The organism is Spirochaetia bacterium 38H-sp, assembly GCA_039023545.1.
Lineage (GTDB): Bacteria > Spirochaetota > Spirochaetia > Winmispirales > Winmispiraceae > Rarispira > Rarispira pelagica.
This window is the reverse complement of the sequence record JBCHKQ010000003.1, coordinates 57,672-173,014: the sequence shown is the minus strand read 5'-3', so window position 1 is coordinate 173,014 and position 115,343 is coordinate 57,672. Positions and strand designations below refer to the sequence as shown.

General features: G+C 41.2%; 96 protein-coding genes and 1 riboswitch (2 of these 97 cut by a window edge). Of the genes, 39 read left to right on the top strand and 57 right to left on the bottom strand.

Going from position 1 to position 115,343, the window contains the following annotated elements; translation table 11 throughout:
* The 9 genes from WKV44_07555 to amt form a co-directional block, all read left to right on the top strand.
* Window positions 1-2,021, top strand: partial view of a hypothetical protein gene (locus WKV44_07555; GenBank protein MEM5948398.1) — the 3' portion only. Its footprint begins 829 nt before the window's first position; 2,021 of the gene's 2,850 nt are visible here — the last part of the coding sequence; the start codon falls outside the window, past its left edge; the stop codon is at window positions 2,019-2,021.
* Window positions 2,022-2,059: 38 nt separating this feature from the next.
* Window positions 2,060-3,034, top strand: coding sequence for an aldo/keto reductase (locus tag WKV44_07550; GenBank protein ID MEM5948397.1), 975 nt, complete (start codon window positions 2,060-2,062; stop codon window positions 3,032-3,034).
* Window positions 3,035-3,112: 78 nt separating this feature from the next.
* Entirely contained in the window at window positions 3,113-3,301 is a 189-nt protein-coding gene (locus tag WKV44_07545; GenBank protein ID MEM5948396.1) for a DUF6485 family protein, read from the top strand.
* 58 nt (window positions 3,302-3,359) lie between these two features.
* A complete protein-coding gene (gene cobU / locus WKV44_07540) occupies window positions 3,360-3,923 on the top strand; it encodes a bifunctional adenosylcobinamide kinase/adenosylcobinamide-phosphate guanylyltransferase (protein MEM5948395.1) in 564 nt (187 codons plus the stop codon).
* A 104-nt stretch (window positions 3,924-4,027) separates the two neighbouring features.
* Window positions 4,028-5,101, top strand: a complete 1,074-nt coding sequence (gene cobT, locus WKV44_07535) for a nicotinate-nucleotide--dimethylbenzimidazole phosphoribosyltransferase (protein ID MEM5948394.1) — start codon at window positions 4,028-4,030, stop codon at window positions 5,099-5,101.
* Window positions 5,098-5,886 carry an adenosylcobinamide-GDP ribazoletransferase gene (gene cobS, locus WKV44_07530; protein MEM5948393.1) on the top strand — a complete coding sequence of 263 codons (789 nt, stop codon included), beginning with the start codon at window positions 5,098-5,100 and terminating at the stop codon, window positions 5,884-5,886. Before cobT ends, cobS begins: the two co-directional genes overlap by 4 nt.
* A 407-nt stretch (window positions 5,887-6,293) precedes the next feature.
* Window positions 6,294-6,668 (top strand): response regulator, encoded by a 375-nt coding sequence (locus WKV44_07525; GenBank protein MEM5948392.1) that lies wholly within the window; start codon window positions 6,294-6,296, stop codon window positions 6,666-6,668.
* Between the two features lies 1 nt (window position 6,669).
* Window positions 6,670-7,122 (top strand): chemotaxis protein CheX, encoded by a 453-nt coding sequence (locus tag WKV44_07520; protein ID MEM5948391.1) that lies wholly within the window; start codon window positions 6,670-6,672, stop codon window positions 7,120-7,122.
* A 25-nt stretch (window positions 7,123-7,147) separates the two neighbouring features.
* Complete coding sequence (gene amt, locus WKV44_07515; GenBank protein MEM5948390.1) at window positions 7,148-9,910, top strand: ammonium transporter; 2,763 nt, start codon at window positions 7,148-7,150, stop codon at window positions 9,908-9,910.
* A gap of 231 nt (window positions 9,911-10,141) precedes the next feature.
* Here the strand turns inward: amt and WKV44_07510 are convergent, their stop codons facing one another.
* The 5 genes from WKV44_07510 to WKV44_07490 all read right to left on the bottom strand — a co-directional run bounded on the left by WKV44_07510 (window position 10,142) and on the right by WKV44_07490 (window position 18,259).
* On the bottom strand, window positions 10,142-12,646 hold the full coding sequence (locus tag WKV44_07510; GenBank protein MEM5948389.1) for a DNA translocase FtsK: 2,505 nt from the start codon (window positions 12,644-12,646) through the stop codon (window positions 10,142-10,144).
* Between the two features lie 251 nt (window positions 12,647-12,897).
* Complete coding sequence (locus WKV44_07505; GenBank protein ID MEM5948388.1) at window positions 12,898-14,400, bottom strand: InlB B-repeat-containing protein; 1,503 nt, start codon at window positions 14,398-14,400, stop codon at window positions 12,898-12,900.
* Window positions 14,401-14,553: 153 nt separating this feature from the next.
* Window positions 14,554-15,345 (bottom strand): undecaprenyl-diphosphate phosphatase, encoded by a 792-nt coding sequence (locus WKV44_07500; protein MEM5948387.1) that lies wholly within the window; start codon window positions 15,343-15,345, stop codon window positions 14,554-14,556.
* Window positions 15,346-15,352: 7 nt separating this feature from the next.
* Window positions 15,353-17,536, bottom strand: coding sequence for a lytic transglycosylase domain-containing protein (locus tag WKV44_07495; protein ID MEM5948386.1), 2,184 nt, complete (start codon window positions 17,534-17,536; stop codon window positions 15,353-15,355).
* A gap of 126 nt (window positions 17,537-17,662) precedes the next feature.
* On the bottom strand, window positions 17,663-18,259 hold the full coding sequence (locus tag WKV44_07490) for a hypothetical protein (protein ID MEM5948385.1): 597 nt from the start codon (window positions 18,257-18,259) through the stop codon (window positions 17,663-17,665).
* A gap of 150 nt (window positions 18,260-18,409) precedes the next feature.
* Window positions 18,410-18,582, top strand: a riboswitch (cobalamin riboswitch).
* Between the two features lie 89 nt (window positions 18,583-18,671).
* Here WKV44_07490 and metE point away from each other — a divergent pair.
* Entirely contained in the window at window positions 18,672-20,930 is a 2,259-nt protein-coding gene (gene metE / locus WKV44_07485; GenBank protein MEM5948384.1) for a 5-methyltetrahydropteroyltriglutamate--homocysteine S-methyltransferase, read from the top strand.
* Window positions 20,931-21,060: 130 nt separating this feature from the next.
* Window positions 21,061-22,530 (top strand): DEAD/DEAH box helicase, encoded by a 1,470-nt coding sequence (locus WKV44_07480; GenBank protein ID MEM5948383.1) that lies wholly within the window; start codon window positions 21,061-21,063, stop codon window positions 22,528-22,530.
* Between the two features lie 10 nt (window positions 22,531-22,540).
* Here WKV44_07480 and WKV44_07475 read toward each other — a convergent pair whose 3' ends face one another.
* On the bottom strand, window positions 22,541-23,431 hold the full coding sequence (locus WKV44_07475) for a hypothetical protein (GenBank protein MEM5948382.1): 891 nt from the start codon (window positions 23,429-23,431) through the stop codon (window positions 22,541-22,543).
* 38 nt (window positions 23,432-23,469) lie between these two features.
* On the opposite strand from WKV44_07475, the gene WKV44_07470 reads away from it, so the two are divergent.
* Window positions 23,470-24,138 (top strand): MBL fold metallo-hydrolase, encoded by a 669-nt coding sequence (locus tag WKV44_07470; GenBank protein ID MEM5948381.1) that lies wholly within the window; start codon window positions 23,470-23,472, stop codon window positions 24,136-24,138.
* On the opposite strand, the gene WKV44_07465 is transcribed toward WKV44_07470, so the two are convergent.
* On the bottom strand, window positions 24,122-24,517 hold the full coding sequence (locus WKV44_07465; GenBank protein MEM5948380.1) for a hypothetical protein: 396 nt from the start codon (window positions 24,515-24,517) through the stop codon (window positions 24,122-24,124). The two genes, WKV44_07470 and WKV44_07465, sit on opposite strands and share 17 nt — an antisense overlap.
* Window positions 24,518-24,580: 63 nt before the next feature.
* Window positions 24,581-24,946 (bottom strand): TraR/DksA family transcriptional regulator, encoded by a 366-nt coding sequence (locus tag WKV44_07460; GenBank protein MEM5948379.1) that lies wholly within the window; start codon window positions 24,944-24,946, stop codon window positions 24,581-24,583.
* 147 nt (window positions 24,947-25,093) lie between these two features.
* Between WKV44_07460 and infA the strand changes: the two genes are divergently transcribed.
* Window positions 25,094-25,312 carry a translation initiation factor IF-1 gene (gene infA, locus WKV44_07455; GenBank protein ID MEM5948378.1) on the top strand — a complete coding sequence of 73 codons (219 nt, stop codon included), beginning with the start codon at window positions 25,094-25,096 and terminating at the stop codon, window positions 25,310-25,312.
* On the opposite strand, the gene WKV44_07450 is transcribed toward infA, so the two are convergent.
* The 9 genes from WKV44_07450 to WKV44_07410 all read right to left on the bottom strand — a co-directional run bounded on the left by WKV44_07450 (window position 25,297) and on the right by WKV44_07410 (window position 34,473).
* Window positions 25,297-25,743 carry a Smr/MutS family protein gene (locus WKV44_07450; protein ID MEM5948377.1) on the bottom strand — a complete coding sequence of 149 codons (447 nt, stop codon included), beginning with the start codon at window positions 25,741-25,743 and terminating at the stop codon, window positions 25,297-25,299. The two genes, infA and WKV44_07450, sit on opposite strands and share 16 nt — an antisense overlap.
* Window positions 25,721-27,730, bottom strand: a complete 2,010-nt coding sequence (locus tag WKV44_07445) for a hypothetical protein (protein ID MEM5948376.1) — start codon at window positions 27,728-27,730, stop codon at window positions 25,721-25,723. Before WKV44_07445 ends, WKV44_07450 begins: the two co-directional genes overlap by 23 nt.
* A complete protein-coding gene (locus tag WKV44_07440) occupies window positions 27,679-28,278 on the bottom strand; it encodes a tetratricopeptide repeat protein (protein ID MEM5948375.1) in 600 nt (199 codons plus the stop codon). Before WKV44_07440 ends, WKV44_07445 begins: the two co-directional genes overlap by 52 nt.
* Entirely contained in the window at window positions 28,263-29,246 is a 984-nt protein-coding gene (locus WKV44_07435) for a VWA domain-containing protein (GenBank protein MEM5948374.1), read from the bottom strand. The genes WKV44_07440 and WKV44_07435 overlap by 16 nt, the downstream gene beginning before the upstream one ends.
* Window positions 29,243-30,241 (bottom strand): VWA domain-containing protein, encoded by a 999-nt coding sequence (locus WKV44_07430; GenBank protein MEM5948373.1) that lies wholly within the window; start codon window positions 30,239-30,241, stop codon window positions 29,243-29,245. Before WKV44_07430 ends, WKV44_07435 begins: the two co-directional genes overlap by 4 nt.
* On the bottom strand, window positions 30,238-31,113 hold the full coding sequence (locus WKV44_07425; GenBank protein ID MEM5948372.1) for a hypothetical protein: 876 nt from the start codon (window positions 31,111-31,113) through the stop codon (window positions 30,238-30,240). Before WKV44_07425 ends, WKV44_07430 begins: the two co-directional genes overlap by 4 nt.
* Window positions 31,110-31,988: a DUF58 domain-containing protein gene (locus WKV44_07420; protein ID MEM5948371.1), complete on the bottom strand. Its 879-nt coding sequence runs from the start codon at window positions 31,986-31,988 to the stop codon at window positions 31,110-31,112. Before WKV44_07420 ends, WKV44_07425 begins: the two co-directional genes overlap by 4 nt.
* 8 nt (window positions 31,989-31,996) lie before the next feature.
* Window positions 31,997-32,971, bottom strand: coding sequence for a MoxR family ATPase (locus WKV44_07415; GenBank protein MEM5948370.1), 975 nt, complete (start codon window positions 32,969-32,971; stop codon window positions 31,997-31,999).
* 218 nt (window positions 32,972-33,189) lie between these two features.
* Window positions 33,190-34,473 (bottom strand): bifunctional ornithine acetyltransferase/N-acetylglutamate synthase, encoded by a 1,284-nt coding sequence (locus WKV44_07410; GenBank protein ID MEM5948369.1) that lies wholly within the window; start codon window positions 34,471-34,473, stop codon window positions 33,190-33,192.
* 223 nt (window positions 34,474-34,696) lie between these two features.
* Here WKV44_07410 and WKV44_07405 point away from each other — a divergent pair, with 223 nt between their 5' ends.
* The 4 genes from WKV44_07405 (at window position 34,697) to WKV44_07390 (ending at window position 39,643) form a co-directional block, all read left to right on the top strand.
* Window positions 34,697-35,914, top strand: a complete 1,218-nt coding sequence (locus WKV44_07405; GenBank protein MEM5948368.1) for a trypsin-like peptidase domain-containing protein — start codon at window positions 34,697-34,699, stop codon at window positions 35,912-35,914.
* A 123-nt stretch (window positions 35,915-36,037) separates the two neighbouring features.
* Window positions 36,038-38,020 (top strand): excinuclease ABC subunit UvrB, encoded by a 1,983-nt coding sequence (gene uvrB, locus WKV44_07400; protein MEM5948367.1) that lies wholly within the window; start codon window positions 36,038-36,040, stop codon window positions 38,018-38,020.
* A gap of 1 nt (window position 38,021) precedes the next feature.
* Window positions 38,022-38,405: a hypothetical protein gene (locus WKV44_07395; GenBank protein MEM5948366.1), complete on the top strand. Its 384-nt coding sequence runs from the start codon at window positions 38,022-38,024 to the stop codon at window positions 38,403-38,405.
* Between the two features lie 221 nt (window positions 38,406-38,626).
* Entirely contained in the window at window positions 38,627-39,643 is a 1,017-nt protein-coding gene (locus WKV44_07390) for a LacI family DNA-binding transcriptional regulator (protein ID MEM5948365.1), read from the top strand.
* Window positions 39,644-39,807: 164 nt separating this feature from the next.
* Here the strand turns inward: WKV44_07390 and WKV44_07385 are convergent, their stop codons facing one another.
* The 3 genes from WKV44_07385 to WKV44_07375 form a co-directional block, all read right to left on the bottom strand.
* Window positions 39,808-40,137 (bottom strand): transcriptional regulator, encoded by a 330-nt coding sequence (locus WKV44_07385; protein ID MEM5948364.1) that lies wholly within the window; start codon window positions 40,135-40,137, stop codon window positions 39,808-39,810.
* A gap of 1 nt (window position 40,138) precedes the next feature.
* The gene (locus WKV44_07380) at window positions 40,139-40,708 is read right to left on the bottom strand and encodes a hypothetical protein (GenBank protein MEM5948363.1); all 570 of its coding nucleotides are present in this window, start codon (window positions 40,706-40,708) and stop codon (window positions 40,139-40,141) included.
* Window positions 40,709-40,833: 125 nt separating this feature from the next.
* A complete protein-coding gene (locus tag WKV44_07375; GenBank protein ID MEM5948362.1) occupies window positions 40,834-43,326 on the bottom strand; it encodes a glycoside hydrolase family 3 C-terminal domain-containing protein in 2,493 nt (830 codons plus the stop codon).
* Window positions 43,327-43,599: 273 nt separating this feature from the next.
* Between WKV44_07375 and WKV44_07370 the strand changes: the two genes are divergently transcribed.
* Window positions 43,600-45,072, top strand: a complete 1,473-nt coding sequence (locus WKV44_07370) for an SLBB domain-containing protein (GenBank protein MEM5948361.1) — start codon at window positions 43,600-43,602, stop codon at window positions 45,070-45,072.
* 154 nt (window positions 45,073-45,226) lie between these two features.
* On the top strand, window positions 45,227-45,754 hold the full coding sequence (locus tag WKV44_07365) for a hypothetical protein (protein MEM5948360.1): 528 nt from the start codon (window positions 45,227-45,229) through the stop codon (window positions 45,752-45,754).
* 147 nt (window positions 45,755-45,901) lie between these two features.
* Here WKV44_07365 and WKV44_07360 read toward each other — a convergent pair whose 3' ends face one another.
* Window positions 45,902-46,216, bottom strand: a complete 315-nt coding sequence (locus tag WKV44_07360; GenBank protein MEM5948359.1) for a metalloregulator ArsR/SmtB family transcription factor — start codon at window positions 46,214-46,216, stop codon at window positions 45,902-45,904.
* Window positions 46,217-46,339: 123 nt separating this feature from the next.
* On the opposite strand from WKV44_07360, the gene WKV44_07355 reads away from it, so the two are divergent.
* Together WKV44_07355 and thiI are read left to right on the top strand one after the other, a co-directional pair.
* Window positions 46,340-47,494 carry a cysteine desulfurase family protein gene (locus WKV44_07355; GenBank protein MEM5948358.1) on the top strand — a complete coding sequence of 385 codons (1,155 nt, stop codon included), beginning with the start codon at window positions 46,340-46,342 and terminating at the stop codon, window positions 47,492-47,494.
* A 10-nt stretch (window positions 47,495-47,504) separates the two neighbouring features.
* Window positions 47,505-48,683 carry a tRNA uracil 4-sulfurtransferase ThiI gene (gene thiI / locus WKV44_07350; GenBank protein MEM5948357.1) on the top strand — a complete coding sequence of 393 codons (1,179 nt, stop codon included), beginning with the start codon at window positions 47,505-47,507 and terminating at the stop codon, window positions 48,681-48,683.
* 99 nt (window positions 48,684-48,782) lie between these two features.
* Here the strand turns inward: thiI and WKV44_07345 are convergent, their stop codons facing one another.
* The 5 genes from WKV44_07345 to ileS all read right to left on the bottom strand — a co-directional run bounded on the left by WKV44_07345 (window position 48,783) and on the right by ileS (window position 54,494).
* Entirely contained in the window at window positions 48,783-49,022 is a 240-nt protein-coding gene (locus tag WKV44_07345; GenBank protein ID MEM5948356.1) for an FmdB family zinc ribbon protein, read from the bottom strand.
* A gap of 78 nt (window positions 49,023-49,100) precedes the next feature.
* Window positions 49,101-49,880 carry an imidazole glycerol phosphate synthase subunit HisF gene (hisF, locus tag WKV44_07340; protein MEM5948355.1) on the bottom strand — a complete coding sequence of 260 codons (780 nt, stop codon included), beginning with the start codon at window positions 49,878-49,880 and terminating at the stop codon, window positions 49,101-49,103.
* Between the two features lie 25 nt (window positions 49,881-49,905).
* A complete protein-coding gene (gene hisH, locus WKV44_07335) occupies window positions 49,906-50,520 on the bottom strand; it encodes an imidazole glycerol phosphate synthase subunit HisH (GenBank protein MEM5948354.1) in 615 nt (204 codons plus the stop codon).
* Window positions 50,517-51,347, bottom strand: a complete 831-nt coding sequence (locus WKV44_07330; protein MEM5948353.1) for a hypothetical protein — start codon at window positions 51,345-51,347, stop codon at window positions 50,517-50,519. Before WKV44_07330 ends, hisH begins: the two co-directional genes overlap by 4 nt.
* 3 nt (window positions 51,348-51,350) lie before the next feature.
* Window positions 51,351-54,494, bottom strand: coding sequence for an isoleucine--tRNA ligase (ileS, locus tag WKV44_07325; GenBank protein MEM5948352.1), 3,144 nt, complete (start codon window positions 54,492-54,494; stop codon window positions 51,351-51,353).
* A 283-nt stretch (window positions 54,495-54,777) separates the two neighbouring features.
* On the opposite strand from ileS, the gene WKV44_07320 reads away from it, so the two are divergent.
* A complete protein-coding gene (locus WKV44_07320) occupies window positions 54,778-55,947 on the top strand; it encodes an ROK family transcriptional regulator (GenBank protein ID MEM5948351.1) in 1,170 nt (389 codons plus the stop codon).
* A gap of 78 nt (window positions 55,948-56,025) precedes the next feature.
* Here the strand turns inward: WKV44_07320 and argA are convergent, their stop codons facing one another.
* Complete coding sequence (gene argA / locus WKV44_07315; protein ID MEM5948350.1) at window positions 56,026-57,333, bottom strand: amino-acid N-acetyltransferase; 1,308 nt, start codon at window positions 57,331-57,333, stop codon at window positions 56,026-56,028.
* Window positions 57,330-57,845, bottom strand: coding sequence for a nucleoside-diphosphate kinase (locus WKV44_07310; protein MEM5948349.1), 516 nt, complete (start codon window positions 57,843-57,845; stop codon window positions 57,330-57,332). The genes argA and WKV44_07310 overlap by 4 nt, the downstream gene beginning before the upstream one ends.
* A gap of 440 nt (window positions 57,846-58,285) precedes the next feature.
* Between WKV44_07310 and mgtE the strand changes: the two genes are divergently transcribed.
* Window positions 58,286-59,641 (top strand): magnesium transporter, encoded by a 1,356-nt coding sequence (gene mgtE, locus WKV44_07305; protein MEM5948348.1) that lies wholly within the window; start codon window positions 58,286-58,288, stop codon window positions 59,639-59,641.
* 61 nt (window positions 59,642-59,702) lie between these two features.
* On the opposite strand, the gene WKV44_07300 is transcribed toward mgtE, so the two are convergent.
* From WKV44_07300 to WKV44_07285, 4 genes are all read right to left on the bottom strand, one after another.
* The gene (locus tag WKV44_07300) at window positions 59,703-60,170 is read right to left on the bottom strand and encodes a GNAT family N-acetyltransferase (GenBank protein ID MEM5948347.1); all 468 of its coding nucleotides are present in this window, start codon (window positions 60,168-60,170) and stop codon (window positions 59,703-59,705) included.
* Window positions 60,171-60,245: 75 nt separating this feature from the next.
* Window positions 60,246-60,587: a phosphoribosyl-AMP cyclohydrolase gene (hisI, locus tag WKV44_07295; protein ID MEM5948346.1), complete on the bottom strand. Its 342-nt coding sequence runs from the start codon at window positions 60,585-60,587 to the stop codon at window positions 60,246-60,248.
* Window positions 60,580-62,148 carry a UTP--glucose-1-phosphate uridylyltransferase gene (locus tag WKV44_07290; GenBank protein ID MEM5948345.1) on the bottom strand — a complete coding sequence of 523 codons (1,569 nt, stop codon included), beginning with the start codon at window positions 62,146-62,148 and terminating at the stop codon, window positions 60,580-60,582. The genes hisI and WKV44_07290 overlap by 8 nt, the downstream gene beginning before the upstream one ends.
* Window positions 62,141-63,223: a glucokinase gene (locus WKV44_07285; protein MEM5948344.1), complete on the bottom strand. Its 1,083-nt coding sequence runs from the start codon at window positions 63,221-63,223 to the stop codon at window positions 62,141-62,143. The genes WKV44_07290 and WKV44_07285 overlap by 8 nt, the downstream gene beginning before the upstream one ends.
* A 77-nt stretch (window positions 63,224-63,300) precedes the next feature.
* Here WKV44_07285 and WKV44_07280 point away from each other — a divergent pair, with 77 nt between their 5' ends.
* On the top strand, window positions 63,301-63,822 hold the full coding sequence (locus WKV44_07280; GenBank protein MEM5948343.1) for a gamma carbonic anhydrase family protein: 522 nt from the start codon (window positions 63,301-63,303) through the stop codon (window positions 63,820-63,822).
* Between the two features lie 242 nt (window positions 63,823-64,064).
* On the opposite strand, the gene WKV44_07275 is transcribed toward WKV44_07280, so the two are convergent.
* Window positions 64,065-64,475 carry an HAD family hydrolase gene (locus WKV44_07275; protein MEM5948342.1) on the bottom strand — a complete coding sequence of 137 codons (411 nt, stop codon included), beginning with the start codon at window positions 64,473-64,475 and terminating at the stop codon, window positions 64,065-64,067.
* A gap of 54 nt (window positions 64,476-64,529) precedes the next feature.
* Complete coding sequence (locus WKV44_07270; GenBank protein MEM5948341.1) at window positions 64,530-64,658, bottom strand: hypothetical protein; 129 nt, start codon at window positions 64,656-64,658, stop codon at window positions 64,530-64,532.
* A 236-nt stretch (window positions 64,659-64,894) separates the two neighbouring features.
* On the opposite strand from WKV44_07270, the gene WKV44_07265 reads away from it, so the two are divergent.
* From WKV44_07265 to WKV44_07250, 4 genes are all read left to right on the top strand, one after another.
* Entirely contained in the window at window positions 64,895-65,344 is a 450-nt protein-coding gene (locus WKV44_07265; GenBank protein MEM5948340.1) for an Hsp20/alpha crystallin family protein, read from the top strand.
* 15 nt (window positions 65,345-65,359) lie between these two features.
* Window positions 65,360-65,719 carry an Hsp20/alpha crystallin family protein gene (locus WKV44_07260; protein MEM5948339.1) on the top strand — a complete coding sequence of 120 codons (360 nt, stop codon included), beginning with the start codon at window positions 65,360-65,362 and terminating at the stop codon, window positions 65,717-65,719.
* A gap of 109 nt (window positions 65,720-65,828) precedes the next feature.
* Entirely contained in the window at window positions 65,829-67,331 is a 1,503-nt protein-coding gene (locus WKV44_07255; protein MEM5948338.1) for a Do family serine endopeptidase, read from the top strand.
* Between the two features lie 347 nt (window positions 67,332-67,678).
* Window positions 67,679-69,802 (top strand): glutamine synthetase III, encoded by a 2,124-nt coding sequence (locus WKV44_07250; GenBank protein ID MEM5948337.1) that lies wholly within the window; start codon window positions 67,679-67,681, stop codon window positions 69,800-69,802.
* 151 nt (window positions 69,803-69,953) lie between these two features.
* Here the strand turns inward: WKV44_07250 and WKV44_07245 are convergent, their stop codons facing one another.
* Genes WKV44_07245 through WKV44_07235 form a run of 3 tightly spaced genes read right to left on the bottom strand, consistent with a single transcriptional unit; the run spans window position 69,954 to window position 73,740 of the window.
* A complete protein-coding gene (locus tag WKV44_07245) occupies window positions 69,954-71,012 on the bottom strand; it encodes a glycoside hydrolase family 130 protein (protein MEM5948336.1) in 1,059 nt (352 codons plus the stop codon).
* 14 nt (window positions 71,013-71,026) lie between these two features.
* On the bottom strand, window positions 71,027-72,229 hold the full coding sequence (locus WKV44_07240) for a glycosyltransferase (GenBank protein ID MEM5948335.1): 1,203 nt from the start codon (window positions 72,227-72,229) through the stop codon (window positions 71,027-71,029).
* Between the two features lie 50 nt (window positions 72,230-72,279).
* A complete protein-coding gene (locus WKV44_07235) occupies window positions 72,280-73,740 on the bottom strand; it encodes a glycoside hydrolase family 130 protein (GenBank protein MEM5948334.1) in 1,461 nt (486 codons plus the stop codon).
* Window positions 73,741-73,920: 180 nt separating this feature from the next.
* Between WKV44_07235 and WKV44_07230 the strand changes: the two genes are divergently transcribed.
* Genes WKV44_07230 through WKV44_07220 form a run of 3 tightly spaced genes read left to right on the top strand, consistent with a single transcriptional unit; the run spans window position 73,921 to window position 76,772 of the window.
* Window positions 73,921-74,298, top strand: a complete 378-nt coding sequence (locus WKV44_07230; protein MEM5948333.1) for a response regulator — start codon at window positions 73,921-73,923, stop codon at window positions 74,296-74,298.
* A complete protein-coding gene (locus WKV44_07225; GenBank protein ID MEM5948332.1) occupies window positions 74,299-74,769 on the top strand; it encodes a chemotaxis protein CheX in 471 nt (156 codons plus the stop codon).
* Between the two features lie 8 nt (window positions 74,770-74,777).
* Window positions 74,778-76,772, top strand: a complete 1,995-nt coding sequence (locus tag WKV44_07220; GenBank protein MEM5948331.1) for an ATP-binding protein — start codon at window positions 74,778-74,780, stop codon at window positions 76,770-76,772.
* Between the two features lie 69 nt (window positions 76,773-76,841).
* Here WKV44_07220 and WKV44_07215 read toward each other — a convergent pair whose 3' ends face one another.
* Together WKV44_07215 and WKV44_07210 are read right to left on the bottom strand one after the other, a co-directional pair.
* Complete coding sequence (locus WKV44_07215; protein MEM5948330.1) at window positions 76,842-78,587, bottom strand: LysM peptidoglycan-binding domain-containing protein; 1,746 nt, start codon at window positions 78,585-78,587, stop codon at window positions 76,842-76,844.
* Window positions 78,588-78,943: 356 nt separating this feature from the next.
* Window positions 78,944-79,981 carry a protein-L-isoaspartate O-methyltransferase gene (locus WKV44_07210; GenBank protein ID MEM5948329.1) on the bottom strand — a complete coding sequence of 346 codons (1,038 nt, stop codon included), beginning with the start codon at window positions 79,979-79,981 and terminating at the stop codon, window positions 78,944-78,946.
* Window positions 79,982-80,082: 101 nt separating this feature from the next.
* Between WKV44_07210 and WKV44_07205 the strand changes: the two genes are divergently transcribed.
* On the top strand, window positions 80,083-82,683 hold the full coding sequence (locus WKV44_07205; protein MEM5948328.1) for a hypothetical protein: 2,601 nt from the start codon (window positions 80,083-80,085) through the stop codon (window positions 82,681-82,683).
* 207 nt (window positions 82,684-82,890) lie between these two features.
* Here WKV44_07205 and hydF read toward each other — a convergent pair whose 3' ends face one another.
* From hydF to WKV44_07175, 6 genes are all read right to left on the bottom strand, one after another.
* Window positions 82,891-84,108: a [FeFe] hydrogenase H-cluster maturation GTPase HydF gene (gene hydF, locus WKV44_07200; protein MEM5948327.1), complete on the bottom strand. Its 1,218-nt coding sequence runs from the start codon at window positions 84,106-84,108 to the stop codon at window positions 82,891-82,893.
* Window positions 84,105-85,448, bottom strand: a complete 1,344-nt coding sequence (locus WKV44_07195) for a lyase family protein (GenBank protein MEM5948326.1) — start codon at window positions 85,446-85,448, stop codon at window positions 84,105-84,107. The genes hydF and WKV44_07195 overlap by 4 nt, the downstream gene beginning before the upstream one ends.
* On the bottom strand, window positions 85,426-86,490 hold the full coding sequence (hydE, locus tag WKV44_07190) for a [FeFe] hydrogenase H-cluster radical SAM maturase HydE (protein MEM5948325.1): 1,065 nt from the start codon (window positions 86,488-86,490) through the stop codon (window positions 85,426-85,428). Before hydE ends, WKV44_07195 begins: the two co-directional genes overlap by 23 nt.
* A 207-nt stretch (window positions 86,491-86,697) precedes the next feature.
* Window positions 86,698-88,107, bottom strand: a complete 1,410-nt coding sequence (gene hydG, locus WKV44_07185) for a [FeFe] hydrogenase H-cluster radical SAM maturase HydG (protein ID MEM5948324.1) — start codon at window positions 88,105-88,107, stop codon at window positions 86,698-86,700.
* 18 nt (window positions 88,108-88,125) lie between these two features.
* Window positions 88,126-88,377 carry a TM1266 family iron-only hydrogenase system putative regulator gene (locus tag WKV44_07180; protein MEM5948323.1) on the bottom strand — a complete coding sequence of 84 codons (252 nt, stop codon included), beginning with the start codon at window positions 88,375-88,377 and terminating at the stop codon, window positions 88,126-88,128.
* A 378-nt stretch (window positions 88,378-88,755) separates the two neighbouring features.
* Entirely contained in the window at window positions 88,756-89,166 is a 411-nt protein-coding gene (locus tag WKV44_07175) for a secondary thiamine-phosphate synthase enzyme YjbQ (protein ID MEM5948322.1), read from the bottom strand.
* A 110-nt stretch (window positions 89,167-89,276) separates the two neighbouring features.
* Here WKV44_07175 and WKV44_07170 point away from each other — a divergent pair, with 110 nt between their 5' ends.
* Window positions 89,277-91,136 carry an NERD domain-containing protein gene (locus WKV44_07170; GenBank protein MEM5948321.1) on the top strand — a complete coding sequence of 620 codons (1,860 nt, stop codon included), beginning with the start codon at window positions 89,277-89,279 and terminating at the stop codon, window positions 91,134-91,136.
* Between the two features lie 241 nt (window positions 91,137-91,377).
* The gene (adhE, locus tag WKV44_07165; GenBank protein MEM5948320.1) at window positions 91,378-94,011 is read left to right on the top strand and encodes a bifunctional acetaldehyde-CoA/alcohol dehydrogenase; all 2,634 of its coding nucleotides are present in this window, start codon (window positions 91,378-91,380) and stop codon (window positions 94,009-94,011) included.
* A gap of 182 nt (window positions 94,012-94,193) precedes the next feature.
* Here the strand turns inward: adhE and WKV44_07160 are convergent, their stop codons facing one another.
* Together WKV44_07160 and lysS are read right to left on the bottom strand one after the other, a co-directional pair.
* On the bottom strand, window positions 94,194-94,517 hold the full coding sequence (locus WKV44_07160; protein MEM5948319.1) for a hypothetical protein: 324 nt from the start codon (window positions 94,515-94,517) through the stop codon (window positions 94,194-94,196).
* Window positions 94,518-94,589: 72 nt separating this feature from the next.
* Window positions 94,590-96,176 (bottom strand): lysine--tRNA ligase, encoded by a 1,587-nt coding sequence (gene lysS, locus WKV44_07155; protein MEM5948318.1) that lies wholly within the window; start codon window positions 96,174-96,176, stop codon window positions 94,590-94,592.
* Between the two features lie 36 nt (window positions 96,177-96,212).
* Here lysS and lipB point away from each other — a divergent pair, with 36 nt between their 5' ends.
* Window positions 96,213-96,890, top strand: coding sequence for a lipoyl(octanoyl) transferase LipB (gene lipB / locus WKV44_07150; GenBank protein MEM5948317.1), 678 nt, complete (start codon window positions 96,213-96,215; stop codon window positions 96,888-96,890).
* Here the strand turns inward: lipB and WKV44_07145 are convergent.
* Together WKV44_07145 and ppdK are read right to left on the bottom strand one after the other, a co-directional pair.
* The gene (locus WKV44_07145; GenBank protein MEM5948316.1) at window positions 96,845-97,621 is read right to left on the bottom strand and encodes a DNA repair protein; all 777 of its coding nucleotides are present in this window, start codon (window positions 97,619-97,621) and stop codon (window positions 96,845-96,847) included. The genes lipB and WKV44_07145 overlap by 46 nt on opposite strands.
* Window positions 97,614-100,280 carry a pyruvate, phosphate dikinase gene (ppdK, locus tag WKV44_07140; protein ID MEM5948315.1) on the bottom strand — a complete coding sequence of 889 codons (2,667 nt, stop codon included), beginning with the start codon at window positions 100,278-100,280 and terminating at the stop codon, window positions 97,614-97,616. The genes WKV44_07145 and ppdK overlap by 8 nt, the downstream gene beginning before the upstream one ends.
* Window positions 100,281-100,671: 391 nt before the next feature.
* Here ppdK and WKV44_07135 point away from each other — a divergent pair, with 391 nt between their 5' ends.
* Window positions 100,672-102,747, top strand: a complete 2,076-nt coding sequence (locus WKV44_07135) for a 7TM diverse intracellular signaling domain-containing protein (GenBank protein ID MEM5948314.1) — start codon at window positions 100,672-100,674, stop codon at window positions 102,745-102,747.
* A 43-nt stretch (window positions 102,748-102,790) separates the two neighbouring features.
* Here the strand turns inward: WKV44_07135 and WKV44_07130 are convergent, their stop codons facing one another.
* From WKV44_07130 to WKV44_07100, 7 genes are all read right to left on the bottom strand, one after another.
* Window positions 102,791-104,110: a TrpB-like pyridoxal phosphate-dependent enzyme gene (locus WKV44_07130; GenBank protein MEM5948313.1), complete on the bottom strand. Its 1,320-nt coding sequence runs from the start codon at window positions 104,108-104,110 to the stop codon at window positions 102,791-102,793.
* Between the two features lie 10 nt (window positions 104,111-104,120).
* Entirely contained in the window at window positions 104,121-104,435 is a 315-nt protein-coding gene (locus WKV44_07125) for a Trp family transcriptional regulator (protein ID MEM5948312.1), read from the bottom strand.
* Between the two features lie 99 nt (window positions 104,436-104,534).
* A complete protein-coding gene (locus WKV44_07120; GenBank protein ID MEM5948311.1) occupies window positions 104,535-105,389 on the bottom strand; it encodes a lysophospholipase in 855 nt (284 codons plus the stop codon).
* Between the two features lie 258 nt (window positions 105,390-105,647).
* The gene (locus WKV44_07115; protein MEM5948310.1) at window positions 105,648-106,385 is read right to left on the bottom strand and encodes an ABC transporter ATP-binding protein; all 738 of its coding nucleotides are present in this window, start codon (window positions 106,383-106,385) and stop codon (window positions 105,648-105,650) included.
* A gap of 51 nt (window positions 106,386-106,436) precedes the next feature.
* Complete coding sequence (locus WKV44_07110) at window positions 106,437-107,429, bottom strand: ABC transporter substrate-binding protein (GenBank protein MEM5948309.1); 993 nt, start codon at window positions 107,427-107,429, stop codon at window positions 106,437-106,439.
* Between the two features lie 12 nt (window positions 107,430-107,441).
* Window positions 107,442-108,119 carry an ABC transporter permease gene (locus WKV44_07105; protein ID MEM5948308.1) on the bottom strand — a complete coding sequence of 226 codons (678 nt, stop codon included), beginning with the start codon at window positions 108,117-108,119 and terminating at the stop codon, window positions 107,442-107,444.
* Window positions 108,120-108,222: 103 nt separating this feature from the next.
* The gene (locus WKV44_07100; protein ID MEM5948307.1) at window positions 108,223-108,516 is read right to left on the bottom strand and encodes a thiamine-binding protein; all 294 of its coding nucleotides are present in this window, start codon (window positions 108,514-108,516) and stop codon (window positions 108,223-108,225) included.
* Between the two features lie 57 nt (window positions 108,517-108,573).
* On the opposite strand from WKV44_07100, the gene WKV44_07095 reads away from it, so the two are divergent.
* The gene (locus tag WKV44_07095) at window positions 108,574-111,711 is read left to right on the top strand and encodes a diguanylate cyclase (protein MEM5948306.1); all 3,138 of its coding nucleotides are present in this window, start codon (window positions 108,574-108,576) and stop codon (window positions 111,709-111,711) included.
* Window positions 111,712-111,746: 35 nt separating this feature from the next.
* On the opposite strand, the gene asd is transcribed toward WKV44_07095, so the two are convergent.
* Window positions 111,747-112,871 (bottom strand): aspartate-semialdehyde dehydrogenase, encoded by a 1,125-nt coding sequence (asd, locus tag WKV44_07090; protein MEM5948305.1) that lies wholly within the window; start codon window positions 112,869-112,871, stop codon window positions 111,747-111,749.
* Between the two features lie 184 nt (window positions 112,872-113,055).
* On the opposite strand from asd, the gene WKV44_07085 reads away from it, so the two are divergent.
* Together WKV44_07085 and WKV44_07080 are read left to right on the top strand one after the other, a co-directional pair.
* On the top strand, window positions 113,056-114,303 hold the full coding sequence (locus tag WKV44_07085) for an SH3 domain-containing protein (protein MEM5948304.1): 1,248 nt from the start codon (window positions 113,056-113,058) through the stop codon (window positions 114,301-114,303).
* 1 nt (window position 114,304) lies between these two features.
* On the top strand, window positions 114,305-115,343 hold the 5' portion of the coding sequence (locus WKV44_07080) for an ABC-F family ATP-binding cassette domain-containing protein (GenBank protein MEM5948303.1). It continues 896 nt past the right edge of the window; 1,039 of the gene's 1,935 nt are visible here — the first part of the coding sequence; the start codon lies at window positions 114,305-114,307; its stop codon lies off the right edge, out of view.

The window sequence follows — 115,343 nt, the reverse complement described above, 5'->3', positions numbered from 1 at the left end:
ATAAGCTTGCAAATGGATACACTCCTATGCTGGTATTGGAAGAAGCGGAATTTCATATGAGGATAATAAAGAAGCTGCTACCAAAACCTTTGGGGCTTGAAGCAGCTTCTTTTATAACATATGTGATAAAAAGACAGAAAGACCACAGAATCATAAACAATATTCTTTATCTTTCTGATCTTCTCCCGGACAAGGGTAGTCTTGCAATATATAAGTGGCATATAAAAAATCTTCTCAATAAAACCCAAAAAGAACAACTCATTTTTATAAAAAAAACAAAAGATAACAGGGGTCTTCACCCGGATTATCCCAACATTGAAGATATTTTCTCAGATGATAACGTGACAAACTACAAAGAAAATTTTTCATCATATGCAAAAAATCTTAACACAGAACCTTCTCGACTCAGAGGTGCACGGGATATTATAAAAGCATATATAGAAAAGACACCAGCAATATCACCTGTCATAGACAAGATAAGAGATGATATACTGGAGGGTAGAGACAGACTCTGGTCAGAAGAAAAAATAAAGCTCTACGATAAAGCTACGCAGCTGATACATGCACCTCTTTTACGGACAATAATACCTGGAATAGGTTCTCTTTTTTATACAGCTCCAAAGTCACATTCTTTTTCAGAACTTTTTGCAGAATATCCTATAGAGCATAATATAAAGATCCCCTATATACGGCATAGCTTTACACTATCTACAAGCAGGGACAATCCCCAATTATGGGATTCTTCTGAAATAAAAGAAAGAATCAATCTCAGTGCTATACTTGATACAGCTCAAGCCTTTAGACAGCCTCATCACATTGATACGGAAGAGTATGTTTTTACAGAGCTAAGTAAAGAGCTTCTATCCATGAGAGGACCTCTTCAGAAGATAAAGAAAGAGATGGGGGACAACAAAGAAAGCAAACTAGAAAACCTCAAGAGAAGCCAAGATGTAATACAACAAAGACAGAAAGATTTTAGAAGGTTGCTTGCTCTGTACAAAGAAGCCCCTTCCTCTCTCAAGTTTATGATAGCTCTTATTCTTTCTTCCTCTTTTGCAAAAAAGAATAATCTTCTCAAGAGACTTGTACTTATCTGGACGGTAAAGCGTTATATGAAAAATCCTCTGTTTGCAAAGCAGCAGGCATTTTTTGCAGAAGACCTGGTTCCCGATGATATAAGCCTTATGCAATTTAAAATGTTGTTAAAAAGTATGGAACTTATGTTCTCTCTTATAAACAGCGATTCAGAAATAAGAGCTATCCTTGAGAGTCTTCCTACAGAACTGCATTCAGCTTTTGAACCTTTTCTGATAACACGCAGGAAGCTGCTGGGCATGGAGGCAATAGATGCTGCCATAAAAAAACTCAGCTCTTACCATGCTTTGCTTGCAGAACACGCAAAATGGCAAGAACTAATATCAAAGACATATAATCAGGAATCGGATATAAGACAATTTCTGCTATATGTATCCAAAAGCAGTATCGATGCATACTACGGTGATATGGGCGGGATATGTGCATCCGATAAACCGGAATTTATCAAAGATCCTGCTGCATTTACAATAAGGCTTGTAAATGGACAGGAGAAGACCATAACAGGTATGGGTCTCTTATATTTTAATACCGAGCCTAATCAAGCTTTGGCAAGGCGTCCCTTTTGGTTTGCTTTTGCAATAAATCCGCTGCCATCTCTTTGTCATAAGCTGACCAATATACAGCTTCTTATTATGTATCTCAATTACAGGATTTTACTTGAGAAAATAAGCAAAGAAACAGGTTATCCTGTTCTTCTTCCAGGAATCTCAAGTTGGGGTATAATATCCAACAATGATATTCTCAAAAAAATAATAACAGAATATGAGATAAGGAAACAACCTCTTATTCTTACTGATGCAAAGGGTCTTTCTTTCTATTATAATGAGTATCAGTATGCTCATGCCGCATGTATAATAGATCCCAATAAGCCTCAGACTTTTACAGCAGAACAGGATTTAAAAAAACTGCTGGAAAGTCTAGACTGAGCTTTTAAATACACTCATTCTTACTACAGGGAGGAAAGATGAAAAGAACTCTTGGGAGATCGGATATTGAGGTAAGTGCTCTAGGGCTGGGGTGCTGGCCAATAGGAGGCTTAGCATGGAGAGACGGAAAGCCGGATGGTTATCACGGAGCTGACGATAATGTATCCATAGATGCCATCAATGCTGCAATAGATAATGGTATAAACTTCTTTGATACTGCGGATTGCTATGGCGCTGGACATGCAGAAGAAGTTTTGGGAAAAGCTATAAAAGGAAAACGCGACAAGGTTGTAATTGCTACTAAGTTTGGCAATATTTTTAATGAATCCACGAGGACATTGGCAGGAGAAAGTGTTTCTCCAGATTATATAAGGCGTGCCCTGGAAGCTTCTCTGAGAAGGCTCGGCACAGATTATATAGATATCTATCAGATCCATACGTGGAGCATGAATCTTGCTTATGTGACACCTTGTATGGATACTTTGGATGAGTTGGTACGCGAGGGTAAGATAAGGACTTATGGATGGAGTACAGATCTTCTGGAGGGAGCTATGCTGGTTGCCGCTCGTCCTATGGCTTCTGTTATGCAGTATCAGTGCAATCTATTTTTCTATGACGAGCTTATGATGGAATACTGCAAAAAGAATAATCTTGCAGGTCTCAACAGGAGTCCTCTTGCTATGGGGCTTCTGTCCGGAAAATACAGACCGGATACCAGGATGCCTGAGGATGATATAAGGGGGCATAGGATAGAGTGGATGACTTTCTATAAAGATGGCAAGCCCAATGCAGAGCTTGTGAAAAAGCTGGACAGTATAAAAGAGATTCTTACGGATAAAGGTCGCTCGCTTGTCCAGGGTGCTATTGCGTGGTTGTGGGCAAAGAGCCCTGTTAATATTCCTATTCCAGGATTTAGGACACGTGAGCAGGCTATAGAGCTTGCTAAGTCCATGGAGTACGGTCCTCTTTCTAAGGAAGCTCTCTCAGAGATAGACAAGCTTCTCGACAGATAGTTTATTACGTATAAATTAAACAGCCGCTTGCGCAAAGCGCAGGCGGCGTTCGGTATATTTTCTTTTAATGGAGGTAATATGAGAGAATGTAATGTTTCTGCCAATAAGGCTGCCTGTAACTGTACTTATCCATGCTCAAAGAAAGGCATATGCTGCGAGTGTATAGCTTATCACAGAAAAAATGGCGAACTTCCAGCTTGTTATTTTCCGGCTGATGCGGAGAGAACTTACGACAGGTCTATAGAGCATTATCTTAAAATCAGATAGCCCCGGATTTTCGGGGTTTTTTTGTTGCCTCTGTTGCGTTTTACTGCTAAAAATCAGTATGGAGATTTTTCTTGTTACCGGAGGGGCCAGAAGTGGCAAAAGCCGGTTTTGCATTGAGAAGGCTAATAGTCATACAGGAAGACGGGTTTTTATAGCTACAGCAGAGGCGCTGGATGAAGAAATGACAGAAAGAATTATAGCCCACAGGGCAGAACGTGGCGACAGCTGGGAAACTATAGAAGAGCCTCTGAAGCTTGCTGATGCCATATCCAATGCCGCAGGATATGCAGATGTGGTTGTAGCGGATTGTCTTACTTTATGGTTGAGCAATTTATGTATGTCTATGCTTAAGCCGGATAAAGAGTATGTTATTTCTAAGATAAATGAACTCACAAGAACTCTGGCGAAAGTAAAGGCAAGAGGAGGATATGCCTCTATTTTTATGGTAAGCAATGAGGTAGGCTGCGGCATTGTTCCCGTAAGCAATCTGGGAAGGTTCTTTAGAGATATGGCAGGTATGCTTAACCAAAGGGTAGCAGAAGTAGCCGATAATGTGGTACTCATGGCAGCGGGACTTCCAATATATGCAAAAAAAGACGGACTTCCTGTTTTTGCGGATTAAGAAACAAAATAAATTAGCAAATGTGATATCAAGCCTATGTATAAAACAACGACTTTGACAGCCATAACAATGAATATTAAGTCATTTATAAACAAGGAGTAAATATGACAAAAGAAAGAAAGATTAATATGACGATAGAAAAAATAGAAAACAACAGCCTTTCTCCTATAGTAAGGGATGCCGTACAGAAAAGACTGGACATGCTTACAAAACCCCAGGGAAGCCTTGGTGTTCTAGAAGAGCTGGTAATAAGGCTTGCCCTGATACAAGACAGTGTAACACCTGTAATAAATAAAAAATATGTCTTTGTTTTTGCCGCAGACCATGGAGTTGCCAAGGAAGGAGTGAGTGCCTATCCTCAAGAAGTCACTGCTCAGATGGTTTATAATTTTCTGGCAGGAGGTGCTGCTATAAACGCACTGAGTAAAAGAGCAGGTGCAGAGGTTGTTGTTGTGGATGCAGGTGTTGCTCATGATTTTTCCGGATGTAAAGGTCTCATAGACCAAAAGGTCGTATATGGAAGCCACAACATGACAGAAAGTCCTGCCATGAGCAGAGAAGAGGCTATAAAATGCATAGTATCAGGGATAGAGCTTGCAGAAGAATATGAAAAAAAGGGTATAAATCTTGCCGGTGTAGGAGAGATGGGTATAGCAAACACAACAGCTGCAAGTGCAGTCACAGCTATACTGTGCAAGCTCTCACCTACCGTTGTTACAGGAAAGGGAACAGGAATAGACGAGAACAGACTCGAGAAAAAAGTAAATATCGTAAAGAAGGCAATAGAAATCAATGCACCTGATGTAAACGATCCACTTGATGTCCTTTCCAAGGTAGGAGGAGCAGAAATAGGACAAATAGCAGGCTTTTTGCTAGGCTGTGCGGCTCTTAGAATCCCCGTAATAACAGATGGTTTTATCGCTACATCAGGAGCATTGATAGCACAAGCTTTATGTCCCGCTTTATCCGATTTTTTATTTGCTTCGCACGTTTCTCAGGAACCCGGGCACATATATCAGCTAAAGAAATTGGGTCTAAGCCCTCTCTTTGACTTGGGACTCAGACTGGGTGAGGGAACAGGAACAACCATTGCAATGCAGCTTATGGATTCTGCACTTGAGGCCTATTATAACATGGCAAGCTTCCAGCAGGCCGGTGTCTCAGAAAAAGAAGAATGAAAAGTTTCCTCATAGCTCTAAGTTTTCTTACAACCATTCCGGTAAGGCCCAATATAGAAAGCAACAACGAGCTTGCAAAAAGTGCAGACAGCTTTATGCTTGTTGCACATTTCAAAGCCATAATACTAGCACTATCCTCCATAATCAGCCTGTACACCATGGGAAGACTTCCTGCAGCAATAACAGTCATACTTATGGCAGAGCTTCTCTCCGGAGGACTCCACTCCGATGGCCTTGCAGACACCATAGATGCCCTGGGCATAAAACCTCAAGAAACCCCTCAGAAAACCAGAGAAAAACGCCTGACAGTATTAAAAGACCCTGCAACAGGTGCAATGGGCAGCCTTTCACTCAGCATCTGGGCACTGACATGCTTTGCAGCTCTTGCCACACTCTCAGAAACATCCAGCCTGCTGACAGCAGCTGCAATAATCGCGCCCATACAAGCCATAAGCGCAATAAAAACCTGCATGTACAAAAGCAAGCCGGCAACACACAGCCTCTCCAGTATCTTCCTGCCATACAAAAGTCCTATGATAATTCTGGACCATATTGCAGCATTTATAACAAGCACAGCAGCACTCTGTTTCTCTTTCTCCCTCTTTGTGGCAGCCATATCTGCAACAATCCTTAGCATCCTTACACTTACAACAAGCCTAATAATAAAAAAGAACCTCACAAAAAAACTGGGCGGAATCAATGGAGACGTCCTCGGAGCAACCCACCAAATTTGCTTTGCCATCAGTCTACTTACGCTAAGTGCAATTGACAATCTTACAAAATAAAATCAATACCGAACGTCGGGAGCGCATGCATAATGCAACGCAGGCAAGAAAGCGCTCCCTCCTGCCTGCGGCATACATAAGTAAAACAATAACAACCAACGAGCGCAGCAGCAAAAAAACAAAGCATAGACAAAACAGAAATATCCTCTATTTGAAATGCTGATATTTAGCACATACACAAGTTTATCTAAGAAACAAAAACAAACAATCCTAAGGAAAACAACCAGTCACACGATAATCACTCATAACAGTATGTCAATTATTATTTTTACACATTTATGAATAATAAATATAAAATAACTACAAAAATGTATATTTATTAACAAAGCACAACAACCATTTTCTTATACTAGAATAAATTAACAACTTGGCACTCATTTTGCTAATCACAAAATGAGGAGGAAAAAATGTACAGAGCAATAATTGCAGATGACTCTGCTACAATAAGAAGCATAATAGAAAGAACCTTAACCCGGGCCGGGATACAAGTACTGGCACAAGCAAAAAACGGAGACGAAGCTCTATCTCTATTCAGAAAACAACAGCCAAACCTTGTCACATTGGATATAACGATGCCAGGAACAGACGGATTAAAATGCCTGGAGGAGATAAAGAAAAACAACCCCAAAACAGAAATCATAATAATAAGCGCCCTATCAGATCAGTCCACAGCCATCAAAGCAATAAAAATGGGAGCAAGCACTTTTATAAAGAAACCATTTACAGAACACGAATTACTAAACCATTTGGAAACACTGGGAATCATAGAGAAAGGAGAATAACATGATGGCAGAAGACTTAAAAACATTTGTAAACATAACAACATCCTATTTTGATTCGGTTACCCAAAAAACAGCTGATCTTGGTATTCCCTTCATAAAAAATAGAGAAAACACTTTCTTCCTAGACTACACGGGTGTTATTGGCATATCTGGACTAAAAAAAGGTGCAATGTACTTTACAACTTCTGGAGGAATGCTATGGACAATAGCCCAAATATTACTCCCAGGAGAAGAAGAAATAGGAGAAGAAATTCTTATGGACATAGCAGGAGAAATAGCAAATACCATAGCCGGTAATGCACGAGAAGTTTTTGGAGAAAACTTTTGGATATCTGTTCCATTTGTTTTTAGAGGAAAACCCGATGAAGTACTTTTAAATGTACAAACCCCAGTATATGTCATCCCCATAATCTGGGAAAATTTCCAAAGCTTCTTAGGAATAGGACTAGACTAACAAAATATCAGATAAGGAGAAACATATGGAAAAAACGCTTTACGATTACATTTGGGTCATTTTATCGGCTGGATTGGTATTTCTTATGCAGGCAGGCTTTGCGATGCTGGAAACAGGCTTTACAAGATCAAAGAACAGTATCAATGTTGCCATAAAAAATCTAACCGATGTAGGGATATCATCGGTGGCATTCTGGCTATTGGGCTTTGGACTTATGTTTGGCAATTCGTTTAAAGGTATAATAGGAATCAATCACTTTCTATTTTCTCCAGGAAAAACAGACTGGGGAATTGCATGGGATACTACTTTTTTTCTATTTCAGCTGATGTTTGCTGCAACTTGTGCAACAATCGTATCTGGAGCAGTAGCAGAAAGAATGCGTTTTACAGCATACCTTGTTATAAGCGCTTTTATAAGCGCTATCATATATCCTATCTTTGGCCATTGGGCATGGGGAGGAGCATTACTTCCCAATAGCCCGGGCTGGTTAGGCTCACTAGGATTTGTAGATTTTGCAGGCTCCACAGTTGTGCACAGTATGGGAGGATGGGTTGCCTTGGCAGCTGTATTGATAATAGGACCAAGAAAAGGGCGCTTTGACAACAGCATAAAGATGCAAGGAAGCAATATCCCAATAAGTGTGCTTGGAACACTGCTCTTATGGCTAGGATGGTTTGGCTTTAACGGAGGAAGTACTTTGGAAATGAATACACAAGTTCCCGGCATAGTTCTAAGAACATCTCTTGCCGGAGCAACGGGAATGCTAGCCGCTCTGTTTTTAGGATGGATAATATATAAAAAGGCCGATATAAGCTTGGTGATAAATGGTTCTCTTGCAGGACTCGTAGCAATAACTGCAAACGCTCATGCAGTAACAGAAGCCGAATCACTACTAATAGGAGCCATAGGCGGACTAATAATGCTAGCAACTCAAGAAGTATTGGAAAAGCTCAAAATAGATGATGTAGTAGGAGCAATCCCTGTACATCTTGCTTCAGGTATATGGGGCACCCTAGCCGTAGGAATATTTGGCAAAACAGATATTCTTGGCACAGGCCTTAGCAGAATAGCACAGATAGGAATACAGCTTCTTGGGATAACTGTAGCAGCGGCATGGGGATTTTTTATACCTTATATTTTTCTAAAAACATATAACAAAATAAGCGCCATAAGAGTATCTGAAGAAATAGAAGATATGGGACTCAACGTAGGGGAACATGGCGCTTCAACAGAACTATACGATTTCTTTAAAACACTGGATAAACAGGCAGCAACAGGAGATCTATCACTCAGAGTACCGGAAGAACCATTTACGGAAATAGGACAGATAGCAAAAGCATACAATAAAGTAATATCTCACCTTGAAAACACAACAATAGATAGGAACAAATACATGATGATACTGGAGAATATTAAGAGTGGACTATTTATGATATCAAAAGACTACAAAATAGACTCTCATTATTCTGCAAACTTTTTAAAAATCTTTAATATAACAGAAGAAGACGTAAACAATAACGACTTTATAAATATAATAAAACCTATGGTAAGCAAAAAAACATTGGATAGTATAAAGGATTATATAGACCTTTTTTTTACAGAACACGTGGAAGAATTAGTACTAAAGGAATTTAACCCTTTTAAAGAGCTGGACATAAATATAAGTACAGAAAAAAATATAGAACATAAAATACTCACAGGCTCCGCAAAAAGAGTCTACAAGGATGAAAAAATCGATGCAGTTATGATTATAGTAGAAGATGTGACAGAAGAAGCGCTTTTGGAAAGAGAGCTAAAAGAACAAGAAGAAAAAACTCGTTCCGAAATGGAAATATTCTATAAACTTATACATATTGATCCACATATACTAGAACAATTCGCAGCAAGCGTTGCGGAGGACATTGAGACAGTAACTGAGATAGCACAGAAATTTTCTGATACTCCCAAGGAAGGGCTAAACCACATGTTTAGATATATTCATAGTATAAAGGGCGACGCATATGCAGTTGGTCTTGATAATATTGGAGACGCAGCACACAAAATAGAAGAAAACATACAGGAAATTAGGGCGGAGGGAAAAGTAAGGATAGATGATCTTATAAATATAGTAGTGCTTACAGGAGAAATAAAGAGAACACTCAAGACAATAGAAACATTAAAGAACAAACTTTTGAGCTTTAAAGAGTCATACAACAATTCGGAAGCAGATCCAATCTATTTCTCCATAGAAAAACTGTTAACACGAATAGAAACAGAACAGGGAGTGAAAATAAATCTGGATATGGGCGGATACAAAAAAGAAGAAATTCCAGTAGAACATTATAAGAAAATAAAAGATATCATAATACAGTGCATAAGAAATGCAATATCTCACGCCATAGAAGAACCAGAAGAAAGGATAGCCCAGGGGAAGCCCCCTCATCCAACAATAACAGTAGCCACATCAAAAACAGATAAAGAAATATCTATATCCATAAAAGACGATGGCAGAGGGATAAATTATGAGAAAATAGCAGAAAAAGCCAAAACAAACGGTTATGTAACAACAAAGAATAGAAAAGATCTTATAAGACTTTTGTTCACAGAAGGAATATCTTCAAAGGATAAAGTAGATATCCATGCTGGACGGGGCGTAGGTCTCCCTCTTGTAGGCAATATAATAAGGCAGCTGGGAGGCAGAATAAAAGTATACAGCATGGAAGGAAAAGGAACAGAATTTATATTTTATATTCCTTTTGAAAATAATAAGAAAACGGCAGGCCAGGCAAAACTAATTGCAAGTGCCTAGACCTGCCTACTCCTTACATTTCCCGGATAGGGTAACCTGTCCGGGTTCTTATTCTACCAAATGTCGCGAGCACGTCCATATAATAAAGCAGGCAAAAAGAGACACTCTCACTCCTAGCTGTGTCAGGTATCAGAAATAAAAGACGGATGTCTTCCCTGCTTTTCTTCCGCCGGGAGGCAGCAGAGCCCGCAGCAGCGGGCTCTACGTTCGGTATCAAGTATCACAAAAAAATTAGACGCGCTCAGAAACATATTTTTGGTATTCTTCCGGTATGTCCAGGATTTCTCTGGGTTTGCTTCCATTAGCAGGTCCTACAATTCCCAGATATTCCATGTTTTCTATCATCCTTGCGGCTCTATTATACCCCACCTTAAGCCGTCTCTGGAGATAGGAGGCTGATGCCTTGCCGGTTGATAGGACAATCTCTATAGCCTTTTCCATAAGCGGGTCTTCCAACTCGTCAACAGGCAAGTCATTCTCTTCTTCTTCTGTAAAGATTATATCATCTATATAGTCAGGTGGAGATAGGTCTCTAAGATAATCCACAAGATTCTCAACCTCCTCCTCAGAAACAAAAGCTCCCTGTATTCTCAGCGGAAATGGTTGCCACGGAGAGGTAAAGAGCATATCGCCCTTTCCAAGGAGCTTCTCTGCACCTACAGCGTCCATTATGATTCTAGAATCAAACTTGCTGGCTACCATAAATGCGATTCTGGAAGGAATGTTAGCTTTGATAAGACCAGTTATAACATCTATGGAGGGACGTTGTGTTGCAAGAACAAGGTGTAGTCCAACAGCTCTAGACATGGCGGCAAGCCGCGCAAGAATGGACTCAAGCTCCTTGCCACTTGTGGCCATAAGGTCTGCAAATTCATCTATCACGATGACTATGTAAGGCAGACTCTCCATGGCAAGGCGTTCTTTTTTTATCTTGCTGTTATAAGTCTTGATATCACGTGCTCCCACTGCATCTAGCAGTGCATAACGCCTTTCCATCTCATAAACACAATACTGCAGAGCCTGAAAGGCCTTCTTGGGGTCAGTTACAACAGGGGTAAGCAGATGAGGTATATCGTTATAAAGCTTGAGCTCGACAATCTTGGGGTCTATAAGCATAAGTCTGACTTCCTGTGGCGCTCTGGTATACAATATGGAACAAATCATGGAGTTTACGCATACGGACTTACCAGAGCCTGTAGCTCCTGCTATCAAAAGATGAGGAGTCTGTGCAAGGTCTACAACCTGAGGTTCTCCTGTTATGTCACGGCCAAGTACAACAGGTATGCTTCCTGCTCCATCCAAAGCACCATCTTCCATAAGACTTCTCATGCTAACAAGCTCGCGCTCTCTATTGGGAATCTCCACCCCAACCGCCCGTTTACCAGGTATGGGTGCAACAATTCTCACGCTCTGAGCTGCAAGCCTCAGGGCTATGTTATCTGAAAGATTTACAATCTTAGATAGCTTTACCCCAGGTGCAGGCAAAATCTCAAACATGGTTATTACAGGTCCGCGGCGTATTCCTATAAGCTCGGCATCTATCCCAAACTCGGCAAGAGTAGAAAGTAAAAGCTCTCCAGCCTGTCTTATCTCTTCCTTCCTGTCTCCAGACATCTCGGGATAGTTCTTTAGTATACCATCCACCGGAAGGCGATAGTTTTCTATATATGCGGACAGTGTTGCACCTCCTGCTGCACGGCTGGAGTACGTTGCTGTTTTATTCTCACTGTCATAAGAAGGTTTATCCTCTATCTCCTCCCGCGCCTTCTCATAAGTCTCAGCAGAGCGTAAAGCATGGGAAGAAACATTGCCATGCTGACTGACTTCTATCCTATCCGCAAAGTCTTCCGGGATATCATAATCACCATGTTCAGACTCAAGCCTGCCAATTTCCGTAGAGTCTTCGGCAGGAATTTCGCGGGAAGAATACTTATCCGTACTGCTCAAGCAACCATCATCCATACTCTCCTGCACAGCAGGAAGAAAAGAGGCTTGTTCAGACTCTACTATATTATCCGATATATCATCATAGCTATCACTCTGTTCTTCCGTATCACTGGTATCCGTATCATCATACTCAAGCTCATTATCCACATGCTCCCACTCTACCAGCCTTACTTTGTCCTTAGTCCTTGTCGCAATACGGGCAATAACAGAATCAGGCGACATAATTCTGCTGTCATCCGTATCAAGACTAGCAGTATCACTAGAATCCACAGTCTCATCCCTCTCATTTTTTTCCGTAGCAGAAAAAACAGAAGGATCTCCTGATGCAGAAGAAGGAGGAAATAAAGCCTCTATAGAGGGAAAGCGACTGCGCAGCAAAGGCAACAATCTTAAAGAAAGCAAAAACGACACAATACTAAGAAGAAGACTTATGGAAAAAGTCCCCAACCGGGTAAAAGAAATAATCATAGCGTTGATAAGAGGACTCTTATCAGCAAGAGGGTCAGTAAAAGCCCGTAAAGCGAGCGCAAGGAAAAAAACAGGCACACTCACAATATTAATCCAGAGAAACTGCCAGAGAGGAAAATCGGACAGGAGCAAAAGAATACCGGCCCAGATTATATATACGGGTACCCAGAGACCAGCATAACCAAAACTGGCAAAAAGAAAAAACCCCGCACCTTCCGCTGGAGAAAAAGTACCAATAGAGAGAAAAAACGACAACAAAAGAAGCAAACCAGATGCAACTAGAAAAGATGCTAAAGCAACCCTTAAAATCTTTGCGCTCACAACCCCTCCTCTACTCATAATCGGCAGATTTTACCGGCGGTTTATCAATAACAGTCCGATTTAAAACAGACATAAGACACTCAAAATACCGAACGGCCTTACCTCAGCCTGCCAAGCAAGAAAAAAGACCAAGGCAAGGCCTGCCTACGGCAAATAAATGATATCCTTTAAAATAAAGTAGCAAAAATAAAAACAGCGGGGCTATGTCCCCGCTAATAATATATGCAAAACAAAAACCAAGTATATATCATCTATGGTCCCAGGTAGATTATCTCAACCTTACCGTCACCTACAGGAGCTCCTCCAGTTATATTCTGCGGATTGGCACCAGTATTGTATGAACCGCCACCTCCACCGTAAAACGGCATCCCGTTGGTACCATCGCTGGCACCACCTCCTGAGTAGCCGCCTCCACCTCCAGCTGTAGCATAGGTTGTCCCGGACGCAGAATTTTCTATCCTGGCACCTCCACCTCCAAAGCCACCGTCTCCATTATTTGTCCCCGCAGCAACCTGAGAGCCAAGACCACCTGAAAAGAAGCTCTGCGCAGCAGTACTGCCAAGGTCGGATTTGTTTATTCCTGCTGCACTGTCCATACCAGTCTCATTTCCTGCTCCGCCCGCATTACCACCAGTGCCTCCCTGGTTGTTGGATGTATTACCTGGATCAAAGTAATCGTCATGATATCCGGGAGCTCCGTTTTCTGATGCCTGACCGTTGGAATCACTTGTTGCACTTGCTCCTACAGCTCCGCCTCCTCCGGCTGCAATAAGGAGTGTGCTAGTCGCAAGATCTGCTCCTCTGGAGACAAAGCTGCCACCACCTCCCCCTAGATTAGCATAAGGCACATATGCTCCCAATCCCTGCTGTCCTACCAGTATCCATAGGACATCTCCAGCACTGAGGGAAAACTCTCCTTCTATATGTGCTCCTCTACCGTAAGAACTACTGCCAGCATTGGCTCCAGAAGCTCCGTAAGCAATAATCCTATAAGTTCCTGTATTAGGCACTGTCCATTTCTGTATACCTGTGGAGCTTGCAGTAACAGAACCCTCAAGGTTTGTCCCTGTATATGCTGCATCAAGCTGTGACTGACTGGGCCCCTGTCTGCCCGTTGCATCGGCAGTAGTAAAGGTATATGATATATTCAGCCACTGTGCATAGAGGGTTGTATTCTGTCTTTTATCCCAGTCTCTTGCACTGCTCATATCCTGCATATAATACTGTACTCCACCTGACGGTGAATCAAAGTATCCTGCAAAGGTATATCCTATCTTGGTTGGAGCTGTTGCAGCTGGCATCGGCTGGTTATACTCTGCCGTAACGGTGGTTGTTCCACCCGTACCTCCCTGCTTGTCAAAGGTTATGGTGTACAGAGTTTCCCTCATTGTAATCTTTACTGTAACAGTATCTCCGGGATAAAGGTCTACTGTTGATTGTCCAGAAAAAAGTATACTGCCATTATTGTCCCGTGCTTCTAGTGTAAAAACTCTGGATAAACCAGAGGGCACATCCAGAGCTATTTCCTGCGATGCAAATGTCCTAGATATGGTCTCCATGTCTTTTGCACTTACAGTAAGATAAAAGGAAGTTATATCCGTAAGGCTTGTCTGTCTGTCCGGCATATCATCTAATTCTACACCTGTATTTATCAATACATGGCTTGCAGAGGATGTGTTTTCCATAACAGGACAAGCAGTGGTAATTATTGTTATAATAATAAATAGAAGAAAATAAAATGATTTATTTTTCATGATCAAATCCCTTATATATACTTTTAGTAATAATTTCAGTATAAATAACCTATGCACAGTTGTCAAATTCTATAAATATGATTTTTGATTTTTTATTTATGCCGCAGGCAGCACAGTCCGCGGCTAATCGCGGGCTGTGCGTTCGGTATAATTTTATAGGTATATCAGGCCAAGGATTCCTACGGGTATAAGGTAGATTGAGAAGAGGTATAGTTTTCCACCTCTTATAAGACGCAGAAGAAAAAGCAGAGCATAATAACCTGCGATAAATGCGGAGAGCATTCCGGACAGCATGTAGTTAAAAGGGATGTCTGTTGCAAGCTGACCAAGATCTTTGAGCTCCAGTATGAGTGCACCAAGTACGGCCGGAACAAAAAGTAAAAAGGAGAAGTCGCCGGCGCTTTCTCTGTCTATGCCTTTTAAAAGGCCTGCACTGATTGTACTGCCAGAGCGTGAGATACCAGGAATTACTGCTAGGCCTTGTATAAGACCGATTATTATTCCATCTGATATTTTTATCTGTCTTAGGTTTCTACCCTGTTTTTTTGCAAAGGCCGTGCTCATAAGAAGGACTGCTGTCACCAGAAACATGGCCGATGTAAAGTGTGGATTGGCAAAGATTGGCAGGTCCTTTATTACAAGGCCTAATCCTGCAGTTATTGCAGTTCCTATGAGCAGTATTAGGGCAAGTTTGCCGTTGGCACGGTCTTCTTCTGTTCTACTGCCAGTTAACAGTCGGAAGAGAGAAATGAGTATCGGTGCTATTTTGTTCCAGAAAACTCCCAAAACAACTATAAGGGTGGCAACATGGAGCAAAACGTCAAATAACAGCGGAATGTCGCCTACCCCCAGAAGATGCTGGGCAATTACAAGGTGTCCGGAGCTTGATACTGGCAAGAACTCTGTTATCCCCTGAAGTGCGCCCAACAGGATTGCTTTGTACATCGTCATGCTATTCTCCTTGTGTATGTAGTGCAAGAACCACATCCGTACCCGTCAGCATAAATAGGGTATCACGGGTATGACGTCCTTTGTAGATGCTTGCATAGTATATGGATGATGATAACACTTTTCTCAGGTAATGTCTTGTCTCACGTATAGGCAAAGCTTCTAGCCACAATAAAGGTGGCAAATCTTTATAAGAACTCATCCACAGGTTGAGCCTGGAAGGCCCTGCATTATATGCCGCAAGTGCATACATAGGAAGCTTAAAGCGTTCTATCAATCTTGCCAGGTAGGAGGTACCTATTGCTATGTTATAACCCGGAGCATTGAGATTGCCTGGAGAAAGCCCAATTTTTTTCCTTTCTTCTTCTGCAGTATCCGGCATAAGCTGCATAAGCCCCATGGCTCCCGCATGGGAATTGATAGAAGGTGTAAAAAGACTCTCTTCCCGCATGAGGCCATACACAAGAAAAAGAGGCACACTTCTCTTTTCTGCTTCTTCCGATGCTATGGACACATATGGCATAGGATACATAAGCTCTTTTACCACTGGCAAAGATAACCTTGTACCCTCATCATGTATGTCGGATAAAAGCCGTATGGCTTCCAGATAATTACCGCTCAAGCTGAGCTTTTTTGCAGCAGAATAAAGCACATCCGGGCTTACTCTTTTATAAAGCCTATCTACCCACAAAATAAAATCTGGAAGAAAAGAGAAAGAAAGAGCTGTTTTTAAAAACGCATCGGCATCAGGATCCGTATAAGCCTCATTATCCGTGCGCAAGCCTGTGTAGTAATCAAGAGGATTTCTATTTGGATATGCAAGAAGAAAATAATACGGATGCACATGAGAATCCGATGCAGCTTTCTTTAACACCTCTCTAAGCTTTTTTGCAAAGCTATCCGACAAATCCATAAAATCCGCACCTGCAGCTTGAAGAATGACAGAAGAAAGCAAAGCAGCATGCCTTGGAGACAAAGAAAACTCAAGTTCTGAATAGAGGCGGACCAAAGAATACCATTTTTTCTCACGGATAAATACAGAAATAAAATCATCAAGCTCCGGGGCAAAAATATCAGTAGAGAACAATCCCCCTCCAGAGGCAGAATAAAGGACATTCTTCTCCGTAAGATAAGAAAGAACATCAAAAACAGCATCATCCGATATTCTTATGGCATTGGCAAAAAGATACCACGCTGCACGTTCTATTACAGCGGTATCCCTCTTGTCCGGTAACAGAGAAAGCTGATAATCAAGAATATCCTGCCATACAGCCGTAGAAGCTCTGGGAGCACCAGAAAAGCGGTACAACCTTGCAGCATAATCCAGAAGCTCATAAGAATAATCAGAAACAGAGGAAGAAAGCTTGTAAAAATACTCTGCCCCTTCACTCAACCTACCATAAAGCCTATAAGCCCTGTAAAAATCATAGAGAATAACAGGAGAAAACATAGGAGCAGTACTTGCATATCTCTTATAATAACTTACAGCAAGAGTATAATTCTCCATCTTAGAATAATATACGGCGCGGGAAAGAAGCCCATAAGCAGATGTCTCAGGCAGAGAAAAAGGCTTAAAAAACAACCAGAAATCAGCCGGAATATTATCGGAAGAAACAGTAAATAAAACATCTATATAATAAGCAAGCTTTTTATCATAACTGTCTTCAAGAGCAGCCCTCGCAATAGCAGCCCACACATAAGAAGAAGAATCATACCTGCGAGACAAAAAAGAATCCAGAAACTTACGATTTCCACCTCCAGTTCTTGCCCAAGCCTCAAAAAGAGCAGAAGCATAAAAAGAAAACTCCCCAGAAATAAGCATATTTTCTCTTATATACTTATCAACAATAGAAAAATCTCCCTTTTCTCTTGCGATATCAACAATAGCCTCCAGAGCAAAATAACGCGCAGTAGCAAGCTCAGATTTCTCTGCCGCATAAGAATAAGCAATAAGAGCCCCGTCCCTATGCCCCTTATCCTCAAGCACAGCTGCGGCAAAAAAAGCCCCTCCTGGAGCAGCCTCCTCCATCTCCCTTGCTAAAGACATATAAGTATAAGGTGCAGGCAAGTCTAAAGAATCAGAAACAGCCCAAGAAACAAAATCAGAAAAAGGCTTCTGATAGGAAGTATCATCGGAAAGACATGAGAACAACAAAAAACAAGAAAGCAAAAGCCATAACAATCTCATAGACAAAGATTAACAAGAAAAAGAAATTTTACCAGCCCCCGAGAAAGAATAAAAATAAAATTTAATACCGAACGCGCAGGGACGCATAGCATCCCTGCGCTGCCTCCGGCTAAAGAAAAGAAAAACTCATAAAAGCAAACTTACAATAACAGGAAAAAAGAAAGCAGAAGAGGAAAAAACTATAGGAGGAGCAGGCTCACTGCGCAAAAAAACAACATAAACCAGATAAGCTATTGCAAGACAAGCAGTAAGCGCAAGAAGAACACCAGCAAACAATAAAACCCAGTAAGTCCACGGACGTGACTTTTGCACAGTATCATCCTCCCACTCAGAAAAATCCCCTGCATCCTCAACATCTCCTCTGACTACCATCTCATCCACAAGAGCATCTTTCTCTTCTGCAGACAACATATCTAGATCTGGCATAGAATACGAGGAAGAATCATCAAGAAAAACCTTGAGCCTAGATACAGAATCCCCACAGGAAAGACTGGTAAAAATGGTGCCATTACGCAGTAGCATCTCCACAATAGCCTCATTACAAGAAGACTCAACAGTAAGAGACCCAAGATAACGCTCCTCAGACTCAGAACGCAGAACAACAGACACAACTATACGCTCCTGATTCTCTCTGACTGGAGAAATAACAAGACGCTTAGCCCCGCCAGAACACTCATCCAAAACAGGGAAAAATTTTCCATCGGCAAGAAATATACCAATCATCCTGATTTTAGACTAAAACCAAGAACAGGATTTGTCAATGCAAAACAAGATTTTTATAAAAACATAAGACAATAAATATAAGCATTATAGTATTTTTACACTGAGTCGCCATTATTTGCCCAGTTTAATCGCAACAAGATTGACAGTAAAAAATATAGAAACTATATTAGCCTTTACCAGGCAGGAAACGGAAGACGGTGAAAATCCGTCGCGGACGCGCCACTGTAATCGGCTTTTTGCAGGCAAGTCACTGTCCACAGGATGGGAAGGCCCCTGCTGTATTGCCGGAAGCCAGGAGACGTCCTGCCAAGGAGCAAAACTGCCTCGCGATTTGGGCAGGTATGCGCATACTCTTTGGAAAAAAGTACGCGCCGGCGAGGTATTGCTCCTGATATCATTATAAGGAGCATTTATGGAAACACACGTAATCGGCTTTCCAAGAATAGGTCCCAACAGGGAGCTAAAAAAAGCCCTGGAATCATACTGGAAAGGGCAAACAACAGAACACCAACTAAAAGAGATAAAAAACAAACTTATCTCAGAAAACCACAAAACACAGGCAGAAGCAGGATTAAGCCTTATCACTGCAGGTGATTTCTCCTTGTACGACCATATTCTGGATATGGCTTTTAACCTGGGGCTCATACCGGAGAGATTCCAGAAAACAGGTCTACAAGACACAGAACTCTACTTTGCCCTTGCAAGAGGATACAAAAGAGAAAACACCCCTGCACAGGCCATGCTCAAGTGGTTTGATACCAATTACCATTACATAGTACCGGAGTTTGAAAAGAAGTCTGTCATAAAACTAAAAGAAAAAACACACATAGAAGAACAAACAGAGCTGGCAAAAAGTAACGGATACAGAGTAAAAGCAGCAATTCCCGGACCAATAACCTTTATAAGCCTGAGCACAGAAACAGACATCTGCAAATGGGATTTTGCAGATGACATAATAGAAGCATACCAAGAATTATTATCTAGATTAGCCGGCAAAGCAGAATTAGTACAATTGGAAGAGCCCATACTTGCAACAGAACTTACCAGACAACAAAAAAACATATTCCAAAAAGCATATGATATATTAACAAAAGCAGAAAATCGCCCCCCTATAATGCTTACAAGCTACTTCGGACTCAGGGAAGAAAACACAGAAATATTCTTTTCATCAGAGACAGAATATTTGCACATAGATCTTTGCAGAACAGACTACAGAAGACTGCTAAGCAAAAACATTCCTGACAATACAAAATTGTCAGTAGGAATTATAGACGGAAGAAATATATGGAAAACAGACCTCAATCAGGCACTTGGAATAATACAAAAAATAGAAAACAAACTGGGAAGAAACAGACTCCTTCTCTCGTCAAGTTGCTCCCTTATACACGTACCCGTTAGCTTAAGAACAGAACACCTTCTGGAAACCTACCTTAAAAATAGTCTGTCATTTGCAGAAGAAAAATGCAGAGAAATAAGCCTTCTTGCATCGATGTTAGAAGGCAAAGAAGATAAAAACATAATCAAAGAACATCAATCACATATAAAAGAAAGATTGCAGCACCCTGCAAGCAGAATAGAAAGTGTAAGGAAGAGGATAAAAGAACTCACAGAAGACATGTTCTCCAGAACAAAACCTTTCGAAGAAAGAAAAAAAATACAACAAGAATATCTTAATCTTCCACTATATCCAACCACAACAATAGGTTCATTCCCACAGACAAAAGAGATAAGAAAACAGAGACAGCTCTATAAAAAAGGAGAAATAAGCAAGCAGGAATACATACAATTTATAAAACAGCAGATAAATAGAATAATAAAGGAACAGGAACAAATAGGTTTGGATGTGCTTGTTCACGGAGAACCAGAAAGGAACGACATGGTGGAATACTTTGCAGAACTATTGCCAGGCTACTGTACAACACAAAACGGTTGGGTACAAAGCTACGGCAGTAGGTGTGTTAAACCGCCTATAATACACGGTGACATATACAGAAGCAGAAGCCTTTCTGGAGAATGGATAAAATACGCTCAAAGTCTGACAAAAAAACCAGTAAAAGCCATGTTAACCGGCCCGGTAACAATGCTCAAGTGGAGCTTTGTGCGAGATGACCTGTCAATGGAGGAAGTCGCATATCAAATAGCACTTGCGCTACGCGACGAAACCAAAGAGATAGAAAAGGAAGGAAGCACAATAATTCAGATAGATGAACCTGCAATTAGAGAAGGACTTCCCCTGGAAAAAGCAGAAAGAGAAAAATATCTAAAATGGGCAATAAAAGCATTTAGACTTGCAAGCTCGGGGGTAAAAGACAGCACACAAATACACACCCACATGTGCTACAGCGATTTTGCTGAGATAATAAATTGGATAGCAGAGATGGATGCAGATGTCATCAGCATAGAAGCCTCAAGAAGCAAAATGGAACTTCTAAAAACATTTGAAGAATATCAATATCCCAACGATATAGGACCCGGAGTATACGACGTTCACAGTCCGAGGATTCCTACAACAGAAGAAATAAAAAAACTAATAGAAAGAGCAGCAAAATACATAAAAAAAGAAAAGCTATGGATAAATCCTGACTGTGGACTTAAGACAAGAGATTGGGCAGAAGTGATACCAGCATTAAAAAACATGGTAACTGCAGCACAAGAAATGAGAAAACAATAGTACGGGTAACATAATATATCTTTTGGAGCTGCCTAGCAGCTCCTTTCTTTTTAGATAAAAACTTTTCTTGACAAATAAAGCAAGCCTTTATAAGGTAAAGACAGGTTACAGCTAAGTTGAGGTTTTAATAGTGCAGCACAGAATACAACAGAGCAAAAAAAACTCCTCTTTTCTGGATTCGGCAAAAATAAGACAAGCCATAGAAAAGAAAAAAGATATTCTCATAGAAACAGAAAAGAACATCATCCCATACCCTGCGTATTTCTTTAGAAACAAAAAAAATAAAATAAAAAGAGAAGGACTGCTTGTAACATGGTCAGAGACAAGAATAATAGACTTGATAAAACAGGCCAATACCAATAATGACAGAACATTCACATTTATAGGGGGGAAGACAAGCCCGCGTAAAGAAGCAGGAGCACTAAACTTTCCCAGCAAGGCAGTATGCGGAACAAATACGAGAATAATAGACCATATACGACGGGAGAATCTATCTTTGGAAGATGTGGATACTCTGATCATAGAAATCCCCGATAAAGACAATGAAAGTCTGGAGCCATTTTTTGCAGACATAGAGTTTATCATCTCAAAAATCCCCTCAAAACCCAACATCATTGCAATCAGCAGCAATATAGAGAAAGCAGAAAACCAGCTCAAAAAACTATCTTTGCATCCCCAGATAATTAATCTATCCATGTGGAAAAAAAGCAGAACAGAAAACATAATCATTGAGACAGAAGATAAAAAACAAGATAAAAGCTTTATAGTGTCTTCTCTTATTTTGGCATATGGCTTAAAAAAAACAATATGCTATGCAGAAGAAAATCTTGTAGAAAAAATCGCCAAAGAACTCACAAGACTTGGTATTGCCACAGGAACTATTCTTAAAAACGATGTAAAATCAAAAATAGAAAAAAATGTACAAAAATTCTCTTCACTAGAAATAGAAATACTAATAATAGAAGAAGGCCAGGATTTCCCTCCCATATACACAACACAAGCCATAATATTTACATCCCCCCCAAGTATTAAAAACTATAACCAGGCAATAAACTGTCTAAGCCCGAGGACCCCAAGCACATTTGTTTTTATATTAAGCAACTACATAACAGACAATAATATAGAAGAGCTTAAAAAAAAGGTGGTGACTGATATGAAAAAGGAAAACATCCCCAATATAGAACAGGTAATATCCGGCTTTTTGGGCAGGTTAAAGGAACATATAAAAGAAGAAGATACGGAAGAACTCGAAAAATACAAAAAACTTTTTAAAAAGAATATACCTCTAAACATGAGATCCTATGTGTCCGGCTTTATGTTAAAAACAATACTTCAAACAAAAGATATAAAAATAACACCTATGCAAGACATATTTATAGGAGCAGGAAAGAACAGAAAAATCTTTCCCGGAGACATAAAAAATCTCCTCATAAGCCTAGAAGGTGTAAAAGAGAGTGACATAGGAAACATAAGAATAATGGATAACTATTCCTTTGCAGAAGTAAACGAAACCATAATTGACAAAGTCGTAGAAAGCCTTAACGGCATAGAGTTTAAAGGCAAAAAACTTACAGTAAATTACGGTAAGAAAAAATTATAGATAAATAAAGTCAAATACTATTAAAAAATCTTACCATAAGAAGAATAATAATATATAATTGGACAATCATACCCAAAGTAAATACAACTATAGCAGAAACCAATAGCAAGCTGCCTTTTAGTCTATATCGCTTTATATAATCCTCCTCTTTTAGATTCCTAAACTGCATCTCAAAACTATCGATATCCATTTTTATTATATGCTTTTTTCCCTTTAGCCAAAGCTTTCTAAAAAAATAATAAAAGAATACAGCAGGAGGGAAAAAAACACTTACAGGAAGTCCTGCAAGAGCAAGAGAAATTATTGCAACAGGAAAGTTGGATTGTATAACAACAAGACCGTATAAAATCAGAATACTCATACCTATACCAAGAGATAATAATGTAACAGGGTTCCATAACTCGTTAAAATAACGTGACTTTGCAATGACATAGGGTACAAAATCTTCTTTTCTTCCAGAAAAGAGAATGAAAAGACTTTCCTTACTTCCGGACAAGTGATAATTCCCTTCTTTCAATACAATTTCACCTGAAACGTAAACCTGTAATCCCGTAAAAAGCCCCTCCATCTCTGCAGGAGAAAGCTGTTTTATATTGTTCTTACATGAAAGAAGGTCATCATCAATTGTTTCCAGAGAATAGATTGGTATTATGCTCGTATCAATCCATAAAATATTGTCATCTATATTTACCCATAAGATGCTATTCCTTACAATAGATTCCAGCCTGCCAAATTTCCTTATAAATACTCCATCGCTTATTTTATCCGAAGGAACAACAGACAGAGAAGCAATAAACCTCTTCCTAAAATTATTCCAATTATAATGAACAATTATGGCAGAAATACAAGGAATAAGAATATAAAATAAAAAAAACACAAGAAAAGGACGGATAAAACCCATTATGGAATATTCCTCCAATATATTGTATCGTAAATATCATGGTAAAAAAGATAGTATCAGGTCAACTGGGATGTAACAGTTACATATATATTGATGAAAATAATAATTCTCAGTACATAATAGATCCCGGGACAGAGCCAGATAAGATAATTGATTATATCGATACATCGCTTAAAATCAGAGCAATAATATGTACTCATGGGCACCTTGATCATATAGCGGGCTTAAATTATCTAAAAAGTAAATTAAAAGAAATAACAAACATAATACCACCGGTATACATAGGAGAAGAAGATTCTATTTTTATATCCGATAAGGCAGAAGAAATACATCGTAAGTTTTTTGCTAAGATGGGCATCGATTATGAGAATCTAATATCTCACAACATACAACTCATGTCAGAACATGTAACAGTAAAAGAAGGCAGCAAAATCGACAACCTTACCATTATCCATACACCTGGTCATAGCCCTGGTAGTATCTGCATATATTCTAGACAAGAAAAAATACTGTTTTCTGGAGACACTCTCTTTGATATGAGTATAGGAAGGACAGATCTGCTTTTTTCCAATCCCCAAGAAATATTCTATAGCCTGGCAAAATTATGTAGACTTCCGGAGGAAACCATTGTATACCCAGGACATGGAGAAACAACTACAATTGGAAAAGAAAAGGAATATAATTCGTTTATCAGGCAGATATATTAACAAGAACAGCACTAGCCAACTCTTTTGTCCCCGAAACCATTGGGTTTGCAAAATTCTGTACAGTTTCCGCATGCAAGCGGGATTCCATCTCCTTGACCATTGCATCCAGAATTGGGGACGGTAAATCCTTCCTAGGCTTTACTGGGGCTTCCTTATGAGAAATTTTACTAAACCTTTCTATAAGAACATCCAGCATCTGTAGTTTATCAAGAGAAACTCCCTGATCATCAGATACAGCAGGAATACCTATAACATTATTAAGCCTTATCATCACAGGACCTGGTGACTTCACAGGTACAGTAACAGGCAATGCAGAGGAAAATGAATTAAGATACTTTATAGCTGGTAATCTTGTAACAGGAATACTATGTAAAATCATAGTTCCTCCTGCGTTTTTTATCGGAATCACAGGAGGAAGCTTTATATTTTTATTATTTTAACATTATATATTTAATTTTTTCTTTCTTTCCTGTTCTTTTTGACAATCAAGACAATACAAAGCATAAGGAATAGCTTCCAGTCGTTCTTTGGGAATAGGCTTGCCGTCCTTGAGACAATAACCATACTTCCCATTCTCTATTCTCGCCAATGCAGAATCTATTAGATTTAACCTTCTTAGCTCGTGTCCTTCCAAAGAATTGAGTATTCTCCTGTCTATATCCGCAGAAGCAATATCAACAAGATCTTTATCCTCTGTGTTATTAAGAAGCTCTTCAAGCTCCTCGTTTTCCTGTGCAAGATTAGAAAGAATTTCTTTTTTGAGCTCAAAAAGTTTATTCTTCATCTCCGCTATAAAAGCTTTATCCAAGGGAAACCTCCTATCCTCTTTTGGCGACTTACAATGCAATAAAAGAACCAAAAAGTCAATACAGTTTATTTTGAGAACATAGAGTTATGCTTGACAAATTTTAAGTCATTACGGTATAGTAAGTTTACACTAATAATAGGAGTTTTTGTGGCAAAAGAAGAAGCAATAGAAGTAGAAGGCATCGTAAAAGAAGCTCTTCCCAACACTATGTTTAGAGTAGAGCTTGAGACCGGACATACTATACTCGCTCATCTATCCGGTAAAATGAGAAAATATTTTATAAGGATTGTTCCCGGAGATAAAGTAAAAGTTGCTCTCTCTCCTTATGATCTAACTCGTGGGAGAATAATTTACAGAGAACGATGACGTATAAAAGCACACACTGCACCACTTCCCCCGAGTTCTCGGGGTGCCTGTAAAATCTTACCTATGTAGGGTGAATCTTGCAGATATTTATAAACCAGTTTTTTAAGAATAGGTTCGCGATTGGAATGCAGTCCTTTTCCGTGTATTATCAATATTTGTAGATATCTTTTTTCATAAGCCCTTTTTATAAATTGCGCAAGAAGTCGCTCCGCTTCTGTGGAAGTGTAGCCATGTAAGTCCAGTGTGGCTTGAGGTCTGATTTTTCTCTTTATTCTCTCATATAATTTTTTCTCTTTGTCTGTTTCTTTTTCTTTCATTACAGAATTATCAGGAGCATACAGATCAAGAGCTTTTTTCATGATGTCTTTTTTAGTTTTACTCTGTAGTTTTTCCCACTTTTCAAATATATCAGAAAATGATTTTTCTGCCATCTTTTTCTCCGTCTGGTATAATACGTTTTATCATTTTTTCATCAACCCACCCTTCAATACCATAATTATTTTCTATAAGATAGAAACCATTATGCAAATACCTTATAAATACGCCGGAACCTTCTTTTAAAAGATATTCTTTTTTTGTTTCGGAATCAGGAATTTTATAAACACTCGAATTTTCAAGAACTATTGCATATGCTTCATTCTTAAGCAAAGAAGGGTACAGACAGAAGGAAAGAGAAGTAATAAACACCGTAGAAAATATCAATATAAACACAAGATATATCTTTCTTTTAATAAAATAATATATAAAAACTAAAATATAAAGAACATAAACGGATAAAAACATTATTCCAAAAGCATTATCCACAGGATACGGAACATATAAGCTTTTAAATGATAAAATATTGTTAGTAGATTCTATATGCTTCACAAGAGCTTCCGCCTGAGGAAAATTGGGAAAAATAATCTCAGCTCTTTTAAGAAAAAATAAGGATCTTCCTATCTCATGTTTTTTGTTATATATTACTGCCGCATTATATAATAGTCCTGGACTTTCCTTTTCTTTTAGCGCAGATAAGTACAAAGAAAGAGCTTCCTCGTATTTTGCTTTCTGTTCAAGCAAATAAGCTTTGTCTATTTTGTTTTTATCTATCCCCTCGTATTTAAAAAAAATAAAAATCAGCAATATACCAACTATCATTATAAAAACAGATAAATAAGGTTTTTTTATAACAAGGAAAATAAACAATGCCAAGATTCCCACCAGAGCAAGGAATAAATATAAATGTGTAATATAAGCTTTTCTGTCCATGTCGGATACGGATTTATAGTCCAAAAGTTCAAAATCCTTTTCCACGGTGTCTACGGGTCTTACAGTGAGAAATACTTTTTTGCCTCCCTTTCTTTTTAATTCTCTTTTTTCAGGAGAAAAGTAAATAAAATCAGGCAAATCAAGCTCAATACTTCCTGTCTTAAGAGGCTTAAACTCTATATTACGTGTTCTCCAACCTTTATATCCGGCTATATCCGTGACAACATTACTATCTTCCCACTGTTTTGTAATTATCATATCGTCAGTAAGTATCTCCGGAAAAGAGATATAAGGTATATTTCCCGTACCAGAAATTGTCATACGTAGAGAAAATGTAGAATTTTCATCTATTACTATCTTATCCATGTCATAATAGAATTCTAACTCCCCTACGGCCCCAGTCTGAGATATCTCATTGGGAGAATCAAGAACAGTTATGTCCATAGGACCTAATTCTTCTGTCACACCATCCAGACTTATTTTTACTTCCGGAAGACTTATGTCATCAAAGGCTGTAACAATAAAACTTCTGACGGGTATATCAAAAACAGATATATCACCAACCTTATTTTCTACAAAATCATGGAAAAAAGCAGAAGGCTCTATAAAAACACCTTTGAAATCACCAATAGATACATTATAAGGAACAAGAAGTTTATCCATATTTTTTACATACAGAACTAGAAAAAAACTTTGACCTTTATAAATCTTATCAGGCACTTTCCACTCAATATCAAAAGATACTTTATTTATATCACTAATATAGGAAACCTCAACAAGCAAAGGTGATGTTTTTAACTCTATATTTCCCGATACAATTGTAAATGGCGACAAGACCCTTCTCCCAGAACGAACTCCCTGGAAAGTATATCTATAACGCCAGAAATCTTTTTTCTGTCCATTGCTTTCTTTTTTTACAGGACTTATATACGGACCTGATATTCTGCTGAGTATATCAGGAAATTCAGGCTCTTTTATCTCCGGAGTTATACCTTCTACACGTTCTACATACAAATCAAGTATGAGTCTGCTTGCTCGTTTTATACGTGTATCTGACAACTCCACAAAAGCATCAAGTGATAACAGATTAAAACACGATAACAAAAAAGTTATAAGTATTACCAATCGTTTGAGGTGTTTACATCCGGTGTAAGCTCTCCCGATTTCCACCTGTCTTGCTCCTTTTTCTTAAGATACTGTAGAATATATGAGTTCTCTGACCTTCTTGTCTTTTGCTTCTTATTTTCTACATCAGCAGAAGATGTGGTTCCTGATATTGCTATCAATCGCTGATATGCAAGTTCCAAATTTATTTTTATGTCCATATCTGCCGGGGAAATTTTTAAAGCCTGTAAAAAATATGTATAGGCTTCTTGATACTTCCCACTATTATAATAATATAGACCTATATTATATAAGGCAGAAACCTTTATAGCAGCATTATCAGATTTCTCAGCTTCCAGCCATTTTTTAAGAGATTTTTCCTGGTCCAATGCCTGATATATTACACCTATATTATACGAAAGCATATGATAGTCAGAAGTGATATTTTCTATATCCAGATACGATAACAATGCATCCTGATAATCCCCTCTTGTAAACGCCAGGTATCCTCTGGTCATCATATAGCTTTCTTTCGCAATCTGACAGGATGGGAAAATACATATTAAGGAAAACAAAATAATAAACTTAAATGATGCCCTTATATATTTTGCCATTTTATTCCTCTTATAAAGGCATAGAGAATCATAAAAAGGAATCCTAGCATAGAAAATATATAATACCTTTTTGCAGGAACAAGTCTTATGCCATTTTCTGTGATATCAGCTTTTTTGGAGATAGATGCAACCACTTGAGATACCGCCTTGTCAGAATTAACTTCTATATATTGGCCTCCCGAAGAAGTAGCTATCTGCATTAGAACCTCTTTATCAAGCTTTGACACAACTACTTCTCCCCTGCTATTTTTTAGTACAGAGCCATCATTATTTTCGAGAATACTACCCTCTTCTGTCCCCACACCAATGGTATATACTATTATTCTATAATTGATAGCTTTTACAATGGGAGAAGCATAATCTCCGGAAAGACTTTCTCCGTCAGAAAAAATGATTACTATCTTTTTCCTATTGCTTTGTGATGGGAATGCATTTATAGCAGCACTCAATCCTTCTGCAATATTAGTTCCTCCCGATCTAAACAGAGATGGAGAAAGATTCTTTATGGCTTCCTGTGCTCCTGTTTTATCTTGAGAAACAGGAAAGACCACACTCCCCTTTCCTTTAAAAGCAACAACTCCCCATCTTGCTGCAGGTATAGAGTTTACAAAGCCTATGGCAATCTCTTTTGCAACAGCCAATCTACTGTCTCCTATATCTTTTGCCAACATACTCCTTGAAATATCAAAGGCAAGAACAACATCAAGATTGCTTGTAAGTTCTGCTTCTGGTCTCATTCCCCAATATGGCTCAGAAAAAGCAAAGACAAGAGAAGAGAAGGCAAGAAGAATAAAAGTATTTAATACAAATTCTCTTGCTATATAAATTCCAGCATTTTTACCTTCATCTGATTTTTTATTGAGTTGCTTTATAGTTTTCCATGCATACACAGAAGATAAAAACAAAATAAATGCCAGCGGAATAATTGCCAGCAAGAGGTAAAGCCTATAGGGAAAAACAAAGTTCACAACACCTCCCTTAAAACAAGTCTGGACAAGAATAACCAGAAAGAAAAAGCGATTAGAGAGTAAAAGATAAAGTCATAATGTATATCCCTTTTGCTTATAACATATTTTAATTCCTGCTTATCAGAAGAAAGAGAAGCAATACGTCTAAAAATATTTTTTATATAGTTCTGAGTATATGCTGAGAAAAAAGCCCCTCCGCTTATAGAAGATATTTCCATAAGCAAGTCCTTATCAAAACCTTCTTCCAGAGTGCCGGAATACCTAGTTCCCGTAGAGGGGTCAACTATATCCAGTCTAACAGGTTTATCACTGCCTATCCCAATAGCATATATAGGTATGCCCATTTCTCCTGCAAGAGCAGCTGCTGTCTCTGGGAATATTTCTCCTGCTGTATTTTTTCCGTCAGTCACAAGGATAATCGCTTTATAAGAAGACTCTACCCCAGAAAGATGCAGAAGCGCTACTCCTAAGCCCATTCCCAAGGCAGTTCCATCACCAAGAGAGAAGACACGCTTTTCGCTTAATTTATCCAAAAGGAAATTCCTATCAAGAGTAGGAGGAACATCCAGCACAGCATCGTTTCCAAAGGTTACAAGACCAAGGGATATTCCAGGATATTCTGAGGCAAAATCTTTTATAACCTGTTTTGCAATCTCAAATCTGGGCTTACCGGGAACATCCATTGCTCCCATACTGGGTGACACATCCAAAGCTATCATTATGACAGGAGGTGTATCGGATACTGTCTTCTTATTATCTGTTATATATGGACCTGCCGTAGCAAGTATGGCAAACAAGATAGCAGAGAAAAAGCTTATAACCGACATATAATACAAAAAGGCATATAGAAACCCTGGCTTTATTCCACACTTTTTATTCCAAAAGGAAAATGGAAAACTTACAAAGCTGCCTTTACCATACTTGAAAGTATATAACAATATAAAAGCTGCCGGAATAAGAAGCCATAAAAACACAGGATTGGAAAAACCTATCATGAGGAATATCCCTCTATAAATTGATTATCAACAATTATCTTATGTTTTTTAATTATGTCACACAGAGTATCAAGTGCTGCCAGACACTCAGAAGAACTAATATTTTTGTGAGCAAATTTTACCATATCAGAAGAAAGTAGTATGGTTCTTATTTTTTCCGGTTCTATATCTATCTCTTTTCTTTGTACTTCACAGAGTATCTCTCTACTGGTCATGGCGCTTATATCAAGAAGAAAGAACAAAGCCATAAATTGTCTCAGTGTATCCACAAGGATATCAAAGAAAGTTCTTTTTTCTATAGTTTCTATTTGCTTTCCAAGCTTATTTAATCTGTAAAGCATCGTTTTTCTCACAAAAAAAAGCTTTATATAAATAAAAAGTCTTTTGATAATGCGAAACCTGTCCCGTACCAGAGATAATAAAAGCAAAATAAAAATAACAGAAAAAACTAAGAAAAACACTATAAAACTCTTTGCCCTACCTGATATCATAACAGGTCTGTATGGTTCTGGCTGGGTATGTCCGAGCGAATATAAAGAGGTAACAATCACCTCCTGTTCTTCCAATGTATAGTCGCCAAAGGATATGGAAGGTATATAATGTCTTCCTGGTTGATATGGTACAAAGATTATAGAAACGATAGTATGTGAACCTGTTTTCTTTTTTTCTATGGATTTTATAAGCCCCCAATCCAGGGTCGGTATGCGAGCCTCTTCCATATTTTGCTCATCAAGTCCGGATATAAGAAGTCTGAGCTCAACAGTATCTCCTACATAAAATTCGGCCGGCAGGAAATTTCTGCTTATTATTTCTTGTTGGGCAAATAAGAAGAACGGAGCCGCAAAAAAAACTATAAGAATCAATCTTCTCATAGTCTCTTGCCCTTTCTTATGGAAAAGAATCTTTTTATTTCTTCTACAGGGTCACTTTCTGTTGATATTTCAAACAAAGGAATTCTATTTTTTCTGCTTTCTTCCGTAAGAAGAGCAGAACTGTTCTCCCATTCTTTTGTATAGGAATTTTTAAAATACTGAGAAGCACCGTGAGCAAGTAACTTTTCTCCTGTTTCCGGATCTTGCAGTTTTACAAGTCCTGAGAAAGGAAGCTCATAATCAGTCTTATCTGTCACTCTTACAAGCATGAGGTCATGGTGTGCCTTAAGAAGGAAAAGATCTGATAGAAATCCGTGGCTTCTAAAATCGGATATCAATATGCACATACTCCTTCTTTTCAATAATTCTCGTGCTGTTTTTAATGCAAGGCTTATATCTGATCCCTTTTTCCCGTGACCATGCTGAGAGAAGTTTTTTATAAGTGCAAGGATATGCGTCTTCCCTTTTCTGGGACTTATACTGTGATGAACAGACTCCCCAAAGAAAAGCGCTCCTACCTTATCTCCGTTTTCCAGTGCCGCAAGAGAGAATATAGAGAATAATATTTCTGCCATTTCCGACTTGGTATATATACCTGTACCGGATTGCATGCTAAGAGAGGAGTCAACCAGCAGAAACAGGTTGAGCTCTTTTTCTTCTCTAAAGACTTTTGTATGAGGTGTGCCAAACCTGGAAGTCACATTCCAGTCTATATGTCTTATATCATCACCAGGAACATAATCCCTAACTTCCTGAAAATCCATCCCCTGTCCTCTGAATAGGGATTTATAATTACCTGCATAAAGTCCCTGTATTATTATATCAGAGAAAAGAGAAAGCTTTTTTAATCTAGCTTTTAAACGATAGGGATCCATGTTATTTCCTATGGTACTGGTACTGTTTCCAGTATGCTTTTTATAACCTGGTCGGAGCTTTTTTCTTCTGCTTCTGCTTCATAGGAAAGCACAATCCTATGCCTCAATACAGAATAGGCTACTTCTTTTACATCATCAGGGACCACGTAGTCCCTTCCCTGCATAAGTGCCTTAACCTTAGAGCATCTGTACAGGGCAAGCGTTGCTCTTGGTGATGCGCCAAAGTCTATAAATCTGGCATAGGATGTTCTTGATTTTGACCTTACTCTTGTTGCTGCAACAAGGGATACTATGTATTCTTCTATACTGCTGTCTACGGCTATTGATTCTGCAACTTCTCTGAGTCTTTTTATATCAGTTTTAAATAAAACTGGGTTTATTCTTTCTTCTTTTTCTACACCTTTTCTTCTAAGTATCTCAAGTTCTTCTTTATGCTCGGGATAGCCTACTGTTACTTTTAACAGGAATCTATCCAATTGTGCTTCTGGCAAGGGATATGTTCCTTCCTGTTCTATGGGGTTCTGGGTGGCAAGAACAAGAAAGGGCTCCGGCAGGCTGTATGTGTTGTCTCCTATTGTAACTTGTTTTTCCTGCATTGCTTCCAGAAGTGCGGACTGCACTTTTGCTGGTGCACGGTTTATCTCGTCCGCTAAAACTACATTGGAAAACACGGGTCCTTTTCTCACCGCAAAATCGCCTGTTTGTTGTCTGTAAAGTTGCGTTCCCGTGAGGTCTGCAGGCAAGAGATCCGGCGTAAACTGTATTCTCTTAAAGCTTGCGTCCATAATAGAAGCAAATGTTTTTACTGCAAGGGTCTTGGCAAGTCCGGGGACTCCTTCCAAAAGGATGTGTCCGCCTGTAAGCATTCCCATAATAAGACCGTCGAATATTGCATCCTGTCCTACTACGGATTTTTTAAACTCGTTTCTGCAGGCTTCTATCTGTTCTTTTGCTCGTGTTATTTTGCTCTCGATGTTTGCCACATTGTACCCCTTTATGTTTGTCTATACTTTTTTTGGTTTTTTATTCTATACGTATGTCGTATTGCTTTCAATATTGCTAGTTATAAAATTGCTACGCTTATGCCCTGCTTTATGTCTCCCCTGCTGTTTTTCCCGATATTTGCCGCAGGCAGGCCGGCTCGCAGCCTGTGCTATACATATAATTCCTGTGGGATGGAGCCGGCCGTTCGGTATGATTTTTATGAACGATAATCAGCATTGATATGCACGTACTGGTGACTGAGGTCGCTTCCCCAAAGGATTGCTTTTCCCCTGCCAGGATATTCCAGCCTTATGTCCATATACTTAAAGTGAGGAGGCCAAGTCTTATCAGGCGGCATATAGCAGTCCCTTAAAAGTGATGACAGCAACGCTTCTTTTTCTTTATCAAGCAAAAATTTGCCTTTATCATATACAAGCTCAGTGCCAAGATATATCCTCATCTTGGATGGATCGCATTCTATTGCATTTTTACCGCAGTATGCTCCGCAGGCCGCTGCGATTCTGCCTACGTTGGGGTCGTTTCCATATATTGCAGTTTTTACCAGCTCGGAGTTTATTATTGCTCTGCCTATATCTACACAGGTTTTATCATCCCATCCTGATACGCTCATTCTTACAACGTGAGACGTACCCTCGCCGTTTCTCACAATCTGCTCGGCAAGGTAGGCACATACAGTATTGAGAGCTTCTGCAAACTCGTCTCTGCTGACAGCCGGGAAAACTCCCGTGGAAACGCAAAAAACACTGTCACTTGTGCTTTGGTCTCCGTCTACAGATATTCTGTTAAAACTCATATCCACAGCTTCTATCAATACCTCATCCATATCGGATTGTTCTATTTTTACATCCGTAAAGATAAAAACAAGCATGGTGGCAAGGTTGGGCTCTATCATCCCCGCTCCCTTTGCCATAGCCCAGAGTTTTCCCTCGCCAAGAGGCAAAGATATGAGCTTGGGATATGAATCAGTTGTCATTATGGCCCTTGCCAGCGCAAGCCCGTCAATAGATCCAAGCTGAGATACAAGCCAGGAAGCCCTATCGCTCATCGCAGTATAAGGCAGTTCCCAACCTATTATACCTGTGGACACAGGAAGCAGCCTTGCGGAAGGCACACCAGATACGCTGGAAAATGCATCAAGCACAGCCAAAGCCCGCTTTCTACCCTCTGCGGTTCCCACATTGGCGATACGATTGTTGATAACAAAACCTTCCAGTGGATTACCAAGCCGCTCTTTACCTATGGCGACAGGCACACCGCACACCGCATTACGCGTAAAAAGTGCAGTCCAGGAATACGCTGCACCATCAAAGCGCACAAAAGACAAATCCATAAGAAGCCGTCTATCCGGTCTCTCCTCAGGAGCAAAATCCAACCTGCATGTTGCAGCAGAAAAGCCCACAGGCAAAGCCGCATAAGAAGAACAAAACTCAAGATATTCAGCCTCAGAAGAAAACACAAGCTTGCGCCAAAACTCGTCCATATGACCTCCAGAGCTATACTACTCCCATAAAAAAACACGCACAAGCCCTTTTTAACAAAAAAATAAAACCGAACGTCGTCCCAGCGCCACATATAGTAGCACCAAGCAAGAACTGCACTGGGACTCCTGCCTGCGGCATATAAAAAACAGAATCCCAAAGATATACTGCAAGCTTGGCAAAAAAGGATTCTCTCTTTATATTGATAAAACAGAGGAGAAAAAGATGAGAGGCATATACATATCCGCTCGTACACTCATAGTGATAGCAATAGTAGTACTGTTTTCAATAAGCACAGTAATAGGTATCAGGGTAGGAAAAGGCATATCTCAGACCGGTTCTAAGACGCAAGCAGAGGATAAGACAATTATCAGCATACCACCATCAGAAACAAATGTGACGCCAGTTGCCGAGAACAGCGGCAGGTACAGTCAGGATGAATTGGAAAACATAAGCATATACGAACAGAGAAACGAAGCAGTAGTCAACATTACAACAGAGACCGTAGGATACAACTGGTTTCTGGAACCTGTTCCTCAGGAAGGTGTAACAGGAAGCGGCTCAATCATAGACAAAAGAGGATATGTGCTAACCAACTATCACGTTATAAAGGATGCATACAAGATATATATATCTCTTGCAGATCACAGCCAATACGAAGGTAAGATTGTAGGAGTTGATCCTGAGAACGACCTTGCTGTACTCAAGTTTGATGCGGGAGAAAAGGAGCTTGCTACCATCCCCATGGGAGAGTCATCTGACCTCAAAGTAGGTCAAAAAGTGTTAGCCATAGGAAACCCCTTTGGTTTGGAGAGGACTTTGACAGTCGGAGTTGTATCCGCTCTGGGGAGGCCTGTCAAAACAGACTCTGGGCTTATTATACAGGGAATGATTCAGACAGATACTTCCATTAATCCTGGAAACTCAGGAGGCCCTCTTCTTGACAGCAGAGGGAGGATGATTGGGATAAATACTATGATTTATTCTCCTTCCGGCGGCTCAGTGGGTGTGGGTTTTGCAGTACCCGTGGATACTGCTCGCCGTATTGTTCCCGAGCTCATAACAAAGGGCCACGTAGAACGTGGATGGATAGACATAGTGCCTGTACAGCTTTTTCCTTCTCTTGTTAAATACGCAAATCTTACCGTAAACCGCGGCATACTTGTCTCAAAGGTAGAGCGAGGCAGTTATGCAGAAAAGGCAGGGATAAGGGGTGGTTCTCAGGATAATGCAGTAAGATACGGAAGAAGCATAATATATCTTGGCGGGGATATTATTGTAGGTATAGATGGCCAGGCTGTTGCTACTCTTGCCGATATGTATGCTGCTTTGGAAGACAATAAGCCCGGCGATGTTGTGGATGTTATTGTAGTAAGGGGAAACAAGAAACTTACTTTAAAGGTGATGCTATCTAAGAGGCCAGATAAGTTTTCCTGGGATTAATGTGCCGCAGGCAGCACGAGACGCGTTTTCTCCTGTGTTTTACTGCACCAAGTGCGTCTCGTGCGTTCGGTATTTTATATTTTTTATGGTATGGTTTGTAAATGTCCGTGTTTGTGAGGTTTTATGCCTGAGTTTAAGGTTGTTTCTCCGTTTTCTCCAGCAGGTGATCAGGGTAAGGCTATCCGTCTCCTATCAGACGGGGTTATGAGGGGCTATACACGACAGACTCTCAAGGGGATTACGGGAAGCGGTAAGACTTTTACCATGGCAAAGATTATAGAAGAGGTGCAGAAGCCTACTCTTATTATTTCTCACAATAAAACTCTTGCGGCTCAGCTGTATAGGGAGTTTAAGGAGTTTTTTCCTGATAATGCGGTTGAGTACTTTGTTTCTTATTACGATTATTATCAGCCAGAGGCTTATGTGGCATCCAGGGATTTGTATATAGAAAAGGATGCAGATATCAACGAGGAGATAGAAAGGCTGCGTCTGTCTGCCACAACAAGTCTGATGGAGAGACCGGATGTTATTGTAGTTGCAACGGTGTCCTGTATCTATGGTCTCGGTAATCCGCGAATGTTTAAAGAGATGCGTATAAGGCTGGATAAAGGGCAGGATTTTGATTTGCAAAAGCTCAAACAAAAGCTTGTTTCTCTGCAATACGAGCGCAATGATAATGTTTTGTCCCGTGGGGCCTTTAGGATAAGGGGGGATGTTATAGATATCTATCCCGCTTATCTTGAGCATGTATACAGGATTGAGCTTGATTGGGACAGGATAGAACGTATAAGCGTATTGCATCCAGTCAGCGCGGAGGTTCTGGAAGAGCGAGATACGCTTTTTATCTATCCTGCCAAGCACTTTGTCATGCCTGAGACTCAGATAAGAATGGCACTTGACGACATACGCAAAGAACTTGAGGCACGTTATGAGGAGCTTACTTCGCAAGGTAAGATTGTGGAGGCTCAAAGGCTCAAGTCGCGCACAGAATACGACCTTGAGATGCTGGAAGAGCTTGGCTACTGCTCCGGTATAGAAAACTACTCAAGGCCACTATCGGGAAGGAAACCAGGAGAAAGGCCTGCTGTTCTTATAGATTATTTTCCAGATGATTTTCTTACATTTATAGACGAGTCGCATGTTACAATACCTCAGCTAAGAGCAATGTATGCCGGTGATCGCTCAAGAAAAGAGTCGCTTGTAGAATATGGATTCAGACTACCTTCCGCACTGGACAACAGGCCGCTTAGATATGAAGAGTTTGACAGTATTGTTCCGACCATAATATATGTGTCCGCAACACCGGAGCAGGAGGAACTTTCGCGTTCTTCACAGGTTGTGGAGCAGATTATAAGACCCACCGGATTGCTAGATCCTGAGGTGGAGGTCAGGCCTACAGAAGGACAAATGGATGACCTCTATGCAGAGATAACCGAGAGGGTAAAAAAGAAAGAGCGTGTGCTTATAACAACACTTACAAAAAAAATGGCAGAGGACCTTACGGATTATCTTCTATCCTTGGGAATAAAAGTGAGATATCTGCATTCTGAGGTTGAAACAATAGAGAGGGTGGAGATTCTACGAGACCTTAGAGCGGGTGAGTTTGATGTCCTTGTGGGTATAAACCTTCTAAGAGAGGGACTTGACCTTCCGGAAGTATCGCTTGTTGCAATACTTGATGCAGACAAGATAGGCTTTCTAAGATCGACAACATCCCTTATCCAGACCATGGGCAGAGCAGCAAGGAATGCAGCCGGAAAGGTTATAATGTATGCAGATAAAGTCTCCGATGCAATGGAAAGAGCCATAGAAGAGACAAGGCGAAGAAGAAGAATCCAGGAGGAATACAACAGAGAACACGGCATAACTCCGGAAACAGTAAAAAAATCAGTACAGGATATACTCATAAGAAAGAGAAAAGAAAAAGAAGAATCTCAGAAAGAAGAAATAGAAGTCCTAAAAAGAGGATACAACATACTGATAGCAAAAGAAAGGCAGAAGCTGATATCACTTCTTAAGAAAGAGATGCTTGAACATGCAAAAAACCTCGAATTTGAAAAGGCCGCAATACTCAGAGATGAGATAGAAAAACTCAAGGAGATGTAAATTGTCAGTTAAGACATGTACAAAAGCCACAATTCTAATAATAACATTACTTATAAGCCTTTTTTCCTGTGCAAAAAAAGAAAGCATGCCGGAATACCTTGAGCTTCCGGACACGCCTCCCTTTTATCAGGAACTACAATGGGCAGTTGTTGAGACAGCATATGCGAGGATATATCTGGCCTCCGACACCGACCATGTCAATTGGTTTGTAAGACGCGGTGATATTTACAAGATAGAAGGAACAGAAGCAAATAACAGAATTCCCATTCTAAAAGGGACCGAAATTGTGTGGATAGAAAAAAAGGATGTGTCATTATACACTCTCTTTCTGCAGGCACAATACCGCTCCAAAGTACTACTGGGAGAAATAGAAGAAAGGAAATAGTATCGTTTTTAAACGACAAAAATAGCAAAAAACATATAACATTACATATATGAGACTTATAGTATCTGGTAGTAAATTTCTAGAGTAAATAATGCAAAAACAGATAAAATAAAGCCAACGCAAAGAAAAAGACTTTATCACAGAACAATATGTATTTATAATATAAGCCATAATATCATCAGAAAACAAAGTGATAGGATGTCTTGTATCGGGGAGGATGGATGATAACCCAGAAAGAAGTCGCAAAAAGGGCAGGTGTATCCGTTATGACCGTATCCCGTGTAATCAACGGAAACCCCAATGTAAAAGAAGAAACAAGGAAAAAAATTCTTAGAATAATAGAAGAACTAGATTATCATCCCAATAGTGCAGCAAGAAGCCTATCCAGCAGCAAAATAGGCAGTATAGGAATAGTAGCACCTCTTGCCAACAACATAGGGTTGGAATCAAACCCGTATTTTATCGGTCTTTTGAGAGGAATAGAATGGGAGGGAATAAACAGAGGATTTGACATATTGATATCAACCCAAAGGCGGCACGGAGAAAACGATTTTCCGTTTTTCAGGTTGTTTTTTGAAAAAAAAGCAGACGGTCTGATATTTCTCTCGGCAAACTTCACTGAGAAAGAAATAAAAACAATTCAGGAGAAGAAAATACCCTGCTGTATAGTAGGAGAAAAACAAATATCAGCAGATATACCAGTAGTGGACTCAAAAAACCGTGAAGCAATGAAAACACTGGTACAGCACCTTATAGAACTTGGTCACAAAAAAATAGGCTTCCTGCACTCCGCAATAAGGACATACCACATGGAAGAGCGTTTTGCAGGCTTTCAGGAGGCCATAAGAGAAAACAATATCGACTTCGATCCTGACTGGCTATATTATGGAGATTTTACAGAAGAAAGCGGCGCTCAGGCACTGGATACTCTTCTCTCCCGCAAAAGCCGTCCTACAGCCATAGTCTGCGGTACCGACTCCATGGCACTCGGGGTAATAAGACGTGCACGCGAGTTGGGCATAAAGATACCTGAGGACCTATCTGTAACAGGCTTTGACTGTACCCCGGAAAGCCGCGTAGTACACCCCAGCCTTGCAACCATGGCACAACCCCTCGTAGATATGGGCAGAACAGCCGCAGAGATTCTTATAGATATACTGGAAAAAAGAGACCCCCCCCCTTCTCGGATAGAATTTGACATACCGTTTGTAGACGGAGAAAGCATAACAGAAATCTAAAAAATATTATACCGAACGTCGTCGCTGCGCCACTCGTAAACAAAGGCCTTATTTTCTTCTACTGCAGGGAGCAGCACAGCCCTAACACAGTTAGGGCTGTGCGTTCGGTATAAAAAGTAGCGCAGCGACTCCTGCCTGCGGCATTGTAGAATATAAGCAAAAAACTATTTTACGTCTTTTTTCTGGTTTTCTGTAGCAGCATTGATTATTTTTTCCAGAGTATCAACATAAGAGTAAAAAGCTCTGCGTCCTCTATCGCTTATACTAACAAAGGTTTTAGGCTTTCTTCCAACAAAACGTTTGTCTATCAGCACATAACCACAGTCTTCAAGCCTTCTTAGCTGCACACTCAAGTTTCCATCACTGAGTCCGGTAAGCTTCTTAAGAAGCGAAAAATCAGCCATATCTCCTTCTGAAATTCCCATAAGGGAAGACATTATTTTAAGCCTTGCGGGCTCATGAATCATTATATCGATATAAGCAGGATCCTCCATTTTATGCCTCTGCTTTTCCCAGTCTTGCAAGATAAATACCTGAGAAAATCATTGTACCACCGCCCAAGATTCCCATGATGAGAGCGCTCAAGGAAGGAATAAACAAAAAGCTTATAACGGCAAGCCCTGTTACAACGAGAGCTGAGAAAACAATACGCATATCAAACCACAAGCCCATGACAACATAGCCAAACATGGCAGTAGTGATAAGAAAAAATGAGAGAAGTCTGTAATCAAGACCACCCATAGCAAAAATCCACATACAAACATATATTATCAGCATGATCCAAAATAGCATAATTCTTATTCCTGTTTTGCCAACAGATTTACTACCTAAGAAGAAAGCACCGACAAAATTTGATATAATACCAACAATAGAGAGAATAAGCCATAATTTGCCCGATAAAACATTTGTTAAGAACTGCGAGCCAGAAAATCCTATAAGATATATTGCCCCCCATAGAATAAAAAAGAAAGAAAACATACCCGACCTAACCCCTTTGGCCAAAGCTATGGATTCCTTAATAACCTTGATATCATCCATAGCTTTCTTTGTATCATCGATACCCATAAAAACCTCCAGATCGTTATAACAATATATACTTTATAATATAAAGTACTTTTTACTTTTTAGTCAATGTTTTTATAACAAAAAAGTCCGGCTGATGCCGGACATAAACATAAAACCAAAGAAACCTACACGGTCACATTACCCCTAAGCCTTATATCAGAACAGGAAGCGCCAACAAGTATTTCAAAATCACCCTTCTCAAGCAGCCAATCCTTTTTCTTATCGCTGTAGAACATAAATGAGCGCTTATCAAGAGCTATCTCAACTCTTTTCTTCTCTCCCCTTTGCAACTCAAGTCTGGAAAACCCTGCAAGCTCAATACTGGGCCTTACCTCGGAAGACTCGATATCCCTTACATAAACTTGAACAACCTCCGCACCATCCACATCACCCGTATTCTCAACATCCACAGAAACAATTATTCCCTCTTCGACATTACCAGATATATTAAGAGCAGAATAAGAAAAAGACGTATAAGAAAGCCCATGCCCAAAAGGAAACAAAACAGGGATATTTTTGCTCATATAATACCGGTACCCCACAAAGATTCCCTCTCCATAATTGACAGTCTTTGCACCTGGATAATTGATATACGCAGGATTATCCTCATATCTCATGGGATATGTTACTGTAAGCCTTCCCGATGGATTAACATCACCTGTAAGGACAGCAGCAACAGCTCTGCCACCTTCCTGACCATAAAAATGAGCTTGAATAACAGCAGCAACATCATCTATCCATGGCATCTCCACGGGAGAACCTGTATTGAGAACAACTACCACATCATCTCTGACCTTACACAACTCTTCCACGAGCTTATCCTGAGCACCCGGAAGTCTCATATCATCTCTGTCGGCTCCCTCTGTTTCATAGCCCACAGGATGTCCGAGAAAAACAAGTACCCTGTCACAGGATTTTGCAACAGAAACCGCATCGGCAATCTTTTTATGCTGCTCTTCCGGACTCTCCATATAAAGCGCCTGTAAAATCATAGCAGAACGCTCATCTTCCGTAGCATTGGCAAGCTCCACACAAAACTCATACTCCCGTCCAGCTGTGAGACTAACAGGATATTTTTTGACAGTAAAAAAGGGATACGGAGGACTAGCCTTCCAGTTGCTATCAGAAACAACGCAATTTCCATCTATATAAAAAGAGAAATCCCCCTGATAAGAAAGCTTAAAAACATAGTCCCCACTCTTTTTTGCTCTTACTTTTCCCTTCCACCTTACAGAAAAATTATTGGTATCAATCTCATCAACAGGGGGGAAAAGTTTCCAAAAATCAATAGCCTCAACATGACGAACACTAACAGGCTCTCCCAAGAATAACCTATTGGGAAAATACTCTTCTATAAATCCTGACTTATCATCCCAAGACACCTCAAGCCCTGCAAAAGAAAACCTATCAGCTCGCACCCTGTTGGAAGCACCCTCGTGGTAAACAATCTCCACATCATCCGGCAAAAACTCCCTGAGGCCATCAAGAGGAGTAGTTGTTCTTGCGCAATTGACAATTGAACTACCACCACCACCATAGACAGCAACATCAGCACAGGGACCAAGTACGGCAAGCCTCTTTATGTCTGTAGTATCAAGAGGGAGAACACTATTCTCGTTTTTTAGCAACACACAGGACTCCGCAGCAACCCTAAAGGCAAGCTCAGCCTGTCCAGCATCTGAGAGGAAAAAGCTCCGATTCTTGTTCTTTTCCCGATAGAAAGCAAGCCTTTTTGCAAGCCTCACAAGCCTCTCAACAGCCTCATCAACAACAGACTCATCTATCTGCCAGTTTTTGACAGCCTCCTCAAGCAAATAGCCCCTGTAGAGGGCAGGCCCAGGCATCTCAAGATCAAGACCAGCAGCAAGACTCCCATACACCTCATGATTGGCACCCCAATCGGACATGACAACACCATCATAAGCCCATTCACCTTTAAGCACATCTCGGAGAAGATAAGAGTTGCTGCTGGCATACTCTCCCCTTATCCTGTTATAAGAACACATAACAGTCCAGGGATTGGCCTCCCGGATAACAATCTCAAACACTCTTAGATAAATCTCGCGTAAAGCCCGCTCCTCAACCTCCACACTAACCCTTGTACGCTCATGCTCCTGATTATTGAGAGCAAAATGCTTAAGACAGGCAGCAACACCATTATCCTGTAATCCGCGTACATAAGAGGCACCAAGCTTACCAGCAAGCAAAGGATCCTCGGAAAAAGTCTCAAAGTTTCTGCCTCCCAGAGGAAAACGTACAATATTAACACAGGGACCTAGAAGAACATCGCAGTCATTAGCAAGACTCTCATGAGCCAGCACAGCACCAATCTTATACATGAGATCAACATCCCAGCAAGATGCCATAGCAATACCCGTAGGAAACGCAGTAGCAAAACCATCCTTGGGACGACTGCTGCTCTCATTACCAATCCTGACACCATTGGGCCCGTCAGTCATGACAACAGCATCAAGCCCAGCCTCGGGGAAAGCCCACGTAGACCAATAATCTTTTCCTGACAAAAGCATGACCTTCTGATGCAGACTTAGAGAAGAAACAATACATCTCACATCCTCATCAATCCGCCTTGCGGCATCGTCATTAAAATAAAAGTCCATAGAAACTCCTTTCTGTTTACGTAAACATACACTATCACAAAACCATTCCTCTTTCCATACCCCATACCGAACGTCGGAGCTGCAACTTGTAAAAATAAAAGCACACCCGCAGCTCCTCCTGCCTTTGGCAAATAAAAAAGAAAAACATCAAAAAAACAGCTATAGGACCATAAGCGATACTTCTAAAACAAGAAAATACATCACTAAAAACAGTACAGGCTATTTACTTTTTTCTATGTTGCCTATACACAAGATTTTTGTTAGCATTCTTTTATGAAAAAAGCGACTATAATTATCATTCTGCTGCTTTTTGTAACAGCCTCTGTCTTTGCAATATCAAAAGAAGAAGTTGCACAGAAAATCCAGCATATCAAGGATTACAGGCCTGTTCCCGGGGATGTTTACACCCTATCCGTAGCTCTGGGCGGGCTGTTAAACGGCAATGACATAAAGAACATCAATATCCCTCTGCAGCAAGATTATACCATGGAAGTTCCCTTTATAGGAACCGTAAACACAGAGGGAAAGACCTTCTATGAAATAAGAAGAAACATTATAGATACCATAAAGCAAAAGTTTTCCATCCAATATGTAGACTTTCGTCTTACGGTTCCTGCGGTATTTGATGTTGGAGTTTACGGTGCTGTTAAGACACCAGGAAGAATCACGGCTTTTTCTCTCATGAGCCTGTACGAGGCAGTAGGTGCTGCGGGAGGCCCTAGAGACAACGCATCTTTAAGACGCATAGAACTTACCAGAGACGGAGAAACAAAGACATACGACCTACTTTCTTTTGTAGCCTTTGGCGACGAGAAGCAAAATCCTCGTCTTATCCCCGGAGATAAGATAAGAGTACCTATTGCTAACTCAGGAGTTGTAGTGCAGGGTGCTGTTATCAATCCAGGGACCTTTGAGCTTACAGAAGGTGACAACCTCAAGACCATACTTTCTTTTGCAGGGGGTCTTGCTCCGGGCGCTAACAGCGACAACATCACCATAATAAGCCTTTCTCAGGACGGAAGATATACATCAAGGGCGGTATCAGAAAAAGAAGCAACAGACACTATTCTACAAAATGGAGACCAGATTATAATAAGCTCCAACACATCCGGTAAAGGAGAGGTAGTCATAGAAGGTGCTTTTTATGGCAGCCAAAACATAAAGCCAGAGCCCAAAAAAATTCCCGATACACCAATACGTTTTAGCCTGCCCTATCATGAGGGGCTTAGTGTATTAGAAGTGCTAGAAGTGCTAGGAGGACCAACTCCGTATGCAGATATGGACCGTGCGGTTATTGTGCGTCAGGATGGCACAAGACAGCCTGTTGTGCATATGGATGCACTCTGGAATACTCGTGACAAATCTCTAGACGTACAGCTCAATGCGGGCGACTATTTTGTAGTACCTATAAAGCCGCTCAAAGTTATTGTGGGAGGAAATGTAAACAATTCCGATGCCTTTGCTTTTGTTGCAGGCTACACTGTGGGAGATTATATCAAACTTGCAAGAGGTATAAACCCCAGCACGGGCTCAATCGATGCCCTGTTTTTTGTGGATGAGCTTGGAAACTTGACAAAGGTTACTTTGGATACTCCTGTTATCGAGCCTGGAACAATGATATATGCAGGAGACAATGCATGGCAGACTACTACAAATGTTTTTAACAATGTTACTACTGTTACCGATTTTGGCACTTCTTTGCTCGATTTTGCATCTACTATTATGGATTTTATTGCAAGATTCTAGTAAAAACATATAGGGCTGCTCAGGCAGCCTTTTTTTTTATTCTCACGATAATCAGTGTTTTTCTATTGATAAGAATATCATATATTTTTGTGTGTTTTTTTAAAAAATCGTGGTATATTGAATTTATAGTGTGGTTTTTACATGGAGGTGTGTTATGAGAAAACTTGCTATTATATTTCTTCTTGTTTTTAGCTGTGTTTTTGCTTTTTCACAAGTAAGGCTGGATATGGGTGTTGATTTTCCGCGCGGTCTGGGTGCTTCTGTCGGAGGCAGTACCACCATATCCAAGGAATCTGCGGAATTCTTTGATAAGTACTGGCTACCTTTTCCTGAGGCAGGGATTTATTTTCAGTTTCCGGATATGCCTGTAAAAATCGGTGTGGGTGCAAGATTTTTTACCTTTATCTTGGAGACTATCTTCTGGCCCAATGCTTTTATCGAGGCCGATATCTGGCGCTTTAGCGTGCTAGGTCAAATGGGCGGCGGATTCTTTGGTATGTTTGGGCTTGCCAACGATTTTCAGAGCGGTAAGGTTTTTATGCCGGATTTGTCCTTATGGTTTAATATTACCAATAATTTCCGTCTGGGTGGCGGTGCTATGGGGCTTATGGTTCCGGAGTTATCTGATGGAATGGGTTTTGTGTACTATTTGGGTGCCAAGTTTACTGTCAATCTGAAATAATTCTTAAAAAACATATTTTGTGCCTGTGTGGACTATCCCCGCAGATTTGTAGTTTTCTATGTTTTTGTGCTTTTTATGTGCCACAGGCAGGAGGGACGCACCCTTCTGCCTGTTTTACCTTGTGGGGTGCGGTACCGACGTTCGGTTTTATTGATTTGAGATAAGGCCTTCTTTTTCTATGATTGTCTCAAGTATTTGCTTTACAAAGTCATCTGCAAGTCTGTATGTACGTTTGTTCCCCTGGACATCTGCTTCTACTATGTTCTGCTCTTTTAAAACGGCAAGGTGCTGGGAGATTACAGGCTGCGGCTGATCAAGACATGTCCACAGATCAGAGACACAGGGATCGTTTCTTGTGGCAATGAGGCATAGCAGCTTGAGACGGATGGGATGTCCGCAGGCTTTTAATATGCGAGAGTATCTATCTATTGCTTCTTCCTTTTCACATAGGAGTTCTCTCATTTTTGTCAAAATCATCTCCTGTTTTAGGTTTTTTATATATAGTAAAAATATATGTTTTTTACCCGGCAGGTCAAGTAGTCTTGTATTGCCCTCCTCTGCTGCTTTGCTGTATATTCTATTTCTATGAGTGTTTATCTTGATTGGGCAGCCACTGCTATACCGTATAAAGAGGCAATCGAGGAACAGACTAGGGTCTGTTCAGACTTTTTTGGCAATCCGTCTTCTTTGCATGAGCCAGGAAGGGCTGCAAGACGCTTACTGGATTCTTGCAGAAGTGATATTGCATCTATGTTGTCTGTCCGGCCGGAGCAGCTTGTTTTTTGCTCCGGTGCTACGGAAGCCAATAATATTGCTCTTCTGTCCGTGCTTACAAGAAGAAAGAGAGGACATGTCATTGTGAGTGCCATAGAGCATTCTTCTGGTTATGAGCCCGCTTTGCTTCTTTCTTCCATGGGTTATGATGTGGATTTTATAAGGCCAGATGCATCAGGAATTATAAGCCCAGTAGATATTGCAAACAGGGTGCGTGAGGATACTGTTCTGGTTAGTGTGATGCTTGTCAATAACGAAACAGGTGCTATCCAACCCGTAAGGGAGATCGTACAAGCTGTCAGAACCGTGCAAAGGCGAAATATACATGTGCATTGCGATGTTGTTCAGGCCTCAGGCAAGATTGCATTCAATTTGACCGAGCTGGGGGTGGATTCCGCTTCTATTAGTGCACATAAGTTTGGCGGCGTACGAGGTGCCGGGATTATGTTTGCAGCACGCCAGTGGGACGTATTGATACGCGGGGGCGGACAGGAACAGGCTATGCGACCCGGCACGGAGAATGTTGCAGCTGTTGCCGCCATGCGCAGAGCTCTTGAGATAAGCGAGAAAGAACGCGAGAAGAATTCAGAACACGCGATACGCCTTAAGAAAGAGCTTATAGATGGGATAAGCAATATAAAGGGAGCAGAGTTTCTACCAGTCGAAGTTACAAAAAAAGAGAAACAATATATACCGCACATTCTCTCCGTAAGTTTTCCGCCTGTTCCAGGAGAGGTACTGCAACGAGTCTTAAGCGATGCGGGATTTTATGTATCTACAGGTTCTGCATGCTCTTCACGAGCAAGAAGAAATAGCAGGGTTATGGATGCGATGGGCATATCAGACAGAATATCATTTTCTGCCATAAGAATATCCACTGGCTACCTTACTACAGAAGCGGATATAACAGAGTTCTTAAGGTTCATAAAAAGGGAAATACCACTTCTTATGAAAATAGCAAGATAGGGGAGAATATATGGAGTATGTGCTGCTTGTAAAACTAGGGGAGCTTACACTCAAGGGAAACAATAGAGATTTTTTTATCAATACATTGAGAAGCAATTTGGAGAGAGCACTCGGAAATGATTTTAGGCTTCTTTATAGACATAATCGTTTCTATATTCCTGTGGAGACAGATGAGAAAGCAAGACGGGCAATGGATGTACTGTCTAAGACAGCAGGAATAGTAAAATACAGCAGAGCTATTGCCTGCCCGCGTGATATGGAACAGATAAAACAATATGCACTAAAGATGGCAAAAGAAGCAATAGAAAAAACAAAAGGTAGAACTTTTAAAATAGAGGCAAAAAGAGCGGACAAAGGATTCCCCCTCACTTCTTACGAGCTTGCATGTGAGCTGGGAAGCCATATTGCACAGAACATAGAAGACCTCACAGTACGTATGACCGAACCGGATTGGGTCATCAGAGTAGAAATTAGAGAACAGACATATATCTACTGGCAGGAAGAGCCAGCTATGGGAGGACTTCCTGTAGGAGTAGCAGGACGGGGGATGCTCCTACTTTCTGGCGGTATAGATTCTCCGGTTGCCGGCTATCTCATGGCAAAACGTGGCCTTGAGATAATGGCAGCATATTTTCATACATATCCCTATACATCCGACGATGCCCTCAACAAGGTAAAAGAACTTGCAAGAATTCTGAGCATCTGGACAGGAAAACTTACACTATTTACCGTCCCATTTACAGAAACACAACTTTCGATCAATAAAAATGCTGCACGCAATGAGATAACTCTGCACATGCGAGCAGCCATGGTGGAGACCGCTACAATACTGGCACAAAGAAACGGCGCACTTAGCCTAATAACAGGAGAAAGCCTGGGACAAGTTGCAAGCCAAACACAAGAAAGCATGCGATTTACCCAGCACACAACAAACCTGCCTGTTTTCCGCCCCCTTGTAGGCATGGACAAAGAAGAAATCATAAAAATTGCAAGAAAAATCGGGACATTTGAGACATCAACCCTGCCCTATGACGATTGCTGTACACTATTTGCACCCAAAAGACCAATGATAAGACCGAATTATGAGAAAACCTGTCATGCATACAAAAATCTGGAACTAAAAGAACTCATACAAGAAGCAGCGGAAAAATCAGAAAAAGACACATACCGCCTAGGGGAAAGGATATAAAATACAACAAACCGAACGCAGATGGCTAAACGCCATCTGCTTTTATAGAAGCAAAAAAAGCTGCCCTCAGGAGGCAGCATCATACATCAAAGGATAAAACTACGCTGCAGAATCCTTCTTGGATTTCTCATTGCTTGTGGACTTAGCACTAGTGGAGGACTTCTTAGAATCATTCACATAAAAGCCACTGCCTTTAAATATAATACCAGTCCCGCCGCTTATAAGCCGTTTTACAGGCTTACTACACTCAGGGCATTCCCTTATAGGCTCTTCCGAAATAGCCTGAAAAGCTTCGAAAATATGACCGCAATTAGTACACTGATACTCGTATGTTGGCATCCGTGCCTCCTGTAATCTAACTATAATTTTTGATATGTAGATAATATACTATATACCATCAAAAAAAGGCAATATACATCAGCCAGGAATACCATCCATTCTTACAGGTATATCCCTTTCTGCAAGATATCGCTTTATCTGAGGGATAGTATACGTACCATAATGCACCATAGAAGCTATAAGTGCTGCATCTGCCTTTGCATCCGTAAAAACACTAGCAAGATGCTCTGGCCTTCCTGCACCTCCTGATGCAACGACAGGGACACCGACAGCCTCAGATATCATGCGTGTGAGGTTAAGCTCATAACCGTCTTGTGTACCATCCGCATCTATTGAGTTGAGTACAATCTCACCTGCACCAAGTCGTTCTGCCTGTTTTGCCCATGCAAGGGCATCAAGCTCTGTAGGTGTTCTACCACCATTTATAACAACCCTATATCCTGACGGCATATCCTCATCACGTGCGGCATCCATCCCCAACACAACGCACTGCCTACCAAAAAGAGCTGCTCCTTCCTCAATTATAGCAGGATTCTTGACAGCCTGACTGTTTACACTAACCTTCTCGGCCCCCGCAAGAAGTACATCTCTCATATCTGACACACTACCTATCCCACCTCCAACACAAAACGGAATAAAAATCTTCTCTGCGACACGGGCAACAACATCTATCATTATCCCGCGTTTCTCAGCAGAAGCAGTTATATCATAAAAAACAAGCTCATCTACTCCCTGTCTATAATACTCCTCAGCCATATCTACAGGATCGCCTATATCTACGTTTCCCTTAAACTTGATTCCCTTGGTAGTTTTCCCATCTCTAACATCCAGACAAACAATAATCCTTCTGGAAAACATAAGCCCTCCGTACCCTGCAGAAAACCTACAGAGAAAAAAAGTTGGAGAGAAGTTTAAGACCATAAGGCCCGGACTTCTCGGGATGAAACTGTACAGCAATCAGATTATCCTTACAGAAAGCAGATGTAAAAGATACACCGTAGTCAGTTTTACCAAGTGCATCAACAGAAACATCGGGCACAGGATAAAAAGAATGCACAAAATAAAAAGAAGAACCAGATGGAATACCATCCCATATCTTATGTTCTGCTATCCGTGATACGGTGTTCCACCCCATGTGAGGCACTTTTAAACCCATTTTGCTGTCAAAAGCAACTACCCTACCAGGAACAATACCCAAGGTATCAGTATCACTTTCTTCCGAGTGCTCAAGAACAAGCTGACACCCAATGCAAATACCAAGAAAAGGCTTTCCAGAAGAAAAAAAAGATTTGAGTGCCTCATCAAGTCCGGTTTTATTTAGAACATTCATCGCCGCACCAGCCTCTCCCACTCCCGGGAAAATAACACGAGGAGCAGACAGCACTGTCTCCGGCTCAGAAGATATAATATATGATACCCCCAGTTCCCTTAAGGCAGTTTCTACTGACTTCAAGTTACCTGCCTCATAATCCACCACAACAACATCCGTATTGGTCATAAAATCTCCTTGAGCCAGAGATTTATAGCAGAAAGCATCTCCTTGTAAGTTATAGATGGTAGTCCCACCTTAAGCCACTCTCCCTCTGAGGAAAAGCTAAGAGAAGACCAAGTTTCTATAAAATCTCTGTCAAAAACAGAGGAGAACAGCTTGGGAAGAATAAGCTTGATAAAAGTTTTTGCTGACTTTACAGAACTCTCGTCTACAAGTCTCCAGTCCATTCCCTGGTTCCACACCCCGCCTTCCAGGCTGCCCCACCAGTACATAGAAAGAATTCTGCCTGACACAACAGAGTTCTGCATAGCTTTTCTACTCCATACAGCCTCTACATCACGGTTTACATGCACAAAAACATCATCATAAGCTTCCCACTCTTCAACAGAATCCCAGCTTAAAGAATACCCTATGACAGATGAACCCAATAACAGAATTTCTTCTCGTGTATCCTTGTTGGAATACAACAAAGCTCCCGGATACATAGGATAATCATAAGAAGTCTTTTCCCAGCCATCAAAACCAAGAGCAGCATCAAACCAGAATGTAGAAGAAGAATAATCCCCTTCAAAAATAAAAAACCAGCTGCCGCCGTTATTAGTAAGGTACAAATTCCTGCTCTTCTTAAGAATATCTATGACATTCTTATCAGCCCCATTTGCCGCTAGAACATCCTCTGCAAGAGAATAGGTCTCTTCTAATGCAAGATTTATTCTCACATAAAGCTCGGAAGCAGGTAGAAACAGTTTCTCCACAGGAACAGGAGATGTTGCACAAGAAGCAAGTAAAACAGTAAAAACCACAGCGAGAAACACAATTTTTCTGCAAGACATATGTTAACCCTCGTTCTTCTCTAATCCGATAAAACAATCCTGTTCACCACAGGTTACAGAGACAAGCTCTGTTTTATCATCAATAAAATCAATAGAAATTGCGAGCGTCTCGTTGGACACATAATCTCTAAAATCTTCTACAGCCTCTTTTACCTCTGAGCCTGCATTGTAGAAAAGCCTTATTCTGTCAGAAACATCAAGCCCCTTTTCTTTTCTCATATTCTGTACTGCACGTATAAAGTCCCTTGCAATGCCTTCTCTTATGAGTTCCGGTGTAAGCTCAGTATCAAGAGCAACAGTGAGAGTACCTTCGTTAAGCACCTTAAGACCAGCCTTTTCGCTTCTGTGAATGACTATCTCATTTTCCCCCAGTTCCAATACCTCGCCATCCAAATCCAAAGAAAGGACAGAACCATCAAGAATACTCTTAATCTCTGCAGTAGAAAGAGCGGCTATCTTTTCTGCGGCAAGTTTCATCTTTTTCCCAAGTTTTTTACCAAGAACAGGATAGTTGGGTTTTGCAGAGTATTCTACAACATCATCCTCGTTTTCTCTGTACACGACATCTTTGACATTGAGTTCTTCTCTTATGATTTCTTCCATCTCAAGGAGAATTTTTCTTTCTTCATCTTCTCTTGTTATCAGATATATGGCTTTGAGAGGTTGTCTGGTTTTTATGCTGTGCTCGCTTCTCAACGCACGACCAAGGCTGACAGCTTTTCTGACAAGAGCCATCTTCTTCTCAAGAAGCTCATCCCTCATAGAAGAATCAGCAACAGGCCAATCGCAGAGATGCACTGATATGGGCATATTCTCTGTTCTAAGATTTCTGTATATCTCTTCTGTGATAAAAGGAACAAAAGGAGCTGCTACCTTTACAAGAGTTATAAGCACTGTCCAGAGTGTATCATAAGCCTCTACCTTATCGTCATCATTCTCGGACTTCCAGAATCTTCTTCTAGAACGCCTTATATACCAGTTATTGAGACTATCAACAAAGGCAACAATAGGCTCTATAGCCTTTACAAGGTCATATCTATCAAGTTCTCTTGTTACATCTTCTACAAGCTTTGAAGACTCCGACAGAATCCATATATCAAGAGGATTGTTTACAGACTTGGGAGCAGAAGAAGGCTTTATTCCATCTATATTGGCATAAGTAACAAAGAAACTATAAGCATTCCAAAGAGGTATCAACACTGTCTTTAGGATTTCTTTTACTCCGTCATCACTGTATCTTAACTCCTCAGCCCTTACCACAGCAGAGCTCATGAGAAACAGCCTCAGGGCATCAGCACCAAAGGTATCTATAACATCTTTGGGATCAGTATAGTTTCTCTCCGATTTGCTCATCTTTTTGCCATCTTGGGCAAGAACAAGACCCGTGGTTATGTTATTAAGAAAAGGCGGTTTGTCAAACAATGCAGTAGAAAGGATAACCAGAGTATAAAACCAGCCCCTTGTTTGATCTATACCTTCACAGATAAAATCCGCAGGGAAATGTTTCTCAAACTTTTCTTTGTTTTCAAACGGATAGTGATTTTGAGCATATGGCATGGCACCGGATTCAAACCAGCAGTCAAGCACCTCAGGAACTCTTTTCATTGTTCCACCACAGGAACAAGTATATGTTATACTATCAACATAATGCTTATGGAGGTCATCAGGCCACACACCGCTTTTTTCTTTGAGCTCTTCTCTTGACCCTATGCAGTCCATATGACCACAAGAATCACACTTCCATATCGGTATAGGATTACCCCAATATCTGTTACGCGATATAGCCCAGTCTCTCGCATTCTCCAGCCACTTGCCAAAGCGTCCATGCTTGATATGAGAGGGCATCCAATATATCTGCTCATTTGCTGCAAGCATTCTGTCCTTAAACTTTTCTACAGCAACAAACCATGAACTTATGGCTCTATAGATAAGAGGAGACTTACATCTCCAGCAATGAGGATATGCATGCAAATACTGATCGCGCTTTACAAGCTTCCCCTCCCCTCTGAGACGTGCTATTATCTCCTTATCAGCATCCTTTACAAATATGCCCTTATAATCCGGAATCTCATCCGTAAAACAGCCTTCTGCATCCACGGGGCACACTACGGGCACACCTGTATCCTTGAGAATCCTGTAGTCATCCTCACCAAATCCGGGAGCAATATGGACAATACCCGTACCGTCCTCAGTGCTTACAAAGTCCCCTTCTCTTGTCTTAAAGGCACCATTCTCCGCAAGCTCTGAAAAGTACGGGAAAAGAGGCTCATAATCAAAACCTATCAAGTCAGCACCCTTAAACTCATCTACAACTATATATTCCTCTTCGCTCTTGTAGTAGGCAGAAAGTCTTGCCTTTGCCAGAACATAAAAATCATCACCATCCTTTACACGCACATAGTCTATATCAGGTCCTAGAGCCAAAGCCAGGTTGGAAGGGAGTGTCCATGGAGTTGTTGTCCATGCAAGGATATAAGTATTATCCCATCCGCGCGGATTATCGTCTCTCAACTTAAACCTTACAGTGATTGCAGGGTCATGCACATCCTTGTATCCGCCCAGATTAAGCTCATGGTTGGAAAGAACAGTAGAACAGCGAGGACAATATGGCAGGATATAGTACCCTTCATAGAGAAGACCCTTTTCCCAGAGCTGCTTTATAACCCACCAGATTGTCTCCATGTAATCCGGTTCCATGGTTTTATAATCGTTATCAAAATCTACCCAACGCCCCATTCTGGTAACAATCTGACGCCACTCTTTAACATAGCGTAGCACAATGGAGCGGCAGGACTCGTTAAACTTATCCACACCGTAATCCTCAATCTCGCGCTTACCGGATATACCAAGCTCCTTCTCCATCTCATACTCAACCGGCAGTCCATGGCAGTCCCAACCAAAACGGCGTTCTACCCTCTTGCCGCGCATAGTCTGATATCTGGGTATAATATCCTTTACAGTACCGGGAACAAAATGGCCAAAGTGAGGCAACCCGGTAGCAAAGGGAGGACCGTCATAAAAAACAAACTCATCGGAATTTTTTCTGTTTTCTACTGACTTTTCAAAAATCTTTTCTTTGTTCCAAAACTCAAGAACCTCTTCCTCCATCTTGGGGAAAGACACACGTGGATCCACCGGCTTATACAAAACACGCCTCCATAACAGCTGGAATTAGAAATATACAATAAGATAGACAATTTTATGAAAATCGGTAAGGGGCTGTCAACATGTCAAGGCTAAAAACATGTAAAATAAAAATATACCGAACGCAGGGACCGCGCAAGATGCGCGATCCCTGCTGCCTCCGGCAGAAGAAAACACCGCAGTTTTGCATTTATCCTGTTTTGGCACTTTATGCTAGCGCGACTTATGCCGTTCGATATAAAAAAGAATTTCTTGTAACATGTTAAAATACATGATATAAAATGTTATGGCTAACGCAAAAACAATCAATGCGATTAACATATCGCGGGTACTAAGGTATCTGTGGCACAATCCTGCAAAAAGCAGGACAGAGATTGCAGAGAGCCTCGGTCTGGATAAGTCCACTATAACCAAGATTATATCAGTATTGGAAGCACAAAATCTTATCGTAGCGGTTTCAGAGGGAACTTCCGGTCCAAAGGGTGGAAGAAAGCCCATTTTTTTGAGCATCAATCCAGAGTTTGGTGTGGTGATGGGGATTGAGATTCATACCACAACCTTTACCGCTGTGCTGGTGGACCTGGGTGGCAATATTGTATATTCCAAGGACGACAAGTTAGCAGACGGAGAAGGTCTAAATGCGGTTCTTATAAAGACAATACAGTCTGTTTTGCGTGATGCCAAAGACCGCAATCTAAGAGTCCTGGGTATAGGTATTGGACTTTCTGGGCTAATAAATCCATACAAAGGACTGATTATACGCTCCAATCCTCTTGATATAACAGAGCCTGTTTCAATACGCTCCGACCTTGAGAAATATTTTGAGATGCCTGTTTTTATAGAAAACGATGCCAATTGTTGCTGCTGGGCAGACCTTACATTTAACAGAGGGGAAAAGACTGGTAATGCAATGTTTATCCTATCTGAGTTCCGGCAGACATCCACTCACAAGCTGCCATATCAGGGGGTGGCCATAGGTATGGGCTATATAATCAATAACCGTGTTATACACGGTGATTCTTTTTCTACCGGCGAGTTTAAAAGCATATTGTGGAAACACCCCAATAATTCCCAGTTCAGTATCACTGATGAGGAGATAAAAAAAATACCTGACCCTAATGTGCTTGAAGCAGTCATATTGGAGCTTGCCGTTCATGTGGCATTTATTGTCAACAATATAGACATAAGACGTATAGTAATCTGTGGAGAACTTGAAAAATATAAAGAAGATATGGAAAAAGTATTTCTCAGGGAAATCCAGCACAATTGGACATATCCCAATCAGACACACGCTGTTATAGAGATGTCTCCAATGAGAGAAAAAACAGTGGCATATGGGGCCGCAGGATTTTTTATAGAACACCTTTTCCGTGTTCCGGAGATTTCTCCCACAGAAGACAACCTGCCGGCAGGAATAGAACTCTTTGAACCTATGTTTAAAGAAAAAGAAGAATAGAAAAATAAAAACAAAGGCAGCAAAGAGCATCAGATAGTACCTGTAATAAACTGCATATAAAAAGTACTAGCTTAGAAGTTATAGGTTTAAGACATATACACGTGATTTTCTACTGCTTGTATAACGAGCCTTTCTTTCTTCCGGCAGGCTGTCCGGAGAAGTAAGAGAAAAGCCCAATGATTCAAACCAGTCCACAGCACGCGTAGTAAGAGCAAAAAGTCTCTTAAGTCCAGCACTCCTTGCTTGCTCTATTATAAAACGGGTTAGTTTGCTACCAATACCAGAACCAGCATAAGCAGAATCCACAGCAAGACCGCCAAGTTCCCCGTCAGAACCGTACAGATATAAGGCTGCACAGGCATGCACACTGCCATCTATATCATAGACATAAAAGCTGCGATACTCCCTGAGCATCTGCTCCCTGCTTCTGGGAAGCAAAATCCCCTGCTCTATAAGAGGCTCCATAATCCTCAGCACATCAGGAATATCCTCTTCTGCCATAGGACGTATACTTTCAAACTCATGGCTGTGTACCATAAGTCCCATACCCACATTGGAAAAAATTTCCTTAAGGAGAGCCCCGTCAACACGGCCATCCACAATATGCACCCTTTCTACTCCTGAGCGGCATGCAGCTGCAGCATGGGAGATATGTTCCAAACCCGGAGTTCCCTTTGGATTGATAGCGCATAACTGCTCCGCCTGAGAAACCGTCAACTTGGATATGACGCCTCCCTCCCCTGTCTCCACATCGGGAGGGATAATCAAAGCAGAAGAAGAAAAATCAAAAGAATCAAGAACATAAAAAAGCTTATCAGCTGCAAGCTGACTGGCAATGGTCATTGCAAGCTCATTGGAAGAAATATTATAAGCTTTGCCACGCGAGTTCCAACCCACACAAGGGAAAATAGGAACAAGCCCATCCTTTAACAGCTTATTAACAGGCTCTATATCCACCCTGTCCACACGGCCGGTTCTCATATAATCCACACCATCTATTACACCAAGTCCAAGAGCTCTTACCCAGTTACCCACTACGGCATTTATCCCATGACCTGTAAGAATAGTCATAAGTCGCGTGGATACATCAAAGGCAGCCATCTCTATAAAAGGCATAGCCTCATCAGAAGAAATCCTTATACCATCCTTCTCTTCCCAGCTTATACCATACTGAGAGCACACCTGATCTATCCTCTGCTTGGCTCCCGGGACAAGAACCACATGAATACCAGCCTGCTTTAAAAGTGCAATATCGCTTACAAGCATAAAAGCGCGCTCTTCTGACAGGACACCGTAATCCACCTTGATTACAAAAACGGCTCCATTATAGCGCCTAAGATAGTGAAAAACCTCGCGTATAAGCTCAATATGCTTCTGCAGCTTCATTCGTCCAGAAAGTGCTCTGCATGATCGGCCTTCTTATAAGATACAAGCTCAGAAGGCTCAAACCACACGGAAATCTCATAATCTGCCTCTTCATCCGTGGCAGACGCATGGATTAGATTTCTCACACTCCCCTGTTTAAGATTGGTATACTCATAGGTATGATGACAGAAATCACCTCTTATAGTTCCAGGAGGAGAAGCAGCAGGCTCTGTAGAACCGCACATCTTTCTGACAACAGGAACAACATCCACTCCCTCCAAAACAAAGGCCACAACAGGCCCGGAACACAAAAATGACACAAGCCTATTCCAGACATCCTCGCCATGACGAACAGCAATATCCTCATACCTGTAGTGCTTACGAGCAATCTCATCCGTAGGCACAAGCAGCTTAAGGCCTACAATCCTGAGCCCTGCCCTCTCAAACCTGCTCAAAATATCACCTGTAAGTCCGCGTCTTACACCATCTGGCTTAACAAGACATAAAGTACGTGTAATATTAGCTTTACTCATGACACTATATTTAAACCAAAAAACAATACTGTCAAGGCATTTTTTATTTCCAACGCAGAATATGCACTCAACAGAAGGGAAACAGGCAATCAAGTCGCAGACTCTTCTGCCTGCAACGTAGAAATGAAACTGTATTATTTTTATGTCTGTATCATCTTTTTTTTTCATCATTATAATATGTATGTATTTTTTAAAATAAAGGTCTTTATCTTTATTGTTATTACACATGGAGATTTATACAAAACTATGAGGATAGTGTTCCCTATGTTTGCCGCAGGCAGGCATAAGGTGCGCTATTACTGAGTCTTTTGCTACATAAGCGCGCCTTATGCCGTTCGGTATTAATAAATGATTTTTACACTTTGTTAGTATTTACATCTTAGCTTGTATATACGTTTTTTTTTATCTATACTCAAAAAAAACCGGCAAGGGAGGCAGCCATGAAGAAAGATAGCGTTGACAAGATTACCCTGCTGGAGTGGGTTTCACAAAGACAGTGGCATATGCTTAAAGATGAGATAACAACATGGCATGCCTCGGATATTGTGGAGCTTTTGGATGAGATAGAAGAGGATTCTCCTACGGATTCTCTTATCCTCTTTTTGCTTCTACCACCGGATCTCAAAGCAGAGGTTTTTGCGGAGTTTGATTCGGAAACACAACGTCATATTCTTGAGCATATAACCAGCGAACAGCTAAGAGAGATTCTGTCAGAACTTGCTCACGATGACAGGATTGAACTTATAGAGCATCTACCCGGAACTCTGACAAGAAAGGTGCTCAACCTGCTTTCTCCTGAGGATAGAGCTATTACGCTTGCACTTCTGGGATATCCGGAAGACAGCGTGGGAAGGCTTATGACGCCGGACTATGTCTCCATCAAGCCGCAGTGGACAATAGAGAGGGCTTTGGACCATATACGGGCATACGGCAGGGATGCCGAGATTATCAACATGGTATACGTCATAGACAATGACGGAAAACTGCTGGATGATATTCTACTTAGAAAGATAATACTTGCATCGCCTCAGACAACAGTTGACTCCATAATGGACTGGCATTATGTAGCAATCAATGCATATGCAGACCAAGAAGAAGCCGTAAACCTCATAAGAAAATACGACCTCAATGCCCTTCCGGTTGTAGATGAAAATAACGTCCTCTTGGGCATAGTCACAGTTGACGATATAATCGACGTAATAGACGAGGAAGCAACCGAGGACGCACAAAAAGAGAGCGCCGTTATTCCTCTGGAAGCAAGCTATACAGAAACAAGACCCATCAAGCTATATACCAAGAGAATAATATGGCTGTTATTCCTAGGTATATCCGGCTTCTTATCCTCAGGAGTAATAGGTAGATATCAGGATTTGCTATCAAGCTTTATCAGCCTTAGCCTCTTTATCCCCATGCTCATGGGCACAGGAGGGAACACAAGCAGCCAGGCCGCAACACTTGTAATACGCGCACTTGCAGTGGGAGAACTAACACCATCTAGATGGTTTGAAGTTGTAAGAAAAGAAATAACAGTAGGCATTCTGCTAGGAATCAGCCTGGGACTTGTACTCTCTGTCATAGGCTACCTATGGACAGGACATCCGGAAATAGGAATAACAGTAGGCATATCCATAGCATGCATAGTCCTGTGGGCAAACCTGGTTGGGAGCCTGTTGCCCATAATCTGCAACATAATAGGCATAGACCCAGCAGTAATAAGCAGCCCTCTTCTTTCCACAATACTGGACGTAACAGGACTTCTGATTTACTTTACAGTAGTAAAAATAATTCTATTATAATATACCGAACGGCTGGACGACTGCCATGCAGCCGTCCAGCCTGCCTGCGGCAAAAATAAAATCAGAGCTTCAACCTATCTTCATAAAACCCAGGCTCAGAATCACCAATCTCAATTGCGCCCACAGCCCTTTTATAAAAATCCACGGGACCCGCAGCACCTATAATAGCATACGCATAACCTGAATCACGCAAAGCATATAAAGAATACAGAAGGAGAGCATAACCTATCCCCTTTTTTCTGTACTCTTCAGCAACCCCAATAGGCCCAAAAAAGCCCTTTGCAGTACAATCATAACAAGCAAAACCTGCAATATCACCCCCTATTGTGGCAATAAAGCAAGACACAGGAATACGGGAAAAAGCCACAGCAGCCTCAGATGCCCAGAAACGGTTAAAACACTTCTCCACCCAATCCGCAACAGCAGCCATCTCAAAGCTCCTAGCTCTGCGTATAACGAAACCATCCCCCCTGAGCCTCAGAGACTCAAGAGGAGGAAGATGGTAAAGCTTTACAAGCATATCCGGCATAGAGCCTCCTATTTGCATATAATCTTATACGCAAACCCATCAGCACAAAGGAGAAAACCACTGTCCATAGTGTAATCACTCCTCATTATCAACAAGCACATCTTTATTCTGCAATGTTCTGTAGAAACAGCTTTTATGACCTGTATGACAGGCAGAGCCTCCAATCTGTCGTACTATAAAAAGCACGGTATCATTATCGCAGTCTATTCTTATCTCCCTTATCTCCTGCAGATGACCAGAAGTCTCACCCTTTTTCCAAAGAGATTTCCTGCTTCTAGAATAATAGTGTGCATAACCAGTCTCAAGACTCTTTTCCCAGGATTCTCGGTTGAGATAGGCAAGCATAAGAACATCCTTAGTCCCCTCTTCCTGGACTATGCAGGGAACAAGCCCACCCGTCTTATCAAAATCAAGCATCAAAAGTTTCCTCCAACCTTTTCTCAATATCATCCGCAGAAAGCAAAGAAAAATCTTCCGGCTTTATTGCATAATAATCAGAAAAAGCAGCCATTAACCCTCTGTTAAGATTATCAGCAGTCTTCACAACATCAGGGTTTACACCATATAGAGAAGAAGCATCATCAAGTAAAAGACCGGAAGTAAGAAAAGTCTCTATAAGAAGTTTGGCGGCAAGAAAACGCCTGTACTTATCAACGGCAAAAATGAGGATATCATCAAGCAGTCCCATGACCTCCCAAGTTATCTGTTCTGCCTGAGAATACCTGCCGGCATCCTTATCCTGATCAGTAAGCCTCAAAGGAAGATTCCCTATGATTCTATCGAGATTAGCAGTAAGAAATGAGAGATCAAACAACCCCGTAGCACAGTTAAACAGGACAGGCACACCGCGCTTCTCTTCATTCTCAACACAAGAACGACTTATGCCTGCACCTATATCCATACAGAGAGGCCCAGAAGGAGTAGCAACAAGAACCCCTCCCTTTACATCCACAGAAGTCTTATAAGAAAATTCAAAACCGGCCTGCTTACTGCTCAACGCAAGAAGGGCAAGGCTGACAGGATCAACAGCAGAACCAAGATTGTCAACATTGGTAAGATATACAAACCTGTATCCATTTCTATAAAGCTGCCTGTATATATCCGCAAGCACCATAAAGTTTTGTCCGTGTCCTCCAGGGAGGGCAAGAGGCTCGCACTCTCTTCCGTAAGCAGACGTAAATATGTCAAGAGGACTACCATCTGCCGTATGGGTAAAAGCAGCAATAAGAGGCTGCTTTGCAGTATAAACAGAAAGCGACAACAAGCCCAGCTTCTGCATCAGAGGCTCTATGGCAGGATGTGTTTCCAGCTCTTTAATATGTGCGAGCACGGACTCATGCGTAACAGGACTTGTCATCTGGAAAAGAGGCAGACATTCCCTTTGTTGTTCTACCCCCAATCTTTTTGCAAGACTGCGATATCTAAGAGTCTCTATGAGAAGAGAACGCATCTTGAGAGCCATAAAACTCAATCCTGGCTCACCGCTTTTGCCATAATAGGCAGGACATACCCCTTTTGGCCTCCCTTTGACAAGCTCAGAGGCCTTTTTAAAATAAGACTCATAAGCAGAAAACAGCGCCTTATCAAACCCGCTATTTTTCTTGCTGTCTGCATAACTTGTAGCAGCTCCTCCATTGAGTATACCGTAGGCAAGCTTGGGATAAAGCAGAATACCTATTATCTTAAGCTTTTTCTCATCGAGTTCAACAGTATTCCCGCCAGTATAAAAATCAGCAACAGCAGGAACAGTAAGCCCCAGTTCCTTGAGCCTGGAAAAAAAATAAGAGGACGACAGGCTAAGCCTTACGTCCTCTCTTGTATCCACTATATAATCTTCCTTTCCTGTTGGAAGAGAAAACTCCGTCTCTGTAAGAGCATTTGGTTGTTTATTAACTCTATCAAGAATTTTAAGACTAAGCTCCACATCTATATCAAGCTCTCTCATTCTTGATACAAGCTGTGGACTCAGCTTACGCATCCCCCCTCCTTGCAAATGTTTGTGCAGCATAGGCAGCCCCATATACTGATATGCTGTAGTCCTTGATTATATACACCGGAATCTTTTTGAGAAGCTCTGTCATATTTTTTCTATAACTTGACTCAAAGTATCTCATAAATACAGGAGATTTCTGAAAATAGTCAATATTCTTGGCAACTATACCCCCTGCAAGATAAAGCCCCGCAGTAGGCAGAAAACACAAAGCATAATTACCCGCCATATGCCCATAGACAGAAATAAAAAATTCCATAACCCGCCTGCAACCTGCATGATTCTCAGAATACTTCGCAATAAGCGGCGGTTTATCTGTATCAGGCACAGATAGAATTTCTCTTATAAGATCGTCATGTCCTATATTTCCACTATCAAGCATAAAAGAGAAAATATTGGCAATCCCCTGTCCAGAAAGAACAGCCTCTGTTCCTGGAGTATGTTTGTATTTAAAAGAAAGATATTTTCTTATCTCTTCCATAAGATCATCAGACGCAGGGAAATCAATATGCCCGCCCTCAGACGGATAGGCATGATACTGCCCCCTGTCATCAACAAGAAACCCCACTCCAAGTCCAGTACCTGCTCCTATAACAGCTCTTATGCTCCCCCTTCTCTCGGGGATAGAACCATCCACATGCGGAATCGGCACAAGAGAAGAAGGAGACTGTCTCTCCAGTATAGGCACTCCATAACAGACAGCAGAAAAGTCATTGATAACCACTGTCGGAATACCCGTATCCCTCTCTATCTCATTACCATCAATCTTCCACGGAAGATTGGTAAGAATACAGACATTATCTTCCACAGGACCTGCACCGGATGCACAGAAAGCCTCTACTTTTGCCTCTCCCAACTTGGAGTTTATATCTTCAAATATCTCCTCCAAAGCCTCCTCAAGACCAGAAATCTTCTGGCTCGCAAACTCCCAGTGAGCCATTATAGAATATTCCCTGCCATCATATTCCACAAGTGCAACGTTGGTGTTAGTCCCACCCACATCTGCTGCCAACAGCAGTGCGTTTGCTTTTCTATCCGAGTAATACCATTCTTTCCTTACCATAACTTAGATTATGCACAGCTGGAAAGAAATTGCAATATGGAGCAAAATACTATAGAAAATAATAGCAAGGAGACCTCATGATATACACGATTGGAGACAAAAAACCTACCATAGCCAAAAGCTGCTTTATAGCTGACAGCGCTACTGTATCTGGCCTTGTATTTATGGAAGAAAAATCTTCCGTGTGGTTTGGAGCCGTATTAAGAGGTGACATCACATCAATACATCTGGGTGCATACAGCAACGTACAGGATAACGCCACGGTCCACGTTGACATAGACAAACCCGTGGATATAGGAAGCTATGTCACCATAGGCCACAATGCAGTGATACACGGCTGCATCATAGGTAGCAACTGCCTGATAGGAATGGGTGCAATCATCCTATCCGGTGCAACAATTGGCAAAAACTCCATAGTAGGCGCAGGTGCCCTAGTAACAGAGGGAAAGACATTCCCTGACAACTCTCTCATCCTGGGAAGTCCTGCACGAGTTATAAGGGAAGTTACAGAAGATGAAGTAAAAAAAGTCAAAGAAAATGCAGAATTATATGTAAAGCTAGCACAAGAAGCCATAACAGACTATAAAAAGACCTGGTAAACACATAAAAACTTATTTCTAGTTTATAAGACAAAATAAAGCAGCAAAAACCCAATCACCTATACCGAACGCAGAGCCCGTAAGGACGGGCTCTGCTGCCTCCGGCATAAGCAAAACAAGCTTGCCAGAATATCCTGCAAAACACCTGCCAAAGGCAGGAGGGAGCGCGCTCTCCCGCATGCTCTGCAAAATAGGTGCACTCCCGACGTTCGGTATAATAAAAAATCTACAAAAAATCCTTTCTAAGATTCTTTTTGCGCCTTTTTATCAATCTGTCTTTTTATTTCTTCTTCCAGGAGAGGGTAAGGATCCAGCCAGCCTGCAGGCTTTACGGTCTTTCCGTCCTCATTATAATGGGGCTTCCCATCCGGCCAGAGCTTGTCCATGTTGGCTTTATGGACTATATCAAAAAGAGGCTGAGGCTCAACACCCATTTCAACCAGAGTTCCAAGCGCAAAATAAATCAGGTCTATCATGGCGTCGGCCTGCTCCACAACATCACGCGAATCCAGAAACTCCTGCACCTCCTCACGCATCCACTTAGCGCGCGACTGTGCGCGTTCTGCATCTATAAAACATGGGCGTTCCTGATGAGGATGACCAAAGCGTACATGAAACTCTCTGACGTCTCTCCATGCATCATTAAGACTCATAATTTTCTCCTAAACAAATATGTAAATCTACTTTGCATGTGCCGGATTTTTTTTTCAAGCCCCACCAGAAAACTTGATAGATAAAGGAAAGTTCTTACGGTTTATAGAGAATGTGGACACATGTCGACGCACCATGGCTGCAAAGGATACATCATATAAAGACAAAACAACTCTGTGTATCATATAGATACAAAAATCACACAAAGCAAAAAAGCAACCTGTTATCAATATGACACAAAAACACAAAACAAAGTTTAAAACAGAAACCAGGCAAAAGAACTCTTTATATTATTTTATTGCAATATAAAAATATAAAAAACAAACATAATACCAGAAAAATTGGCACATTTATTGCATAACTGTAAATGAGAAGTCCACGTAGTGGACAAAAAGAAACATCAACATACAGGAGGCGTAATATGACACGCGAAATAACAAAAAGAAACAATGATTGGTTCACCGATCTTGAGAAGATACAGGATGAAATCAATAGGGTTTTTGACCTGGTATGGCCAGAAAGCACAGGACTCTTTGACAGGCCAATGGTCCCTACAATGGACGTCGTAGAGACGGATAACGAGGTAATCGTATCCTGTGACCTTCCAGGAGTAACAGAAAAAGACATAGACATCACTCTGACCAACAATGTGCTCACCATAAAAGGTGAGAAAAAAGAGGAAGAGGAGAAAAAAGACAAAAACTACTACAGAAAGGAATCATGGAGTGGAGCTTTTCAGAGAACAATTTCTCTTCCGGATAGCATAGACGCCAACAAAGTAAAGGCAGAGCTTAAAAATGGTGTGCTCACAATAAACATAGCAAAGCAGGAAGAGAAAAAACCCAAGAAAATTGCAGTACAGATAAAATAAAAACAGGAGGAGCCTATGAAAAAGGATAAAGAATTGACAAGAGAGAGAAGCATAAAGCCTGCCGTATATGATGTATGCCAAGATAATGATACAATAACCCTCAGAATGGAAGTACCTGGAGCAGAAAAAGACAGCATAAACATACAGGTAGAGGATAGCGAGCTCATAATAGAAGCTCAGAGGAAAGACACTCTTCCCGAGGGAACCTACCTGGTAAAAGAAAGACGATTTGCAGATTACAAAAGAGTTTTTACACTGGATAACACAGTGGATACGGACAAAATAGATGCTAAGCTAGAAAATGGAGTTCTCACACTCAATCTCAAGATAAAAGAGCAAGCAAAACCCAAGAAGATAGAAGTAAAGGCAGGCTAAAATAAAAAAAACAAAAAAAGCTGCCCAGGTGGCAGCTTTTTTTGTAACAACTTTGGTGCAAGGACTGTTATTACTGTAAAACCCTCACCAGGCACATGGAGGAAAAGAGATGAAAACAAAGCTAATATCACGAATACTGATGATTTTATTGCTTTTTAGCGCCTGTTCTCAAGTACCGGCTCAGGGAACAGGAACAACAAGTGTCACAGCCCCCCCCAGTCAGATAGCACAAATTGCACCGGTGGAGACAGAAAGGCCCAAAGTCTACCTTGATGCAAAAAGCTTTCAACAAGTCTTCAATGATGTTGCAAAAAAGGTTCTTCCTACCGTAGTGGAGATTGATGTGGTTGATGTTGTAAAGCAAAAAGTGCCAATGTTTAATTTCAACTCACCCTGGGAGTTTTTCTTCAATGGACCGGAATATCAGGAAAAGGAATTTAAGAGAAGTGGTCTGGGCTCTGGTGTAATAGCAAGAAGGGAAGGTGACAAGATATACATCCTCACCAACGCACATGTAGTAAGCAATGCGGATGAAATAACCGTAAAACTGGAAGACCAGAGAACATTTACAGGCAAACTGGTAGGAAAAGACGAGAGAATAGACCTTGCAGTACTAGAAATCAAAACAAAAGAAAAATTGCCAATAGCAGAACTTGGAGACTCTGACAGCCTGGAAGTAGGCGACTGGGTACTGGCAATAGGAAACCCCTACGGATTTTCCTCCACTGTAACAGCAGGAATAATAAGCGCACTAGGCAGAAAAACCCCTGCAGGAGCACAGCTAGGAGAGTTTACAGACTATATACAGACAGATGCAGCAATCAATCCAGGAAACTCAGGTGGAGCACTTGTAAACCTTGACGGACAAGTCATCGGCATAAACTCATGGATAGCTTCACAAAACGGCGGTAACGTAGGTCTCGGCTTTGCCATACCAATAAATACAGCAAAACGCGCAATGGAACAGATAATAAGCAAAGGCAAAGTCAGCTACGGTTGGCTTGGAGTAACAATTGCAGACATAACAGAAGAAGCCTATCCCGGACTAAAAAAAGAGCTTGGACTAGACAACAAAAAAGGCACACTTGTTACCAACATATATACGGACTCCCCAGCATGGCAGGCAGGAATACGTCCAGGAGATTACATAATACAGGTTGATGATACAAAAATAGAAAATGCAAACCAGCTCTCAAGAGAAATCGGTATGCACGGAGCAGGAAGCAAAATCGCAATAACACTCATACGCTTGGGAGAAGAAAAAACAATAACATTAAAATTGGCAGAAAGAAAAGAAGAACAGGAACTTACAGAAAAAACAACAAACATCTGGCCAGGCATAACAGCTGTTGACCTTACAAAGGAAATCCGTGAGCGCTATGATATCAAAGAAACAAGCGGAGTTCTGGTAATACAGGCCATCAACAACACAGCCCCGCAGATAGCAGGAATCCGCGCAGGAGACATCATAAAAGCAATAGGCAACAGTGAGATAAAAAGCATGAAGGACTTTTATGCTGCCATTGCAGAACAAAGCAAAAAAGGGAGCACAATAAGATTCAGCGTATCCAGACAGGGTACACAAGTCCTAATAGGAGTAAAAATACCATAAAATCACCAAGCACCTAATGGGACGGGCTTAAAGCCCGTCTCTTTCCATAATCAAAACAGTCTGACATCAACATACCTTACAAAACAAGACAACATAAAAAAACACAATAAGGAATAAAATAAAACATTTTCCTACATAAAAGTATAAAAATATTCAAAATATCACATAAAAAATAATAATATAAAATTTTACCCAATAAATCTATTATATATAAAAAAATACAATTGCAAAAATAATCATATTATTGGCACGATAATTGCTATAAATATAATAGGACTCGTGGATACCTACTAAAGAGTGGGAAATCCATATCCCAAGCATTATCATGACTTATACAAGGAGATACCATGAGCGAAAGGACTGATTACACAGAAACTTCCGTACAGAGCATTTACGGAAGCAACTGCTTTTCTGATTCCGTAATGAGGGAAAGATTGCCAAAGAACATTTACAAAGAGATCCAGGCAGTTAAAGCAGGTGAGAAAGAACTGAGCCTGGAAGTAGCAGAGGTCGTTGCCGCAGCAATGAGAGACTGGGCTATAGAAAAAGGCGCTACACACTACACACACTGGTTTCATCCTCTGACAGGCCTCACGGCAGAGAAACACGATTCCTTTATTTCGCCGACCAATGACGGCAAAGTACTTATGGAATTCTCAGGCAAAGAACTAATCAAAGGTGAACCGGATGCCTCCAGCTTCCCTTCCGGCGGTCTTAGAGCAACCTTTGAAGCACGCGGCTATACAGCCTGGGATGTAACAAGCCCTGCATTCCTAAAACAGGATCCAACAGGAACAACACTTTGCATACCCACCGCATTTTTTAGCTATACAGGACATGCGTTGGACAAAAAAGTTCCTCTTCTCCGCTCAATGGATGCTCTCAGCAAGCAGGCTATTAGAGTACTGAGAGCTCTGGGCAACACCAACTCAAAAAGAGTTGTTACAACAGTAGGGCCTGAACAGGAATACTTCCTTGTTGATAAAGAATACTATGACCAGAGACCTGATCTCATGCTCACAGGGCGCACAGTATTTGGCTCAATGCCTGCAAAAGGCCAGGAGATGGAAGACCACTACTTTGGTGCAATAAAGGAACGCGTCGCCGAATTTATGAGAGAATTAAACACAGAACTCTGGAAAGTAGGCGTATCAGCAAAAACTCAGCACAACGAGGTTGCTCCCAACCAGTTTGAAATCGCACCGATATTCACAACAACCAATGTTGCAGTGGATAACAACCAGGTTGTAATGGAAACAATCAAAAAAGTTGCAAGACGCCACGGCATGGAAGCCCTTCTGCATGAGAAACCTTTTGCAGGGGTAAACGGATCAGGAAAGCACAACAACTGGTCAATCGCAACGGACGACGGCATAAACCTCCTTGATCCCGGAGAAAATCCAGAGTCCAATGCTCGATTCCTTCTTTTTGCAGCAGCTGTAATAGAAGCCGTTGATCGCTATGCACTATTACTCAGAACATCCGCAGCAAGCTCGGGCAATGACCACAGACTCGGAGCCAACGAAGCGCCTCCTGCCATCATATCAATCTTCCTTGGCGGTCCGCTTACAGAGATATTTGACAGTATAGCAGAAGGGAAAGCAGCCGGAAAAAATACCAACTTAGGAAAAATAAAGCTGGGAGTAACATCTCTTCCGAGCTTACCTAAGGACCTCTCCGACAGAAACAGAACAAGCCCCTTTGCCTTTACAGGAAACAAGTTTGAGTTCCGTATGCTAGGCTCCTCTCAATCCATAGCACCACCCAACACATACCTCAACACAGCAGTTGCTCAGGTTCTTGCAGAGTTTGCAGACAAGCTGGAAAAAGCCAGCGACAAAAATGCAGCAATAGAAGCAATAGTAAAAGAATCATATGCAAAACACAAACGCATAGTATTTAACGGAAACGGATACTCAGAAGAATGGGTCAAAGAAGCAGAAAAAAGAGGACTGCCCAATGTACGCGCTACAGTAGATGCACTCCCCGTACTGATAGATAAAGAAACCATATCTCTCTTTGAAAGCCACAACGTATTCTCCAAAGAAGAATTGGAAAGCCGATATCACATCTATCTTGAACGCTATTCCAAGCAGATAAACATAGAAGCAGGGGTTATGGTATCAATGTCACGTCGCTCCATACTCCCCGCTGTAAGTTCATACGTAGGGTCTTTGGCACGTGATACAGCAGCACTGGAAGCCATAGGAGCTGATAACTCTGCGCAGAAAAAACAGGCAAAAGCAATTGCATCTCTGCTAAAAGAAGCCTACGAAGAAACAGAGAAACTGGAAACAGTTCTAGCTAAGGCACAGAATGTAGAGGATGTATTCAAGCAGGCAAAAACATATCAGGAAGAAGTTGTGAGCCAGATGAACGCTCTACGTGAGAAGATAGACAATCTGGAGAAACTGGTGGATAAAAAGGCATGGCCATTCCCCGGTTATGAAGAACTTCTTTTTAAGCTTTAAATCTATATAGAACAGAACAGCTGCCGGCAATAGTTTCTATTGCCGGCAATTTTTATGCTCATAATATACCAAACGCGCAACCCGCTTTGCGGGCTGCGCTACCTACGGCAAAAACAACAAAAACAGCTGCATACTTATCACAAATCAAACATCACTCACCATATCTATTGAGATGTTCTAGTAACTCAAAAACAGAAGAAAAAGCAAGACAAGAAAACTCATCCGCAGCACCATAATAAATATAGAGAGTCCCATCGGGGTGGGCCACAATTCCATTGGTAAAAAGGACATTTCCAAAGAACCCATCAATCTCATATGACTCTCTAGGCTCCATAACAGGCACAATCCCCCTTCTAATTACCCTCCAAGGCTCCTCATAATCAAGCAGCATAGCAAAAAGAGTATAACGCTGTCCCTCACCCTTAGCATGATAAATCTGAAGCCAACCATCATCCGTTTTTATACATGGAGCACCTCCGCCAATTTTAAGAGCCTCCTCCCTCATATCCCTTGGTCTGGCAATACACAGGTGCTGACCCCAGTGTAAAAGATCTGGAGAAGAAGCATACCATATAGAAGGCTTACCAAAACCATCATTATTAGGTCTATGAAGAGCATGATACAGTCCTCCTATCTTCTCCGGGAAAATACACACATCCTTATTCTGGGGATGAAAAATAGTCCCCAACCTTTCAACAGACTTAAAATCACTGGTTCTTGCAAGAGAAGTACACCAACCATCTGGCGAAACAGACGTATAATTTATGTAATAGGCTCCATCAAGGAAGACACATCTTGCATCCTCCACGCCAAAACGCTCACTCTCTGTAGAAGGGAAAATAAAAGGCTCATCATCCACTATAAAGTTTTTTCCATCCTTACTCCTTGCAATCCTTATATGGCTCATGCTACTAAGATAATCTATCCCTTTATAAACAACTCCTCTGGTATCCTTCTTCCTTACATCCGGATCATCTTCCTTAAAAGCAAGAACAGAAGGGTATCCTATACCATCCCCGGAAAACTCAACACAGGGAACCTTTATATATCCTGGCTCCTGCTTTACCCTTTCTGCAACTCTCAACAAAAGAATATACTCTTCTCCTGTAAAAACAGCACCAGGATTAAATGCCCCTACAACTTCATAGTCAGGATTGCTTGGTTTTACATAAGAAGGCTTTATTATCGGATTATTTCCATATCTTTCCATGATAAACAATCCCCCTATCTAATATTCTCATTTTCCACAATTGCAGGCAGAGGCTTTACATTGGTATCCTCATCTTCCGGTATATATATATATCTAGCCCGTCCGAGAGAAGAAGCAAGAATGCTTTTGTACACATCTATATGCTGATTAGCAACAATACTCCAAGAAGCACACTCTGCTATGTACTCTTTTATATTTTCCACCTTCTCATTATATAAAACCTTGTCATTAAGCAGTGCTATGATATGTCTTACATAATCATTATCCGTCTCTGCGATAAGACCTCCGCCACTTCTATCTAGTATTCTCTTAAAAGCAGGCAAAGAAGAAGTTACTACAGGCTTATGCATAGCAAAGCATTGTGCGAGCATACCACTCTGTGCTCCTTTATCATAAGGAAAGGCCATAACATCAGAAGCAGACAAAATAGTATCAAAAGTATGCTGAGGAAACTGCCCCCTAAAAACTACAATCCTATCAGCTACAGGAGAAGATTCTATTTTATCAAAAAGCTCTCTTCTATAGTTATCAAAAATAGGATTTCTTATCTTACCTGCGACGACAAGCACAAGGTTATCTATTTCTCTGCAAAGCTCTGGAAAAATATCTATTATTTTATCAAACCTCTTGCTGGGTCTAAAGTAACCAGCAAGAAGCAATACCTTTTTTCCCTCAAGTCCCAATATCTTTTTTGCATTAATAACCGGACCGCATTCTCGTATACCGTGCTCTATAACCCATATCTTTTCTTCTAAACCTTTTATTTCCGGAAAATTTTTCAACAAAGCCTCTTTCTGGAAATCTTCATGAACAATTATAGCAGATGACTCAGATAGAATAGGACGGAGGACAACACTCTCTTCGTATGATACTTCATCGTAAACAGTATGAAGAGTAACAACAACGGGGATTCCTACTATCTTATACCTCAAAATGAGATCAACAATCTCAACCCCCTTATTCTGTCCGTACAGACCGTACTCATGTTGGATATGAATTATATCCGGTGTCATGGAAGCACTAAGCCTCAAAACCTCAGGAGCAAATGTATCGCTCCCCTGCGTAAAAACAGGGAAAACGCGTTTCCCCTGTGCACCAAAGGGACTCATAACAAAAACTTCCATGTGTTTTTGATACAGATTGGATACAAGCTGTTCTGTGTATGTTGCTATTCCGCATTCTATTGGTGGATAAGTAGAGATAAATCCTATTCTCATATAACCTCCGTTTTAATTAATTTGATTAAGACCTTGTAAAAGTGGTAATATCAGTTACCGTCTTTTAAAATTTGCTTTACAAGTTCGTCCGTCTCTACTTCTGCAAAGCTGGTTATGTAATCGGACATTGCATATGGTATAAGAAGCTTGTCCTTGTGTTGCAAAGCTCCACAGCTGTATATCACATTTGGTACATATCCGCTTCTTTCATCCGCTTGAGCTTCCAAAAAAGGTCTTTTTAATCTGCCTATGACTTTATAGGGTTTTTCTTTATCAAGAAGAACAGCTCCCATACTGTAGTGGCGCATAGGCCCCACACCATGTGTAAAGAGAAGCCATCCGGCGTCAGTTTCTATGGGGGAGCCGCAGTTTCCAAGCTGTATAATTTCCCAGCTATACTTGGGTCTTAGTATAATTCTGTATTCATTCCAAAAATTTATATTCTCAGAAAACATTATTGTTATATTCTCATTGTCCTGACGACCAATCATGCAATATCTTCCACCTATTTTTTTTGGGAACAGAGCGAAACCTTTATTTTTTACAGCTTTTCCAGTAAGCGAAATAAACCGAAAGTGGTTAAAATCTTTTGTTGCAAGAAGCTGAGGAGAAAAACTTCTGCCATCATAAGCTGTATAAGTTGCATAATATGTAGGTATGCCTTTGTCATCGATAAACTTTACAAACCTGGCATCTTCAAGACCTTTTAGATCCACTACTATCGAAGGAGAGATTATGCGCATATCCATAGGAATATCAGGATCAAAATAAACTTCCTGGTTAAAGCTGGCAAACCACTCTATCGATTCTAAGGTTCTCAAGAATTCTTCCGAATGCAAGGCCTCTGCTTCCCTCAGGTTTTCTATGGCTTCTATAAGCCTCCTATAACCAAATATCTCCGGCATTTCTGCAAACAATGCTTCAGCAAAGATGTTATATAATCTCTGTTCTTTTAGCTGAGCAATAAATAATTCTCTATTATACTGAGTATTCTCCACGATATGAGGAGGAATAACATAGCGCTGTCCACTGTCTTCTATTATTATACTTCCATCTTTATGCATCACTCCCTGACGAAATACCAAAGAAGAGATATGTCCTTCTCCCGTAGCTCTCAAAGATAGTATAAATCTTATACTATCTTCCGGAAGATTGCTCTGATCCGGGTGTACTACTATAGATGGATTAAACAACGCCGCAGCTTCTATAGAGTATTCACTTGTAAAGAGGCTGCCTATAAAGAGTTTTCTTCTGTCATCAGGTTCTCTGTCTGTAAATATAAATCTGGATATCTTTTTATAATTTTTTGCCAGTATTTCTTCTAGTTGATCATGGTGATAATCGAATTTTTCTATCACTGTTCTTAGCTCTTCTTCCACTTCCCGGTCTGTCATCGTAAAGACACGCGCTATTATATGCTCTATTCTTTCTTTTTCTCCCGGAGAAAAGAATCTCAGTACTACTTTTTCTGGTTGTGGCAAGAGTTGAATTCCCAATCTTTTTACTGTCACAAGAACCTCCTTGTATTAAACTATAGTAAATGCAATGACATGCCGTCAATAAAAACGTCGTATTACCATTGCAATACGGCGTTCGGCTTTTTTTGTCTTGTCTTTTTGTTTTAACTGGTTTAATATTTTTATAAAGTATTTTGTGTAATAAAAAAGAAGTATTTTAAGAAGGAGGATGTCTTGACTGTTGTAATTGTCGATGATTCCAGAATAATGCGTAATATCGTAAAAAGCACTCTGGATTCTTATCCCGAGTTTGCCGGATCGGAATATCTTGAAGCTTCTAACGGTGCGGATGCTTTTGAGATAATAAACAGTAAAAAGGTCGATCTTTTGCTGCTAGACTGGAATATGCCCCAGCTCAACGGGCTGGAGCTGACAAAAAAGCTGAGAGCTGATAAGCGATTTTCTTCTCTTCCTATTATAATGGTAACTTCCGAGGCTGCAAAATACAATGTTATAGAAGCGGTCAAAGAGGGGGTGGACGATTATATCGTAAAACCTGTAAAGGAAGATGAATTATTAAAAAAAGTTAAAAGAGTACTGGAGGCAAAATAAATGGAAAAAGCACAAATAATACCTTTTATAGAAGCTACATTGGGTGCCTGTAAGGATTTCTTTGGCACAACAGCACAGGTGGGGGTTCCATACCTTATGAGTAAGGAGGACAGTAATTCCTGGGATGTATCTGCTTTTATAGGGATATCGGGAGACAGTAAGGGGCTCGTCGTTATAAGCTTTCCCGCTGACGTGGCCTGCAAGCTCACATCAATGCTAGTAGGTACCGATATAAATGATGTAAACGATGACGTAGTGGATACGATAGGAGAGGCTGTAAATATCATTGCAGGTAATGCAAAGAAGGGATATGAGTCATACAGGCTGTCCATTTCACTGCCTTCCGTAACTAAGGGCAAAAATCATAAGCTGGCATGGCCTGATTTTTCTTCTCCTATAATCGGCATACCTTTTACAACCGATGCGGGTGAGTTTTTACTTTCCGTTGCTTTGGAGGAGATTATCCGCTAGGAGGATTTATGAGTGCGATAAGCAATCTAATAAAGTGGTTTTATCACATTATTATACCACAAGGGAAATTTGATGAAGAACAAAAGAGAAGAATCATAACTCTTCATGGTATCTCCTTTTTGGGTATTTTGGTTCTTTCTATTTTTACCATAAATGATATTTTTTCTGGTTTACCTGCTTTTGCTATTGTAACTGGCAGCACTATTTTGATTGTCATAGCCATTCTTGCATACTTTAGGATAAGCAAAAATATTGATTTAGCCGGAACAGCTATATCCATTCTGATGTTTGCCCTATATGCCTATCTTGTTATAGATTTTGGTGATAACGGTTCTGCTATTATGTGGATTTTTACATATCCCATTATTGCCAACTTTCTTGCTGGTGTAAGCATGGGTTCTATTCTGTCTACTGTGTTTATTCTCACTCTGGGCTCCATGCTTTTTCTTCATCCTACTCTTAGAGATGGATTTGCGCTTGGTTTTTCCATTAGAGCAATAGGCTCCTATCTTGTTGTCTTTCTTTTCTCCGTTATATATGAGAGAGCTCGTATTTCCGCTCACAAGAATCTAGATGATGCTCGCCGTAATCTTGCTGAGGCAAAATCATATACGGATACGATTCTGGGTAGTGTAAATGAAGGTTTATTTCTCATAGATAAGAATTTTATAATTCAACAGGGGTATTCTGATTTTACAGAAACTTTGCTTGCAGAAGAATCCCCAGAAGGGAAATCATTTCTGGATATCATGAGGCACAAGGTAGATCCCAACCTGTATGCTAGCATATCCGATTATCTTGCAATGTGGTTTCAGGGCAAGGTCAACCCCACTCTTCTGGCAGAGATCAATCCTCTAGAACGTGCAGCAATTATAATGAAAAAAGATGGTATTCCAGAGGAAGTATTTTATTCTTTTCTTTTTTATCCGGTAAACGATACGGACGGTAATATAAATCAGCTACTCATAACAGTAAAGGATATAACAGAAGAAGTAAGGCTTGCCAGAAAACTGGAAGCAGAAGAGGCAAAAAAAGCAAGAGAGATGGAAGAGCTTTTTCAGATTATACACGTTGATGCGGATATCATGAGAGAGTTTATAACAGATGCGGAAGAAGAACTGGAATATGCTAATAAGCTTCTTAAGGATACGAGGGTTGCTAACAAGTCCGTGTTTATAGAGCTTTTCCAGTCTATCCATGCTATCAAGGGCAATGCTCTTCTGTTGGGTCTTGAGAAGGTAGGACAATCGCTACATAAGACAGAAGAGAAAATAAAGGAACTTATAGAAAGCAATAATCCGGGCTGGGATGCCATGCTGGACTGTACACTTCTTATAAGACAGGTCTCAATGGAGATAAATACTATAAAAGAGCTTATAAATAAAATAATGACATTCCAGAGCAAGACTCTTGAGGGAGTTGATAAAGGGCTGCTACCCAGGGCAATAGTAAACAGTGCGGAAAAAGAAGCGGAGAGAAATGGCAAAAAAGTGGAAATTGTTTTTAAAAACTTTGATACTGCAAGAATTGCGGAAAAGGACAGGAGACATATCAAGGACATTCTCATACAGCTTGTAAGAAATGCCGTTGCACATGGTATAGAAAAACCGGAAGAAAGAGCATTATCCAATAAAAAAGAAAAAGGAACAATAGAAATATCCATGGAAAAAGAAGGAGAAAACACTGTCATACGCATAAAAGATGATGGTAGAGGACTGGACCTGGAACAAATAAAGCAAAAAGCTTTGGAGAAAGGAATAATAAAGACTGACCAATCCGACAGCCTTAGCCCATCTCAAATACTGGGCTGTATCTTTAATCCAGGATTCTCCACGAGCAGTACTGCCGACCTTACATCAGGAAGAGGTATGGGTATGTCTCTTGTAAAAAAGAGGGTACAACAGCTAAAGGGAAATCTAAAACTAAGCTACAAAAAGGGAGAAGGCACCTGTTTTTCCATATTCATACCAACTGCTGTAACAGAAAAACAACCAGCAAAGTAGAAGATCTTACAAACTTACAAATAGAAAAAGCCCGTCGTGTTGACGGGCTTTTTATTAATAAAATGTATCTTATTTTTTTCTTGGTACAACAATCATATTATATGTTCTGAGAGAGTTAAACACTTCCTGCGTACTAAAGTATCTGTTACGACCTATCATACTGATACCATCAGGATATCTCCAGCTGTTGGAAGCCCAGTCACTAGGGATAGGGTCGTTTATAACAAGATACTTACCATCAAGAGAATATCCTTTTACAACTATATAATGTCCTACGGAATCATTATAATATTTGCCAAAAAGGTCCGTTGCCGGATTACCTTTTACCATACTGATTCCACCAGTGTGTATGAGAATGATTGCAACATCGCCGTTATCTATAACTTCTTTGAGATCATTAAAGTCTCTAAGCCTTACTATAGCTGCATCATTTATTCCACGTACTCTTATCGCCTTTAACAAATCTGCAAAGCTTGTAGCACCGTCGCCCTTCCATCCCACAATCTGTCTAACATTGTATACGGAAAAATATTCTCCTGTAGCCCAGCCTATAGCCATAGATGCAGAAGCAGGTCCACAGTTGGAAGATGTACCGGTATTAAACTGTGTCCTGTACCAGTTTACCCCCAAAACTCTTGTATCAAGAGAAGCATCAACATGCATGGATGGAACCGGACTTACAAATACAGAATAATACTGATTGCCCTCTTGTTCCTCTACTGTTATGCCATAATAACCTGGTTTTTCAAAAGAAACGGTTGTAGCACCAGCAGCAGTATCTATAATCTTTACAGGAGAACTCTCCACAGAAGAATAACCTGCAACCATTATAACCTTCCCCGGAAAACTAAAATCATCATCAGGATTGGGAAGTGTTATAAACCGCGTATTCTGGCTGCTGTGAAGTACAGTGGGGTCTGGAACATCCACTTTTACGACACCTGAGTCATAGACAGTGCCATCGGAAGCAACAGCAACAAGCCTGACATCGTAAACACCCGGGCTTCTGTAGTTGTGGGCAGGCTCTAACTTGGCAGCCTTATTACCATCACCAAAGTCCCACTTTGCCTCCTTTATAGCATCTCCTGTTATATCCTTTAAAGCAAACTGAACCGTAATTGTGCTGCCATTTTGGTCGCCATCATCTATTATCGTATATGCAATATTGAGAGGAAGTTTCTTAAGAGCCTCTTTAGTCTTCTGCCTCTTATATGATATGCGAAACTTCTTCTCCGTGACATAAGACGGAATCTTTATCTTATCACCCGCCTTAATATAATTATAATTCTCAATACCATTATAGGCAGCAAGGATATCTGCATCTATATCATAGCTAAAAGCTATCTCTGACAAAGTCTCACCGCTTCTTATCACATACTCAATATCTTCAATTCTGTCCTGTTTCTGCGCACCAGCACCCAAAACATCAAGCGACTTTATCTCATCCTCGCTGGATAAAATCACAGCCTCCGGCGGCTCGGAGAAAGAAGGCTCTGAAGTAGCTGAGGCAAGCTGGGCAGAGACACTGTCCGGGGGCAAATCAGAAGCAGTAACACTGTATACCACAATACTTATGGCAAAAGCCACTATAAGCACAGTAGAAACAATTCCCCACGGAACCTTCTTGAAGAAAGACCACATTAGTCTTAAAATAAATACAAAGAAATTACCTACATAATAGGATATTTTTTTAAAAACTTTTTTATACAAATCAGTATTCATGGACTGTCCCATTGGATTTATATGTTTTTTGTTTCGCTTCTTTTTGGCAAAGGAGGGTCTTTTTTTTACCTCTTCATCAAAAAGCCACATCATGGTAGTGGGCCTCCCTTACTGGCAATATTATAACCTACCATTTATAAATTGGCTATATAAAATATCAACCATATTTAAATATCGAAGTATTTTTATAATATTTAAGCTATAATATACCATAATAAGCCAATAAGTCAAACCATATTATAAAATATACTTTTATACCGAACGGAGACACTGCGTCCTCGCAGGAAAGACAAAGAAGAAAAAGCCGCAGTGTCTCCTGCCTGCGGTGCAAATCTGGACACATGCCTGGCAGCATAAGCATTTTTATGCCGTAGGCAGCACGGGATGCGAAGCATACCGTGCGTTCGGTATGTAAAAAAAGTAGACCCAATGGTCTGCTGCATATCTCTTTATTTTTCCTGTTCTTCCTCTCCTACCGATTGGTAATAAGCCTGACCTTTTTCGTCACGGAAGGGTATAAACCTCACACTGAGCCCGTTATACACATCCCTTCTCGTAAGGACTATGTTCCCGTTCTCGTCTTTTTTCTTTCTTATTTCCATTATGTACTGCCGACCTGGAGGACCCAGAGGAAGAACCATGATACCACCAACTTTGAGCTGCTTTAACAATACAGGCGGGATATGGTCTATTCCGCAGGTTATTATTATTTTATCAAAGGGAGCATGTTTTTCCCATCCGTAATATCCATCTCCCAGCTTTCTGTTTATGTTTTTGTAGTTGGGATACTTATCGGAAAGACTGAGATAAAGATTGTGGGTTTCCACATATAAGGGTTTTATTATTTCTATTGTATATACATGTCTAGTGAGGTTGGACAAGATAGCAGACTGGTAGCCGGAGCCTGTGCCAATCTCCAGAACCTTGTCATCAGGAGATATATTGAGTGTTGTAGTCATCATCGATACGACATCAGGATCAGTTATTGTTGCACCATAACCTATAGGAAGCCATGTATCCGCATATTCTTTGCCTTTGTTGGCCTTTCTTACAAAGTGTTCTCGCGGAGTAAGCAGAAATGCCCGCAGATCTTCCAAGCGCTTTAGCTCGCCGGATTTTACAAAGGATTGCGCAAGCTCCCACCTCTTGTTGAGAAACTCAACTGACTCATCCCTGTGTTCCAACATCCAGTTGAGCCAGGTTTCCTTGGTATCCACTGGCATGGAAGCAGCGAAAGCAGGTGCATCATAGTCAAACTCATCGCTTGCCTCATAAGAATATCCGTATTCCGGAGCATCTTTTCTTGCAGTCTCTTCTATGGCCTGCCTTACAATCTCACGTGCCTTTACTTCTTCATAAGAAACTACTTTTTCTACAGAAGACATACTAGAAAGCAAAAAACCTGTCACAGAAACAATGCCCATGAGCAGACCAAGAAAAAATATCAGCACATACTCAAGAGGTATAAACAGCTTTGTTATATTCATGCAGCCATACTAAGAATCTTTTTTATTACTGTCAATTATTTTTTTATCCTAGAAAAAAAAATAATTGCATGATTACGTTTTTTTAAGGTATACTCCCTGCCATGGATAAGAAAAAAGCTACTAACAAACTAATAGCACTCTTTCTGCTTTCGGTAGTAGAAATAGCCTACGAGCTTTATGTAATGCGTATCTTCTCCGTTGGAAACTGGACCAACTTTGGCTCCATGGTTATTTCCACTGCATTGTTGGGGATGGGTATAGCAGGTATTATTCTCACGCTCTCGATAGATTGGATAAAACAAAGGGCAGAGCAAATACTCTCATGGTCTGCAATCATAACACCTATTGCACTTGTGTTCTGTACAATTCTTGCACAGCTTATTCCCTTTAATCCGGTGTTTCTAGGAGCAGACTCCAGACAAGTCTGGTTTATAGCAGGATACTATATATTATACGGTGTTCCTTTCTTCATTGTTGCAGTATTTATAGGCGTACTTTTTATAGTAATGTCGGACAGGATTAAGGCTCTGTATTTCTCCAATATGGTAGGCTCCGGAATAGGCGGAATATTTATCATCCTTTTTATGTTTGTACTTCCCGTAAAGTTCCTTCTTCTTCCCATACTTTTTCTTGCCATACTTGCTTCCTTTCTCGTAACAGCAGAACAAGATTCTGATTCTGGCAAGAAAGGATTCAGAGTACATTATCTTATAGGAATGGCAATAAGCACGGCTCTGGCACTTACCGCACTTTTTATGTGGTCGGATATACGAGTATCCGATTATAAAGCAATAAGCTATGTAAGAAAATATCCAGACTCCAAGTTGGTACATTATTCCTTTGGCCCGGAGGGAGAGTATCATGTATACGCATCTAGGTACTTTCACTTTGCTCCAGGACTTTCTGACAACGTTGCTCTAAAACTGGAAAAAATGCCGTCTCAGCCTTTTTGGGGTATGTACAATGATGGCAATGGTCCCATAGGTGTTATGGGAATGCTGGAAGAAGACGAGAAAGAATACCTGGATTATCTTCCTATGGCAGCTCCATATATGATATTGGAGAAACCATCTGTCTTGCTCATCAACCTTAGCGGCGGAACCAACACACAAGTAGCTCTGCATAACAAGGCAAAAAAGATAGATATAGTGGAACCATCAGAGTCCATGATACATATTCTCAGGGACGATCCCAACATCAAACAATTTACCGGCGATGTTCTCAGTAACAGAATAATAAATCTGACAAAAGGAAATCCCAGAGCATTTGCAATAGCTCACAGGGGAGAATACAATCTTATAGAAATAAGCCTTGTTGACTCCATAGGTCTTTCTGATGCGGGTGGATACCCCATACATGAAGATTATACTTATACTGTAGAGGCTTTTAAGGATTATCTGGGTGCACTGAATGACAAAGGCATAATATCCATCACACTATGGGACAGACTCAACCCTCCCAGAAACGTTCTTCGTGTGTTAAATAGCATAATAACAGCACTGAGAGAGGAAGGATATGAGGAGCCCGGCAAGCATCTTTTTTCTTACGGACTTTTCCGCTCTACGACAAGTATACTTATAAAGAAAACTCCTTTTACAGAAGGGGAGCTTTATGACCTGAGTAAGTTTTGTGACTCCAGGTCTTTTGAGCTGATTTATACTCCAGTAAAAAAGCTTGATGCAATACCCTTGGATAAGATAATACAAAAATACAATGCTCATTTTGAGAACAAGAAGAATAAACAAGTAGAGATTGCATCCCAAAAAACAGAAACAAAACAGGAAGAATCATACACCAACCTCGATGCTTACAGGTCTGCAATCCCTGTGATGCTGGCAGGAAAAGCAAAAACAATAGAAGAAAACTATATTTTTGATATACGCCCCCCACGAGACGAGCGGCCGTACTATGCAGGCTATCTCAAGCTAGGCAGGCTTGGAGACTATCTCGATCAGCTTCCAGACGTAGCAGAAGAATGGGGATATCTTCTGTTTCTGGCAGTATTCCTGCAATCATTGATATTCGGTATAATCATTATAGCTCTTCCTGTGGCGGTCAAGTGGAAAACACTGTTTAAAAACAGGAAGGGCACAATCCCTGTAATCCTTTACTATGCAAGCCTGGGAGCAGGCTACATGCTTGTAGAAATCTTTCTTATCCAGCGCCTCGGAGTATTTTTGGCAAACACAACATATGCAACGAGTATAGTAATTACTGCCATGTTGATATCATCCGCATTGGGCAATCTTGCAAGCATGGGCCTCAGCAAGTACAGAAGATACATAGTACCTGCAAGCGCAATTCTAATAGCAGCTGCACTTATCTTCTATATATTTGGTCTCAACAGTCTGCTCTACCCTCACCGCTCCGACTCCATGCTGATAAGAGTGCTCATAAGCCTTGCCGTAATCATTCCTCCGGCATTCTTCATGGGTGTGCCTTATCCCAACGGGCTGGACAGCCTTCAGAAGAACCGTCCTAATCTTCTGCCATGGGCATGGGGTATGAACGGCGGTTTCTCCGTAACAGGTGCTACACTGGCAAGAATCATCTCTGTTGCAAGTGGCTTTAAACTGCTCCTTGCAACAAGCATAGTACTCTACCTCATAGCAGGCATAACATACAGTGTAAACGAAAACTCCGGAGAAATTCCGCAGGATAAAGAAAATTCTCAGCAACAGGACGACACTGTTCTTGCATAAAAGATTGAAATAAATATACATAAGCCGCAGTTTCAGCTGCAGTATTTTTATACCGAACGCGCCGTGACAAACAGAGTCCCGGCGCTGCCTTCGGCAAAAGGCAGAGAAAATCAGCCCACTATTTTTGCTCTGTATCTGCCGCAGGCAGGCTTACCCGTGCCCATAGTTTATGGTATGGCTGCATATAGCACGGGTAAGCCGTTCGGTCTATTTTCTTGTTATTTTTTTATAAAGTTCGTATTCATAAGGGAAAGGTTCAAGAGCTCTGGGCAAAAGTCCGTGCGCCCATGCAAGAAAAAGTCCGTAGTTGGTTACAGGTATTCCTGCTTCTGCAAGGCGTCTTAAGCGTGACAGGATTGCGCTTCTGCCTACCATACAGCCACCGCAATGTATGACAAGGCCATAAGCTGAGAGGTCTTCCGGTAATTCTCTGGCATGGTCAAAGGCAATGCGGGAGTCCACAAGCTGATGGAATAATCTGGGGATTTTTACCGTGGCGATATCATCGGGTCCTCTGTGGTGAGAGCAGGATTCTATAACAAGGACTTTTTTACCGCGGGGAAAATCAGTGAGTGCGGCAAGGCCTCTTACATACTGGGAAAGGCGTCCTTTTTTACGGGCAAAGAGAATTGAGAAGGATGTTAACATCTGTCCGGGGGCTATGTCCGCTGCAACTTTAAAGAATACCTGGCTGTCAGTTACCACAAGTGCGGGAGGCTCTGGGAGTTTGCTGTAGACAGAATAGAGCTCCCTTTCTTTTACTACAAGCGCATGAGCATCAAAATCAAGCGCGTTCCTTATGGTTTCTACCTGCGGCAAGATGAGTCTTCCTTGCGGAGCAGCAAGGTCTATGGGGACTACAAGCAAAACCATCTGGCCTTCTTGTATGAGTCCTTCCAGCGGACCTGGCTCCGTACCAGTCTTTTTTACAAGCTCTGCAAGTTTTTTGCGTAGTTGTGGCACGCCTTCTTTTGTTACAGACGAAACTTTTATGTGATCTTTTCCTTCCAGCCAGCGTTCTCTTTTTCTGTCTGGGGTTTTGTCAGTAAAACTCACTGCTATAAGATAATTTTTTTTTCTTTTGCTGAGCTCTGCTATTAGACTTAGTTCCTGCTGAGTCGGAGGCCTATCAAGTGGACAGACAACAAGCGCAATATCCGCGGCATCTATCATACTGCGTGTTTTTTTCATACGCAACTCGCCAAGCTCAGTATCGTCACCAAGCCCCGCAGTATCCGTTATGGCAACAGGACCTGCATCAGGCAACTCGTATGCGCGTGTTACCGGGTCCGTTGTTGTTCCTGGAGTATCAGAGATTATAGCCACATCTTTTTCAAATATGGCATTGAGCAGGCTGGACTTTCCCGCATTGGTTTCTCCAAGAATTACTATACGCGGCCTTTCTGCAAGTGGTGTGCTGTTCATGCATTTTTTCTCCCGCCAAAGGATGTTATGTTATCTATGTCTATTGCTTCCAATATCTTCTTTTTGTCCAGTCCGGTTTTCTTCGCAGCATAGTCTGCAAGCTCGTGGGTGCTTAAAAAAGGCTCGGGATGGCTGTGATAGAGCTCCTTTACTCGTCTGTATCCAATAACAGGAAGAAGGGCATTGAGAAGTATGTGGGAACGAAGAAGGTTCTCTTCTATCCTTTTTTTGTTTACTTCCAGCTTGGGAATGAGTCTTATCAATGCTGCCAGAGCCTTTTTTGCGAGCTCAAAAGCTCTAAAGAGTTCCTCACAGACAAAGGGCAAAAAGGCATTGAGCTGGAGCTGTCCGTTTCTGGAATACTCACTCACAGATAGTGCAGAATATGAGGCTGCAATAGAGAGGCCTCTTGCATATTCCAAAAGTACAGGATTGGTCTTAGCTGCCATTATGCTGCTACCAGATTGCAGCTCAGGATGCACAAGTTCACCTGTCTGCGAGGATGTATATATCAAAAGGTCGCCTGTAAGTTTAAAAATATTGTCACAGACTTGCCTGATACCATGCGCTAGCTCAGTATATTTATCCAGATTAGCTATCTCATCAGGAAGATTCTGGCTTCTTGCTAGCGGCAGCCCTGTAATTTCTCTCAGTCGAGCTTCGCTTGCAAACACTATGCTAGCAGGTACAGGGAAACCCGTCCCCACAGCAGTACCACCAAGAGCTATTGTCCTTAACCTCTCTTTTATCTTATTCAAACGCCATCTGTCACGCTCAAACATTCCTGCCCATGAACCAAAAACCTGCCCAAGAGTAATGGGAAGGGCATCCTGCATCTCTGTTCTTCCTGCCATGAGAATACCTGCATAGCTTCTTTCTCTGTCAGCAAGCAGTTTTTGTATATCTATTACCAGTTTTTCCAGTTCTATAAGCTTTCTAAAGACAGCAATTGTGATTGCAGTGGTAAAGGTATCATTGGTGGACTGATATCTGTTGATGTGCTCTACAGAGTCAAGAAGTCCCTTTTCCCCTCTCTCCTCAAGAAGGCTGTTGGCACGCATCGCTATTGTCTCGTTGATGCACATGTTGATGCTCGTGCCAGCTCCTCCCTGCATAAGAGGAATACAGAGATAATCATCAAGAAGACCGGAAATAAGCTCTTCTATTGCCAGACTTATACATTCCCAGTGGAGCACAGAGAAAAAGGCCTCCTCTTCCTGTATAGCAGAGAGAACAGCAAACTTAACCTCACCATAAGCCCTTATAAGATCTCTGGGCAATCTTTCCTCACCAAAATTATCACAGGCCTTTTTTGTCTCAGGTCCGGGATACATGACCATTCCTTTCCTTATAGTTTTTTGATGTCCCTATGTCCCAGACAATTTTCTTCCCTACACTTGCAACTCTGAGACTGAGACAGGACACACACTTAAAACCATCCTCGTCAAGACAGATTTTCCCAGGGTAAAGGAGATAATCCTTTTTGTGTATGACAGGCGTAAGGTTGGGCATGAGCACATTTGCCCCGCACTCAAGCATCCTTTCCCTGCCGTCAGGTTGTAGACTACCGGCAGCTGTAGTAGCAGGCAAGTTTGCACCAGGCAGAATTATCCTCAGGATTGCCTCGGCTTTTAATGTGCGCTCAAGCCCAAGCTGAGGAGCATCCTTAAGCGGAGTGTCTGGATGAGGAATAAATGGCCCTATGCCAATCATATCAAGCTCAAGAAGCTTGCAAAGATACAGGTTTTTGAGCATAACCTCATCATCTTCCCCGGGAAGACCACACATAAAGCCTGAGCCAAGCTCAAAGCCCGCATCCCGCATATCCAGAAGAGCCTGTATACGACGCCTCAAACTTATACCACCCCTCAGCCTCTCATGTAGTTTAGAATCAGCAGTCTCAAAACGCATGAGATACCTGTCCGCACCTGCATCACGCAAAATAACATAGTCATCCTTGGTCATAAGCCCAGAGCTTAAAGTAACCGCTACCTCGTAATTACAGAGTTCTTTTATTTTTGCAACCAGACGTGCAAGCCTCTCTGCAGGCCACTCAGGATCTTCTCCTCCCTGTAGAACAAAGGTTCTAAACCCTCTTCCATAGCCTTCCTCAACTGCAGCAAGTATTGAGTCCTCATCAAGTCTGTATCTGTTTACCTTATCGTTACTCTTTCTTATACCACAATACAGACAATCCATCCTGCATACATTGGTATATTCTATAAGACCCCTAAGATAGACCTCATCTCCGTAAGTATTCTTGCAGGCATCATCTGCCATGCTCTTGAGTTTATCAAGAGAAAGAGCCCAAAGTTCTCTTATGTAATCCTTGACTGGAGAATCCTCATCCAGCTGGGCAAGAAAAAAATCAGCTCTATTCACACATTCCTCCGGTAAAATACCCACACAGCCTTTTTAAAAATAATAATCAGCAAACAAAGAAATAAAATATACATAGCAATCATTTGTACCAGATAAAACACAATACAAAACCGCTAATCATCTATCCACCATATAACAAGCAACAATCAAAAACCACAGGACACTCTATACACAGTAGGACAAAACCTCCCCAGCCACAGAAAGCACCTAGAAATACACATCCCTATGGCCGGCAGCAATACTGTCAAGCTCTGCAAGAGTCTTCTCTCTCCTTGACTCCGGCACCTCTGTCTCTGCAAGCCTTCTTATAAGAGCCATACCGCGCGCACGCACATCCTGAGAAGCAAAATCCCCAAGATACTCTGCAAAAGTAAAAAGAGCATTGGGCAGACAATAAGCTTTGATAAGCCCCGGTTTTGCAAGATCCATAAAATCGGCACCTACACGCCCCTTGCGGTAACAACCAGTACAAAAGGAAGGAACATAGCCCTGATCGATAAGACAAGAAATAACCTCCTCAAGGCTTCTATGGTCGCCAAGAGAAAACTGGGCACCAGACTCTGGATGATCCTCATCATAAGCACCAGGATTAGTACGGGACCCAGCAGAAATCTGGCTGACACCATAATTAAAAAGCTCATTTCTAAGCTCCTCGCTCTCGCGTGTAGAAAGAATTATACCAGTATAAGGAAGAGCAAGCCTTATAACAGCAACAAGTTTTTTAAAATCCTCATCGCTCACAGGATGCGGTGGTCTGGAAGCAAGAGGAGCACCCTCAGCAGGTTCCAGACGAGGTACGCTCACAGTATGAGGGCCACAGCCAAAAGCAGCTTCAAGATGCCTGGCATGCTCTATAAGCGCAAGCACTTCAAACCTGTAATCTGCAAGACCAAAGAGAGCACCAATTCCCACATCATCTATACAGCCCTCCATAGCCCTGTCCATAACAAGAAGACGCCACTCATAATCGGACTTGGGCCCAGAAGGATGAAACTTCTTATAGGCAACAGGGTCATAAGTCTCCTGAAAACAAGCATAAGTACCTATATTCTCCTTCTTAAGACGGGCAAAGTCCTCCACAGTAAGAGGAGCAATCTCCACATTGATACGCCTTATATTCTGCTCCCCAACCCTTACGGAATACGCAGTCCTTATGGTTTCTATAAAATAGTCAAGAGTAGTCTTCTCTGACTCACCCATAAGCATGAGAAGCCTCTTATGCCCCTGCCTCAAAAGAGCCTCAACCTCCTGCCTTACCTCGCCAAGATTGAGAGCAACACGATTAAGAGAAGAATTAGCCTTTCTAAAACCACAATAAACACAATTATTATCACAATAGTTGGCAACATAAAGAGGCGCAAAAAGCACAAGACGCTTACCATAAATTTCCTGCTTTACTAGACGCGCAGCCTCCATAATACGCCTTATACCCTCAGAGCTCTCCACCCTAAGAAGCTCGGCAACCTCAGAAAGCTCAAGCCCGCCAAGCTTAAGAGCCTTATCGAGCAACTCACCAAGCCTCACAGGAGAAGGCTCATGCGCATCCAAAAGCCCATAGAGCTTATCCCTATCTATAAACGGCTTCTCTACCAGGGAACGAGACACAACAGAATTCATAAAAACCCTCCGCAAGGATTATTCCTTAAAATCCGTGAGATGTGACCGCACACTGACACCCTCCACACGCCCCAACCTACCCGTCAGAGCCCCAAGCTCATCCGTAGAACCCTCGACAATCAGAGCAATCACATTGACACCCTTTTCCCGCAGAGGCAGCCCCATCCTACCAAGCACAAGATGAGCAAAATCCGACAAAAGAGAATTGACCCTAGAAACAAGCGCCTTATCCCGTAAAAGGATAGACACAACACCAAGACGCCTCTCCATCAGAAAAAACCTCCGGATCAGAAACTCACGGATTCCTCAAAAAGACGGGTGCGCCAACAGCGCAAACCGGCCTTTTCTCAGAAAACTATAAAATAACAATAAAACACAAAAAAGAAATTGTCAATATTTTTTTATCAATAAAATATTAAATAAACCGAACGTCAGGACTGCGCACAAAACAAAAAACAAAAGCAAAACTGCGCAGTCCCTCCTGCCTGCGGCATAAAACAAATTTCTCTTTTTCCAATCTATCAGAGATTTAAAACACCTACCCCTTTATCAAAACACAATCCCTTTTCATCTGCTACTTAAGAAAACACATCCTCTCCATTATTTTTAACTGTAGGATGACACAAAACATACGGATAACAGAAATTTTTAAGCCCTGTCGGATATTAGTGTCACAACTACATCCCGTCTTTTTCTAGGTCCATCAAACTCACATAAAAATATGTTCTGCCAACGAGAAAGCCCTAACCTGCCGTCTATCACGGGAATGTTCTCAGACGGACCTATGAGTCCTGCCTTGAGATGAGAATCGCCATTACCATCCTGCATATCATGCCGCCATATACCACGCGGTATGATTCTAGAAAGAAAATCAACAACATCTTCCTGAACAGAATCATCCCAGTTCTCCTGTATCATTATAGCAGCAGTCGCACCCTGCACATAGACAGAACACAACCCGTTTTCCACACCGGACTTTTTTACAATATCTTTAACATGATCAGTTATATCTACAAGCTCTTCCCTCCGGCCAGTAGAAACAGAAATAATTTCTCTCATACAAACCTCCATATATCATCTCTAGGATCATAATCATAGCAAAAAAACTCTAGCCGTAACAGAAAAAAAAAGTTGTTGAAAGCAGTAAAAAACTCAAATATAATCCCATCATGGCAATAATGTATCCCGCAAGCCTTCCCGAGACAGCGGAAATATCCTACGCAGAAAGAATAATATATTCGGCATTAAAGAAAAACCTGTCGGACAAATACAGCATTTACCACTCTTTTCAGTGGACAGAAGATAAAAATATCCCCAGAGAACTGGATTTTATTGTAGTAAATCCGGATAAAGGATTTATAGTTCTGGAGATAAAAGGAGGAACTATCTCCATAGAGTCTGATACATGGTATACCAATAATGAGAAGGGAAAATACAAGATAAAAAACCCCTTTTCTCAGGCAAGAAACGGTATGTATTTCTTACTTGACCACTTTAGACATGTTAGCAAAGAAAACTTTTCCGGTATGGCAAACTATGCAGTCTGTTTTCCCCAGACAAGCTATGATGCCTCATACATACATCCACAAATGAATAAAAACAATGTGCTATTTAACCAGCATATTGACACTATAGCAGAGTGGATAGAAGAACTCTTTGTTTTCCCCTCATACAAAGCTAACCAATTCTCCAGTAGTCATATACCAATTTTCTGCAATATGCTAAAGCCAACTCTTCATATGCACCTATCCATAAGAGCTGCAATGGAAACACAAAAAGAGGAGATATCAAGACTGGATTTTTTTCAGGATTATCTTCTTGATATACTGGAGGATAAGAACAGAGCAGCTTTCCAGGGCACAGCAGGCACAGGAAAGACATGGATTGCAATAAAAAAGGCTATGAGATTGGCAAGAGAAGGCAAAAAATGCCTATTCCTTTGTTATAACAAATATCTAAGACAGCAGATAGCAGAAATAATAGATAGCATACAGGGCGATACAGAAAAAAACAAACCTCACATATACACATTTCACGGATATGCAAATCACCTTTTAAGAGAATATCTTTTTTTTCTCACAAGACAGGACGATAAACAGGAAACAATTTTTCTAGAAATATCACGCAGACTATATCCCGACAGAAAGATAGACAAACCATATGATCTTATAGGACTTTTATCAGGACAGGAAAGCATAGCAGAACCCTGGGAAATAATAAAAGAATATCAAGAACTTGACAGCAGACTATACAAAGTTTTGGAATCACTTCTGGAAGAAAACGAGGAAGGCTACTTTGACTTTAACACCCCCATGGCTCTTCTTACAATACTTGACGACCCGTCCTACCAAGCAGAAAAATACGATGCCATAATAATAGACGAGGCACAGGACTTTAAAAAGACATGGTGTGATTGCCTGTTAAAACTTATGCAAAGCAAAAGAAACAGGATTGTCTACATTTTCTACGACGACAACCAGAACATATTTGCAAAAAAAGGCCAGCTCCCTGTAATAGAACTAATAAACAACTATAACGTAAACCCCTATCTGTACAAACTGAGAAAAAACATAAGAAACACACAAGCAATCCATGACTACGCAATAAGCAGAACCGACTTGGGCAAGACAGCAGAATCAATAGACATAAGAGGACTGGAGCCCAAAGTGATATATGTAAAAACAGAAAGAGAAGCAAGAGAAGAAACAGGCAGACTTCTTACAGAGCTAATAGAACAGGAAAAAATAGCCAATAAAAACATAATAGTACTCACAGACACATCAGTAAAAGACTCAGCCTTTAGAGAAGAAAAACAAGTCGGGCCATTTAAACTCACAGAAAGCGGCAAAGGCGACTCCGGCAAATACGTCCGTCTGCGTTCGGTAAGAAGATTCAAAGGACTGGAGTCGGATGCAGTGATATTAGTGCTTCATCCAGAAACAAAAAAACTGGAAAAACGCAACGAACTTCTGTACGTTGCTATAACCCGCGCAAGATTCCTTCTTTACATCATAGAAATAGAAGAATAAATACTCGATACCGAACGCACAGCCCGCTGCACGGGCTGTGCTATCTTTGGGAAACAGGAAGCATAAGTCGCACACTCTCTGTGCTTTTTATGTGCCGCAGGCAGCAGAAGGCGCTTAGCCTGTGAGCATTTTCTATTTCTACGTGCGCCTTCTGCGTTCAGTATATTATATTTTTTTATCTATATTTTAATATTCTATATTGACATTTCTATATTTTTTTATCATATTATCCACAACACTGCTGGGAAAATTTTCACACCAGCAAGACAAGGAGAATAACATGAGCATAAAGACACTTGACGATCTAAATCGCCTGGTTGACAGAGTGAGCAAGGCACAGAGAATTTTTGCTTCTTTTTCTCAGGAGCAGACAGATGTTATCTTCCGGCATGCTGCCCTTGCGGCAAATGAGCACAGAATTGCGCTTGCAAAGCTGGCTGTAGAAGAAACCGGAATGGGTATCTTTGAGGACAAGGTTATAAAAAACCACTTTGCGGCAGAGTTTATCTATAACAAATATGCTGCAGAGAAAACCTGCGGTATAATAGAAGAAGATACTGCTGCCGGAATAAAAAAGATTGCAGAGCCTGTTGGTGTAATTGCAGGTATTATTCCAACAACAAATCCTACATCAACCACTATTTTTAAGAGTTTGCTTGCATTAAAAACTCGCAATGCTATAATTTTTTCTCCACACCCAAGAGCCAAAAAGTGTACGGTGGAGGCCGCAAGGATTATTCTTGATGCAGCAGTCGCAGCAGGCGCGCCTGAGGATATAATAGGCTGGATTGATGAGCCTACACTGGAACTTTCTTCTGCTCTTATGGGACATAAGGGAATCAATCTTATTCTTGCAACAGGTGGTCCAGGAATGGTAAAAGCTGCGTATTCTTCCGGGACGCCGGCAATTGGTGTGGGGTCAGGAAATACTCCTGCTGTTATGGACGAAACATGCGATATCAAGATGGCAGTAAGCTCCATACTTTTGAGTAAATCCTTTGATAACGGAGTAATTTGTGCAAGCGAACAGTCCGTCGTCGTAGTAAAGGATATCTATGAGGCTGTAAAAAGAGAGTTTTCTGCGCGCGGAGCATATATTCTAAACGAGGTAGAAAAGAAAAAACTTGCTTCCATAATATTAAAAGATGGAAGAATCAATGCAGAAATAGTAGGCCAAAAAGCCATAAAGATTGCAAAGATGGCAGGTATTGATGTGCCAGAAGATACAAAGGTGCTTATAGGTGAGATACAGGAAGTAAGAGAAGATGAGCCATTTGCAAGAGAAAAGCTGTCCCCAGTACTTGCAATGTTTAAAGCAAAGGATTTTGATGATGCATGCCGCATAGCAATGGAAGAAGTAAGACTAGAAGGTATGGGGCACACTGCTGTATTGTATACGGACGAAAACAACAAAGAAAGAATAGACTATTTTTCCAGTATGATGGCAGCAGGAAGGGTGCTTGTAAATATGCCTTCCAGCCACGGGGCAATAGGTGATATATACAACTTTCGCCTTGAGCCATCCCTCACACTTGGATGCGGAAGCTGGGGCGGAAACGCAACAAGCGAAAATGTAGGAACAAAACATCTCATCAATATAAAGACAGTTGCGGCAAGGAGAGAAAACATGTTGTGGTTTAGAGTGCCATCCAGAATATACTTTAAACAAAATGCAATAGAAGAGGGGCTCAAGGATCTTGCAGGTAAAACTAGAGCCTTTATTGTCACGGACAAGTTTTTATATGACAACGGATATACAAAAAAAATAGAAAACGTTCTGACAGCTATGGGCATACGGATAGAAATTTTTGCAGATGTAAAACCGGATCCGGATATAGATACCATATACAAGGGTACGGATATATTAAACACCTATAATCCAGATGTAATAATAGCCATTGGAGGCGGAAGCCCAATGGATGCAGCAAAAATAATGTGGCTTATGTACGAGCAGCCGGGCATAAAGTTTGCAGATCTTGCAATGCGTTTTATGGATATGAGAAAAAGGATATACAAGTTCCCGGAGATCGGCAAAAAAGCAGTATTTGTCGCAATCCCAACGACAAGTGGGACAGGCTCAGAAGTGACGCCTTTTGCAGTTGTAACAGATAACAAAACAGGAACAAAGTATCCCATAGCAGACTATGCAATTACTCCGGATATGGCAATAATAGACCCCAACCTTACAATGGATATGCCGGCAAGCCTTACAGCCTACTCGGGACTGGATGCCCTAGTTCATGCTCTAGAAGCCTACGTATCAGTAATGGCAACAGAATATACGGACGGACTCTGCCTTGAGGCAATAAAGCTCATCTTTGACAATCTTCCAGCAGCATGGAAAGACGGAGCAAAAAATCCCGCAGCACGTGAAAAAATGGCTTATGCTGCAACAATAGCAGGAATGGCCTTTGCCAATGCATTCCTTGGCATATGCCACTCCATGGCACATAAGATGGGTGCAGCCTTTAACATTCCCCACGGACTTGCAAACGCTCTGCTCATAACGGACATAATCAGATACAATGCAACACCGTCCCCCACAAAGCAGACAGCCTTCCCGCAGTACAAGTATCCGACTGCACAGGAAAAATATGCCCGCATAGCGGACTATCTCAATCTGGGCGGAAGAAACACAGAGCAGAAAGTAGAAAAACTCATAGAAGCTATAGAACAGCTCAAAACAAAGCTTGCAATTCCTGCAAGCATACAACAGCTCGGAATAAAAGAAGAGGCCTTTTTGAGCAATCTTGAAAAACTCTCGGAGATGGCATTTGATGATCAGTGCACAGGAGCAAATCCGCGCTATCCACTTGTAAGTGAGATTGCAGAAATCTATAAGAAAGCATACTACGGGAAAGAAGCAAAAAAATAAAAAAGACCGGTTATACCGAACGCTTAAGGCGGCCTAGACTGGCCGCCTTAAGCTGCCTTAGGGCAACAGGATATAGGAAGGAGACACTGCCCTGCTGTGCTTTTTATGCGCCGCAGGCAGCAGAAGGCGCTTAGCCCTTGAGATATTTTTCAGGCGTGCCTTCTGCGTTCGGACTGTTTTATTTAACCTTTTCTTGTAAGGAGAAGAGCTTTTTGTCCTGCATCATCTACAAGGATAGCTGCTTCCCTAGGTTTGCCAAGCTTTTCCCAGAATGCACGAGACATCTCCAGTGTTCCCTGCTTGCATCGATGCTCAAGATAAAGCTGTATCTGGAAACCATTGCCAACATCAGCACTAAAGGTCTCAAGCGAAACATTTACAAAGAGCTTGAGAGTATAGCAGGCACTTATGAGATTAAGGTCGGCTCCGTCCAGAGGAGAGACTACCATTTTTGAAAAAGGAAAATTATAATCAGGTACTATTCTCAAGGTTGTGGTGTGGCGCATATATACTCCTTGGGGTGCTCTATCTATATAACAATTATAAATGGCCTCCTGCTTTTTTGCAAAGCAAAAAAACTAGTATCTTTTTAGGATTTTTTGAACCTTTTCCTTTCCTACCGTCAGGATAAAGCTTGCAAGTCTAGGTCCGCGCTCTTTTCCCAGAAGGATTTTATATATCACAGGAAACACTTCTTTTGCTTCTTTGCCGTTTTCCTGACAAATTGCATAAAATGTCTCTCCTAGAGTCTTTTCGTCAAAATTATCCCAGTTTTCTTCTAGTGTTTCTCTCAATGTCTTTACAATTTTCAGCTCCGTATCGGACAATTCTTCTGTCGTGTCGTCATCGACTCTAAGAGAAAAGCGGAAATCTTCCGGAGCAAAGTTTCTCACCCAGTTCCACGCACATATAGCTCTTGTCCTAAGCCGCTTAAGACTTTCTGCATCCGCCTCTGGAAACATTGCACAAAGTGCATCCGCATCGCCATTGTGTATCTGGATAAGCGTGGTAAGATGACGAAATGGAACTTGCAGAGGCATTTTATCCGGCACAGAGTGGACCTGAGAATACTCGTATGTCCTCTTTTCTCTAAGAGCTTTTTTCTCGTCCATTTTTTCTGCACCATAATATATGCGCTCACATTTGTCATAGTCTTCGTAAATTTTTATAACATCCAAATCAAAGGATATTGCAAACTCAGTATTAGGCCTTGTACCTGCAAACATGTAGCGCACAACTTCTGGCTGGTATACTTCTAGAACATCAGCAAGGCTTATCACCTCTCCAGAAGATGAGGATATCTTGCCTCCTCTACCCTTGATACTGATAAAGTCATACTGAAACGTAGCAGGAGGCTGCCAGTCGTAGACTTCCTTTACTATCTGCTTTGCAGTATCAAAGGAGCCTCCCTCAGAGTGATGGTCCTTTCCAGCAGGTTCAAAATCCACCTGTTCTTCTCTCCAACGCATAGGCCAGTCAATACGCCAAAGAAGCTTTACATTCCCCTGCTTTCTAAAATCCATTATCTCACTGTGTCCGCAAGATTGACAGGAGTAGGAAAGTCCATATTCTCCGTCCCAGTCGGATACACTGGTTGTGTCCCTATTACAGGAAGAACAAAATATGCTTACAGGCTGCCAGTCAGAAGCGAGAGGCTCTTTTCTGTACTGATTGAGAATCTTCATTATGACTTCTCTTTTTTCCAGAGCTTTTTTTATGCCCTCCGCATACCGGCAGGAATTATATTCCTTTGCCTGGTATATAAACTCAGGCTCTATACCCACAAGAGGCAAGAGCTTTTCCACCTCTTTCTCATGGGCTCTTGCATACGAGTCTTCCTTGCCCCAAGGATCTGGCACCAGAGTTATAGGCCATCTCAGATACTTTTCAAGTTTTTGCGGGTCAGGCATATTCTTGGGAACTTTTCTAAAAACATCATATTCGTCCCAGGAATATATAAACCGCACTTTTTTACCCAAGTTTCTCAATGCCCTCACTACAAGATCAACACTTATTATTTCTCTAAAATTTCCTATGTGGACGGTTCCGGAGGGGGTTATACCGGATGCGCAAACATATTGCTCTTTATCGCCCTTTTCCTGCAGTATTCTAAAGGCGGCAACATCCGCCCACTGCGAACTTACTGGTTTTTGTGGTATACTCATAGCTGGCAATTATATATACTTATGTGTTAAAAGGCAATGGATATGCAAAAGGCAAATATAATACAACTGGGTTATATGGATTACAAAGAAGCATGGGATATACAGCACAGGCTCCATACACTTAGAAAAGAAGATAAAATAATAGATACCATCCTCATAGTAGAGCATCCCCACGTAATAACTATGGGAACACGCAACAAATCGGAGCTAATACTGCTGTCGCAAGAAGAGCTCAAAGCAAAATCCGTTTCTGTTTATAAGACAGAACGTGGAGGAGAAGTTACCTATCATGGGCCAGGACAACTTGTCATATACTTTATAATAAAAATACAAAAAGGCCTCTCTGTAAAAAAACTCGTACATGACATAGAAGAAGCTGCAATAAGAGCTTTGTCAGAAGTGGGCATAAAAGCAGGACGTGATGAGAAACATCCAGGTGTATGGACAGGGAATGATAAGATAATGGCACTGGGAATCGCAATAAGAGACAGGGTTACAATGCACGGTCTTGCCCTCAATGTTACAACAGACCTATCCTGTTTTGACTGGATTGTCCCCTGCGGCATAAAAGATAGAGGTGTAACAAGCATAGAAAAAGAAACAGGTACAACATACAGTCTGGAAGAAATAGCCACTATCTATGCAAGACATTTTGCAGAGCTTTTCTCTTATAATCTATCTGCAGCAGAACTCTCTGACGTTCTATCTTTGTAATATGCACACCTGTTCGCAAGAGGACAACCATGGCAGCATGGCTTTTTTCTGCAATATCGCTTGGCATGCTCCACAATAAGGGCATGATACTCTCTGTACAGCTCGGTATCCTTGTCAAGGACCTCTGTGAACACAGAAGCAACAAAGTCGTAGGAAGCCTTTTCATCTGAAAGATATCCCAGCCTGTAAAAAATCCTTCTGGTATATGCATCCACAACAAAAAAAGGCTTATCAAAACCATAGAGAAGAATAGAATCCGCAGTTTCTTTACCTATCCCCTTTATATCCATAAGCTCTGCTCTGGTAGGAGGACTCGATAAACCTGCAAAAAAAGATGCTAGCGCCTTTAGTCGGATAGACTTCTGCCTAAAATAACCGCTAGAACGCACAATAGGAAAAAGACTCTCCGTATCCGTATCCGCAAGCCTTACAGGAGAAAGCAGACTTGCATCATACAGCGCCTTTACTGCAATAGAAGCATTGCTCCAAGCAGTATTCTGCACCAGTACAGCCCCTGCCGCAATTTCAAAGGCTTCATAAAAATCCGGTACATAAACAATCCCCGGATGATAACCATTGCAGTCAAAACCATCCCTGCCGGCTTTTGATACAAGAGGCCACCAGCCTTGTGGCCCGTAGACAGAAAAGAGAAGATCATAAACCTCATGCAAAAGAGGAGGAGCAAATACCCGCTCCTCCTTGTAACAACCATCCTGTTTTTTATCAGACATCCTTGTTTTTTATAACAGCCTGTGCTGCAGCAAGCCTTGCAATAGGCACTCTATAAGGAGAACAAGAAACATAGTTGAGCCCTGTCTTATAGCAAAATTCTATAGATGAAGGATCCCCACCATGCTCTCCGCATATACCAAGCTTGATATCAGGACGTGTGTTTCTTCCTCTCTGAGCAGCGAGAGCAACAAGCTGCCCCACACCCTCCGTATCAAGAGAAGCAAAGGGATCAACCTCAAACATGTCAAGCTTAAGATAGTCCGGCAAAAAAGACCCCACATCATCGCGAGAAAAACCAAAAGTCATCTGAGTAAGATCATTGGTGCCGAAGGAGAAAAACTCAGCATGCTCTGCAATCTTATCCGCAACAAGAGCAGCACGCGGCACCTCAATCATTGTACCCACTTTATACGTAACAGTCGCACCATAAGATGCAATAACCCTGTCTGCAACAGCAACTATCCGCTCTTTAAGGTATACAAGCTCTTTTACAGAACCCACAAGCGGAATCATAATCTCAGGTATTACAGACTCACCTGATACAGCAACCTCACATGCTGCACTCAGGATTGCCTCTGCCTGCATCTCATAAATCTCTGGATAGGTTATACCCAGACGGCAGCCCCTGTGACCCAGCATGGGATTCTGCTCCTTGAGAGCATCTATCCTCTGCCTTATCACATCCTGAGGAATACCGGAAGTCATGGAAAGTTCCTCGAGTTCCGAATGAGACATATGGACAAACTCATGGAGAGGAGGATCTAGAAGCCTTATGGTAACCGGCAACCCTGCCATTTCCTTAAAAATACCAGTAAAATCCTTTTTCTGAAGAGGAAGAATCTTTTCAAGCGCCTTTTTTCTTGAAATCTCCGAGTCTGCAATAATCATCTCGCGAAACGCTTCTATTTTGCCCTTCTCAAAGAACATATGCTCTGTTCTACACAAGCCTATACCCTCCGCACCAAAATCCCTGGCCTTACGAGCATCCTCCGGCGTATCAGCGTTGGTTCTGACCTTAAAACCCTTCTCCGGGCAATTCTTTCTTTTCGCAGAAAGCCTGATTTCATCAACCCAAGAGAGAAACTCCTTAAGCTCGTCTGTGATAGCAGGCGGGACAAGATTCAATCTACCAGCAAATACTTCACCCGTACCACCGTCTATTGTAACCCAATCACCCTTATTAAAGCTTTGACCAGATATGAGACAGGAATCACCATCAATAACAACATCCTTACAACCAACAACACTTGGCTTCCCCATACCCCTTGCAACAACAGCAGCATGGCTTGTCATACCACCTGTAGAAGTAAGAATTCCCTGAGCAGCATGCATACCCCCTATATCCTCGGGAGAAGTTTCTTTTCTTACCAGTATAACCTTCTCTCCTTTCTCAGCCTCTTTCTCAGCCTCAGATGCAGTAAAGACAATCTTACCGCATGCAGCTCCGGGAGAAGCATTGAGCCCCTTAGCAATAGCCTTATTGGACTTTCTATCAGAAGCTGCAATCATAGGATGAAGAAGCTGATCTATCTGGGCAGGAGTAACTCTCATGACAGCCTCTTCCCTGCTGATAAGACCTTCTTTATGCATATCCAGAGCAATCTTTACAGCAGCACGGCCTGTTCTCTTACCATTTCTTGTCTGCAGTATATAAAGCTTACCATGCTCTATGGTAAACTCCATATCCTGCATATCCTTATAATGCTTCTCAAGCCTATTCTTTACATCTTCAAGCTGCCTATAAATCTCAGGATTTTTCTCTGCAAGGGTAGAAAGTTTCTCAGGAGTCCTGATACCTGCAACAACATCCTCACCCTGAGCATTCATAAGAAACTCACCATAAAAAACATTCTCACCCGTAGAAGGATCACGGGAAAAACAAACCCCAGTACCAGAATCCTCGCCAAAATTACCAAAAACCATAGCCTGTACATTGACCGCAGTACCCTTGAGCCCCTTAATATTATTAATCTGCCTGTACTTGATAGCCCTTTCGTTCTCCCAGGAGTTAAAAACAGCATCTATAGCACCCCATAACTGTACCTTTGTATCCTGAGGGAAATCCTCGCCCTTGACCCTCTTATAAAGCTCCTTATACCTTGACACAAGCTCCTTGAGATCCTCAGCATCAAGCTCAGTATCAAGCTCAACACCCTTCTCCTTCTTAAGAGCAGCCAAAATTTCCTCAAAATCATGATGAGGGATATCCTTAGCAACACTGCCGTACATCTGGATAAACCTTCTATAAGAATCCCAAGCAAGCCGCTCATTAGAAGTCTGGGAAGCAAAACCCACAACAGTCTCATCATTCATTCCAAGATTGAGAATAGTCTCCATCATCCCAGGCATGGAGATTGCTGCACCCGAGCGCACAGAAACAAAAAGCGGATTATCAGGATTACCAAGCTCATGCCCCATAGCCTTCTCAAGCCTTATCAGATTTTCCTCTACCTGTTTTACAATCTCATCTGTATAAGACCTACCATTCTCATAATAGAGCTGGCAAACCTCTGTAGAAATAGTAAACCCCGCTGGCACAGGAATACCAAGCGAAGTCATCTCTGCAAGATTGGCACCCTTACCACCAAGGAGTTCTCGCATAGAAGCAGCTCCCTCGGCCATACCATTGCCAAAAAAATAAACATATTTATTACTCATTTTTCCCCCTAAAAAATAATAATTAATTTGGACAAACAGTGTAACATATTAAAACCGTTTTAACAACTAAATTAAAGCACAACCAATAAACACATATCCCGCAACAAAAAAACAGACACAAACAGCAAAGCACAACAATATTAACAATATTATAAAAAACACTATGCAATTCAAGCAAAAAACAGAATTTTAATATACCGAACGCAGAGCCTGCCATACAGGCTCTGCTGCCTATCGGCGGAAAAAAACTAAAGCTAAAAAAACACACAAAAAACAAAAGCACAATAACCTTTATTTCTGTTAAACATAGAGAAACAGCCAAGTATCAGAAAAAAATTTTAATCAATTTTTTATTGCGAAATTAGAGATTTTGGAGAATAATGATAAAAGAATGAATCATAAAAAAAGCCTTCTTGCCTATATCCTATGGCTCATATTATTAATACCCATACATGCACAAGACATATACATATCCCCACAAGAATTGATAAAAGGCACAGACCTTTATCCTGTATGCGACTTCTATTGGGGAAAACTGCTTGAGTCAACAGATGGAGTCACCCCCACCCTCTCAGGAATAAAACCGGACATGTGGGTACACTACACCAACCCGGATACAGGCAACCCCTTCCCAGCACAAGGCGTTGCAAGCTATGTATTCAAGATAAAACTGCAAACCTTCCCCGTATCGAAGCCACTTGCAATACGTATAAAAAACGCATCATCAGCTGTCCGTATAATAGCAGGAGGCCACACAATATTAGAAATAGGACATATATCCAATAATCTCACCATGCTGAGAGAAAGCATGCAAACAACAATGGGAGGCTTCTATCCTCCTGCAAAAGAATTCTATCTTATAGTACAGATAGCCAATAAGACGGATTTCTCTGGAGGGATAAGAACTCTTCCACACATAGGATATCTTTCTACCATATCCAGAAAGCATATAATCAACCTCGTTCTGGACACATTGGTAATGGCCTCAATAATGGTCATAGCACTTTATCATCTCATTCTTTTTTCTGCAAGAAAAGAAGCTAGAGACTATGGTTTTCTATTCTTTGCCTTGTTCTCATTTGCCATAGGATTAAGAGCTGGACTTACAGAAAGCAGAGTATTACATATGCTCCTGCCCTATGTCAGCATAGCTATACTTATAAAGATAGAAATAGCAGCAGTATACCTTGCAGCCGGAAGCATTGTCGTATTCTTCCACTTTTTATTCCCATCAGAAGAATACCGCACTTTTTCAAAGTTAACATACGGAGTAAATACCCTCTCAATACTTCTGACAATTGTTTTGCCTGTAAAATCACTTGCTTATTATCATTTTATATATCTTGTATATCTGGCATTTACAGCACTAATACTGCTCATATGGCTAGGCAGAGCACTCAAAAACAAAAGAGAATCAAGCCTGCTTTTTACTGTAGCCTTTGCGATACTTGCCTTGGGAGTCATCAATGACAGCCTATTCAATGGTCTTGGAATAGGTACGGGTTTTATATCTCAATACACGCTTGCCATATTCCTTCTTTTCCAGGCACTTATACAGGCAAGAAGATACTCCTCAATGTATATCAGTATAAAAGAGAATGCAGAAAGAACAGAAAACCTTGCCAGGGTTTACAGGGCATTTGTTCCCTTTGAGCTATTAAAACTCCTTGGCGTAGAGAAGCCGGAAGAGCTAGAGGGAAACGAATACGAAAAAAAAGACATAGCTGTATTGAGTGTAAGCCTTATTCCTATTGTAGGAGCGTCAGAAGAAATAGAGCCCGAGGATATGCAGTCTTTTCTCAACTCATATATACGGCATTTGATACCCGTTGTACACAGACACAGGGGGCTTATAAGAGGTTTTTCTGGCGAGAGAATGCTGATTCTTTTCCCGGATAACCACGAAGATGCAATCCTATGTGCAGAAGAATTGTATTACACAATAAAAGAATATAATCAGGGTAGAAAAAGAGCAGGATATCAATCCGCCCATCTTATAATAGGCGGAGCTGCAGGTGAGGCAACCTTTACTATAGTGGGAGACAACACCCATATGGAAGTAACAGGTGTTGGACGGGTATTCCCCGATGCCATGATAGTAGAGGAAATAGCTCCTGTCCTTGGCTCATGCGCTCTTATAAGTCAAAACCTTTTCCCAGCAGTTGCAAGACTTGAGAAGAACAATGTGCGATTTGTAGGAAGGTATAAAAAAGACAACAAGGTCATATCGCTTTTTGAGATTATAACAGAAGAAGACAGCGCAAAACTTTCTCTTATCTCAGAGTTTGAGAGAGCTCTTTACTATTATTTCTCAGGTGAACTTGACAAAGCAGAAGATGGTTTTTCTCTTCTTCTTGCAAGAAATCCTGATGACAAAGCAGCAGCATTCTATCTGGGAAGAATTCTCAAGCTCATCGGGAAAAGAAAGGATTCTATGGAGCTTACTCCTTATCCCGAGCTTCAATAAAAGAGCGGCAGGCTAAGAGCCTGCCAGCTTCGGTTTATTATATCTATATCTTTGGCAAAGCTTCCAGTGCTTTTCTTATATTTTCTTCCGGATATTCATAATCCTCCAGCTTGTTCTCAAAGTACTGGTGATATGCGTTCATATCAAAATGTCCGTGCCCTGATGCATTGACAAGAATGACTTTTTCTTTGCCTTCTTCTTTTGCCTGTATGGCCTCGTCAACACAGGCCTTTATGGCATGAGCCGTCTCAGGTGCGACTACAAAACCTTCTGTTCTGGCAAAGAGAACAGCCGCATCAAAGATTCCTCTCTGATGGAAGGACTTGGCCTCGGCTATGCCTTCTTCAACAAGCTTTGAGACTATGGGAGACATCCCGTGATAGCGCAGGCCTCCAGCATGTATGGAAGGCGGGATAAAATCATGGCCAAGTGTGTGCATTCTTAGCATAGGTGTCATTTTACCTGTATCACCATAGTCGTAAGCAAAAACACCTCTGGTTATGGAAGGACAAGCAGCAGGCTCGGCAGCAAGTATCCTAAGGTCTTTGCCATTGATTTTGTCGTAGGCAAAGGGTACTGCAATACCACCGAAGTTGGAACCGCCTCCTACGCAGCCTATAACCACATCAGGATAATCCCCTACTTTCTCAAGCTGCTTTTTTGCTTCAAGCCCTATTATGGACTGATGCAAAATAACATGATTGAGGACAGAGCCAAGTGCATAGTGGGTATCCTCTCTCTTGAGAGCTTCTTCCACAGCCTCACTTATGGCTATACCCAGAGAACCCGGACATTCGGGGTCTTCTGCCAGTATGCTTCTGCCCACATCGGTTTTATCAGAAGGACTGGGAATACAGGACGCCCCCCAAGTTTCCATAAGCAGTCTGCGGAAGGGCTTTGCCTCATAGCTTACCTTTACCATAAAAACTCTGACCTCAAGCCCGTAAAACTGCCCGGCAAAGGCAAGGCTGCTTCCCCACTGTCCTGCTCCTGTCTCCGTAGTAAGCTTGGTAATCCCCTCTTTTGCATTGTAGTATGCCTGAGGTACTGCTGTATTGGGTTTATGAGAACCCGGTGGAGAGCCTCCCTCCCACTTAAAGTATATGCGTGCTGGTGTACCAAGTGCTTTCTCAAGATTATAAGCCCTGTATAGGGGAGAAGGCCGCCATATTGCAAGCACATCCAATATTTCTTCTGGGATATCTATCCATCTCTGGGTGCTGACTTCCTGCTCTATCAGAGCCATGGGGAATAATGCTGCAAGCTCATCCGGTCCCATTGGTTTCTTTGTTGCAGGATTGAGGGGCGGATCCATAGGTGCACCCGGCATATCCGCAAGAATGTTGTACCACTGTCTTGGCATTTCCTTTTCTTCAAGTAAGATCTTTTTCACCTTGTTTTTCCTCCATCTTTTCAAGTAATTCCCAGGTAACAGACTCCGGGTCCTTTAATATCTTGGCACCTCTTGTTACCTTACACAGGCTGACACCCAGCCTGTCGGCGATTTCCCTCTGTGTAAAACCATACGCAAGCATCACCATGAGCTCCCATCTTAGAGCAAGTCGGGCTCTCTCCGCAGGGGTAAGAATCTCTTCAAAAAATCTCATAAGCTTGTCAGGATTATCTATCGTAGATATGTAGCTGACAAGCTCCTTAAAATAGTCTCTTGTCTTCTCGTTATTTTCCATAGAAACAGATTAACCCGAAAAAGATGCAAAGTAAAGAGAAAAATCAATCCATAATATCAGCCGACAACCGAGAAAAATAAAAAGATGCTCTCAATTGTATCAAATAGCAATACTCTTTAACCAGGAAAGGATATCAGCCTGTACTTCTTCTCTGCAGAGGTCTATAAAAAGATGATGAAAAGCTCCGTCATATACACGCAGCTCTTTATCCGTAGAGGGAAAAAGGTCAAAAAGAGTCATATTGACATCAGCAGGCACAATTCTGTCAAATTCTCCCTGCATTAGCAGGACAGGAACAGGATAGCGCTCTGCATTCTCTCTAAATCTTGTTATGCCATCTTCCATAGCTTTGAGCATGGATACACTACCATAATTATGACAAAGCGGATCGGACAACAACCTTGCAAGAGCAACCGGATCCCTGGATAAATCAGGAAGATTAAGCCGTACATGCATCCTAAAGTGCGGAAACAACCTCATAACAGAATTAGCAAGAAATCTCTGCCAGGATGGTACACCGTCTAGAGAAAGCGCAGGGGCAGAAAGTGCTACGGCAGCCACATACTCCGGCCTAAACAGGGCATAACATGCCGCAATAAGCCCGCCCATACTGTGGCCTACCACAAACACAGATAGCCCGTCCGATACCGACTCAGCCCAAATCCTGGCAGCATCCAGACAGAGTAGATAAGAATCAAGACTATCTATAACTCCGCGCCGTCCGGAGCTTATCCCGTGGCCAGGAAAATCAGGGCAGACAACAAGAAACCCGTGCTGAGCAAGATAACCTGCAAACTCCACATAGATACCAGAGTGCTCTCCAAAGCCATGGGATACAATCACAACAGCCTGAGGAGCAATGTGCGGAGAAAAAACACGCAAGAAAATACGACCACCCTTACGAGAGAAATCGTTCTCAAGAAAAACCTCTCTGTATGGCAAAAACGATTCCATGGCACACTCCTTAGAAAACATTATAAAGGCAAGCTAAAAAAAAGCAATGATTTTTTGCCAGAGCCATAAGCATTAACAGAAATAAATATTATACCGAACGTCGGGAGCGCGCCACATGATGTAAAGCAGATAATTAAGTGCGCTCCCTCCTGCCTGCAGCAGCAGATAGAAAAGCAAGGTATTATGTTCCAATCCTGCCGGAGGCAGCCCGGACAGCTACTGCGGGCCGGGCGTTCGGATATAGATAAAAAGATGTTATCAGTGGGTAAGAGATGCCCAAAGGGAACGTTTGAGTTTGAGATACTCGGAGCTTAAGAGGACGTCTCGCGAGCGTGGTCTGCCAAACGGCACATCAAATACCTCACGGATTCTGGCCGGCCTTGGGGAAAGCACTATAATTTTATCAGCCAGGAGTATGGCCTCGTCAACATCGTGGGTAACCAGCAAAACAGCTGCAGACAGCGAGGAGAAAACATCCAGCAGCCAATCCTGCATCTTCTCACGTGTTATTGCATCCAGAGCACCAAAGGGTTCGTCAAGAAGAAGGATATCATTTCTGTAAAGATAGCTTCTTAGCAAGGATACGCGTTGTCGCATGCCGCCAGAAAGCTGTCCAGGATAATATTGCTCAAAGCCTGCAAGCCCAAAATCCGCAAGAAGCTCTCTTGCTTTTTGTCTTGCGCTAGTTTTTTTCTCTCCACGGATAAATAGAGGGAGGGCTGCATTATCCAGTATATTGAGCCAAGGCAAAAGAAGGTCTTCCTGGTGCATATAGCTTACCATGCCGGGCTTACCAGTTATGTCTTCTCCATCAAGAACTATTTTTCCTCTGTTAGGAGTAATGAGACCGGATATGAGCTTGAGAAGAGTACTTTTTCCACAACCAGAAGGACCCAATACAACGAGAAAACCTTTGTTTTCCAGCTCAAGGTTTATATCGGATAATACATTGAGACCAGAAAACGAGCAACTTACGGATTCTACTTTGAGAGACATAGGTTATCCAGGCGGGGACTCCTTGCAGAGCCCCCGGGGTAATTATTGTTTTTACGGTAAGAACTCATTGGTAAAAGCATCCTCTGGAGAAAAGCTACCTTCAAGAAGACCGTTCTCTTTGAGCCATGCTGCAAAGTCATGCCAGACAGAGAGTTTCATCTGTCCCCATCTTTCTGCATCTTTTGCATACTGACCTGCAAGATACTTTTGACTTGCAAGCACAAGGTCATGGTCAAGTTCCGGTGCATACTTGAGGAGTATTTGTGCAGCCTCTTCTGGATGTTCTATAGCATATTGATAACCTTTTGCAGTTGCCATGACAAAGGCCTTTGTTATGTGAGGCTCTTCTGATATGTATTGGTCGCTTGAGGCAAGAACCGGGGTGTAATAATCAAGCGATGGCTCTATCTCTGCTATCGGTATATAGCTTATATCAACACCTTTGAGCCCTGCGGCTATCCCATCCCAGCCGTAGAATATCCACATAAAATCAACATCGCCTTCTGTTGCAGCAAAAAAGTCAACCGCACCCACAGAAACATTTTTTACCTTGGAGTAATCCGCATCATAACGCTTCATGAGGGCTTGTATTACGGCTTCTTCCATAGGAGACCCCCACCCGCCATAAGTCTTTCCTTCGAAATCTCTGGGGGTGTTTATACCTTCTTCTTTTCTTGCCGCAAATCCTGAGGTATTGTGCTGGATTACTGCGGCCAGAGCCTTGAGTTTTGTCCCCGCGGCTCTGGCATAGGTTATTTCTTCCTGATAACTTACAAAGAACTGAGCCTTACCGGCGACCACAAGAGATGCCCCTCCTGTCTCTGGAGGAGAAACTATAGAAACATCTAGTCCTGTATCTTTATAGTAGCCTTTATCAAGTGCAACATATAAACCTGTGTGGTTTGTGTTAACTGTCCAGTCCAATACCACTGTAACAGGTGTGGCATGTGTTGACGCATCCGCAACACTTTCTTTTTCTGCTTCTGCAAGAACAGAGAAAATAGACACAATGAAAACAAAAAATATGATAAGTCGCTTGGTCATATAAAAACTCCTTTACATCTCTAGGGATTTCCCCATGGTTTTGGCAGAAAAGCCTTCTGCCTTTTGTATCCAAGGCAATAGAAGCTGCTCTGCTTTTTTTACAAGATACACAACAATAAGGCTTGCGGCTACAACTATGATTATGGCTGCAAAAACTCTTGGAGTCGAAAAGGTTTTATAGGCACGCAGCATATATACTCCAAGACCTCTGGAAGCACCCAGCCATTCTCCTATGACAGCACCCATTATACTGTAGGTTGCAGCTATCTTAAGTCCAGAGAAAAGAGAAGGGATAGCAGAAGGTAAGCGCAAATAAAAAAAAGTCTTTATTCTGGAAGCATTAAACGAGCGGAAAAGCAGCAGCAACTCCGAGTCCGTGGATGCAAGACCATCAGTTAGACTCACACTTACAGGGAAAAAACATACCAAGATAACAACAAAAAGTTTGCTCGCAATGCCGTAGCCAAACCATATCAGAAATAGCGGATACATAAAGATAATAGGTATTGTCTGAGAAACAACTAGAATAGGATATAGTAGCAGCTTGGCAGCAGACGAGAAGTCAAGAAAGAGAGCCATCAAAAATCCTATAAAAATCGAGATAATAAAACCGCCTATACCTGTTAGAATAGTTGCATAAAGATGAGGAAGTATAAGTGGAAACTGAGAAATCAGTTCTCTTATAATCATAACGGGAGAAGGGAGAAGATAAGGCGATATGGAAAAGATATTACAACATATCTGCCATAAAATGATGAGAAAACTATAGAATGCTGTTCTTAAAAATATATGTTTATACCTGTTTGTATTTACCAATCTTGTCTTCAAACCTTATCCCCTCCGGCAGCACATCTGTCTTGATAACAGCTCCTACTCTCCATGCTCCTTCTTCTAGACAGATTCTGTGAGCTTCTTTTGCAATATCAAAAAGAAGATCCAACTCTCCTTCCATTGTTGTTTCCATAGGACCTACTATATATCTGACCCCGCTCTTCTTTATATAATCTATAACCTTATCTACTATGGGATACAATCTTTCCTTCTCTGTCATAGGAATAATTTGTAGACTAAGATGTGCTTCTGGCATAAAAACCTCTTAAAAATCGTGGAATATTGCTTGTTAACAATATTATAATACTTATTAATGGAAAATAAAAAAGGTAGGAAAAAGAATGTCCGTATAGCGTGGTATAAGCTGATTGCAATAAAAATCCTTTTTCTGCATCTCATAATAGTAGCAGCAGGGATTACAATTTTGTTCTACTTCACCAATTCTCTTATAGAAAGGACAATAGGAACACAGGAAACAAAAAAAATACAGGAAGAAACAGAGATAATAAGTGAGACAATAGAAAATACAGGCAGGCATATGATTCTGCAAGAACTCAGACAAAATGTTTCCAAAGCGATTGATATATGCAGAGCCTACCAGAGTGAAATACAACAACACACACATACACCGGAAGAGGCAAAAGAGCATGTGATGGAATATCTAAAGAAACAAAAGATAGGAGAAAGCGGATACTTTGCCATAGTGGACAGCAAAGCCAATATCATATATCACCCACAAAAAGAACTTATAGGCAAAAATATGGCAAACGACACTATCATAAAAAGGATAACAGAAGAAAAAAAGGGATACTTTGACTACATATGGAAAAATCCGGGAGAACAAAAAGCAAGAAAAAAAGTGCTGTATATGGACTATTTTTCAGAATGGGACTGGATAGTGGTTGCAACGGCATATAAAGAGGAGTACACAAGCCTCATAGAAGAAAACCTACTTTCTGATATGCTATCCGCAATAGTAAAGAACAATAAAACCTTTATAATGATAACATCAGAAAATAACAAGAGGATAATAAGCAAGAACACCATTCCGGATTTTTCTCCCAATACGTATGATATTACAAAAAATGCAATAGAAGATAATCACATAAACTACCAATACCACGGGAAAACCTATGTATTGGTAAAGAATATTATAAAAGATTTTAGCTGGAATATTTTTGTCATATACAGCAAATCCCTACTTGCTGATACAAAAAATGTACTCATAAGAATATCTGGCATATCTCTTATGGCAATACTTGTATTATCTCTTTTTCTCACCGCATACATATATCTTAGAATAAGCAGACCCATAATAAAGGCTTTACCCATATTAAAGCTTGCAACCAACGGATACCTCAATGCAAGGTTGAAACCAGTAGGTCATACGGAGCTGAGTATACTTGCCAGCTATTTTAACAAACTAATGCTCTCTCTTTCTCAAACAATACAGGAAAAAAACAAAGCCATAGCCCAAAGCTCTTTTCTGGGCCTATTTCCCCAAGAAAACCCAAATCCTGTTATATTTATCAATAAGGATGTAAAGATAGCATACGCAAACAGAACTGCCTCAAGGATATTCTCCATACCAGAGGGATATTGTAACAAAGAGCTTCCTACAGAACTCAAAGCAATAGAAGAGAATCCTGGTAAAAACATAACAATAACAAAGGACAAAACAGTATACGAGTTTATTCCTTCTCCTATAAGCAAATTTGACGGCATTTTTTACTTTGGAAGGGACATAACAAAAGAGAAGGAATACGAGAAAAATCTGCTTATATACAAGTGGCTTTTTGAACATGCTTATGAAGGCATGGCCATAACTGATGAAGACGGTACGATAGAACAGATAAATCCATCTTTTACAAATATAACAGGCTATACAAAGGCAGAGGCAATAGGACAGAATCCCAGAATTCTAAAATCCGAGCACCATCCTCCGGAATTCTATGTAAAGATGTGGAACGACCTTGTAACAAAGGGGGCATGGGCAGACGAGATATGGAACAGGAGAAAAAACGGAGAGGTGTACCCAGAGTGGTTGTCTATCTTTAGGATAAAAGATGCAGACAAACAAGTTCATTATGTGGGTATATTTCATGATATAAGCAACCAAAAATCTATGGAAGAAAAGCTGCGGCATATGGCATATCACGATGCCCTTACAGGTCTTCCCAACAGAAGTCTTTTAAACGACAGATTGAAGAAGCATATAGCAGGTGCAAAACGCTCAGGCACAAGTCTTGCTGTTGTATTTATAGATATGGATAATTTTAAGGGTATTAATGATACCTTTGGTCATAAGGCGGGAGATCTTATTCTCAAAAAGATAGCAGACATTCTCAGAAAGGTCTGCAGGGAGGTTGATACAATTGCAAGGATATCTGGAGACGAGTTTGCTCTTGTTTTACCGGACATGAGAGATAGGGCCTTTGCCATAGGTGTTATAAAAAGGATTTTTAAAACAGCGGAAACAAATTCTCTTGAGTACAAAGGAAACTCAATTCCTGTAAGCCTAAGTGCAGGGATTGCCTTTTATCCGGACGACGGAAAGACAGCAGAAGAGCTTTTGAGCCACTCCGATATGGCATTGTACAGAGCAAAAAGGCATGGAAAGGGAAGATACGAGATATATAATAAATCCGATAGTGAAATAGTCTCCAGACAGATGGAAACATACGCTTTCCTGAGAGAAGCTGTAGAAAATAATAAAATAAATTTTTTGTGGAAACCCTGGTGTACAAAGGAAGGAAACATAGAATATCTGGAGAGCACTCTAAGATGCAATGAGGCTGATCATCTCAATACAAAAACTATTCTTGAGATGATAGAACAGTTAAATATTGCCGAAGAAATGTTGCAAACTACCCTATACCATATTGCTCAGCTAATAGAGAAGATATCTTCCGGTAACATAGCTAATTTTCCGGATATTGTGATAAGGCTTCCCTACTCAGTTATTTTTTCCACTAGTTTTTCAGACAATTTTATAGAGTTGTGCGAAAAAAACAGTGTTACGCCAAAAAAGTTCTTTTTTATATTCTCTTCCCCTGTTGTAAAAAGGGAGAAAAGCAAAGAAGCTCATCCGTACATTCTTACATTGATGGAAAAAGGAATAAGAGGAAGCATAGACGCAGACTGGGGAATACATATTTCTCTATCGTCTTATGATGAAAAAATAATAGCTCCCTTTGAGAGATTACCCAATAATATACTATACAGGATAACAGAAACCATGGATAAAGACGAACAAAAGACTATAGAGGCTATAAATCTACTAATAAAGCTCAAGAGATATCCGGATAAAAAAGTTGTAATAACAGACCTCAATACAGAAAAAGATGCAGATTTTGCAAGGAAGACAGAGGCCGATCTTCTCTCAGGTCCTATAATATATCCAGCTCTTCCAATAGACAATATTGACGCTGCTATCAGAAATATTAAATAAGAGGCTGCTCGGAGACAGCCTCTTATATATCATTCTTATGATATGTATTCTATGACTATATTGAGCATTCTTCTTACAGGCTCCGCAGCTCCCCATAGAAGCTGGTCGCCTACTGTAAAGAGGGTAAGATAATCTTTTCCCATTTTAAGATGTCTTATTCTTCCTGTTGCTACAGTGAGTGTACCGGATACCGCTGCTGGACTGAGCTCCTTGAGTGTGTCTTCTTTGTTATTGGCCACAAGTTTTGTCCAGCCAGAAGACGAGGCTATTATATCTTCTGCTTCTTTTATGCTTATGCTTTTCTTAAGCTTGATGGTAAGCGCCTGACTGTGGCTTCTCATGGCGCCTATTCTTACACATATACCATCAACTGGTATGGGAGAGTCTTTTCTTCCCAGTATTTTATTGGTTTCTGCATAACCTTTCCACTCTTCTCTGGTCTGACCGTCTTCTACGGCTCTATCTATCCAGGGGATAAGACTACCGGCAAGAGGTGCGCCAAAGTTATCCGTAGGGAAGTCCTGACTTCTTATTGTTTTTGCAACACACCTGTCAAGCTCAAGTATGCTTCCTGCAGGGTCTGCAAGGAGATCTTCTGCTTTTTTGCCTATGTGGTTCATCTGAGAGACAAGTTCTCTCATGTTTTTTGCCCCAGCACCTGAAGCTGCCTGATAGGTCATACTAGTAAGCCATTCTACCAGGTCTTCTCTAAATAGTCCGCCTATGCCCATAAGCATGAGGCTTACTGTGCAGTTTCCTCCTATGTAGTCCTTGATCCCTGATGATAGTCCTTTCTTGATTACATCCATGTTGATAGGGTCAAGAACTATTATGCTGTCCTTTTCCATTCTAAGAGTGGAAGCAGCATCTATCCAATAGCCTTTCCAGCCTTCTTTTCTAAGAATGGGATGAACTTTTTTTGTATAGTCCCCACCCTGGCACGTGACTATTATGTCACAGGAAGATAATGACTTGGTGTCGTATGCATCCTGTAATATGCCCGTGTCAAATCCTAGATCAGGACCTTTTTGTCCTGCCTGGGATGTAGAAAAAAACACAGCATCGAAGGAGCCGTTAAAATCCGACTCTTCCTGCATTCTCTGCATGAGCACGGAACCTACCATTCCGCGCCAGCCTACAAATCCTACTCTCTTTGCCATGACGGAAGATTAACAGGTAAGAAGGAAAAAGTAAATTACCGTGTCCGCTCTGCTTGTTGTTTGCCGCAGGCAGGCCGGACTGCTCCATCCTGTTATATTCTGCAAAATAAGGCGCAGTCCGGCCGTTCGTTTTTTTTGTTTTCATGAGTTGATTTTTTTTTGTTAAGCCAACATAATCTGTTCTATGATAAAGAGACTTGCTTTGATTGTTGTTCTTGCGGTTTTGCTTGTTTCCTGCGGTCAAAATGCCATAGGTTATGGTGTTGTCATGTGGTCTGATGACGAGAAGGTTCTCCAGACTGCAACAATAGTCACTGTGCTTAAAGAATCGGAGATTTATGATACTTATACGCTTACTTTGGGAGATAAAAAGGTAAGTGTCCCGCGCTGGCAGCTTATGTTCTTTGGCTCCAGAGAGGATGCAGAAGGTTTCCTGGCAAAGATGGGGCGCTTTGCTTCTGTGTATGCTACTGCTACTGTCAATGCGCTCAGGATAAGGCAAAATCCCAATCAGACTGCAGATGTTGTCTATAAACTTGCGGAGGGTGAGCGGGTCAAGGTTATCTCCGGTCCTGTAACGGATAAGGATGGTATGAGCTGGCTTGAGGTATACACCAAGGGTGGTATCAGAGGTTTTACTGCTGCGTCATATCTTAAAACGCAGACAAAGCATGATAAGGAGCAGTTGGAGCCGGATATAGTTAGCCGTTTTATTTCTTCTACTTGGAGACCGTTGTATTTTAAAGAGATGATAGAAAATAATGAGATTGATGTTTATCGTTTTGGCAATGTTTACGGATTGTTTACGGATAAGGATAAGGGGATTATAAGGATAGATTTGCCTAAGCTTAAGGCAGAGTTCCCTTTTTCCAGAATTCTTCCTGTTTCTTCTCAGGAGCTTGTCACTGAGGGGTCCAATGTGAGGATTGTGTTTACGGATGAGAATGAGATTTCTGTCCAATTTCCTTATGGAAATAAGAATAAAACGGAGTTTTTCTATGCAACAGATGAGGATATGGACCTTATTGCTGCTAATGAAATTTCAAAGAGAGAGGATGAGTTTAAATCTCTTATCAAGGATGGCAACAGGCTGGCAAGTAATTCTTACGGGATTCTGACTATCAATGAGGATAAGACTTTTAAATGGGAGAGAAACAGCAGCATAAGGGGTAAGTATATTCCGTCTTATGCTGCAAATACTGGTAAAATAGATATTTCTGTGATTGCTTCTGCTTCTCTAAGAAAGAATTATGACGGGGTTATAGGTTTCTACTTTGACAAAACGGACAAGTCGGAGACTCTTTATTTTCTATACAAGAAGGAAAGCGGGGGTATAAGGCTGTACTATCTTTCTCATGATGCAATTGAGGATAATATTGTCGTAAGGGAGCCTTCTGCTCCTATTGTGCTTTACTTTACTTATTTACCGTAATATGGCAAGTATAGGTCTTGATAATATATCACTAAGGTTTGGTCCACGTAGTCTTATAGAGAGTTTTTCCTGGACTGTGGATAATAATACGCGGGCTGCTCTTGTGGGTCCCAACGGAAGCGGCAAATCCACGTTGCTTAAGCTTCTTGCAGGTATCAGGGAGCCGGATGAGGGAAAGGTAATCTTTTCTTCTGGCTGCAGAATGGGATATCTGCCTCAGTGGGGAGTTGTACTGCGGGAAGAATCCGTACTGGCACATGCAGAGAAGGCTTACGAACAATATGCAAATATAGAAAAAGAAATAACTAATCTGTCCGAGTCTATAAAAAAGGCTGATACTAATGCCATAAAGCTGTCAGAAAGGATTGCAAATCTGAGTGAACAGCTTGAACGCTCAGGCTATTATACCAGACACAAACATATTCACAGGGTTTTGTCAGGACTTGGCTTTTCTGATGAGGATATGCAGCGTCCGTGCTCAGAGTTTTCTGGCGGCTGGCAAATGAGGATCGCTCTGGCCAGAATTTTGCTTAGTAATCCTGATATTTTGCTTATGGATGAGCCCACCAATTATCTGGATATAGAGGCCAGGTTATGGCTTGGTGATTTCCTCAGAAAATGGCAGGGCGGTATAGTACTAGTATCCCACGACAGGGATGTGCTGGACAACCTGGTAGATAAGACAGTGGAAATTTTTGCAGGCAAAGCAAAAATATATCGCGGCAATTACTCGTCATATTTAAAACAGAGAGAAAACGAGATAGAGCTCATAATCAAGAGATATGAAGAACAACAGAAAGAAAAACAAAAGTTGGAGAGTTTTATCAATAGGTTTCGCGCCAATGCAAATAAGGCCAGTCTTGTGCAGAGCAGAATAATAAAGCTAGAAAAGATGGAAGAGATAGAGCTTCCCCCTCATCTTATACCAGCAAAGATAAGCTTTCCTCAGGCTCCTCCCTGCAGCCAACTCATGATACGTTGGGAGAATTTGTCAAAAAGTTATGGCGATATGCTTGTCTTTTCTTCCTATCAACTGGAGA

Coding starts and splice junctions, on each gene's coding strand:
- WKV44_07550 (MEM5948397.1), top strand. CDS start 2,060: ATGAAAAGAACTCTTGGGAGATCGGATATTGAGGTAAGTGCTCTAGGG.
- WKV44_07545 (MEM5948396.1), top strand. CDS start 3,113: ATGAGAGAATGTAATGTTTCTGCCAATAAGGCTGCCTGTAACTGTACT.
- cobU (MEM5948395.1), top strand. CDS start 3,360: ATGGAGATTTTTCTTGTTACCGGAGGGGCCAGAAGTGGCAAAAGCCGG.
- cobT (MEM5948394.1), top strand. CDS start 4,028: ATGACAAAAGAAAGAAAGATTAATATGACGATAGAAAAAATAGAAAAC.
- cobS (MEM5948393.1), top strand. CDS start 5,098: ATGAAAAGTTTCCTCATAGCTCTAAGTTTTCTTACAACCATTCCGGTA.
- WKV44_07525 (MEM5948392.1), top strand. CDS start 6,294: ATGTACAGAGCAATAATTGCAGATGACTCTGCTACAATAAGAAGCATA.
- WKV44_07520 (MEM5948391.1), top strand. CDS start 6,670: ATGATGGCAGAAGACTTAAAAACATTTGTAAACATAACAACATCCTAT.
- amt (MEM5948390.1), top strand. CDS start 7,148: ATGGAAAAAACGCTTTACGATTACATTTGGGTCATTTTATCGGCTGGA.
- WKV44_07505 (MEM5948388.1), bottom strand. CDS start 14,400: ATGAAAAATAAATCATTTTATTTTCTTCTATTTATTATTATAACAATA.
- WKV44_07500 (MEM5948387.1), bottom strand. CDS start 15,345: ATGTACAAAGCAATCCTGTTGGGCGCACTTCAGGGGATAACAGAGTTC.
- WKV44_07495 (MEM5948386.1), bottom strand. CDS start 17,536: ATGAGATTGTTATGGCTTTTGCTTTCTTGTTTTTTGTTGTTCTCATGT.
- WKV44_07490 (MEM5948385.1), bottom strand. CDS start 18,259: ATGATTGGTATATTTCTTGCCGATGGAAAATTTTTCCCTGTTTTGGAT.
- metE (MEM5948384.1), top strand. CDS start 18,672: ATGGAAACACACGTAATCGGCTTTCCAAGAATAGGTCCCAACAGGGAG.
- WKV44_07475 (MEM5948382.1), bottom strand. CDS start 23,431: ATGGGTTTTATCCGTCCTTTTCTTGTGTTTTTTTTATTTTATATTCTT.
- WKV44_07470 (MEM5948381.1), top strand. CDS start 23,470: ATGGTAAAAAAGATAGTATCAGGTCAACTGGGATGTAACAGTTACATA.
- WKV44_07465 (MEM5948380.1), bottom strand. CDS start 24,517: ATGATTTTACATAGTATTCCTGTTACAAGATTACCAGCTATAAAGTAT.
- WKV44_07450 (MEM5948377.1), bottom strand. CDS start 25,743: ATGGCAGAAAAATCATTTTCTGATATATTTGAAAAGTGGGAAAAACTA.
- WKV44_07440 (MEM5948375.1), bottom strand. CDS start 28,278: ATGGCAAAATATATAAGGGCATCATTTAAGTTTATTATTTTGTTTTCC.
- WKV44_07430 (MEM5948373.1), bottom strand. CDS start 30,241: ATGATAGGTTTTTCCAATCCTGTGTTTTTATGGCTTCTTATTCCGGCA.
- WKV44_07425 (MEM5948372.1), bottom strand. CDS start 31,113: ATGAGAAGATTGATTCTTATAGTTTTTTTTGCGGCTCCGTTCTTCTTA.
- WKV44_07420 (MEM5948371.1), bottom strand. CDS start 31,988: ATGGATCCCTATCGTTTAAAAGCTAGATTAAAAAAGCTTTCTCTTTTC.
- WKV44_07410 (MEM5948369.1), bottom strand. CDS start 34,473: ATGGACGAGTTTTGGCGCAAGCTTGTGTTTTCTTCTGAGGCTGAATAT.
- WKV44_07405 (MEM5948368.1), top strand. CDS start 34,697: ATGAGAGGCATATACATATCCGCTCGTACACTCATAGTGATAGCAATA.
- uvrB (MEM5948367.1), top strand. CDS start 36,038: ATGCCTGAGTTTAAGGTTGTTTCTCCGTTTTCTCCAGCAGGTGATCAG.
- WKV44_07390 (MEM5948365.1), top strand. CDS start 38,627: ATGATAACCCAGAAAGAAGTCGCAAAAAGGGCAGGTGTATCCGTTATG.
- WKV44_07385 (MEM5948364.1), bottom strand. CDS start 40,137: ATGGAGGATCCTGCTTATATCGATATAATGATTCATGAGCCCGCAAGG.
- WKV44_07380 (MEM5948363.1), bottom strand. CDS start 40,708: ATGGGTATCGATGATACAAAGAAAGCTATGGATGATATCAAGGTTATT.
- WKV44_07375 (MEM5948362.1), bottom strand. CDS start 43,326: ATGGACTTTTATTTTAATGACGATGCCGCAAGGCGGATTGATGAGGAT.
- WKV44_07370 (MEM5948361.1), top strand. CDS start 43,600: ATGAAAAAAGCGACTATAATTATCATTCTGCTGCTTTTTGTAACAGCC.
- WKV44_07365 (MEM5948360.1), top strand. CDS start 45,227: ATGAGAAAACTTGCTATTATATTTCTTCTTGTTTTTAGCTGTGTTTTT.
- WKV44_07360 (MEM5948359.1), bottom strand. CDS start 46,216: ATGAGAGAACTCCTATGTGAAAAGGAAGAAGCAATAGATAGATACTCT.
- WKV44_07355 (MEM5948358.1), top strand. CDS start 46,340: ATGAGTGTTTATCTTGATTGGGCAGCCACTGCTATACCGTATAAAGAG.
- thiI (MEM5948357.1), top strand. CDS start 47,505: ATGGAGTATGTGCTGCTTGTAAAACTAGGGGAGCTTACACTCAAGGGA.
- WKV44_07345 (MEM5948356.1), bottom strand. CDS start 49,022: ATGCCAACATACGAGTATCAGTGTACTAATTGCGGTCATATTTTCGAA.
- hisF (MEM5948355.1), bottom strand. CDS start 49,880: ATGTTTTCCAGAAGGATTATTGTTTGTCTGGATGTTAGAGATGGGAAA.
- hisH (MEM5948354.1), bottom strand. CDS start 50,520: ATGACCAATACGGATGTTGTTGTGGTGGATTATGAGGCAGGTAACTTG.
- WKV44_07330 (MEM5948353.1), bottom strand. CDS start 51,347: ATGTCTTGCAGAAAAATTGTGTTTCTCGCTGTGGTTTTTACTGTTTTA.
- WKV44_07320 (MEM5948351.1), top strand. CDS start 54,778: ATGGCTAACGCAAAAACAATCAATGCGATTAACATATCGCGGGTACTA.
- argA (MEM5948350.1), bottom strand. CDS start 57,333: ATGAAGCTGCAGAAGCATATTGAGCTTATACGCGAGGTTTTTCACTAT.
- WKV44_07310 (MEM5948349.1), bottom strand. CDS start 57,845: ATGAGTAAAGCTAATATTACACGTACTTTATGTCTTGTTAAGCCAGAT.
- mgtE (MEM5948348.1), top strand. CDS start 58,286: ATGAAGAAAGATAGCGTTGACAAGATTACCCTGCTGGAGTGGGTTTCA.
- WKV44_07300 (MEM5948347.1), bottom strand. CDS start 60,170: ATGCCGGATATGCTTGTAAAGCTTTACCATCTTCCTCCTCTTGAGTCT.
- hisI (MEM5948346.1), bottom strand. CDS start 60,587: ATGCTTGATTTTGATAAGACGGGTGGGCTTGTTCCCTGCATAGTCCAG.
- WKV44_07290 (MEM5948345.1), bottom strand. CDS start 62,148: ATGCGTAAGCTGAGTCCACAGCTTGTATCAAGAATGAGAGAGCTTGAT.
- WKV44_07285 (MEM5948344.1), bottom strand. CDS start 63,223: ATGGTAAGGAAAGAATGGTATTACTCGGATAGAAAAGCAAACGCACTG.
- WKV44_07280 (MEM5948343.1), top strand. CDS start 63,301: ATGATATACACGATTGGAGACAAAAAACCTACCATAGCCAAAAGCTGC.
- WKV44_07275 (MEM5948342.1), bottom strand. CDS start 64,475: ATGAGTCTTAATGATGCATGGAGAGACGTCAGAGAGTTTCATGTACGC.
- WKV44_07270 (MEM5948341.1), bottom strand. CDS start 64,658: ATGATACACAGAGTTGTTTTGTCTTTATATGATGTATCCTTTGCAGCC.
- WKV44_07265 (MEM5948340.1), top strand. CDS start 64,895: ATGACACGCGAAATAACAAAAAGAAACAATGATTGGTTCACCGATCTT.
- WKV44_07260 (MEM5948339.1), top strand. CDS start 65,360: ATGAAAAAGGATAAAGAATTGACAAGAGAGAGAAGCATAAAGCCTGCC.
- WKV44_07255 (MEM5948338.1), top strand. CDS start 65,829: ATGAAAACAAAGCTAATATCACGAATACTGATGATTTTATTGCTTTTT.
- WKV44_07250 (MEM5948337.1), top strand. CDS start 67,679: ATGAGCGAAAGGACTGATTACACAGAAACTTCCGTACAGAGCATTTAC.
- WKV44_07245 (MEM5948336.1), bottom strand. CDS start 71,012: ATGGAAAGATATGGAAATAATCCGATAATAAAGCCTTCTTATGTAAAA.
- WKV44_07240 (MEM5948335.1), bottom strand. CDS start 72,229: ATGAGAATAGGATTTATCTCTACTTATCCACCAATAGAATGCGGAATA.
- WKV44_07225 (MEM5948332.1), top strand. CDS start 74,299: ATGGAAAAAGCACAAATAATACCTTTTATAGAAGCTACATTGGGTGCC.
- WKV44_07220 (MEM5948331.1), top strand. CDS start 74,778: ATGAGTGCGATAAGCAATCTAATAAAGTGGTTTTATCACATTATTATA.
- WKV44_07215 (MEM5948330.1), bottom strand. CDS start 78,587: ATGATGTGGCTTTTTGATGAAGAGGTAAAAAAAAGACCCTCCTTTGCC.
- WKV44_07210 (MEM5948329.1), bottom strand. CDS start 79,981: ATGAATATAACAAAGCTGTTTATACCTCTTGAGTATGTGCTGATATTT.
- WKV44_07205 (MEM5948328.1), top strand. CDS start 80,083: ATGGATAAGAAAAAAGCTACTAACAAACTAATAGCACTCTTTCTGCTT.
- hydF (MEM5948327.1), bottom strand. CDS start 84,108: ATGAACAGCACACCACTTGCAGAAAGGCCGCGTATAGTAATTCTTGGA.
- WKV44_07195 (MEM5948326.1), bottom strand. CDS start 85,448: ATGGTCATGTATCCCGGACCTGAGACAAAAAAGGCCTGTGATAATTTT.
- hydG (MEM5948324.1), bottom strand. CDS start 88,107: ATGAATTCTGTTGTGTCTCGTTCCCTGGTAGAGAAGCCGTTTATAGAT.
- WKV44_07180 (MEM5948323.1), bottom strand. CDS start 88,377: ATGGAGAGGCGTCTTGGTGTTGTGTCTATCCTTTTACGGGATAAGGCG.
- WKV44_07175 (MEM5948322.1), bottom strand. CDS start 89,166: ATGAGAGAAATTATTTCTGTTTCTACTGGCCGGAGGGAAGAGCTTGTA.
- WKV44_07170 (MEM5948321.1), top strand. CDS start 89,277: ATGGCAATAATGTATCCCGCAAGCCTTCCCGAGACAGCGGAAATATCC.
- WKV44_07160 (MEM5948319.1), bottom strand. CDS start 94,517: ATGCGCCACACCACAACCTTGAGAATAGTACCTGATTATAATTTTCCT.
- lysS (MEM5948318.1), bottom strand. CDS start 96,176: ATGAGTATACCACAAAAACCAGTAAGTTCGCAGTGGGCGGATGTTGCC.
- lipB (MEM5948317.1), top strand. CDS start 96,213: ATGGATATGCAAAAGGCAAATATAATACAACTGGGTTATATGGATTAC.
- WKV44_07145 (MEM5948316.1), bottom strand. CDS start 97,621: ATGTCTGATAAAAAACAGGATGGTTGTTACAAGGAGGAGCGGGTATTT.
- ppdK (MEM5948315.1), bottom strand. CDS start 100,280: ATGAGTAATAAATATGTTTATTTTTTTGGCAATGGTATGGCCGAGGGA.
- WKV44_07135 (MEM5948314.1), top strand. CDS start 100,672: ATGAATCATAAAAAAAGCCTTCTTGCCTATATCCTATGGCTCATATTA.
- WKV44_07130 (MEM5948313.1), bottom strand. CDS start 104,110: ATGCCAAGACAGTGGTACAACATTCTTGCGGATATGCCGGGTGCACCT.
- WKV44_07125 (MEM5948312.1), bottom strand. CDS start 104,435: ATGGAAAATAACGAGAAGACAAGAGACTATTTTAAGGAGCTTGTCAGC.
- WKV44_07120 (MEM5948311.1), bottom strand. CDS start 105,389: ATGGAATCGTTTTTGCCATACAGAGAGGTTTTTCTTGAGAACGATTTC.
- WKV44_07115 (MEM5948310.1), bottom strand. CDS start 106,385: ATGTCTCTCAAAGTAGAATCCGTAAGTTGCTCGTTTTCTGGTCTCAAT.
- WKV44_07110 (MEM5948309.1), bottom strand. CDS start 107,429: ATGACCAAGCGACTTATCATATTTTTTGTTTTCATTGTGTCTATTTTC.
- WKV44_07105 (MEM5948308.1), bottom strand. CDS start 108,119: ATGATTATAAGAGAACTGATTTCTCAGTTTCCACTTATACTTCCTCAT.
- WKV44_07100 (MEM5948307.1), bottom strand. CDS start 108,516: ATGCCAGAAGCACATCTTAGTCTACAAATTATTCCTATGACAGAGAAG.
- WKV44_07095 (MEM5948306.1), top strand. CDS start 108,574: ATGGAAAATAAAAAAGGTAGGAAAAAGAATGTCCGTATAGCGTGGTAT.
- asd (MEM5948305.1), bottom strand. CDS start 112,871: ATGGCAAAGAGAGTAGGATTTGTAGGCTGGCGCGGAATGGTAGGTTCC.
- WKV44_07085 (MEM5948304.1), top strand. CDS start 113,056: ATGATAAAGAGACTTGCTTTGATTGTTGTTCTTGCGGTTTTGCTTGTT.